The following is a 115343-nucleotide window of genomic DNA, read 5'->3' as shown; positions in this document are numbered from 1 at the left end:
GCCCGTGGCGGTTACGTGCTCAAGGACTGCGCTGGCGAGCCTGAGCTGATCCTGATCGCCACCGGTTCGGAAGTGGGCCTGGCCGTTCAGGCCTTCGACAAACTGACCGAGCAAGGCCGCAAGGTGCGTGTGGTGTCGATGCCAAGCACCAGCGTGTTCGACGCCCAGGACGCTGCCTACAAGCAGTCCGTACTGCCCTTGGAAGTGGGTGCGCGCATCGCCATCGAAGCCGCCCACGCCGACTTCTGGTACAAGTACGTCGGCCTGGAAGGTCGTATCATTGGCATGACCACCTATGGTGAGTCGGCCCCGGCCTCTGCACTGTTCGAAGAGTTCGGCTTCACCTTGGAGAACATCCTGGGTACTGCCGAAGAGCTGCTGGAAGACTGATACAAGGAAGGCGAGGGCCTTTGGCCCTCGTTCGCGGCACAAGGCCGCTCCTACAGGGTATTGCATACGCCGTCCCCTGTAGGAGCGGCCTTGTGCCGCGAATGGGCCGCGCAGCGGCCCCGTTCAACTGCCGGAGTTCAAGAGCTACCTATGCCCCACCTGCGTCCCTACAAAGTTGCACTCAACGGTTATGGCCGCATCGGCCGCTGTGTCCTGCGCGCGCTGTTCGAGCGGGGGGCGAAGGCCGGTTTCGAGATCGTCGCGCTGAACGACCTGGCCGACCAGGCCAGCCTGGAATACCTGACACGCTTCGACTCCACCCACGGGCGTTTCCCCGGCGAGGTGAAAGTCGACGGCGATTGCCTGCATATCAATGGCGACTGCGTGAAGGTAATGCGTAGTGCCACCCCCGAAGGCATCGACTGGGCCTCGCTGGGCATCGACCTGGTACTGGAGTGCTCGGGTGCCTATAACACCCGTGCCGATGGCCAGCGTTTCCTCGACGCCGGCGCGCCACGTGTGCTGTTCTCGCAGCCCATGGCCAGCGAGGCCGACGTAGACGCCACGGTTGTCTACGGTATCAACCAGGCCTGCCTGACCGGCAGCGAACGCCTGGTGTCCAATGCCTCGTGCACCACCAACTGTGGCGTGCCGCTGCTGCGTGTGCTGGACCAGGCGTTCGGCATCGAGTACGTGCAGATCACCACCATCCACTCGGCGATGAACGACCAGCCGGTGATCGACGCCTACCACCACGAAGACCTGCGCCGCACGCGTTCGGCCTTCCAGTCTGTGATCCCGGTGTCCACTGGTCTGGCACGTGGCATCGAGCGCCTGCTCCCGGAACTTGCCGGGCGAATCCAGGCCAAAGCGGTACGTGTACCGACCGTCAACGTCTCGTGCCTGGACATCACCCTGCAGACCGCCCGCGATACCAGTGCGGCCGAGGTCAACCGGGTGCTGCGCGAGGCCGCGCTGGAAGGCCCGCTGAAAGGCTTGCTGGCCTACACCGAGCTGCCGCACGCCAGTTGTGATTTCAACCATGACCCGCATTCGGCGATTGTCGATGCCAGCCAGACCCGTGTTTCCGGCCCCCGCCTGGTAAACCTGCTGGCCTGGTTCGACAACGAATGGGGTTTTGCCAACCGTATGCTCGATGTTGCAGAACACTTTCTGCACGTCGTTCACCCAACCCGCAACAAACAGCTCTGAAGGACTGCATTCATGACCGTGTTGAAGATGACCGACCTCGACCTGCAAGGTAAGCGCGTACTGATCCGCGAAGATCTCAACGTGCCTGTGAAGGACGGTGTGGTAACCAGCGACGCGCGTATCCTGGCAGCGCTGCCGACCATCAAGCTGGCCCTGGAGAAGGGCGCGGCGGTAATGGTCTGCTCGCACCTGGGCCGCCCGACCGAAGGCGAATTCTCTGCCGAGAACAGCCTCAAGCCGGTTGCCGACTACCTGAGCAAGGCCCTGGGCCGTGACGTGCCGCTGGTTGCCGATTACCTGGACGGTGTCGCGGTACAGGCCGGTGAGCTGGTGCTGTTCGAGAACGTGCGCTTCAACAAGGGCGAGAAAAAGAACGCCGACGAGCTGGCGCAGAAGTACGCTGCCCTGTGCGATGTGTTCGTCATGGACGCTTTTGGCACCGCTCACCGCGCCGAAGGTTCGACCCACGGTGTGGCGAAGTTCGCCAAGGTTGCTGCTGCCGGCCCGCTGCTGGCGGCCGAGCTGGATGCCCTGGGCAAGGCGCTGAAAGCCCCGGCCAAGCCGATGGCGGCCATCGTTGCCGGCTCCAAGGTGTCCACCAAGCTGGATGTGCTGAACAGCCTGAGCGCCATCTGTGACCTGCTGATCGTCGGTGGTGGCATCGCCAACACTTTCCTGGCTGCTGCCGGCCACCCGGTGGGCAAGTCGCTGTACGAACCTGACCTGGTCGAGACCGCCAAGGCCATCGCCGCCAAGGTCAACGTACCGCTGCCAGTCGACGTGGTGGTTGCCAAAGAATTCGCCGAAACTGCCGAAGCCACCGTCAAGGCCATCGCCGACGTAGCTGCCGACGACATGATCCTGGACATCGGCCCGCAAACCGCGGCCAACTTCGCCGAGCTGCTGAAGTCGTCGCAGACCATCCTGTGGAACGGCCCGGTCGGCGTGTTCGAATTCGACCAGTTCGGCAACGGCACCAAGGTGCTGGCCAAGGCCATTGCCGAGAGCGCAGCGTTCTCCATCGCCGGTGGCGGTGACACCCTGGCAGCCATCGACAAATATGGCGTCAGCAAGGAAATCTCCTACATTTCTACCGGTGGTGGTGCTTTCCTCGAGTTCGTCGAGGGCAAGGTCCTGCCAGCGGTGGCAATCCTGGAAGAGCGGGCCAAGGCCTGATGACGTCGGCGCTTGGCAAAGGGAGTGGCCTGATGGTCAAGCAATTGCCTGTGATGATGCTGGCTGGCCTGCTGAGCGCCTGCTCCGGCAGCCCGGCCTCGGATGGCGACCCGGCGCATCCGCCCAAGGGTGGTTGCTACCAGTCCGAGTGGCAGGCCGAAACCGTGCCGGTCATCAGCAAGCGCGTGGGCCCGGAAGGCCTGGAAAAGTACGACGAAGACCACCAGCGCAAGGCGCCGGGTTGCCCTTGACCCCGGCGTTTCGTCGGGCCAGGCAACCAAGCGACCGCTGTGTGGTCATCTAGAGGATATGTAATGAAAGCGCTTTTGGCCGTAACGGCCCTGGCGACACTGGCAGGATGCTCACTGCTGCAGCCGGCGCAACCCGCCCCGGCAGACAACTGGACCCGTTGGGTCTGCGATACCCAGGCCGAAGTGCTGTGGCGCTTCGCCGATGCACAACGCGACCAGGTCGACGTGCGCCTGGGCGGCGGTGACCAGGTCTACCGGCTCAAGTCCGAGCCGGGTGCTTCGGGTGCGCTGTACAGCGATGGCATGCTGGCCTTCCACACCAAGGGCGAAGAAGGCCTGGTGTACTGGGTGGCAACCAACGATCTGATTGGGCGGGGCTGCAAGGCACCGTGACTGGCCGGGCCGCGTGAATGGCCCACACTACTTGAACAGCAACCGCCCCTGCGGCAGGCTTGCACGAAACAAACGACGCTTGTCGGGAGAGAGATACACAATGGCACTCATTAGCATGCGCCAGATGCTGGACCACGCCGCCGAGTTCGGTTACGGCGTACCAGCTTTCAACGTCAACAACCTCGAGCAGATGCGCGCCATCATGGAAGCGGCTGACAAGACCGACTCCCCGGTGATCGTCCAGGCCTCGGCCGGCGCCCGCAAATACGCCGGTGCCCCGTTCCTGCGTCACCTGATCCTGGCTGCCATCGAAGAATTCCCGCACATCCCGGTGTGCATGCACCAGGACCACGGCACCAGCCCTGACGTCTGCCAGCGCTCCATCCAGCTGGGCTTCAGCTCGGTGATGATGGACGGCTCGCTGGGTGAAGACGGCAAGACCCCGACCGACTACGAGTACAACGTCCGCGTTACTCAGCAGACCGTTGCCATGGCGCACGCCTGCGGCGTTTCGGTAGAAGGCGAGCTGGGCTGCCTGGGTTCGCTGGAAACCGGCATGGCCGGTGAAGAAGACGGCATCGGCGCCGAAGGCGTGCTGGACCACAGCCAGATGCTGACCGACCCGGAAGAAGCGGCCGACTTCGTCAAGAAGACCCAGGTCGACGCCCTGGCGATCGCCATCGGTACCAGCCACGGTGCCTACAAGTTCACCAAGCCGCCTACCGGTGACGTGCTGGCCATCGACCGCATCAAGGAAATCCACAAGCGCATCCCCAACACCCACCTGGTGATGCACGGTTCTTCCTCGGTCCCGCAAGAGTGGCTGGCGATCATCAACCAGTACGGCGGCGACATCAAGGAAACCTACGGTGTACCGGTCGAAGAGATCGTTGAAGGCATCAAGCACGGCGTGCGCAAGGTCAACATCGACACCGACCTGCGTCTGGCTTCCACCGGTGCAATGCGTCGCCTGATGGCGCAGAACCCGAGCGAGTTCGACCCGCGCAAGTTCTTCGGTGAAACCGTCAAAGCCATGCGTGACGTGTGCATCGCCCGTTACGAAGCCTTCGGCACTGCCGGTAATGCCTCGAAGATCAAGCCGATCTCCCTGGAAGGCATGTACCAGCGCTACCTGAAAGGTGAGCTGGCCGCCAAGGTCAACTGATCGACTGGCCGCAGTAAAAAAACCCGCAGCGATGCGGGTTTTTTTTTGGCCGGCAAAAAGCCGGAACATAATTCCGGCAGACCGACCGTTAGTCGGCTACCGTACAGTTGAACCACTGATAGCGTTCTGATTGCATTGCGTGTTACCACCTCAGGACTAGAGTACTAATGGATCCAACCGTATTTTGAAGTCGGTCACATAACAGAGAAGCAGCATGGATGGCGCTCAAGCTCAAGTTCAACCACAGCCACTGGATGGCAGCTCGGTCCTTCTGGTGGTAGATGACTACCCCGAGAACCTCATCAGCATGCGGGCGTTGCTGGCCCGGCAGGATTGGCAAGTGTTGACGGCAAGCTCGGGGACGGAAGCCTTGAGTGCACTGCTCGAATACGATGTCGACCTGGTCTTGCTGGATGTACAGATGCCGGAGATGGATGGTTTCGAAGTGGCCCGGCTGATGCGTGGCAGCCAGCGCACCCGGCTGACACCCATCATATTCCTCACCGCCAACGAACAGTCCGAAGCCGCCGTGCTCAAAGGGTACGCCAGCGGCGCTGTGGACTACATGTTCAAACCGTTCGACCCGCAAATCCTCAAGCCCAAGGTCCAGGCCTTGCTCGACCAGCAGCGCAACCGGCGCATGCTGCAGCGCCTGACCCGCGAGCTGGAGGTAGCCCGGGCGTTCAATGCGTCGATCCTGGAGAACGCCGCAGAGGGCATCCTGGTGGTGGATGCCCTGGGCGTCATCAGTTTTGCCAACCCGGCCATTTCGCGCTTACTGGCGGCCTCGGTGCAGCAGCTGCAGGGCGTGCACCTGCTCGACCTAGTGCAAACGGGCAGTGCCAGCCTATGGGGGGAATCGGACTTCTACCAGGCCTACCTTGGGTGGCGTATTTTCCGCGTGCATGATGCCCAGCTGCGTACCCTCGGTGGCGATCTGGTGCCGGTGGCGTTGTCCTGCGCACCGTTGCCGGTTGACCAGCAGGCCATGGTGGTTACCGTTCTGGACATGTCAGTGGTGCGCAACCTGCACCAGCAGCTGGAATACCAGGCCGTGACCGACCCGCTTACCGGCCTGCTCAACCGCCGTGGTTTCTACCAGGCTGCCGAAGGTGCGCTGCTGCGCAACGAGCGCTCGGACAAGGCGCAGGCATTGATGTACATGGACCTGGACGGCTTCAAGCGCATCAACGACTCGTTGGGCCACGACACTGGTGACCGTGTGCTGCGCTGGGTGGGCGAGCAACTCAAGGATTGCCTGGGCAGCGAGGCCTTGCTGGCACGCATGGGAGGGGATGAATTCACCGCGCTTTTCGACAGCCTGCCCTATCCCGAACAGGCCGGGCGCTATGCCGAGAAACTGCTTGAGCGTATTTCGATCAGCCACCAGATCGAAGGGCTGGATGTGTGCCTTGGGGTCAGCATCGGCATCGCCACCTTCCCGGATTGCGGGGCCAATGTGGAAGGCCTGCTGCGCGCAGCCGATGCAGCGATGTACGCTGCCAAGCAAGCCGGGCGCCAGCAATACCGCTTCTACGACCAGGAACTCAACGGCCGGGCGCGTTCGCGGCTGATGCTGGAAGACGGTGTGCGCACCGCCATCGAGCAGCAGGACTTCACCTTGGTGTACCAGCCGCAGGTGTCCTTCATTGATGGCCGGCTGCGGGGCTTCGAGGCCTTGTTGCGCTGGCAGCACCCCAGCGTCGGCGACGTGCCGCCGGGGCTGTTCATTCCGTTGCTGGAAGAAGCCCGCCTGATCAACCGCCTGGCCAGCTGGATCTACCGCCAGGGGGCTGCCCAGCGCCAGGCCTGGTACGACCGGTTTCCCGCCGACCTTGTGCTTGGCATCAGCCTGAGCCGCGCGCAGTTTGTCATGCCCGGCCTGGTCGAGGAGTTACAGCGGGTGATCCAGCTTTACCAGCTGGACCCGGCGCAGCTGGAGGTGGAAGTCGCGGAAACTTCGCTGATGTACAACATCGATGCGGCGGTCAAACAGATACACCGCTTGCGCGAGCTGGGGGTGCGGGTGGCCCTGGACGATTTTGGCGCCGGCGACTGCTCGTTGCGCATGCTGCGTGACTTGCCGATCGACACCTTGAAGCTCGACCGCCACCTGGTGGCGCGCTTGCCCGATTCGGCAGTGGATGCTGCCTTGGTCCGCAGCGTCGTCGGCCTGTGCGCCGACTACGGCATCACGGTGATCGCCGAGGGTGTGGAAACCCCGGCCCAGGCGGCTTGGCTGAAGGCCAATGGTTGCGAATACGTGCAGGGTTTCCTGGTGGCGTACCCGATGACCGCGGCGGATGCCAGCGGCTTCCCGGCAATTTTCTCCTGGCCTGGGCCATGATTGGCTAGAATCGGCATTCGTTACGCCGAATGCAGCGCCATGACCGTATTACGTTACTTGCAAGCCTACCCCCCGCACCTGCAACAGCAGGTGCGGCAGATGATCGACAGCGACCGCCTGGGCGAATACCTGCAGCGCCGCTACCCCGACCGCCATGACGTGCAAAGCGACAAGGCGCTGTACGGCTATGCCCAGGACCTGCGCCAGCAATACCTGCGCAGTGCGCCGAACCTGGACAAGGTGCTGTTCGACAACCGTCTCGACCTGACCCATCGGGCCCTGGGCCTGAACACGGCGGTGTCGCGGGTGCAGGGCGGCAAGCTCAAGGCGAAGAAGGAAATCCGCATTGCCTCGCTGTTCAAGGAGGCTGCGCCGCAGTTCTTGCGCATGATCGTGGTGCACGAACTGGCGCACCTGCGCGAGCGCGACCATAACAAGGCGTTCTACCAGCTCTGCCAGCACATGGAGCCGGACTACCACCAACTGGAATTCGACCTGCGCGTCTACCTGACCTATCGGGAGCTGCCAGGCAACTGCTAAGGACCCCGCAGCATGGAAGTGAGCAAGACCAAGAGCAGCTTCTACCGTCGCCTGTACGTCGCCTGGCTGATCGACAGCCAGACCGCGACCAGCGTGCCCGCCCTGATGGAGGCTACCGGCATGCCGCGGCGCACGGCCCAGGACACCATCGCCGCCCTGGCCGACCTGGATATCGTCTGCGAGTTCGAACAGCAGGAAGGCGCACGCAACCACGCCGGGCATTACCGCATTCATGACTGGGGGGCGATCGACAAGCAGTGGATCATCCGCCACTTGCGGCAGATCCGCGAAGTGCTGGGTTACCCCTGAAGAATTTGGGGCTGCTGTGCAGCCCATCGCTCAGGCCTGCGCGGAACCTGTGGGCGCTGGCTTGCCGGCGAAAGGGGTGCAAAGCACCCCCGGCAATTTCAGCCTTTGCGCATCCCGACGTGCGGGATGTCATCTTCAAGATATTCCTCGCCCACCACCTCAAACCCATGGCGGGCATAAAACCCCTGCAAATGCGCCTGCGCCGACAGGTAGACCGGTACTCCCGGCCAGCAATGCTCTGCCGCCTCCAGCCCTTTGAGCAGCAACGGGTGCCCCAGCTTCATGCCGCGGGCTTCGGGGGCGGTCACTACCCGCCCGATCACCACATCCCCGCCCTGGGACTGAGGGTCGAGCAAGCGCAGGTAAGCCACCAGCTTGTTGTCCTGCCAAGCCATCAGGTGCAGGGTATCGCCGCTCAGATCCTGGCCATCGACTTCCTGGTACGCGCAACGCTGCTCGACCACAAACACTTCGGTGCGCAATTGCAGAATGGCGTAGAGCTGGTCCTTGCCGAGGTCGGTGTGGTGCTTGCAAAGCCAGTCGATGGACATTGGCGAACTCCTTGAGTGGGCAGCCGATCATCGCACGTCATCTGTGCTTCGGCCAAAATAGAGGCTAAATGACACTATTGGCCGCTGCCCTTGGCAACGGCTTTGTGTAATCTCTTCGGCAGTGTGCGCCCACCATTGCGAAAGGACTTGAGCATGCGGCCACTGCTTTGTGTTCTGGGATTACTGGCAATGCTGGTGGCAACGGCCGCCCCGGGTCACGACAAGCTACGCCTGGTGGCCGACAGCTGGCCACCGTTCACCGATGCCAACATGCCGGGCGGCGGCCTGGCGACCAGCATCGTCACCACGGCGCTGACCCGTGCCGGCTACACCAGCAGCTATGAAGAAGCGCCTTGGGCGCGGGCGCTGCTGGGGGTAGGTGAAGGGCGCTACGACGTACTGATCAATGCCTGGTACAACGACTCGCGTGCCAACATCGGGCAGTTTTCCAACGCCTACCTGACTAACCGCATTCGCCTGCTGCAACGCACGGGCGAGGCCTTCCACTACAAAGACCAGTCGGATCTGTACCCCTACAGCATCGCCGTGGTGCGTGATTACGCCTATTCACCGAAGTTCGACGCCGATACCCGTCTGCACAAGGTGCCGGTGCGCAACTTTTCGTCGGCGGTACGCATGCTGGCGGCAGGGCGGGTGAACCTGGCGGTGGAAGACGAGTACGTGGCCCGCTACAACCTGCAGCGTGAGCCGCAGGAGGTGCGTGATGGGGTGATGCTGGTGGAGCCGCCACTGGGGGAAAACACCCTGCATATCCTGGTGAGCCTGAAGCACCCGGAGCATAAACGCATCGTCGAGCGCTTCGAGCAGGCCATTGCGGCGATGAAGGCCGATGGCAGCTATGACCGGCTGTTGCGTCAGCATGGCTTCTGATCTGTATCGCCTGTGTTGGCCTCTTCGCGGGCACGCCCGCTCCCACAGGTATTCCACACATGTCAGGTTTTGTGAGGTCTCTGTGGGAGCGGGCGAGCCCGCGAAGAGGCCAGCACAGGCAACAAGGCAATCAGGCCGGGGCACCTTCCTTGATCAGGTGTGCCGCCAAGGTCCGCAACGGCCCCAACTGCCGGCAAATCAACGCCAACTGTGTCTGCACCAACCGCTGATGTTCATCCAGCTCTTCCGGCATCTGCTCCAGCGCATTGGCCAGTGCCTCTTCGGCATCGCTGTGAATCGCCACCGGTAGCCGTGCGGCCAGGCCATTGGCAATCTCGTCCAGGCTGCTGGCCAGGCTTTGCCCGGCGCCCTCGATCAACTGCTCCTGCACCTCTGCCGGCAAGGCCGTGTCGCGGTGCGCGCCCAGCCCCGAGAGGTAGCTGAGCAAGGTGTGCGACAGCACCAGGAAGCGGAAGCCGACGTCGGCTTCCTTACGGAAGTGCCCCGGCTCCATCAGCATGTTGGCCAGGGTAGTGGACAGCGCCGCGTCGGCGTTATGGGCATTGCGCCGGGCCAGGCGGTAGGCCAGGTCGTCGCGCTTGCCATGGGCATACTGCTGCATGATCTGGCGCAGGTACACGCTGGCGCAGGCCAGGGTATTGGCCAGCGCCTTGTTCAAACGCCGGCCCTGCCAGTCGGGCAGGAACAGGAACACCGCCAGGATGGCGATCAGGCTGCCCACCAGGGTATCGAACAGGCGCGGCAGGAACAGGCCGTAGCCATCGCCGATCTGGTTGAAGCAGAACAGCACCATCAGGGTGATCGCGGCCGTGGCCAGGGTGTAGCGGGTGGTACGGTTGACGAAGAACACCACCCCGGCAACCACGGCGAACAGCGACTGGATGACCGGGTTGGGGAACAGGTCGAACAATGCCCAGCCCACTGTCAGGCCGACGGCGGTGCCGAAGATTCGCTGCACCAGCTTGCGCCGGGTTGCACCGTAGTTGGGCTGGCACACGAACAGCGTGGTGAGGATGATCCAGTAGCCCTGAGTGGGGTGGATCAGGTGCACCATGCCGTAGCCGATCGACAGCGCCAGCGGCAGGCGCAGGGCGTGACGGAACAACAGCGAGGTCGGCGTGAGCTGGGTGCGCAGGCGTCTCCACACGTCTTTAAGCGAACGTGGCGAGCGGTCCAGCAGGCTGCTGTCACTGGCGTCGGCCAGGCTGTCCGGGTTGCTGGCGGCGCTTAGCAGGCGGTCCAGTGTTGCCAGGTTGGCGGCCAGTGCCCGCAGCGAGCGCAACAGGCTGCGCCAGGCCGGGTTGTTCTGCATGCGCAGGTGCTCCAGCGAGGCGTTGAGGTCCTCGAGGGCTTCTGGATAACCGCTGGCCAGCACGAACGGCTGACGCAGGCGGATCGAGCGGGCCAGCTCCTGGCAGGACGAGCCTTGCTTGCGTAGCAGGCGCTGGCAGCGGAACATCACGTCACTGTGGAAAAACGCCTCGGTCAGGCCGTTGTAGGGGTAGTGCGACGCACTGACCCGCTCGTGAATGTCCTGGGCCAGGAAGTACAGCTTGAGGTAACGGCTGACCTTGGAGTTCGGCTGGCTGTTGCCCACCCGGTGCAGGATGATTTCCTTGGCAGCGTTGAGCGCTGCCACCACCTTGCCGTTCTGCTGGGCCAGCTCCAGGCGCCGGGCCTCGACGTCGAGGGTGCGGATGGGCTCGAACAGGCTGGCCTTGAGCTTGAGGTAGCTGCCCAGTTCGAAGAACAGCTTGGCCAGGCTTTGCTGCACCGGCTGGTTGGAAAACAGCGCCTGCCACAGTACCGAAAGCAGCCCGTACCAGGCCGCGCCCGCCACCAGAAGCAGCGGCTCGTGCCAGAAGTCCGTCACTTGGCCACCGCGCTGGTCCACACCGATCATGGTGTACACCGCCGTGATCAGTGTCGCCGAGGCAATCGCACCATAGCGCTCGCCCAAGGCGCCGAGCATGGTCAGGCCGAACGCCGCCAGGGCCAGGGCGATGGCGAAGATCCAGGGGTAGGGGAACAGTAACTCGACCGCCAGTGCAGCGATGGCGAAACACACCAAGGTAACGGCGAGGGCGCTGAGGCGGCCCTGCCAGCTGTCGTCGGTCTCGGCCAAGGCGCTGGCGATGATGCCGAGGAACAGTGGAATCAGCAGGGCCATCTCGTTCTGGTACCAGCACAGGGCCAGGCTGCCGGTGAGGGCGATGGTGACCCGGATGCTGTAGCTGAACTTGTCTTGGCCCCACAGGCGACGCAGTGACTGACGGAACGAGCTCGATGACATGATGGCCTGCTAGGCAGTGAGCGAAGAATGCATTGCAGCACGGGCCAGCAAGAAGCGTTCCGTGCTGCTGAATGGATTCTACTCTACACGAACTGCGCCGCGGCGTTGGCCGATGCCCAGGCCCACTGGAAGTTGAAACCGCCCAGGTGGCCAGTGACATCCAGCACTTCCCCGATGAAGTACAGCCCGGGGCTTTTCAGCGATTCCATGGTCTTGGACGACACTTCGCGGGTATCCACGCCGCCCAGGGTCACTTCGGCGGTGCGGTAGCCTTCGGTGCCGGCCGGCACCACTTGCCAGTTCGCCAGCTTTTCGGCGATTTGCGCCAGTTCCGCCGGGGTGTACTGCTTCATCGGCCTGGACTCGAACCATTGCTCGGCCAGCAGGTTGGCCAGCTTGCGGGTGAAAACCTCGCCCAGCACGGTCTTCAGTTCGGCGTTGGCACGTTCGGCCTGCATCTGTTGCAGCCAGCCCAGCGCATCGCGGTCCGGCAGCAGGTTGATCTCGACCGTATCGCCCGCTTCCCAGAACGACGAAATCTGCAGGATCGCCGGGCCGCTCAGGCCGCGGTGGGTGAACAGCAGGTTCTCGCGGAAGCTGGTGCCGTTGCAGCTGGCGGTGCAGTCCAGCGAGGTGCCCGACAACTCGGTGCACAGTGCCTTGAGCTGGGGCTCGGTGAGGGTGAACGGCACCAGCCCGGCGCGGGTTGGCAGCAGGGTGTGGCCAAACTGGCGCGCCACCTGGTAGCCGAAGCCGGTGGCGCCCAGGGTCGGGATCGACAGGCCGCCGGTGGCGATCACCAGCGACTGGCAGGCAAACTGGCCGCCGCTGGTCTGCAGCAGGTAGCCGCTTTCGGTCTTCTCGATGTGTTCGATGCTGGTGTGCATGCGGATCTCGGCGCCGGCCTCGTCGCATTCGGCCAGCAGCATGTCGAGGATGTCGCTGGCCTTGTTGTCGCAGAACAGCTGGCCGAGCTTCTTCTCGTGGTACGCCACGCCGTGCTTGCACACCAGCTCGATGAAGTCCCACTGGGTATAGCGGGCCAGCGCCGACTTGCAGAAGTGCGCGTTGTGCGACAAGAAGTTGGCGGGCTCGGTGTACATGTTGGTGAAGTTGCAGCGCCCGCCGCCGGACATGAGGATTTTCTTGCCGGGCTTGTTGGCGTGGTCGAGCAGCAGCACCCGGCGGCCACGGCGGGCGCTGAGCTGGGCGCACATCAGGCCGGCGGCGCCGGCGCCGAGGATGATCACGTCGGTGGAGTGCACGGTGTTACCTCAGTGGTAGTTTGGGGCCGCCGTGCGGCCCATCGCCGGCAAGCCAGCTCCCACAGGCCCTGCACAAGCCTGAGGCCTGGGGTGATCCTGTGGGAGCTGGCTTGCCGGCGATGGGCTGCACAGCAGCCCCAAAAAATGTCAGAGAATGCGGACTTTCAGGGCGCGGCCCTTGATCTTGCCGCTGTTCAGCCGCTGCATGGCCTGCTTGGCCAGCGCACGCTCCACGGCAACAAATGCCTGGAAGTCGAAGATGGCGATCTTGCCCACCTGCTTGCCCGGGATGCCGGCATCACCGGTCAGTGCCCCCAGGATGTCACCAGGGCGCAGTTTGTCCTTGCGGCCTGCGGCAATGCACAGCGTGGTCATTACCGGCAGCAGCGGTTCACCGCCCTTGTTCTTCAGGCTGTCCAGCGAGGCCCAGCGCAGCGGGCTTTTCTGCAGGTCTTCGATGGCCTGGGCGCGGTGGCCTTCTGCCGGTGCCACCAGGCTTACCGCCACACCTTTCTCGCCGGCACGGCCGGTACGGCCCACCCGGTGCACGTGGATTTCCGCATCACGCGCCAGCTCCACGTTGATGACCATGTCCAGGCCATCGATATCCAGGCCGCGCGCGGCCACGTCGGTGGCCACCAGCACCGAGCTGCTGCGGTTGGCGAACATGGCCAGCACCTGGTCACGGTCGCGCTGCTCCAGGTCACCGTGCAGGGCCTGGGCGACGATGCCCTTGGCCGTCAGGTGGGCAACCACGTCCTCGCACTGCTGCTTGGTGAAGCAGAACGCCACGCAGGACTGCGGGCGGTAGTGGCCGAGCACACGGGTGACGGCTTCAAGGCGGTGCTGTGGGTCGATCTCGATGAAACTCTGTTCGATCTGGTTGTCGGTGTGCAGGCTCTCGACCTTGACCTGTTGCGGGTTGCGCATGAAGTCGGCGGCCAGCTGCTTGATGCCGGACGGGTAGGTGGCCGAGAACAGCAAGGTCTGGCGGCGCGATGGGGTCTTGCCGATGATGCTGGCGATGGCGTCGAAGAACCCCATGTCGAGCATGCGGTCGGCTTCGTCCAGCACCAGGGTGTTCAGGCCGTCGAGCACCAGGGTGCCTTTGTCCAGGTGCTGCTGGATGCGCCCCGGGGTGCCGACGATGATGTGCGCACCGTGCTCCAGCGAAGCGATCTGTGGGCCCAGCGAAACGCCACCGCACAGGGTGAGGATCTTGATGTTGTCCTCGGCGCGGGCCAGGCGGCGCAGCTCTTTGGCCACCTGGTCGGCGAGCTCGCGGGTAGGGCACAGCACCAGCGCCTGGCAGCCGAAGTAGCGCGGGTTGATCGGGTTCAGCAGGCCGATGCCGAAGGCGGCGGTCTTGCCGCTGCCGGTCTTGGCCTGGGCGATCAGGTCCTGGCCCTTGAGGATGACGGGCAGGCTCTGGGCCTGGATCGGCGTCATCGAGGCATAGCCGAGGGCGTCCAGGTTCGCCAGCATGGCGGCGGACAACGGCAGAGTGGCAAAGGCGGTGGATTCGGTGGTCACGAGGCGGGCCTGCGTTGCGAAGCGAAAAAATGCCGCACAGTCTACCAGCCTCGTGGCCATTCGCCCTACGGTTCCATGTGTTGTTCCGGACGACGGGCACGCCTTCCGTCCGTCGGCGCCAGTTGCAGGAAGATCGCTGCCGCCAGCATGGCCATCACGCCGATGGTGACAAACGTCAACTGGAAGGCGCCCAGGGTGCTTTCCACACCCTCGGCGCTACCGGCGGCGGTAAAGCCTCCAAGCAAGGCGCCGGCACAGGCCACGCCCAGGCTCAGCGCCAGCTGCGCGACCACCGACAGCAGGCTGTTGCCGCTGCTGGCGCTGGCGTCATCGAGGTCGATCAGGGTTACCGTGTTCATGGCCGTGAACTGCATGGAGTTGACCGCGCCCAGCAGGCCCAGCTGGATCAGCAGCACGGCGTAGGGTGTCTGCTCGTCGACCAGGCCGAGGCTGGCCAGCAGCAGGCCCAGCAGCAAGGTGTTGCCGGTGAGGATGATGCGGTAGCCAAGCCGTTCGATCAGCGGCCTTGCGACAGACTTGGCCAGCATGGCCGCTGCCGCCAGCGGGATCATGCTCATACCGGCCTGGGCGGGTGAGTAGCCCAGCGCCACCTGCAGCAGCAACGGTACCAGGAACGGCAGTGCGCCGCTGCCCAGGCGGGCGAACAGGTTGCCGAGGATGCCGATGGCGAAGGTACGCACGCGGAACAGGCTGGGCGAGAACAGCGGCTCCGGGTCGCGCCCGGCGCGCAGCCAGTAGGCCGCCAGGCAGGCCATGCCGGCGAACAGCAGCAACATCACCCGCAGGTGTGGCAGGTGCAACTCGCCCAGGCCTTCCATGGCGATGGTGATCAATACCATCGCTGCGCCAAACAACAGGAACCCGGGGCCGTCGAACGTGGTGCGCTCGGCACCGCGCAGGTCCGGGATGAACTTCCAGACGGCAATGCAGCCGAGCAGGCCGACCGGCAGGTTGAGCAGGAAGATCCAGTGCCAGCTGAGGATTTCCACCAGCCAGCCGCCGACGGTTGGCCCCAGCAGTGGGCCGAGCAGGCCAGGGATGGTGATGAAACTCATGATCCGCACCAGCTCGCTGCGCGGGTAGGCGCGCAGCACCACCAGCCGCCCGACCGGCAGCATCAGCGCACCGCCCAGGCCCTGGACGACGCGGGCGAAGATCAGGAAGCCCAGGCTGTTGGCTGCTGCGCACAGCAGCGAGCCGAAGCTGAACAGCAGAATGGCGCTGAAGAAGATGCGCTTGGTGCCAAAACGGTCGGCGATCCAGCCCGAAGCCGGGATCAGCAGGGCCACGGTGAGCATGTAGGCAATGATCACACCTTGCATGCGCAGCGGGTCTTCGGCCAGCGAGCGGGCCATGGCCGGCAGCGCGGTGTTGAGGATGGTGCCGTCCAGGGACTGCATGAAGAAAGCGATGGCCACCACCCAGGGGATCCAGCGGGCGGTGACGGGGTCCAGCGGGGTGCGCTCAGGCATGACGTCCTCTTTTGTCTGTGCCGGCCTCTTCGCGGGGCAAGCCCGCTCCCACAAGATCTCCACCGCACTCTGATGTGGTGGGATCTCTGTGGGAGCGGGCTTGCCCCGCGAAAGGGCCGATAATGCCAATCACAATGTCAAGGTCAGGCCTTTGACCAATGCCCCCGGCAAATGACTCGACCCGGTACTGCGCTGCCCATAGGTACTGGTCGACAAGATCATCTCGCGCTCCCGGGTCAGGTCCTCCAGCTGGCTACCCAGCAAACTGTAAAGGCTGTCATCGAAGCGCATGGTGCTCACCGGCCCCTGGATCTGCCCGTTTTCCACCCAGAAGGTGGCGAAGCGGGTCAGCCCGGTCATGCGTGCTGCCGGCAGGTCAGAGTAGTTCAGGTACCACAGGTTGCTGATGTACAGCCCGGTGCCTAGTCGCTCAAGGATCTGTTCGCTGGCCAGGTTGCCAGGCGCCAGGCTGAGCGCGCAGGGCGACTCGTAGCTGTCGGCGCCATTCGCCAGCAGCTCGAACTCGGCCGCACTGCGTGCGCAGATCAAGCGTTGCTGCGCTTCGCCTTGCTGGATCAACGGCACATCCAGGCGCGGCGCCCCTTCATCGGAAAACGCCGGGCTCAGCGAGCCGCTGACCTGCTCGGTGAAGCTCACCAGCGGGCTTAATCGTGCATCGCCGTTGTACAGGCGCTGCAAGGCGCTGTTGCCGGTGGCGAGGGCCTGTGCGGAAAAACCGCCCCAGCACAGCATGCCGGCGATTTCGTCCATGGCCGCAGGCGCCAGGTAGGCGCGGTAGCTGCCAGGCTTGAGGGTGACTGCCGGGCGGCCGAGGAAGCCGAGTTGTTCACGTGCCTGGCGCAGGCGCTCGGTGAAGTCGTCGGCGATCCACAGCTGGCCGGCATAGTTGGCCTTCACCGCCTGGCCGTTTTCGTGGAACAGGCTCCAGTCAACGTTGAAGCTGTTGGCCTGGTGCCAGCCAAAGGCCCCGAACGAACTGGCGAAGCCCCGGCAGATCGGGCCGGCGGCGTAAATGCCGACCAGGTCCAGCTCGCCTGCTTCGCGGTCGAGCAAGGCCAGCACTTCGTCCAGTGCGGGCAGGGGATGGTCCTGCAGGCTGTGGCTTTGCCAGGCGCTTTCGTCCAGGCGCAGGTACGGGTCGAGGGCCAGCAGCGGCAAGGTCTGGCGCAGTTGCTCAAGGGCATCGCTCAGGCGCTGGCGGTCCAGTTGCACGTCGCCACTCAAGGTCACCTGCTGTTCCGCCTGGCGGCCATCGCGCACGAGCCGCAGCTGGGCGCTTGCCTGGCTCACTTCACCGGCCTGGCGCACCTTGGCGTGGTTGAAACGCACGAACTGCGACTGTTCTGCGCTATAGCCGAGGGTGAACTGCTCGCCTGCTTGCAGGGCGGCGCGCACATCCCCGACAAGCGTTTCGAAAGCGTGCTTCATCAGGCGTCTCCTCCGAATACATCGATCTGGCGGAACACACAGGCCGGCGAGGCGTGGCCGACCCGCACCACCTGGTTAGGTTCGCCCTTGCCACAGTTGGGCGTGCCCAGTACCTGGAAGGTACTGCGGTCGCCGACGGCCGACAGGTTGCGCCAGAACTGCGCGGAGATGCCGCGGTAGTTGGGGTTCTTGACGATGCCCTTGAGCTCGCCGTTTTCAATCAACTGGCCATATTCACAGCCGAACTGAAACTTGTTGCGCGCATCATCGATGGACCAAGAGCGGTTGGTACGCATCAGGATGCCGTGCTCGATGCCTTGCACCAGTTGCTCCAGGCTCTGATCACCCGGTTCGATATTGAGGTTGGCCATGCGGTCGATCGGGGCACGGTTCCAGCCACAGGCGCGGCTGTTGGCCACGCCGTCCAGGCCAGAACGGAACTGCGACAGCGCGCCGCCCAGTGGGCGCAGCAGCAGGCCGTCGCGGATCAGGAACTGCTTGCTGGCCGGGGTGCCGTCATCGTCAAAGCTGTAGCTGGCCAGTTCTTCGCCGATGGTCGGGTCGAAGGTCACGTTCAACAGGCTGGAGCCGTACTGCAGGTGGCCGAAGTCGCTGGCTTTGACGAAGCTGGTGCCCGCGTAGTTGCGCTCGTCGCCGAGAATACGGTCCATCTCCAGCGGGTGGCCGATGGACTCGTGGATCTGCAGCATCATCTGGTCGGGCATCAGCAGCAGGTCGCGCGGGCCGCTGGGGGGGTTGGGGGCCATCAGCAGTTGCAGTGCCTCGTCGGCCACCTGCCGGGCGGCGCCGACCAGCCCGCAGCGCTCGATGATCTCGAAACCGCCCTGCTGGCCGAAGTTGTCGCGGCCCAGGCTACGGCTCTGGCTGTCCTGGCCATCGCTGGCGGTTACGCCCAGCCCCGGGAACAGAAAACGCTGTGCGTGGCGCAGTTCGGCGCCCGCGGAGTTCAGGTAGGTTTGCTCGACCAGGCTTAGTCCCAGACTGGCCTGCCAGTCCACCAGGCGGCTGTCCTTGGGCACGCTGGCCGATTCGGCGGCGAGCAGGCCAAGGCAGTCGGCGAGGGAGGGCACGGGTTGATCGAAATTGGGCGAAGTGTGGTCGTGACGGGCGTTGGTCACTGGCTGGTCGCGCAGGTCGAGCAGGCTGTGCGGGGCGATCTGCCGGGCCAGAGCCTCGGCTTGTTCCAGTGCGCGTTGCAGCCCGGCCTGGGACAGATCGGCGGTGGCCGCATAGGCCTCCACGCCGTTGACCCGCACGGTGAGCATGGCGCCCTCGTCCTGGCTGAAGAAGGGCGGCTCGGCGACATTGCGGCGAACCGACAGCGCCTGGTGCGACTGTTTCACATGGCGCAGGGAAAACAACTCGGCCGTACTGCGCAGCGCGGCGAAGCGCTGGCGCAGCAGGGCGCTGGAATCGAACATGCAAAAGCCTCCGTGTACACGGTGGCTCCCCCTTAGAACCACTCGTCCTGCATGGTGAGGCAAGTGTTGTCGCGCGCCTCTAGCAATGCCAGCTCATTATGGCAGCCCGGAACTTCCCAGGTCAGGAAATAACACCGGTTGCTGACAGCCCATCTTTCTGAATGGCAGCTTTCAACATTTCGTTCAGTTGCAACGCGACATGGTGGGAGGTATCCGTCAGCAGGTAAAGATGATGCTCGGGCAGGGCGGGCAGGCCCCTCCCTACCATGAACGCGAGCGATGTATCGCCGCTGTCCAGCCCTTCGACGATGCCGACGGCCAGGCCACTGCGCATGCATGCCAGCACCGCATGCCAGTTGGCGCTTTCAAGCAGGATACGGTAGGCAATGCCGTGAGCCTTCAACGCCTGCAGGGCCGCTTCTCGGTAGGGGCAGCCCTTCAGCTGCAGTGCCAGTGGCAAGGGGCGACTGGCATCGTACTCGAACCCAGGCGCAGCGGCCCAGCGCGGCTGGGTGGTGCGAAGCCATTCACCTTGCTGCCAGTGTTCACTGCTGACCGCCACTGCCAGGTCCAGTCGTTGTCGCGCAAACAGGTCGATGAGTTCTGCACTGGAGCATGCCACCGCTTCCAGTTCCAGTTTCGGGTTGCTGGCGACAAACACCGGTAAAAAATCGCTCATGAGGTTGGCGGCATAGCCGTCCGGTACACCCAGGCGAACCTTGCCCGTGATCTGCTGCGACGACAGCGTAGCCAGCAGCCGGTCATGGGCCATCAGGAAGCGGGTTGCCTCACCCAGCAAGTGCCGGCCTGCCGGGGTCAGTTCCACCGACTGGTTGCTGCGGGCAAACAACTGTTGGCCGACCTTCTCCTCCAGCTTCTGGATCTGCGTCGTCACTGCCGATGGGCTGCGGTGTACGTAGTCGGCTGCATCCTTGAAGCGACCAAGCCGGGCGACTGCCTGGAAGGTTCTCAATACGTCTATGTCGAGGGCTTTCCCCATGTAACCACCTGATTTGGTCGGATCGAACCAGCACTTCGATTTAATCAACTGTACAGGCTTTATACCCCCTCCTACTGTGTGGCTACAGCACGGTTGCCCCTCAAAAATGCAATGGAATGATACGGATGAGCCTGAACGACTTCGTTGTAGATGCACTTGTACACACTCCCAGCTACCAGAACGCACGGCTATGGACGGTCGAGAACCATGAGAAGTACTCGACCCTGCTTCAGCCTGACTCCGGGCCTGACGGTGAGCATCATTTCAATCACGAGATATTTCTGCTCATGCGAGCCTTGAATGAGCAAGGTATTGGTGAGGAGGGGTTATGTGCCGACACGCGAGGGCACGGAGCGCTCAAAAGCGTCATCGGCAACGTTGCCGAGCGGTTGGCGGCGCTAGCTAGCGGGCGCCGCGTGCATTATGTCGAGCTGGGCCCCGAGCCGGTCAAAAGCACCTGCTTGCTCAAGCGCATGGCCGAGACCTCCAGCTCCATTCGCTACACCGCGATCGATATCAACCAGACTTCCGAAGCTGCCATGAGAGATGCCTTGCGGCCCATCGTGCAAGCGGATGGCAGCTTCAACTACATCGCCGCCGACTATCGCACAGTGACTCACGAGGCTTTGCGGCACGATCAGGAAGTCACCCTGATCACGCTGCTGGGGTTCCAGGAAGGCAACGAGCTGCCAGTGAGCACGGGCAGGCTGATACGCAGCCTGGCAGGTGACGCGACCTACATCCTTTCGGAAATGCAGGTATACGAACAAGGCCTGGAAGGTGCCATTCTCGCGTTCTACGCCAACCGCAACATGCTCCAGTTCTCCAGGATGGTCGCACTTCAACAAGGGTTCGTACCTTCAGGCGACCACGAGGCGATCCTCGTCCCGCTTCGCATTCTGGATGAGTCGATTCACGTAGCCGTGACCCTCCAGCCTGTGCAGCGCCTGCAGGAGCAGGGTTACCTGCTGACCAACATCTGCCTCAAATACACGCCCGAACAGTTTCGTCGCATTCGAGCCCGGCACTGCAACTGCCGTGTGGTGGACGAGTTTGCCAGTGGTGATGGCTCGGTGCGCTACCAGATCGCGAAGTACCTCCAGTAGCAACTTCACGGAGACACACAGATCATGAATCACTCAGACAGCTTACCCCTGTTCGAACGCGGCTTTGGCCGCGTGAAGCTGGCACTCAAGTCGACGTTTAAACGCGCACCAAGGTCTTCACCGGCCTGGTTGGGCGAGCAGCCAGCCTGGCGTGACGAACTGCTGAGTCAAGGCTACAACGTCAGCGGCACCAGGACGCTCGATCAGCTGGGCTATGCGCACAGCCCGCACAAAAAAATTGCTGTGGATACCATCACCGGGGTGGCAGTGGTCCAACGCTTGTTCACTGCCGAGGGTGTCGCGGTGTTGCAAGACATCTGTTCTCGTCTGGAGCAGGGGGCGGGGGACAGCGACTGGATCATATCCCGGCGTACGCGAGGGGTGACCGCACTGTCGCCCTTCCTCAACGACATGATGTGCAGCCGCGCATTCCTGCTGGCGGTCTCGCGTATTGCGGGCGTGCCGCTTGTACCTTACCCCATGCTCAATGCCCGCTCGCAGATCAACTACTTCTATCCAAAGCCAGCCGAGCAACAGCAGCAACTGGGTATGTGGCACACAGACGGCACCAACTATGTGTTGAACATCGTGCTGTCGGGTCGCTCCGACTACAGCGGGGGCGAGTTCCTGTTCCATAACGGTACCGTGGATACCTTTGACGCCCTGGATTACCGAACTTTTGAAACCGCACGGCTGGACCAGCCGGGTGATGCCCTGTTCATCTACGGCAGTCGATTGTTCCACGGTGTTCGCCCTGTCATCAGTGGCCGACGCATGTCGCTGGTGCTGTCCTTCCACTGCCCCTGCTTCAGTGATGATTCCAACCGCTTCTGGCACCTGGCCTCCGACGATGGCATTGCGACGACCATCCCCAACTGGCTGGGGTTGCACTGGGCCTTGCAGCGGTCGGCCGCCCGACAATATGCACGTATCGGTATCGAGCCGATCACGTTCGAGGAACTGCACAACACAGGGGCATGATCATGCCAAGCAGTGCGCCATACCTGATTCTGCTGCAAGTCATCTTTGTTCTTTCGTGGAGTTCAGGCTTCATTGGTGCCCGCCTGGGTACGGAGGAAGCTGGCGCAATAAACCTGCTGTTCTGGCGGTTTCTGCTGGTCAGCATCTGCCTGCTGCCTTTCGTGGTACATCGCTTGCGTACGCTGTCGTGGGCGCAGGTGCGCTACAACACGGTGATAGGCTTTTTAGCCCAGTTCGCTTATCTGGTCAGCGTATATATCGCCATCCGAGGCGGGCTGCCGGCAGGAATAGCCGCCATCATCTGCGCGCTCCAGCCATTGATCACGGCATCCATGAGCAACAGGGACCAGCAAGAGCGCAGCGGCCGCCAGGAGTGGGTGGGGCTTGGGGTTGGCTTTGCTGGCGTAAGCGTGGTCATTTTCGGTGAGTACAACCTCTCCACCACCCGGCTGGACCTCTGGCTGTACGCGCTGCCGCTGATCGCCGCGATCACGCTGTCCATCGCCACTCTCTATCAGCGGCGGCAATCGGTCATGGCAACAGACCACAGCAAGGATGGCTTGCTGATGCCGCTGTTTCTGCAGTCCACTGCGACGCTGGTATTGCTCACTGCCACAGGCTTGCCGCTGGGCTTGATCGAAGTGCCCGCCAGTACGCAGGTGTGGGCGGCAGTTGCCTGGCTGACGTTGTTCTCGACTTTCATCGCCTACTTGAGCCTTTGGATATTGCTGACAAAGCTGTCGGCGACCCGCGTGTCGGCGCTGGTTTATCTAGAGCCTCCGGTCACGCTGCTATGGGCTGCGCTGATGTTCGGCGACGCAATCCACTGGACGACCTATGTGGGCATCGCAGTGGTCGCGACAGGCCTCGCTATTACTCGTAACCCACGCAGGTCGGGGCGGGCAGGGGGCGTCGAACATGGGGGCACCCCTTAGAACCACTCTTCTTGCATAATCATGCAGGCGTTGTCGCGTGCCTCGAGCAGAGCCAGTTCGTGGTGGCAGCCCGGAACTTCCCAGGTCAGGAAATAACGCGCGGCCTGCAGCTTGCCCTGGTAGAAGTCGCGATCGGCAGGGTCACCTTTTTGCAGGCCAAGCTCGGCGTGAATGGCCTGTTCCAGCCAGCGCCAGCCGATCACGCAGTGGCCGAAGGCCTTTAGGTACAAGGCCGAGTTTGCCAGGGCACCAGCGACTTCGCCTTGGGCCATGTCGCCGAGCAGGGCCAGTGTCACGCCTTGCAGGCGGTTGACCAGTTGCTCCAGTGGCTGGCGCAGTGGGTCGAGTTTGGGGTGGTGGCTTGCACGCTCGCCGGTAGTGGAGATCAGGCGGATCAGTTGCTTGAGGCCGGCGCCATTGTTCTGCGCCAGCTTGCGCCCGAGCAGGTCGAGCGACTGGATACCCTCGGTGCCCTCGTGGATCGGGTTCAGGCGGTTGTCGCGGTAGTACTGTTCCACCGGGTATTCGCGGGTATAGCCGTGGCCACCGAGAATCTGGATCGCCAGTTCGTTGGCCTTGAGGCAGAACGTCGAGGGCCACGACTTGACGATCGGGGTCAGCAGGTCGAGCAGCGCCTGCGCTTGTGTGCGCGACGTTTCATCATCGGCGGTGTGGGTATCGTCGAACAGGCGCGCGGCGTACAGGCCCAGGTCGAAGGCGCCTTCCACGTACGCCTTCTGTGCCAGCAGCATACGTTTCACATCGGTGTGCGCGATGATCGGCACAGCCGGGCTGAGCGGGTCTTTGTTGTCCGGCAGCCGGCCTTGCGGCCGTTGGCGGGCATATTCCAGCGAATACAGGTAGCCGGCGTATCCGAGCATCACTGCGCCCATGCCCACGCCGATGCGTGCTTCGTTCATCATCTGGAACATGCAGGCCAGGCCCTGATGCGGCTGGCCGACCAGGTAGCCGACGCACTGGCCGTTGTCGCCGAAGTTCAGCGCGGTGGAGGTGGTGCCGCGCCAGCCCATCTTGTGGAAAAGCCCGGCCAGCAGCACGTCGTTGCGCGGGCCACGGCTGCCGTCGGGGTTGACGTTGTACTTGGGCACGATGAACAGCGAGATGCCTTTCACCCCGGGCGGTGCGTCCGGCAGCTTGGCCAGCACCATGTGCACGATGTTTTCCGACAGTTCGTGGTCGCCCCCGGAGATGAAGATCTTGTTGCCCTTGAGCCGGTAGCTGCCATCGCCCGCAGGTTCGGCGCGGGTGCGGATGTCGGCCAGAGACGAGCCGGCGTGGGGCTCGGTCAGGGCCATGGTGCCGAAGTAGCGGCCATCAATCATGGGCTGGAGGAACAGGCGTTTCTGTTCCTCTGTGCCGAAACTCTCGATCAGGTTGGCTGCGCCCATGGTCAGGAACGGGTAGGCCGTGGTGCCGGCGTTGGCAGCCTGGAAGTGAGCGAAGCAGGCCTGCGAAACCAGGCTGGGCAGCTGCATGCCGCCGACCTCGAAGTCGCGGTTGGCGTTGAGGAAGCCGGCCTTGAGGAAGGCATCGACGGCAGGCTTGACCTCGGGTATCAGTTCCGCGCGGCCGTCCACGTAGCGCGGCTCGTTTTCGTCGGCCTTGCGGTTGTGCGGGGCGAAGTACTTTTCGGCGATGGTGCGGGCGGTAGCCAGTGCCGCGTCGAAGGTTTCGCGGCTGTGCTCGGCAAAGCGCGGGCGCTGGGTGAGGGCTTGGGCGTCGAGCACTTCGTAGAGCTCGAAGGCCAGGTTGCGGGGGCTGAACAGGGTCTCGGGCATGGTGGCGGTCCTGAGGCGGGATGCTGCGAGTGTAGGGAATCGGGTGGGGTGGGGGGAGGTTAATAGGTTTGGGTGATATGGGTTTAGAACGGGTGGGGCATACAGGTGCTTGCCTTGATTTTTTCTGCGCCAGCAAGACCGAGCGCCGCCCGCGCGGCGCATCGCGAGCAAGCTCGCTCCTACATCTGTTCGGGCCAGTTAAGCCTGTGGCAGGCGCGCGCGACCGCTTTGTTTGTACGACGCGATTTCGCGCCATGCACCAAGGGGGTCGCGTGCAATTCCCCAGGAATAATTGGCCCGAAACAGATGTAGGAGCAGCCTTGTGCTGCGAAGCGCCGCGCGGGCGGCGCTCGATTTCACAGGCGCTGCAAAGGGTGAGGCGAACACCTTCCAGCTCCACCGCATTCCGGCCAGTTTCGGCAGATCATTTAGGTTTTCACCTATTCCATGTAGTCCATATGCGCAGCCACCGTGGTGCATCAGGCGTTGCTGCTTCAGCCTAAATCACCGGCTTCGATCCTGATGATGACCCCCATGCACGAGCTTGAGGCGCTGCGGACTTTGCTTGAGGCGGCATTGGTTCAGGTGCAGATGCCCGTAGAGCCTCGGCCTTTGCATTGAGGTTTGAGTGATGCGTCGCTTGGACAATTCGCGGGTAAACCCGCTCCCACAGGATCACCACAGGCTTAAAAACTGCACAGTACTTGTGGGAGCGGGTTCACCCGCGAAAGGGCCGGTCCAGGCAGTCGAGAATTTTCAGGGGGATACAATAATGACAACCGAAGACACCCAGTTCACCGTCGGCAAGACAACTTTCTACCAAGGTGTCTTCGGATCGCATGGAGGCTGACAGGTGTTCGCCACGACAATTTTTGCGCCTATGAGACCGAGCGCCGCCCGCGCGGCGCTTCGCAGCACAAGGCTGCTCCTACATCTGTTTCGGGCCAGTCTTTTCTGTGGGATTTGCGCGCGACCGCCTTGGTGTATACCTAGAAATCGCGTCGTACAAACAGGGCGGTCGCGCGCGTCTGGCACAAGCGATATTGGCCCGAAACAGATGTAGGAGCAGCCTTGTGCTGCGAAGCGCCGCGCGGGCGGCGCTCGATCTCACAGGCGCCAAACATCTCAAGATATGCGCCCATAAAAAAGGAGAGCCGAAGCTCCCCTTTTTTATCAACAGCAATCAGCCAATGGTCATCAAGCTGGCATTACCGCCGGCAGCAGCAGTGTTCACACTCACCGCCCGCTCGATCACCAGGCGCTCCAGCGCAATCTGGTGATCCCCGCTGGACAGCCCGTGCACACCGACGATCGCACCAGCACGCTTGGCCACCTGCTGGCACACGCTGCGCAGCTGGTCCGAATCGCCATGGTGAATCACGGCGTCGAACGCCACTTCATCCTTGTTCCAGTCCGCCACCAGCTTGACCTTGGCCTGCAGCTCACGCGGCAGGCGGGCACGCAGGGCTTTGCCAGGCTCGCTGTCTGCCCACACCGCCGAGCTGCCGACGGCCAGTACGGCGGCCAACTGCGCCAGCAGGTCAGCCTCGTTGTCGGCCAGGCACAGCACGTGCTCGCGTGGCAGGATGGTGTAGCTGTTGCGCTCGCCGGTCGGGCCTGGCAGCAGGCGGGCGATGCCGCTCTGCGACTGGCTGGCGAACTGGTCGCACAGCGCAGCCAGGTCGGCCAGCTGGTTGCTCTGGGCCCAGGCCTTCAGGCCGTGCAGCGGCTTGACCAGCTGTTCGTGCAGGGTACGGTCCGGCTTGCCTTCGCCATCCTGATGCTGGAAGTGGCGGCCAATCGCGTCGGCCGGGCGGGTCGACAGCAGGCGGTACAGGTACAGCGGGCCGCCGGCTTTCGGGCCGGTGCCAGACAGGCCTTCACCACCGAACGGCTGCACGCCCACCACTGCACCGACGATGTTGCGGTTGACGTACATGTTGCCTGCGTTGGCGTTTTCCACCACCTTGGCGATGGTCTCGTCGATGCGGGTGTGCACGCCGAGGGTCAGGCCGTAGCCGGAGTTGTTGATCTGCTCGATCAGCTGGTCCAGGTTGCGGCGGTTGTAGCGCACCACGTGCAGCACTGGGCCGAAGATTTCACGCTTCAGCTCATCGAAGCTTTCCAGCTCGATCAGGGTTGGCATCACGAAGGTGCCACGCTTGACCTCGGCAGCATCAGCAATGGCGACCTGATAGACCGCGCGGCCTTTCTCACGCATGCCCTGGATGTGCTTCTCGATGCCGGCCTTGGCTTCGGCGTCGATCACCGGGCCAATGTCCACGGCCAGGCGGTCCGGGCAACCCAGGCGGCTTTCGGCCATGGCGCCCTTGAGCATTTCGATCACGCGGTCGGCGGAGTCTTCCTGCAGGCACAGCACGCGCAGGGCCGAGCAACGCTGGCCGGCGCTGTCGAAGGCGGAGGACACCACGTCGATCACCACCTGCTCGGTCAATGCCGAGGAGTCGACGATCATCGCGTTCTGGCCACCGGTTTCGGCGATCAGCGGGATCGGGCGGCCCTGGTTGTCCAGGCGGCCGGCGACGTTGCGCTGCAGCAGGCGGGCAACTTCGGTGGAGCCGGTGAACATCACGCCTTTGACGCGTTCATCACCGACCAGGCCGGCACCGACGGTTTCGCCGCGGCCTGGCAGCAGTTGCAGCACGCCCTCTGGAATGCCGGCTTCCAGCAGCAGGCGCACGGCCTGGGCAGCGATCAGCGGGGTTTGCTCGGCTGGCTTGGCCAGCACCGGGTTGCCGGCAGCCAGGGCCGCCGCTACCTGGCCGGTGAAGATCGCCAGCGGGAAGTTCCACGGGCTGATGCACACCACCGGGCCCAGCGGGCGGTGGGCGTCGTTGCTGAAGTCGTTGCGTGCCTGCACGGCGTAGTAACGCAGGAAGTCCACGGCTTCACGCACTTCGGCGATGGCGTTGGCGAAGGTCTTGCCGGCTTCGCGGATGAGCAGGCCCATCAGCGGCTGGATTTCGGCCTCCATCAGGTCGGCGGTGCGTTCCAGAATGGCAGCACGCTCGGCGGGCGGGGTGGCCTGCCAGATCGGCGCGGCGTTCAGGGCGCACTGGATGGCGTTATCCACATCCGCAACGGTCGCTTCCTGTACATGGCCGACCACGTCGCGGTGATCCGCCGGGTTCAGCACCGGCGCCGCAGCGCTTTCACTGGCGGCGCAGGCCAGCAGCGGGGTGGCTTTCCAGTCGTTGTGAGCGGTGGCCAGCATGGCGCAGGACAGCGACGCCAGGCGGTGTTCGTTGGCCATGTCGATGCCGGCCGAGTTGGCCCGTTCGGTGCCATACAGGTCACGCGGCAGCGGGATGCGCGGGTGTGGCAGGCCGATGTTGCCTTCCTGGGTGCCCATGCGCTCGATGCTGACGACCGGGTCGGCGACCAGTTCCTGGATGGAAATCGAGTGGTCGGCGATGCGGTTGACGAACGAGGTGTTGGCGCCGTTTTCCAGCAGGCGACGTACCAGGTAGGCCAGCAGCGTTTCGTGGGTCCCGACCGGTGCATAGACGCGGCACGGGCGGTTCAGCTTGCCATCGGCAATCTTGCCGACCACCTGCTCGTACAGCGGCTCGCCCATGCCGTGCAGGCACTGGAACTCGTACTGGCCCGGGTAGTAGTTCTGCCCGGCAATGTGGTAGATGGCCGAGAGGGTGTGGGCGTTGTGGGTGGCGAACTGCGGGTAGATGGCTTCTGGCACGGCCAGCAGCTTGCGGGCGCAGGCCACGTAGGACACGTCGGTGTACACCTTGCGGGTGTAGACCGGGTAGCCTTCCAGGCCCTCGACCTGGGCGCGCTTGATCTCGCTGTCCCAGTAGGCGCCTTTCACCAGGCGGATCATCAGGCGGTGGCGGCTGCGCTTGGCCAGGTCGATGACGTAGTCGATCACGTACGGGCAGCGTTTCTGGTAGGCCTGGATAACAAAACCGATACCGTTCCAGCCCGCCAGCGACGGCTCGAAGCACAGGCGCTCGAGCAGGTCGAGCGACAGCTCCAGGCGGTCGGCTTCTTCTGCGTCGATGTTCAGGCCGATGTCGTACTGCTTGGCCAGCAGGGTCAGCGACAGCAGGCGCGGGTACAGCTCTTCCATCACTCGCTCGTACTGGGCGCGGCTGTAGCGCGGGTGCAGTGCCGACAGCTTGATGGAGATGCCCGGGCCTTCATAGATGCCGCGGCCATGGGAGGCCTTGCCAATCGAGTGGATGGCCTGCTCGTAGGACGCCAGGTACTTCTGCGCGTCGTGCTCGGTCAGTGCGGCTTCGCCGAGCATGTCGTAGGAATAGCGGAAGCCCTTGGCTTCGAAGCGGCTGGCATTGGCCAGGGCTTCGGCGATGGTCTCGCCGGTGACGAACTGCTCGCCCATCAGGCGCATGGCCATGTCGACGCCCTTGCGGATCATCGGCTCGCCGCTCTTGCCGATGATGCGGGTGAGCGAGGAGGTAAGGCCGGATTCGTTGTGGGTGCTGACCAGCTTGCCGGTCAGCAGCAGGCCCCAGGTGGCGGCGTTGACGAACAGCGACGGGCTGTTGCCCAGGTGCGGCTGCCAGTTGCCGGTGCTGATCTTGTCGCGGATCAGCGCGTCACGGGTGCCCTTGTCGGGGATACGCAGCAGGGCTTCGGCCAGGCACATCAGCGCCACGCCTTCCTGGGACGACAGCGAGAACTCCTGCAGCAGGCCCTGGACGATGCCGGCACGGCCGCCAGCGCTCTTCTGGTTGCGCAGTTTTTCGGCGATGCCAGCGGCCAGCTTGTTGGTGGCTTCGGCCAGCGGTGCGCTCAGGCGCGCCTGCTCCAGCAGCATTGGTACCACTTCCTGCTCGGGGCGGCGGTAGGCGGCGGTGATCGCCGAGCGCAGTACCGACTGTGGCAGGATGCTTTCGGCAAATTCGAGGAAGCACTGGTGGCTGTGGTCGGCCTGAACATCACCGGCATCATCAGCCAGGCTGGTGGCGTGGCCGTTGAGTTCGGTCAGGGTGGCACCACCCTCGAGCTTCTCCAGGTAATTGAAGATCGCTTGCTTGATCAACCAGTGCGGCGTGCGGTCAATCGACTGCGCTGCTGCCTTGAGTCGCTCACGGGTCGGGTCATCGAGTTTGACCCCAAGGGTGGTCGTCGCCATTTCTTATCCTCGTTATTGCCACGGCTGTGGCCTAAGCTGGCGCCAAGAGTAGCTGTAGGACAATTCGGGTGCAACCAGGTGCAACCCGAATTTTTTGTGTAAAAGGTGCAACTCGTCTGACAGACATTTCCACACCGTGAAAAGGAGCGTTTACGGTGCGTTTTATTCTGAAAAACCGGGTTTATGCGCCAAAAAGGAGCAAAAAAGCGGCTTTTACAAAAAATGCTCAAGCGGGTGCAACTTGCAAGTGAAAAATGGTTGCACCTGCTTTGCGTTGTTGCATAGGATTCGCCGCCTGGGTGCAACCGCCATGGCTGCGGTTGTGCATGAGATAAAAACAAACGCCAGGGCACACGCATGGGCAATCCACTAACGATCACTTTCGTGGTCTACATCGCGGCAATGGTGCTGATCGGCTTCGCGGCCTATCGCGCCACCAACAACCTGTCCGATTACATTCTGGGCGGTCGCAGCCTGGGTAGCGTGGTCACCGCGCTGTCTGCCGGCGCATCCGACATGAGTGGCTGGCTGCTGATGGGCCTGCCGGGCGCCATCTACTTCTCGGGCCTGTCCGAGGCCTGGATCGCCATCGGCCTGACCGTTGGTGCTTACCTCAACTGGCTGTTCGTGGCCGGCCGGCTGCGCGTGCAGACCGAACACAACGGTGATGCGCTGACCCTGCCGGACTACTTCGCCAGCCGTTTCGAAGACAATAGCGGCCTGCTGCGTATCATTTCGGCGATCGTCATCCTGGTGTTCTTCACCATCTACTGCGCCTCTGGCATCGTTGCCGGTGCCCGTCTGTTCGAAAGCACCTTTGGCATGCCGTACGAGACTGCCCTGTGGGCTGGCGCCGCAGCTACCATCGCCTACACCTTCGTGGGTGGCTTCCTGGCGGTGAGCTGGACCGATACGGTGCAGGCTTCGCTGATGATCTTCGCGCTGATCCTGACCCCGGTGATCGTGCTGATTTCCACTGGCGGCTTCGACACCACCTTTGCTGCCATCGAGGCGGTGAACCCGGCCAACTTCGACATGTTCAAAGGTGCCACCTTCATCGGCATCATCTCGCTGATGGGTTGGGGCCTGGGCTACTTCGGCCAGCCGCACATCCTGGCGCGTTTCATGGCCGCCGATTCGGTGAAATCCATCGCCAAGGCTCGCCGCATCTCCATGACCTGGATGATCCTGTGCCTGGCTGGTACCTGCGCCGTGGGCTTCTTCGGCATCGCCTACTTCTCGGCCAACCCTGACCTGGCAGGCCCGGTCACCGAGAACCATGAGCGTGTCTTCATCGAGCTGGCCAAGATCCTGTTCAACCCATGGATCGCCGGCGTGCTGCTGTCGGCCATTCTGGCGGCGGTGATGAGCACCTTGAGCTGCCAGCTGCTGGTGTGCTCCAGTGCATTGACCGAAGACTTCTACAAGGCCTTCCTGCGCAAGAACGCTTCGCAGGTCGAGCTGGTGTGGGTCGGTCGCCTGATGGTGCTGGCCGTGGCACTGATTGCCATCGCCATGGCTGCCAACCCGGAAAACCGTGTGCTGGGCCTGGTGGCCTATGCCTGGGCCGGCTTTGGTGCCGCCTTTGGCCCGGTGGTGCTGATTTCGGTGCTGTGGAAAGGCATGACCCGTAACGGCGCGCTGGCCGGTATCGTGGTTGGCGCACTGACCGTGATCCTGTGGAAGCAGATCGATACCTGGGGCCTGTACGAAATCATCCCGGGCTTCCTGTTGGCGAGCATCGCCATCGTTCTGGTGAGCAAGCTGGGCAGCCCGTCGCAAGCGATGGTGCAGCGCTTCGAGACAGCAGACGCGGCGTATCACGCTGACAAGTAATACCCGTTGAATCGGCGTTGCCTGCTTCGCGGGCTTGCCCGCCCCCACAGGTACTGCGCAGGGTCTGAGAACTGTGCAGGCCCTGTGGGGGCGGGTTTAGCCGCCAAGCAGGCGCCGCCGATCAGCAGCCAGGCCTGACTCCGCCTGCAAGGCAAGGTAAACTTGCCGCCTTCGCAGGAGTTGCCATGAACTATCGTCACGCCTTCCACGCCGGCAACCACGCCGACGTCCTCAAACACATCGTGCTCACCCGCCTCATCGCCTTGATGTCGCGCAAGGAGCAGCCGTTCGCCTACATCGATACCCACGCAGGGCTCGGTCTGTACGACCTGCAAGGCGACCAGGCAACCCGCACCGGCGAGTACCTTGAAGGCGTCGCCCGCCTGTGGGGCCGCGATGATGTGCCGGCCATGGCTGCCGATTACCTGCGTGTCATCAAGCGCCTGAACGCCGACGGTGAGCTGCGTTACTACCCCGGTTCGCCCGAACTGGCGCGCCGCCTGATGCGCCAGCAAGATCGCGCCCTGCTCAACGAAAAGCACCCTGAAGACGGGCCGCTGCTCAAAGAGAACATGAAAAAAGACCCGCGTGTGGTCGTGCACCTGGGCGAAGGCTGGCATGTGCCGCGGGCCTTGCTGCCGGTGCAGGAAAAGCGCGCGATCATGCTGATCGACCCGCCGTTCGAGCAGGCCGATGAGCTCAAGCGCTGCACCAATTCCATGAAAGAGGCCATCAGCCGCATGCGCCAGACCGTCGCGGCAATCTGGTACCCGATCAAGGACCAGCGCTCGCTGACGCGCTACTACCAGGACCTGACCAGCACCGGCGCGCCGAAACTGCTGCGGGTAGAGCTGTATGTGCATCATCAGGACAGCCCGCAGGGCCTCAATGGTTCGGGCCTGGCCATCGCCAACCCGCCGTGGGGCCTGGAAGAAGAGCTCAAGGAGCTGCTGCCGTGGCTGGCCAAGGAGCTGGCCCAGACGGACGGTAGCTACCGCATGGACTGGCTGATCGCCGAATAAGTCGCGCCGCGATCCCCTATAGGAGCGGCCTTGTGCCGCGATAGGGCCGCAAAGCGGCCCCGGCAATTTCTGCTGCGAAGCTGAAATCTGGGGCCGCTTTGCGGCCCTGTCGCGGCACAAGGCCGCTCCTACAACGACCGCGCAGGTCCTGATGTTTGCGTTATAATCCCGCCCTTTAGCCGCCACCCGCCCATGAGGCCGCTGGCGCATTTTTACCGAATGAAGAGGCTAATCCCTTGGCATTGACGATTCTTGGCCTGTCCGGCGCCCTTAGCCATGACCCTTCCGCGGCCCTGTACATTGACGGCAAGCTGATTGCCGCCGCCGAAGAAGAGCGCTTCGTGCGTGACAAGCATGCGAAGAACCGCATGCCCTACGAGTCGGCGAAGTTCTGCCTGGAGCAGGCAGGCATCAAGCCGTCCGACGTCGACGTGGTAGCCATCCCGTTCGCCCCGATCAGCCTGTTCGGCAAGGCGCGCTGGCACTATGCCAAGCGCTACTGGTACGCCCCGGATCGCGCCCTCGACGCCATCCTGATGGGCAACCGTCGCTACAAGCGCTACCGCAAGAAGATCGTCTGGTGCCTGGAGCAGCTGGGCTTCGACCCGAAAAAGGTCAAGATCGAGCCAGTCGAGCACCACCTGGCCCACGCCTCCAGTGCCTACCACTGCTCGGGCTTCAAGGAAAAAACCGCGATCCTCGGCATTGACGGTAAAGGCGAATACGCCACCACCTTCTTTGGCTACGGCGAAAACGGCAAGATCCACAAGATCAAGGAATTCTTCGACCCGGACTCCCTGGGTGGCTTGTATGGCGCGATCACCGAGTTCCTTGGCTTCGAAATGCTCGATGGCGAGTTCAAGGTCATGGGCATGGCGCCGTATGGCGACGCCAGCAAGTACGACTTCTCGCGCCTGGCCAGCTTCGAAAACGGCGAACTGGTGATCAACACCGAGTACGCCAACGTCATCGGCCTGCGCCGTTATAAAGAGAAGGGCAAGGGGTTCTACTTCTCGCCAAAGCTGATCGAATGGCTGGGCCCCAAGCGCGAAGGCGATATCGCCGACGAGCCTTATATTCATTACGCGGCCAGCATGCAGGCGCTGTTCGAGAAGCTGGCGCTGCAGATGATCGACCACTACCTGGGCGACACCCTGCGTGAAACCGGCAAGCTGGCCTTCGCCGGCGGCTGTGCGCTGAACGTCAAGCTCAACCAGAAGATCATCGCCCGCCCGGACGTGAAAGAGCTGTTCGTCCAGCCGGCCTCCGGCGATGCCGGTACTGCCGTTGGCGCGGCCGCCTATGTTTCCCACGCCCGTGGCGTACCGGTCGAGAAGATGGAACACGTCTACCTCGGCCCGTCGTACTCCAACGAAGACGTGATCGCCGCCTGCGCCCGTCACCCGGACCAGCCGAAGTGGCGCAAGCTCGACAACATGCCGCAGCAGATCGCCCAGATCATGGTCGATGGTAACCCGGTGGCCTGGTTCCAGGGCCGCATGGAGTTCGGCCCGCGTGCCCTGGGTGGCCGTTCGATCATCGGCTGCCCAAGCGTCGAAGGCGTGGCTGACCGTATCAACCACCAGATCAAGTTCCGCGAGCGCTGGAGACCTTTCTGCCCGTCGATGCTCGACACCGTCGCCCCGCAGATGATCAAGGTCGACCACCCGGCGCCGTTCATGACCTTCACCTTCGAAGTGGCTGAAGAGTGGAAGACCCGCGTACCGGAAGTGGTGCACGAGGACGGTACTTCGCGTGCACAGGTGCTCAAGCGCGAGTACAACCCGCGCTACTACGACATGATGAAAGCGCTGGAAGACCTGACCGGCAACGGCGTGTCGCTGAACACCTCGCTGAACCGCCGTGGTGAACCGATGATCTGCTCGCCGACCGACGCCCTGAACATGTTCTTCGGCTCGGACCTGCAGTACCTGATCATGGAAGACATCCTGGTTGTGAAGGACGGCGCGGCCGCGTATGACCAGCCGCTCTGAACCGCGCATCCTGCAGTTCTGCCATGGCTATGACGGGCCGTTCCTCGACTGCGCCCGTCAGTACGCCAGCCTGTTCCAGGGGCGTGGCTACCAGGTCACCACGGTGTTCCTCACCGGTGCAGCCGACCCGCAGGTGGCGGCCGGTTGCGCGTCGGACGAGGTGCTGTTCCTGGAGTTCAGCTCCAAGGCTGTGCGTGGCCTGAAGCTCGGTGCCATCCGTGCCTTGCGGCGCATCGCGGCCGAGCGCAACTTCGCCTTCTGCATTGCCCACCGCTTCAAGCCCATCTACGTGGCCTTGCTGGGTACCGGCCTGCCGGTCATTGGCGTGCACCATGCCTTTGGCGACTATGAGCGCAAAGGCCGTCGGCTGTTCGCCAACCTGTTCAGCAAGCGGCTGAGCCTGCTGGGCGTGTCGGACGCGGTGCGTGACGACATGCGCCGCTGCCTGCCACAGTGGCCGGCCGAGCGCATCCAGACCCTGTACAACCGCATCGACATCGATGCCCTGCAAACAGCCCTGGTGCCGCGCGCCGAGGCACGCCAGGCACTGGGCCTGGATGCCCAGGCGTGGGTCGTCGGCAACGTCGGGCGCCTGCACCCGGACAAGGATCAGGCCACGCTGTTGCGTGGTTTTGCCCAGGCGCTGCCCGCGCTGCCGGCCGGTGCGCGTCTGGCGATCCTCGGCAAGGGCCGGCTGGAGGCCGAACTCAAGGCCCTGGCCGCCGAGCTGGGCATTGCCGGACAGGTGGACTTCCTGGGCCAGGTGCCGGATGCACGCCGCTACTTCCAGGCCTTCGACGTGTTCGCCCTGAGCTCCGACCACGAGCCGTTCGGCATGGTCCTGCTCGAAGCCATGGTCGCTGGCGTGCCGGTGCTGGCTACGGCCTGCGGCGGGGCCCGTGAGGTGGTCGAGGGTGTGGGTGTGCTGTTCCCGTTGGGCGATGCTGCCCAGTTGGGTCAGGGCCTGCAGCATATGGCCACGCTGGGCGCTGAACAGCGCCAGGCCTGTGCCGAGCACATGCTGCAACGCCTGCGTGAACGCTTTTCCGATCAAGCGGTACGCGAGGCCTTCTGGCAGTTGCCACAGGTGCGCGCGCTGGTGGGGCAGGCTTGATGCTCAATCGTATCCAGGCCTTCCGCGAGCGCGGTTGGCAAACTATCGACGCCAAGGCCTATGCCGAGGCGTGGGCGCGTTTTGGTGGCAGTGTCGCCACCCATCCGCTAGTGGTCGAGCAACTGGCTGACCTGGCGCAGATCCCGGTGCGCTACCTGGGCTGGTACCAGGCCGGCGAGCTGAAAGCCGCTATCCCGACCTGGGGGCGCCACCTGGCGCTGGCCAAGGATGTGCTCAAGCGTGCCGGCAAAAAAGCCCTGTTTGACCTGGGCAATGCCGAAATCATCCTGCCCGCGGCGGCCGATGCCGCTGCACCGTTGCGCCATACCGCACGCTACCTGTCCGAACTGTGCCAGGGCCGTTTCAGCGGCCTCAAGGCGCAGAAGGAACAGCTGGCGATGGCGCGGGCGCACGAAGACCTGTCGAAGAAATTCCGCTACAACCAGCGCCGCGAACTGCGTCTGCTGGAAGAGGCGGGTGGCGTGGTGCGCCCGATCAGCGACTTCAGTGCGCAGGAAATCGCCAGCATGTACTGCGACCTGTTCCAGCGCCGCTGGGGCTTCCCGGCCACCGGTGCCGAGCGCATGGCCGAGGTGCTGGAGCGCCTGCGCGAGCTGCTGATCGGCTCGGTGCTGATGCTGGACGGCAAGCCGATTGCCATCCAGCTGGTGTATCGCGTCGAAGCACCCGAATGGGTCAGTGTCGAGTACATCAATGGCGGTGTAGACCCTGAAACCAAGGCTTTCAGCCCAGGCAGCGTGCTGAGCTTCCTCAATACCCAGGCCGCCTGGGAAGATGCCCGGGCGCGCAACAAGCCATTGCGCTTCTCGTTCGGCCGTGCCGATCGCGAATACAAGGACCGTTGGTGCAACCCTGTGCCGGTGTATCAGGCGTGAGCCGCAAGCAGCAGTTGCTCAAGCGTCACCGGCGCAACAAGCGCCTGGGCTTGCTGGCCGGCCTGGTGGCGCTGGTCGCCCTCGGTGTACTGGCCTGGTGGTGGTTGCCGCTGTTGCTGTTGCCGCTGCTCTGGGCCGCCCATGAGGCCTGGTTTGCCGACCACCTGTTCTATGCGCCCGGCGAGGACTACGTCTACGACTTCGGTGACCATGCGCGGCAGGTGCCTGCCAGCCTGCAGGGTGGCCTGCTCAATGCCGACTGCGCGTTGCAGGGCGATGAAACCCTGGTGCTTGAGCTGCGGGTAAAAGGCAGCTGGCTCGGTCGGTTCCTGGACCCGCAGGTCGCGCTGCTGGCGGGTGAGCAGGCCGATCGGCAAACCTTCGAGCGTGGTGTCGATGGCGTGCGCTTCCTCAACCTGACCGGCCTGGCTGCGCCGCTGCAAGCTGGCACGTTGCGCCTGCGTGGCCGCCATTGCCGGCTGCTGGGCGAGCCGCGTCTGTGGATAATGCCCGCGGTCGAACTGCAACGGCGCCGGGTGATGGTGATTGCGCCGCATGCCGACGACGCCGAGCTGGCTGCGTATGGCCTGTACAGCCAGGCAGATGAAACCTGGGTCGTGACGCTGACCGCCGGTGAAATCGAGGCAGAGCACTACCAGCAGATGGGCCTGGCCAAGGCCGAGGCCGCGCGCCTGAAGGGTCGCCTGCGAGCCTGGGACAGCATCGCCGTGCCACGTTGGGCCGGTGTGCCGGAGTCGCGTTGCGTGCAGTTGGGCTACTTCTGCCTGCAACTGCCTGCCATGCAGGCCGCGCCCGACCAGCCGGCCGCCTCCCGTGAAGCCGACCTCGCCGATATCCGCGTATTCCGGCAGTTCAACCCGTTCCCGCTGCCGGCCGACAGCGACGGTGCGCCAACCTGGCACAACCTGCTGGCCGACCTGCGGGCCTTGCTGGAAACGGCCAAGCCAGAAGTGCTGGTGATGCCGCACCCGCAGCTTGACCCGCACCCCGATCACATCTGCGCCCAGGCGGCGGTGCTGGAGGCCTTGCAAGGCCTGGCCTGGCAGCCACAAACCCTGCTGTGCTACGCCAACCACCTGCATGACAACGACCGCTGGCCCATGGGTGACAGCGGCGATGGCGTGGCGTTGCCTCCGCAGTTGGGCGCTGCACAGGCCTGGGCACCTTGCAGCCTGGTCTTGGGCCGGGCTACCCAGCACGACAAGGCCATGGCCCTGGGCATGATGCACGACCTGCAGCCGCCCGCGCCGTTCAAACGCCGCCTGCGCCGCTTGCTGCAACGCTGGCTGGCCGGGCGGCGGCCGTCGCCTTATGGGGAGAACGAATTCTTCCGCAAGGCCGTGCGCCGACACGAACTGTTCTGGCGGCGCGAGCTGTAAGCACGCCCCATGGTTGACCGCGATGGCGCAGAGCGCCCAAGGAAAGCAATGAAAGTCCTATTTCTGGTGCAGAAGGAACAGCGGGCGATTCTCGACCGCCTGTACGATGGCGTCGCGGCCAACTGCGAGTGCGACCTGCGTTGGCTGACCAGCGAAGACCAGCGCAACCTGCGTCGCTACTTCAAGCGTGAAGTGCAGGTCGAGCGCTATGACCGCATCGTGTTCTTCCTGCGCTTCAAGCAGGAAATCCGCCAGGTGGCCTTCATCCGTACCGTACCGAACCTGGTCATCCTTGAGCATGACGCCTACCAGAACTACATCCCGTGCAAGTACACCGGCAAGTTCAGCGCCCATTACCGCCAGCTGCCATGGGCGCGGGTGATCAGCTCTGGCTACATGGTCAGCGAGCGCCTGCGCCAGGAAGGTTTCGATGCGGTGTTCGTGCCCAAGGGCTATGACGAGCAATTGCTGGCCGACCAAGGGCGTGAGCGCGACATCGAACTGGCCTTCGTCGGCAGTGTCAACAGCGTGGCCTACAGCGGTCGCAAGACGCTGCTGGACGAGTTGGGCCAGGTCGAGAACCTGCTGGTAACCCGCACCAAGTCGGGTGATGACTATTGCAACACGCTCAACCGTATTCGTTTCTTCGTCAGTGCCGATGTCGGCATGGGCGAATACATGATCAAGAACTTCGAAGCCATGGCCTGTGGCTGTGTGTTGCTGGCGTACGACCAGGGCGAGGAAGAAAACCGCGCATTGGGCCTGCAAGACATGCACAACGTGGTGTTCTATGACAACATCCCGACCCTTCAGGGAAAGCTCCGCCGTTTGCGTGCAGACCCTGAACTGGCTCGGCAGATTGCAGAAAATGGCCGCCATCTGGCGGTTTCCCGTTTCAGTTTCGCCGCAGTTGGACGTAGCATCGTCGACCACATGCGCCCGGCACTCAGGCCCCACCCGCCGTTGTCTGCGTGGCAGCGGCTGCGCCTGAAGCTGGGTATCTAAACAAGAGCTTTCGCGCCCAGGAGCGGGTGTTGAAAGCCTATAGTCGCAATGCGGAGGGAGTCCGGTGCGCTTTTCAGAAGAAAGTGATGTCACGCTTGTCGTGACCAGTTGTGGGCGGTTCGATCTGCTCAAAGACACCCTTGAGAGTTTCGATCGCTACAACACCGCGCCCATTCGCGAAGTGTTCATCACCGAAGATTCCGGTGACGATGCCGTGCATGGCGCTGTGCCAGAGCACTGGAAACCGCACTGCAAAGTGTTCGTCAACCGGCCCAAGCTCGGCCAGTTGCCGTCTATCGACCTGGCCTACAGCCACGTCAAGACGCCGTATATCTTCCACTGCGAAGACGACTGGCATTTCTACCGCCAGGCCTTTGTCGAAGATTCGCGGGCCATTCTGGATACCAGCCCGGACGTGTTGCAGGTGTGGCTGCGCAGCCATGCCCACGACCTGGCTATCCATAGCCCGTACATCCACCTGGGCGATCGCCAGATCATCGCCGGCGTCCCGTGCTATCCGCTGTTATCCGACAAGGCTGAATGGCAGGCGTTTTCGCTCAATCCCGGCCTGCGTCGGTTGAGTGATTACCAGCGCTGTGCGCCATTTGCCGCCTATGCTGGAGAGAAGGCGCTTTCTCGTCGCTACGCTGAGTTGAATCTGACAGCTGTCACCTTGGAGGGAGATGCGGTTTTGCACACTGGATTCGGCAATCACGTGATCTTGCCCATTGAAGTGGAGCGCAAGGCCAAGCGTCGCCAACGTGATCGGATCAAACTGGCATTGACGCTGGTGACAGGTGCCTTGATCGGCATGGGTATCACCCTTTTTGTTCAATGAAGTCGCTGTCCCACCTGACATGAGCGGGAGAGGGCCCATGAACATCGTCAATATGATGTGGGCGGGCGGAACGCCGTACATGTCCATCCACAAGGTGCATCGGCAAGTGCTTTCGCACGCCGGTACCGATGCCCGGATCAGTAACTGGTTGCTGCTGGGTAGCGGGCTGTGCTGTGGGCTCGGTTCGACACGGGAATGGCACATGCCACCCCGGGCGTTGAAAGGGCGGCACCTGTGGCGCCTGCTGCGGCCGTGGTTGCGCATGCGTTTGCGCAAGGCGCTGACCGAGGCCAAGGCAGAAATCGTCTTGCTTGACGGTATTGGCGTCGCGCGGCTGGTACTGCCGCTGCTGCAAAACATTCCACAGGTGCGGGCCAAGGTGCTGTTCCATGGCAAGACCCGCCTGAACAGCAGCGATATTCGCTTGTTGCGTATGCTCCCGGCCGAGCGCCTGAGCATCGCAGCTGTGTCGCGTACGCTGGCCGAGTCGCTGGAGCATGACCTGGGCAGGCCGGTGCAGACCCTGCGCATGGCGCTCGACCCGCTGGCGTTCGTCGAACCGTTGCTGAGCCGGGACAAGGCCAGGCATGCGCTGCAGCTGCCTCAGGCCGAAGGGGTGACGCTGGGCGCGGTAGGGCGGTTGGTAGAGAGCAAAGGCTTCGAAATGCTGATCGAGGCATTCGCCAAGGCCATTGCAAGGCAACCGGGACTGCAGTTGGCGATCATTGGTGAGGGGCCGCAGCATGCCGTGCTGCAGGAGCGTATCGATGCGCTGGGCCTGGCTGGGCGGGTTCATCTGCGCGGTCACCGCGAGGACCTGCAGCAGCTCTATCGGGCATTCGACTGGCTGTTGGTGCCTTCGCGTTCCGAGGGCCTGGGGCTGGTAGTGCAAGAGGCGGTGATGGCCGATGTACCGGTGGTATGCAGTGACCTGCCGGTGTTCCGCGAGCAGTTGCGTGACACCGGTGGCTACCTGCCCGTTGCCGACGAGAGCGCATGGGCTGAAGCGATCGAGCGTTGTACAGCCCTCAGCGCCCCGGCGGTAGCTGCGCGGCAGCGTCAGGCGCTGGCGCCGGAGCAAGCCTGGCAGGCCTTCTGCACCGGCTCGCAGATCCTGTTGCGCAACTGACGCTCAGCGCGCCAGCAGGGCTGCCTCGAAGGCGGCCAGGGGGAACCGGTCGCCCAGGTTCTCCCGCTCGATATAGCGCACCATGTGCTGCACATTGCGCCGAATCATGCGGGCCGACAACGGCGGGCGCAAAAAGCGCATGTCGGCCACATCGATCAGGCCCAGGTGCTGGTCAGGGGTAACCACGACATTGCCCAGGTGCAACGAGCGGAAGTACACGCCGCTGTGGTGCAGCTGGCGCACCAGCTGGATCAGTTGCGGAAGATACGTGTCCCAGCTGAAGCCTTCATCGCGCGACATTTGCAGCAAGGTGCGCCCGGGTAGCGGCCGATACAGCACAGCAGTGCGGCCTGGCTGGTCGAGCTTGTGCTGGCTGATCACCTCCAGGGTGGGGATACCCAGTTGCGCCAGGCGCGCGGCGTTATCGACGAAGCGCTGTGAGTAGGGGCGCAGCAGTGCAGATGAAATCAGCCGCTTCCTGCGAAAAACCTTGAGGATATTACCATCCGCGAGCAGGTAGACTTTGGCGCCATGGCTGTCTGCCTCAAGCACCTGTGCGCCTTGTGTCAGCTGATCGAAGTCGACCTGGGTGAGCCGGGAGCATTGCATGAATAGAGCCTTGTCGTCTGGCGAGCAAAATGACCGGTAATAATGCCGAAAATAATGCTGTAGCACCATGGACGGTGCCTTTGATTCATCGGGGGAAATGGATGCTGTATCAAAAAAACTGGGCGCAGGCCTGGTTGGGGTTGGGCCTGGTCTGGTTCCTGGGGGCGATTGCCTTGGCGCCGAGCAACAAGATTTATCAGCAAGGCCTGGTGTTGTTCCTGTGGCTGCCGACGTTGGTGCTGGCCTGGTCGGCCCGCGCGGTACTGGTGCAAGCCTGGAAGCGTCAGCCGGCGTTGTGGATGAGTGTGCTGCTGCTGTTGGCCTGGAGTGGCCTGAGCCTGGCCTGGTCGCCCGCAGAGGACTCGGGGCGCGAGATCAAGCGCCTGCTCTACATTCTGGTGTTCCTGCTGGCGTTCCCGCTGCTGGCCCAGCTGGGCCTGGCGAAGGTTCGCCAGCTGTTGCTGCTTGGTAGCGGCCTGCTGGCCGTCGCGGCACTGGTCTCGATCGTCAACTTCTATGGTTTGCAGGGTAAGTCTTTGCTGGCCCGCCTGGCCGGCATTGGCGAGATATCACATCCCATTCTGGGTGCTTATGTCATTGGCTCGGCCGTTCTTTTCCTGCTTTATGAGCCACCGCGGCAGCGTGGCCTGCAGCTGCTGTGGCTGGTTGCACTGGCTTGCCTGGGGGCTTTTGCCATGCTCAGCCAGAGCCGTGGCGCGCTCCTGGCCCTGGTACTCACCGTCACCATGGCACCGCTGTGGTTCCGTGACCGCCACAGCCAGGTGTTTTCCATCCTGGCAGTCATTGCAACCGGCCTTGCTGTTTCTGCGATGTATGACCTGATCGCCCTGCGCGGCTCATCCTTCCGGCCGGAAATCTTCCATGCCGTGGTCGACATGATTGCCGCGCACCCCTGGACCGGCCTGGGCCTTGGTGCGGGCTACGACGTCAGTGCGGTGGGCAGGCACTTCGACCACACCCACAACATGTTTACCCACGTTGCCGTGGAGATGGGCCTGCCTGGCATGCTGCTCTGGGTCTTGGTGTGGTTGTTCACGCTGGGTGAAATCATTCGCGTGCGCGGCACCTTGTTCGGCAAGCTCCTGCTGAGCTTCTGGGTGTACTCGACCCTGGCCATGCAGTTCGATGCCGCCAGCCTCACCGGTACGCCGCGTGCCGAATGGTTCATCAGCTGGCTGCCTGTTGGCCTTGCCATGATGCTGCCATGGGGGCGTGCCGAAAATGACGCCTGTGGTAAAATTTCCGGTTCAACCTGAACAGCGAGCTTGATAATGGCCGAAACCCCGCGACCGGCGGAGCACACCTCCAGCCTGAAGATCTACTTCCGGCTGTTGGGCTATGTGAAACCCTATGTCGGCATTTTCCTGCTGAGCATTGTCGGTTTCGTGATCTTTGCCTCGACCCAGCCGATGCTGGCCGGCATCCTGAAGTACTTTGTTGACGGGCTGAGCAACCCTGAAGCGGTGTTGTTCCCCAATGTCCCCTACCTGCGCGACCTGCAATTGCTGCAGGCGGTGCCGCTGCTGATCATCCTGATCGCCGCGTGGCAGGGCCTGGGGTCGTTCCTTGGCAACTATTTCCTGGCCAAGGTTTCCCTGTGCCTGGTGCACGACCTGCGCGTGGAGTTGTTCAACAAGCTGCTGGTACTGCCCAACCGCTACTTCGACAACCACAACTCCGGGCACCTGATTTCGCGTATCACCTTCAACGTGACCATGGTCACCGGTGCTGCCACCGATGCAATCAAGGTTGTCATCCGTGAAGGCCTGACCGTGGTGTTCCTGTTTGCCTACCTGCTGTGGATGAACTGGCACCTGACCTTGGTCATGGTCGCCATCCTGCCGGTGATCGCGGTTATGGTCAGCATCGCCAGCAAGAAATTCCGCAAGCAGAGCAAGAAGATTCAGGTGGCCATGGGCGACGTCACCCACGTTGCGTCGGAAACCATCCAGGGGTACCGCGTGGTCCGTAGCTTCGGCGGCGAGGCCTACGAGCAGCGGCGTTTCAGCAAGGCCAGCCAGAGCAACACCGACAAGCAGCTGCGCATGACCAAGACCGGCTCACTGTATACGCCGATGCTGCAACTTGTGATCTACAGCGCCATGGCCGCGCTGATGTTCCTGGTGCTGTTCCTGCGTGGTGAGTCCACCGCCGGTGACCTGGTGGCCTATATCACGGCTGCCGGCCTGCTGCCCAAGCCGATTCGTCAGTTGTCGGAAGTCAGCTCGACTATTCAGAAGGGCCTGGCAGGTGCAGAAAGCATCTTCGAGCAACTGGACGAAGAGCCTGAACTGGACACCGGTACTGTCGAGAAAGACCGTGTGGACGGGCGCCTGGAAGTACGCAACCTGAGCTTCACCTACCCGGGTACCGAGCGTGAAGTGCTGAGCGACATCAGCTTTGTCGCCGAGCCTGGGCAGATGATCGCCCTGGTCGGCCGCTCTGGCAGCGGCAAGTCGACCCTGGCGGCGCTGATCCCGCGTTTCTATCACCACGACCAGGGGCAGATCCTGCTTGATGGTGTGGAGATCGAGAACTACCGCCTGCGCAACCTGCGCCGCCACGTTTCGCAGGTGACCCAGCACGTCACCCTGTTCAACGACACAGTGGCCAACAACATCGCCTATGGCGATCTGGCGGGTGCCCCACGCGCCGACATCGAAGCCGCTGCGGCCGATGCTTACGCCAAAGAGTTCGTCGACCGCTTGCCGAAGGGCTTCGACACCGACGTGGGTGAAAACGGCGTGCTGCTCTCTGGCGGCCAGCGCCAGCGCCTGGCCATTGCCCGGGCGCTGCTGAAAAACGCGCCGCTGCTGATTCTCGACGAGGCCACCTCGGCACTGGATACCGAATCCGAGCGGCACATCCAGGCTGCCCTGGACCACGTGATGCAAGGCCGCACCACGCTGGTGATCGCCCACCGCCTGTCGACCATCGAGAAGGCTGACCAGATCCTGGTCATGGACCAGGGGCGCCTGGTAGAACGCGGCACCCACGCCGAGCTGCTCGCGGCCAATGGCCATTATGCCCGCCTGCACGCCATGGGCCTGGATGAGCCGGTCAAGGCCGATATCACCTGAGTCCTCCCTGATCGGGGCCGTAACGGCCCCGATCGTCACGGGAATTTACTGGGGACGATCTGGCCGTAAAGCCGTCGACTACCCTGTGCTAATATCCTGCCCCTGTTCATTATTTTTCATATGGGTTGCCCATGAAGTTGTCCATGCCGCGTTTCGATCAAGCCCCGGTTCTGGTGGTCGGCGATGTCATGCTCGACCGCTACTGGCATGGCGGTACTTCGCGTATCTCGCCTGAAGCGCCAGTGCCGGTGGTGAAGGTCGATCAGATCGAGGATCGCCCCGGCGGCGCGGCCAACGTTGCCCTGAACATTGCCGCTTTAGGCGCACCGGCTTCGCTGATCGGCGTTACCGGCCAGGACGAGGCCGCCGACAGCCTGGCCAACAGCCTGCAGGCTGCGGGCGTGCGGTCGGTGTTCCAGCGCATCGCGCACCAGCCGACCATCGTCAAGCTGCGGGTCATGAGCCGTCACCAGCAGCTGCTGCGTATCGATTTCGAAGAGCCGTTCGCCACTGACCCGCTGTCGCTGGGTGCCGAAGTCGACAACCTGCTCGAAGGGGTCAAGGTGCTTGTCTTGTCGGACTACGGCAAGGGCGCACTGAAGAATCACCAAAGCCTGATCCAGGCGGCGCGGGCCAAGGGCATTCCGGTGCTGGCCGACCCCAAGGGCAAGGACTTTTCCATCTACCGTGGCGCCAGCCTGATTACCCCGAACCTCAGCGAGTTCGAGACTATCGTTGGCCGTTGCGCCGATGAGGCCGAACTGGTCGCCAAAGGCTTGCAGCTGCTGCAGGACCTGGACCTGGGCGCCGTGCTGGTAACCCGGGGCGAGCACGGCATGACCCTGCTGCGCATTGGCCAGCCGGCGCTGCACCTGCCGGCGCGGGCACGTGAAGTGTTCGACGTGACCGGTGCCGGCGATACCGTCATCTCCACCCTTGCCGCAGCCATTGCCGCGGGCGAGGACCTCCCCCACGCGGTGGCCCTGGCCAACCTGGCGGCAGGCATCGTGGTCGGCAAGCTGGGTACCGCTGCAATCAGTGCCCCCGAACTGCGCCGGGCGATCCAGCGCGAGGAAGGCTCCGAGCGCGGCGTGCTGGGCCTGGAGCAACTGCTGCTGGCCATCGATGACGCGCGGGCGCACAAAGAGAAGATTGTCTTCACCAACGGCTGCTTCGACATCCTGCATGCCGGGCATGTCACCTACCTGGAGCAGGCGCGGGCCCAGGGCGATCGCCTGATCGTCGCGGTCAACGACGACGCTTCGGTCAGCCGTTTGAAAGGGCCGGGCCGGCCGATCAACAGCGTCGACCGGCGCATGGCCGTACTGGCCGGGCTGGGCGCGGTGGACTGGGTAATCAGCTTCCCGGAAGGCACCCCGGAAAACCTGCTGAGCCAGGTCAAGCCGGATGTGTTGGTCAAGGGGGGCGACTATGGCATTGATCAGGTAGTGGGCGCTGATATCGTCAAGGCCTATGGCGGCACTGTGAAGGTGCTTGGCCTGGTCGAGAACAGCTCGACCACCGCGATTGTCGAGAAGATTCGCAAGAACTGATACAGCCGGGGCCGCTTTGCGGCCCGTTCGCGGCACAAGGCCGCTCCTACAGGGATCGCGTAAGCCATGGCAAATGCGGTCCCGGTAGGAGCGGCCTTGTGCCGCGAACGGGCTGCAAAGCAGCCCCAGTATCACTTGTTCAGGCTGGTACGCGCCCGCTCCAGCAATGCCCGGGCCTTGTCGCCAAAGCGCTGCAGGTGCGATGCCCGCGCCGGCTTGCTCTCCACCAGCCCCTGCTGCTTCACCCAGTCCTTCCAGCGCACCCGTTCGTCCGTCACTACCCAGCCTTCCTGCCGGGCAAAACTCTCGGCCAGGTAGAGTCCGCGCGTGCTCGCCGGAACCAGTTCATCCTTCTTCAGCGTATACAGCTCCGCCAGCGGATGGCCGTCCTTCAACGGCATCAGATAGAGGTCTGGCCGCTTACGGTTGAGCCGCGCTACCAGTTGGTCACCCTCCAGTCGCTCATCGACGTGGAACAGGCTGAGTTTCTTGGCTTCCCGGGGCACCTGCAGGCGCATGTCGTAGATCAGTTGCAGCGAGGCGGTGGGCAGATGCACATAGGCCCGTGGCCGCTCAAGCAGCATCAGGTTGCCACTGTGCACGGGCCGGGCTGCGCCGGACTCAGGGGTCAGCAAGAAGTGCGGTGTTTCACGATAGTGAAGGGCGGCGGCGTATGGGACGGGCAGCCAGGTATCGTTGAAGCGCCCGCCTAACCAGCCTTCCGGGGTTTCCAGCAGGCATTCCTCAGCCACTTCCTGAACAGCCGTGTGCAACGGCAGGTTCAGCTCCTGCGCCGGTACATACCCAGAAATCAGTTTCAGCACCACATCGCCACGGTCTTGCCGGCGCTGGCGCACCAACACCCAGTAATCACGGTTTTGCCAATGCAGGGTCAGGCGCACCGAGACACCCAGGTTGGCCAGTTCGACCACGAAGCGCTGCGTGTCGGGCAGCTGGATGGCCTTGCGCCGCTGTTGGGTCTGGGCAAAGTTCAGCGGCATGCCGATGCTCTGGTAAATCAGGCCTTCGGGTGTGGCTTCGACATGCAGTGGCAGTGTCTTGAAGTTGCTCGGGTTCTTGCGGATCAGCGTTCGCGCCACGAGGCTCCTCCTTGCGTCGGGTCATTCTCCTGGCCCTTGTTGGGCCAGGGGCATCTCAGTGCTGGCCCAGGATGCGGGCGACGGTGGCCACGTTGTGGGCCAGGTGCAGCGGATTGATGGTGCCGACGATAGCACTGCTGACGCCCGGGTGGGCGAATAGCAGCTCGAAGCTTGCCTGCACCGGGTCAACGCCCGGGGCCAGGCAGACATGCCCGCTGGCCAGGGCCTTCTTTACCAGGATGGCCTTGCCGTGTTCGGCAGCGTAGTCCAGCACCGGGCGTTCTGCCTGTTCGTTGAGGTTATAGGTGACCATTGCACAGTCGCCTTGCTCCAGCGCTTTCAGGCCGCCGGCGACGGTCTTGCCGGACAGGCCGAAACCGAGGATCTTGCCCTCCTGCTTGAGCTCGGCCAAGGTCTGATAGACCTCCTGCTGTTCGAGGATCGCCAGGTCGTTGCCGTCGGAATGCACCAGCACCAGTTCGATACGGTCGGTTTCCAGGCGGCGCAGGCTGCGCTCCACCGAACGGCGGGTGTGGGCGGCACTGAAGTCGAAGTGCGACAGGCCATTGTCGAATTCTTCGCCGACCTTGCTGACGATCACCCATTCATCGCGTTGGCCGCGCAGCAGTGGGCCCAGGCGTTCTTCGCTGCGGCCATAGGCGGGGGCAGTGTCGATCAGGTTGATGCCCAGTTCGCGGGCCTGCGCCAGCAGCATGCGGGCTTCGTCATCGTCCGGGATGGTGAAACCGGTGGGGTACTTCACACCCTGGTCGCGGCCCAGCTTGACCGTGCCCAGGCCCAGCGGCGAAACCTGGAAACCGGTGCTGCCCAGCGGGCGGTGGAAGTCGTGCAGGGTGGGCAGGCTCATGGCAGCAGTTGCTCCCAGGCTGGTACACCTAGCGGTGGGCGTGGCAGGCCGGCCAGGTCGGCTTGTGCCTGTGGGCGGATGCCGTCGCGCTCCAGATGGGCGATAACTCGGTCGCTGAAGTCGGGTGCCAAAGCCAGCTTGGTCGGCCAGCCGACCATCAAGCGTTGCTGGTCGGCGAGGAATGCGTTGTCCGGGCGAACCAGGCCCGATTGTGCGGGCTCTGCACGGTCGACCCGCAGGGTGGCCCAGCGCACCTGGCTTTGGTCGACCCATGGCAGCAGGCTGGCGATTTCCTTCTGCGCCGCAGCAATCTGTGCGGCCGGTTCGCGTGCCACGCCATCGGCTTCGGCCAGGTCGCCGCCGAGGTACCACACCCACTGGCCATCGGCTGCCGGGTGGGTAGTCACCGTAACGCGCGGCTTGGGCCCGCCACCGAGGCAGTGAGCGTACAAAGGTTTGAGGTTCGGGCCCTTGGCCATGACCATGTGCAGGGGGCGTGTCTGCATTGCGGGCTGCTGCAAGCCGAGGGTGTGCAGCAAGTCTGCGGTGCCGGCGCCTGCACTCAATACAACGCGCTGGGCACGGATTTCGCGGCCGTCGACGCGCAGGCCGACCAGTTCGTCGCCTTCGCTCAGCGGTTCGATGTGTTCGCCCGCCAGCAGGCTGTCACCCGCCAGTTCGGCCAGGTTGGCCAGCAAGCTGGGCACGTCGATGACCAGCTCGGCCAGGCGATACACCTTGCCCTTGAAGGCGCGGTCCTGCAGTGCAGGCGGCAGTTGTTCGCCCTTGACCTGTTCGACACGGGTGCGCACAGCCTTGCTGGCGAAGAAGCTTGTGAGGTTGCCGGCCAGGGTGCCCGGTGACCACAAGTAGTGGGCATCGGAGAGCAGGCGGGTACGGCCGAGGTCGAGTTCGCCGTCGCCAGCCAAGGCCTCACGCCAGCGCCGCGGCATGTCGGCGATGGCTTCCGAGGCGCCGGTCAGGGCGCCGTGCAGCGCGTACTTGGTGCCGCCGTGGATGATGCCCTGCGACTTGATCGTCTGCTCACCGCCAAGGCTGGCGCGTTCCACCAGCACTGTCGAGTAGCCCTGGCGGCGCAGGCGGGCATTGAGCCAGAGGCCTGCGACCCCGGCGCCGACGATCAGCACGTCAGTGGAAATGGCAGATGGCATGGCGGTACCTCGAAGACTGGGACAGCTGGCAAGTATACAGGCTCAGGCCAGTGTGGGCTTTGTGATCCTGGGGCTGCTGCGCAGCCCATCGCGACACAAGGCCGCTCCTACAGGTGCCCCGCAAATTCCGAGGCCTGCACGATCCCTTGTAGGAGCGGCCTTGTGTCGCGATGGGCCGCAAAGCGGCCCCAGGATCCATCAGGCAAACATCAATGCCCGGCTGTTTTGGAGAACAGCTGAATCACCACCACCCCACCCACAATCATGGCCATGCCCAGCATCGCCGGCACATCCAGCTTCTGCCCGTAGATCACCAGCGCCGCCACGCTGATCAGCACAATCCCCAGCCCCGACCAGATGGCGTAGGCGATCCCCACCGGAATGCTGCGTACCACCAGGGTCAGCATCCAGAACGCAATGCCGTAGCCGACCACCATCAGCAGCAGTGGCAGTGGCGTGCTCAGGCCTTTCACCGCTTTCATGGAGGCAGTGGCGATAACTTCGGCGCAGATGGCGATGGCGAGATAGGTATAGGCATTCATGACAGGATCCTCTGGTAACTGGTCTGGCATTCTAGGCCTTGCCCAGATGCGGTAAAGTCATTACCTATCAGATATGGGGATAGGTTGATGGCTGAGCAATGGAACCTGGAGCAGCTGCGAATCTTTCTGCGCGTCGCCGAATTGCGCTCCTTTTCTGCCGTTGCCCGTGAACAACGCAAGGCTCAATCGGCCATCAGCAATGCCATCGCCCTGCTGGAAGCAGACCTGGGTGTGACGTTGTTTGAGCGCAGCAGCGGCCGGCAACCGAAGCTGACCGAAAATGGCAGCGCGTTGTTGGAAGATGCCCGCGAACTGTTGCGTCAGTGCGAACACCTGGATGGCCGTGCCCTGGCCCTGATGCGTGGGCAGGAGGCCTTGCTGCGGGTTGCCCAGGACGAAGCCATGCCTTACCAGCCGGTGATCGACAGCCTCGACGAACTGGCCAGTCGCTACCCGTTCCTGGAGGTGCAACTGGCCAGCGGTGCCCAGGGCGATGTGGCGCGCAAATTGGTGGAGCGGCGCGCCGATCTGGGCCTGTTCTTCCACCACGAAAGCATCCCGGCCTCGCTGGAGCGGCGGGCGCTGGGCAGTGTGGAGATGGTTACGGTATGCGCGATCGGCCACCCACTGGCGGGCGAGGGCCGGGTCACCCGCCAGCAACTGGCACGCCACCGGCAATTGCTTATCGCCCCACAGCAAAGTGGTTACCCCGGCGGCGAGGCGATCAGCCCGCAGGTATGGCGTGCCGACAGCTTCTACGCCATGGCTGAACTGCTGATGCGCGGCCTGGGCTGGGCCTGGTTGCCGCGGCACGTGGTGCAGTACCCGACCTACCAGGCGCACATGGTCGAGCTCGATAGCGAGTGGCGCCCGCCGGCGCTGGTGGCGGAACTGGCCTGGCGTCGTGATGCGCCCCTGGGGCCGGCCGCGCAGTGGCTGGCCGAGCGCTTTGGGGTGCACCTGCGTGCGATTGGTTAGTAGCGGCCCTATCGGTTTTGCGATTAAAACTCTACTTGGCGTTTGGTCGACCAAAGATCTCGCACTTGGTTGTACACGGTCTTGACAATCTTCTGGTCAGGTCGTTTTAGACGCGCTCGTGCCAAAAATTTTTCATAGTCTTTAATGCCATAATCATAGCCTGCGCGAAGTGCTTTTGTTCTACCGGTAAGCAATTGATTAAACTCTCCACGGGTCAGGTGGTTCTGAGCAAAATAATTAGATAGTGCTATTTCCGTAAATTCATCTGCACCCCGATTAAAAATGGGAGTGGTTGATTCGGGCGTGGCGCGCTTCATCGAGATTCCGGCCATGTCGGCTTTTATGCCGGGAAGAACGTTGGTCAGATTACTGATTTCTTTGCTTGAGAGGTGTTGGCTGACGCTTTTAAGGATGGTTCGGTGTTTGAGTAATGCTGGCAAGCCACCCACCGCTACACGTGAATTTGGCGCCGGACGCTTTCCAGAAAACAACTTCCGGCACCCACCTGTTGGGTCCAGATAATTCACAGGGTCGTTTGAGCAGTACGCATAGGTGTTGGTGCCACCTTTCTCAAAAGGACTAAGTGGGTCAGGTGACAAAAAACGCATGAGCGCGGGTGCATAGAAACGGTGCCCGTTACCGAGCCCGTAAGCTTGTAGAGGCATTGATAGTAGCTCGCCGTTAAAGCAACTCAGCAGGGCGTAAGCATTGGCGTATAAGTAGCCGTAGGGTAAATAGCTATTCATAACTTCCGACTTTTTGGTAATTTTCGTTCTGTTCGAGTAGTGATCATATTTAGGCGCCGGTACGCCAGTTACGCAACTATCAAAAATGCCAGTTTCCCCGGTGCGACCCAAGGCGTGCGCCGCTTGATGTCATAGGCGTCGAGCTACAATTCGCTGCCGCCATCGGCTCGGATACTAGTAAACTCCCCGCCATGAACAGAACCCTCTACACCTTGCTGTTTCACCTGGGGCTGCCGCTGGTCGCGCTGCGCCTGTACCTGCGCGCGCGCAAGGCGCCGGCCTATGGCCAGCGCGTCGCCGAGCGTTTTGCCTTCAAGCTGCCGGCCATGCGCCAGGGCGGTATCTGGGTGCATGCGGTGTCGGTGGGCGAGAGCATCGCTGCGGCGCCTATGGTGCGTGCCTTGCTCAAGGCCTACCCTGAATTGCCAATCACGCTTACCTGCATGACGCCGACAGGTTCCGAGCGTATTCGCGCCATGTTCGCCGACGAACCGCGCGTACAGCATTGCTACCTGCCCTACGATTTGCCGTGGGCGGCCGGGCGATTTCTCGCCCATGTGCAGCCGAAGCTGGGCATCATCATGGAAACCGAGTTGTGGCCCAACCACATCCACCAGTGCGCCAAACGCGGGATTCCGGTGGCGCTGGCCAACGCGCGATTGTCCGAGCGTTCGGCACGCGGCTACGGGCGCTTTGCCAAACTGACACGGCCGATGCTGGCGGAAATGAGCCTGATCGCCGTGCAGACCGAAACCGAGGCGCAACGCTTCCGTGCCCTGGGCGCGCGCCCTGAGTGCGTGCAGGTCACCGGTTCGATCAAGTTCGACTTGAAGGTCGACGGGCAACTGCTGCCGCGTGCCAGGGCATTGCGTGAGCAGTGGGGGGCCGAACAGCGCCCGGTGTGGATTGCCGCCAGTACCCATGACGGTGAGGATGCGCTGATTTTGCAGGCGCATCGGCAGTTGTTGCAGGTGCATGGCGATGCCTTGCTGATCCTGGTACCGCGCCATCCCGAGCGCTTCAACGCTGTGCATGCGCTGTGCAGCGAGCAATTCACCACCGTGCGCCGTTCTTCGGCAGCCCCGGTCGATGCGCAAACCCGCGTGTTGCTGGGCGACACCATGGGTGAGTTGCTGTTCCTCTACGCGCTGGCTGATATTGCCTTTGTCGGCGGTAGCCTGGTGCCGACCGGTGGGCACAACCCGCTGGAGCCGGCGGCGCTGGCCTTGCCGGTGCTGATGGGGCCGCATGTGTTCAACTTCCTTGAAATCAGCGCGATGTTGCGTGAAGCGGGGGCGTTGCAGCAGGTGGACGATGCCGACGGGCTGGCCGGGGCGGTGCGGCGGCTGGTCGAGTTGCCGCAGGATGCGCAACGCATGGGCGAGGCGGGCAGGGCGGTGATGCAGGCCAATCAGGGCGCGTTGCAGCGCTTGCTCGATGGCCTGGATGCGCTTATCCGCTGACTTTTGCTTTGGTTGTCCTGGCCTCATCGCCGGCAAGCCAGCTTCCACAGGTACTGCACATGGCTTGAGGCCAGTGAGGAACCTGTGGGAGCTGGCTTGCCGGCAATGAGGCTATCAAAAACAACCCGGTCTGTGAGCAATACACCCCTATTTCAAGGGCGGCGCTCAAAGTTCTTGGCCGCTGCGGCAGCCAGGTCTGGCGGCAGGAAGTCCTTGTCCGGGTTGTAGTCCGGTTTCAGGTAGCGCTTGAGGTCCTGCAGGTCTTGCGGGCTGAGGGTGCCGGCCGCCTGCTTCAGGCTCAGGTTGTCGAGGATGTAGTCATAGCGGCTGTTGTTGTAGTCGCGCACCGAGGTGTACAGCTGGCGCTGGGCATCGAGCACGTCGACGATGTTGCGGGTACCCACTTGGTAGCCGATTTCGGTGGCTTCCAGCGCGCTCTGGTTGGAGATGATCGACTGCTTGCGTGCTTGTACCTGTTCCACGTCGGTGTTCACCGCGCGGTGCAGGTTGCGGGTGTTTTCCACCACCTGGCGGCGCAGGCTTTCACGCTGCTGTTCGCTCTGGCTCAGGCGCTGATAGGCCTCGCGTACCTGCGAGCTGGTCAGGCCGCCGCTGTAGATCGGGATGTTCAACTGCAGGCCAACGCTGGTCTGTTCGACATCGCCGCTGTAGCGCACGCCCAATTGCGAAGGGTTGGTAAAGCCGAGGTTGTCGTTGTCACCCTTCTGGTACTTGGCCACTGCATCCAGGGTCGGCGCATGGCCGGCCTTGCGCTGGCGCAGGGTCTCTTCGGCGGCGGAAACCGCATAGTTGGTGGCCAGCAGGTTGAGGTTCTGGCGGCCGGCGGTTTCGACCCAGGCCTTGGCGTCGTTTGGCGTGGGTACCTGCACCGGCAGGGTATGCACCACGCCTTGAATCGAGGTGTATTCACGGTTGGTCAGGGTGACCAGCGCTTCAAAGGCATCCTGCACCTGGCGCTCGGCGATGATCCGGTTGGCACGGGCCGTATCATAGCTGGCCTGGGATTGCAGCACGTCGGTCTTGTCCGACAGGCCCACATCGAAGCGTTCGTTGGACTGGTCCAGCTGGCGTTTGAACGCGGCTTCCTCGGCCTTGGTGGCGGCCAGGTTGTCCTGCGCGCGCAGCACGGCGAAGTAGTTTTGCGCGGTTTGCAGGATCAGGTTCTGTTCAGTGGCCGACAGCTCCAGCGCCGCCTGCTCGTTGACCGCTTCAGCTGCCTGCAGCTGGAACCAGCGATCAGCGCGGAAGATTGGCTGGGCCAGGGTCGCGCTCCATGAGTTGCCGCTACGGTTGGAGGTGATGGAAGGCTCGTCCAGCTTGGTGCGGGTGTTCAGCATCTCGGCATCGGCCGAGAGGTTTGGCAGCAACCCGGCGCGGGCCTGCGGCACCACTTCGCGGCGGGCGCCATAATCGGCACGTGCCGCAGCCAGGTCGGCGTTGTTGTCTACTGCTTCCTGATAAACGCTGACCAAATCGGTTTTGACTGTCGAGGGCACGTCCACTGCCCAGGCCACTCCGTTGGACGCACAAGACACGGCTATCGCCAGTGAGAGTTTGCGCAGCATAGAGGCAATCCTTGTACGAAATTTAATTACTGAACTGTTGAGTATCGAGTGACGGGCCAGTGTAGTGCCATGCGCCCCTGGCAACAATCGCCCGGTGTGCCTTTCATCAACCGCGCATTTACCCGCTTGGCTTTGCCGACCACTCCAGTCTAGACTGCGCATGTTCTTGTCGGGGTGCCTTGAAGCAAAGGCTGAGATCGCAGAGGTGCGGATCCCGTTGAACCTGATCAGGTTAGCGCCTGCGTAGGGAACAAGATTGCTCGCCTTCCCGGGGAGCCTCTTGTGCCAGGTCCGGGAATGTCGCAGCTGCATGCAGCTTCAGGCACCCCCATATCCGGCACTGCACTCGTCCATGGGTGCGTCCGCGCTTTTCAGGTTCTCCCCCGACATTCCACTGCTAGGAAGCCGTCTGGAGAGCCTGTGATGACCAAACAAGAAAAAGCGATCAACCTCAGCGAATCGGCACAAGTCGATCAGCAGTCCGTGCAACCGTTCCCGCGCTCGCGCAAGATCTACGTCGAAGGCTCGCGCCCGGACATCCGCGTGCCCATGCGTGAAATCAGCCTGGACGATACCCCGACCGATTTTGGCGGCGAAACCAACGCGCCGGTACTGGTCTACGACACGTCCGGCCCGTACACCGACCCCAACGTGATCATTGATGTGCGCAAGGGCCTGGCCGATGTGCGCTCGGCCTGGATCGACGCCCGTGGTGACACCGAGCGCCTGGGCGGGCTTAGCTCCGACTTCGGCCAGCAGCGCCTGAACGACGCCGAACTGGCCAAGCTGCGCTTCGCCCACGTGCGCAACCCGCGCCGTGCCAAGGCTGGCGCCAACGTCTCGCAGATGCACTATGCCCGCCAGGGCATCATCACCGCCGAGATGGAATACGTCGCCATCCGCGAAAACATGAAGCTGCAAGAAGCCCGCGCCGCTGGCCTGCTGAACGAGCAGCACGCCGGCCACAGCTTCGGTGCCAACATCCCGAAAGAAATCACCCCCGAATTCGTCCGCCAGGAAATCGCCCGTGGCCGCGCGATCATCCCGGCCAACATCAACCACCCGGAAGTGGAGCCGATGATCATCGGCCGCAACTTCCTGGTGAAGATCAACGGCAACATCGGCAACAGTGCCCTGGGGTCCTCGATCGAGGAAGAAGTGGCCAAGCTGACCTGGGGCATCCGCTGGGGCTCGGACACGGTCATGGACCTGTCCACCGGCAAGCACATTCACGAAACCCGCGAGTGGATCATCCGCAACTCGCCGGTGCCGATCGGTACCGTGCCGATCTACCAGGCCCTGGAAAAGGTCAACGGCGTGGCCGAAGACCTGACCTGGGAGCTGTTCCGCGACACCCTGATCGAGCAGGCCGAGCAGGGCGTGGACTACTTCACCATCCATGCCGGTGTGCTGCTGCGCTATGTGCCGCTGACTGCCAAGCGCGTCACCGGCATCGTCAGCCGCGGTGGCTCGATCATGGCCAAGTGGTGCCTGGCGCACCACAAGGAAAACTTCCTGTACACGCACTTCGACGAAATCTGCGAAATCATGAAGGCCTACGACGTCAGCTTCTCGCTGGGTGACGGCCTGCGCCCCGGCTCCATCGCCGATGCCAACGACGCCGCGCAGTTCGGTGAGCTGGAAACCCTCGGCGAGCTGACCAAGATTGCCTGGAAGCACGACGTGCAGTGCATGATCGAAGGCCCGGGCCACGTGCCGATGCAGTTGATCAAGGAGAACATGGACAAGCAGCTGGAGTGCTGCGACGAGGCGCCGTTCTACACCCTCGGCCCGCTGACCACCGACATTGCACCGGGCTACGACCACATCACCTCGGGCATTGGTGCGGCGATGATCGGCTGGTTCGGTTGCGCCATGCTCTGCTACGTCACGCCCAAGGAACACCTGGGCCTGCCGAACAAGGACGACGTCAAGACCGGCATCATCACCTACAAGATCGCCGCCCACGCCGCCGACCTTGCCAAGGGCCACCCGGGCGCGCAGATTCGCGACAACGCCCTGTCCAAGGCGCGTTTCGAGTTCCGTTGGGAAGACCAGTTCAACCTGGGCCTGGACCCGGACACTGCCCGTGCCTTCCACGACGAGACCCTGCCGAAGGAATCGGCCAAGGTTGCGCACTTCTGCTCGATGTGCGGGCCGAAGTTCTGCTCGATGAAAATCACCCAGGAAGTGCGTGAGTACGCTGCCAAGATCGAGGCCGTGGATGTGACGGTCGAGCAAGGCATGCGCGAGCAGGCCGAGCGTTTCCGCCAGGAAGGCAGCCAGCTGTACCAGAAAGTCTGACTGCATAGCTGCCCCCTGTAGGAGCGGCCTTGTGTCGCGATGGGCCGCAAAGCGGCCCCGGCATTATCAGCGGTGAAGCTGAAACCGGGGGCCGCTTTGCGGCCCATCGCGACACAAGGCCGCTCCTACAACGACCGCGTACATCCATATTCCTCTGCCGAGTGCCAGCAAGCATGACCACCCCCAGCCAATTCTCCCCCGACCACCCGGTCCCCACCCACCAGCGCATCTTCGGCGCCCGCGACCTGTTCTCGCTGTGGTTCTCCCTTGGCATCGGCCTGATGGTGCTGCAAGTCGGCGCCATGCTCGCCCCAGGCCTTGGCCTTGCCGGCGCGGTGCTGGCCATCGCTCTGGGCACCGGCGTGGGTGTGCTGTTGCTGGGCGCCGCCGGCGTCATCGGCAGCGACACCGGCCTGTCCGCCATGGGCACCCTGAAGCTCAGCCTGGGCAGCCATGGCGCGCGCTTGCCGGCTGTGCTCAACCTGCTGCAACTGGTAGGTTGGGGCGCCTTCGAGATCATCGTCATGCGCGATGCCGCCAGCCTGCTGGGCGCGCGGGCGTTCGGCGAGGGCAGTGCCTGGAACAGCCCGATGCTCTGGACGCTGTGTTTCGGTGCCCTGGCCACCTTGCTGGCCGTCAGCGGGCCGCTGGCCTTCGTGCGCAAAGTGCTGCGCGCCTGGGGTCTCTGGGTGCTGCTGGGCGCTTGCCTGTGGCTGACCTGGAACCTGTTCGCCAAGGCCGACCTGGCTGAACTGTGGGGCCGCGCCGGTGACGGGTCGATGTCGCTGGCCGTGGGCTTCGACATCGTCATCGCCATGCCGCTGTCCTGGCTGCCGCTGATCGCCGACTACTCGCGCTTCGCCCGCAACGGCAAGCACGTGTTCGGCGGCACGGTCATTGGCTATTTCATCGGCAACACTTGGCTGATGAGCCTGGGCGTGGCCTACACCCTGGCCTTCGCAGCCAGTGGCGAGGTCAATGCCTTGCTGCTGGCCCTGGCCGGCGCCGGCATGGGTATTCCGTTGCTGCTGATTCTGCTGGACGAGTCGGAAAAGGCCTTCGCCGACATCCACTCGGCAGCGGTTTCCACCGGCGTGCTGGTGCCTGTGAAGGTCGAGCACCTGGCGCTGGCCATCGGCGTGCTGTGCACCCTGATCGCCCTGCTGGCGCCACTGGCCCAGTACGAGAACTTCCTGCTGCTGATCGGTTCGGTGTTCGCGCCGCTGTTCGGCGTGGTGTTGATGGACCACTACGTGGTTCGTCGTCGCCGCTTGCCGGCACAGGTCGGCGGTTTGCACTGGCAGGCGCTGGTGGCCTGGTTTACGGGGGTGGCGGTCTACCACCTGATTGCCGCGCAGGCACCGGAGCTGGGGGCTACCCTGCCAGCATTGCTGCTGGCAGGTGTGCTGCATGGGTTGCTGAGCCTTAGCCGCGGCCGGGAAACAGTTCAGGCTTGAGTACGCCATTCAGGCGTGGGTAGGGGATTTTCAGTTCCACGTGGCCCATGGAATAGGGCGCGATGGCATAGACCTCGTACTTGACCACTACTGCGCCGTACGTCAGGGCGATGTGCGGCGACTTCTTGAACGGCCAGGTTTTGACGAACTCGGCGTCCTTGTCCATGCCCACGCTCATCAGCCAGGCGCGGTGCGACTCCTCGACGGTTTTCCAGAAGGTGTCCTCCTGGCCCGGCACCAGCATGTCCTGCAGGGTCAGCACCTTGTCCAGCTTGCGCGAATAGTTGATGAAGCCGCGCCCAGGCATGCCGTGGGCGCCACCGCTGTCCAGGTAGCTGGACAACTCGATGATCACCAGCCCGTCATGCTGCTCGCGTACCTTGGCTTGCAGATAACTGCTGTTACGTTTGTCGGCACTGGCCAGGTATTGCTGTTCGTAGGCCTGCAAGGTGCTTGGCGCGGTGCCATGCTGATTGTCTTCGGTCAGTTGCAGCAGGCGTTTTTCGACGATGCCGTCGAGCGCGGGCAGGGCCGGGAAGTGGACCATGTCGATGTTCACCAGCGGGCAGTCGCTTTCGCTGCAGCCGGGTTTGACATGCTCCCAGGCGTCGCGCTTGACCTCGAGCGGGGCCCGGTAGTTGGGCGTGAACAGGCTCTGGCAGGCGCCCAGAGCGAGTGCCAGCACGGCCACGGAAGTCAGTTTGACAAGTGTCATGATGATCCTTGCAGAACAGGGAAAAGTCGGCCTTTGACCGTCTGCGCGGCCTTCAGTTCGCCACTAAGCTAACAGAGTGAAGACGTGCTGTCCCGAGTGTGCGAACGGTTGCCGGAAAGGGGTGAAACGCGAAAGCGTGCAGAGTAGGATGGCGCGATGCGGTAATTGAGGTAACGAGGATTTCCATGTCAGACACGTTGAATTCGGTGCCCAAGGCGGTCGAGATCGTCAAGCGGGCCAACTGCTTCCAGGGCTTCTACAAGCTCGACAAGGTGCACCTGCGCCACGAGCTGTTTGCCGGTGGCATGGGCCGCGAGATAAGCCGCGAACTGTTTGTGCGCCATGATGCGGTGTGTGTGCTGCCTTACGACCCGTTGCGCGATGAAGTGGTGCTGATCGAGCAGTTTCGCGTCGGCGCACTGGACAAGGTCGCCAACCCCTGGCTGATCGAGATGGTTGCCGGGCTGATCGACAAGGATGAGCAACCCGAGGAAGTCGCCCACCGCGAAGCCGAGGAAGAAGCCGGCCTGACGTTCAGCGCCCTGTGGCCGATGACCCGCTACTTCCCGTCGCCGGGCGGCAGTGACGAGTACGTTCACCTGTTCCTTGGCCGATGCAGCAGCGAGGGCGCGGGCGGGCTGCATGGCCTGGAAGAAGAGGGCGAAGACATCCGCGTGCGCGTGTGGTCGTTCGAGGATGCCCTGCAGGCGGTGCGCGACGGGCGCATCTGCAACGCGGCGACTATCATCGGCTTGCAATGGCTGGCGCTGAACCGTGACGAAGTACGAGGTATGTGGAAGTGAACCTGCTGCGCGAGCGCTATCGAGTCGACCTGGTCGGGCTGCAGGCTGCCTGCGAGGCCAACTACGCCCGGCTGATGCGCCTGTTGCCCGACATGCGTACCACCCAGAGCTCGCGCCGCATCGGCATGACCCAGGGCGACCAGATGCTCGGCGTGCTGGTACTGGACGTGGTGCTGGCCTGCCCGTACACCACCACCCTGCATGTGCGTCAGGAGCACAGCCTGCCATGGCTGCCGGTGCCGCACCTGGAAGTGCAGGTGTACCATGATGCACGCATGGCCGAAGTGGTCAGTGCCGAACACACCCGGCGCCTGCGCAGTATCTACCCGTATCCGAATGAGGCCATGCACCAGCCGGACGAAAAGGCCCAGCTCAACCTGTTCCTCGGTGAATGGCTGAGCCACTGCCTGGCTTGTGGCCACGAATTGGCAAGCGTTCGCTGACATGTACCCAGACAACACGCGCCCTGTTCATGTGGTGCAACTGACCGACGCCCATCTTTTCGCCGACCCGGCCGGCAGCATGCTGGGCCTCAATACCCGTGACAGCCTGCGCCATGTGGTGGCCCAGGTGCGGCGCGAGCAACCGCTTGTCGACTTGCTGTTGTGCACGGGTGACCTGTCCCAGGACGCCAGCGTTGCCTCTTATGAAGCGTTCCGGGATCTGACTGCGCCGTTTGCCGTGCCCACCCGCTGGTTGCCGGGCAACCATGACGAGGCCCGGGTCATGGCCGAAGTGGCCCCGGAGCTTGTGCAAGCGGTAACCGATATTGGTGCCTGGCGTATTGTCATGCTCAACACGGCGGTACATGGCGCGACACACGGTCTGCTGGAGCGTGACCAGTTGGCAGTGCTGGAAACCGCCTTGAAAGGGGCGGGTGAACGGCATTGCCTTGTGTGTTTCCACCATCAGCCGGTGGACATCGGCTGCGCCTGGATCGCGCCGATAGGCTTGCGCAATGCCCAGGCCCTGTTCGACATCGTCGGGGCTTATCCACAGGTGCGGGCGCTGCTGTGGGGGCATGTGCATCAGGAATGGGATGAGCTGCGCGAGGGCCGGCGCCTGCTGGCCACGCCTTCGACCTGTATTCAGTTCGCGGCACGCAGCGAAGACTTCAAAGTGAGCGAGGAGCAGCCCGGGTACCGCTGGTTGCGCCTGCACGCCGACGGGCGGTTGGAAACCGGAGTGGAGCGGGCGCTGGATTTCGATGTGAAGCTCGACTTCGATAGCCCAGGTTATTGAGGATCTTGGGGCTGCTGCGCAGCCCTTTCGCGACACAAGGCCGCTCCCACAGGAGATCGCGAATCCCTGTGGGAGCGGCCTTGTGCCGCGAAAGGGGCGCAGAGCGCTCCCGGTACTTTCAAGTCTGTTGAAGAATGTGTTGCTAAAACCACGGTGCGGCGCCAAAACCCGGCGAACGCGCTACACTGCGCGTCCCTGCGCCCGCATCATCAGGCGCGAAGCCACAGATTCCGGGGGCAGCATGTCGGGTTCCATCCTCTATATCCATGGCTTCAACAGCTCGCCGCTTTCAACCAAGGCGCGCCAGCTCGAAGCCGTGATGCAGCAACTGGGCCTGTCGGCCCAGCTACGTGTGCCCGCCTTGCATCACCACCCGCGGCAGGCCATCGCCCAGCTTGAAGCTGCCATCGCCGACCTGGGCGCGCCACTGCTGGTGGGCAGTTCGCTCGGCGGCTACTATGCCACCCATCTGGCCGAGCGCCATGGCCTCAAGGCCCTGTTGGTGAACCCGGCGGTAACGCCGCACAAGCATTTTGACGGCTACCTGGGCACTCAGCGCAATCACTACAGCGGTGAAACCTGGGAGCTGACCCACGACCACGTACAGGCCTTGGCCGAGCTGGAAGTGCCGGCCCCGGTAGATGCCAGCCGCTATCAAGTGTGGCTGCAGACGGCCGATGAAACCCTGGACTATCGCCATGCCGAGCGCTATTACCGTGCATGTGCGCTGCGTATACAGGCTGGCGGCGACCACAGCTTCCAGGGCTTCGCCGAGCGCCTGCCGGCTTTGCTGGCGTTTGCCGGTATTGCTCGCGGGCAGTATGCGGCGCTCGATTTTTCTGTATTTTGACTTTTTTGCACTCACCAGACTGACGACGAGACCCTATGGCCAATCCCAGCGCTAGCGCCTATAACGCAGACGCCATCGAAGTCCTCTCGGGCCTTGACCCGGTCCGCAAGCGGCCGGGCATGTACACCGATACCAGCCGCCCCAACCACCTGGCCCAGGAAGTCATCGACAACAGTGTCGACGAAGCCCTGGCTGGCCACGCCCGTTCGGTGCAGGTCATCCTGCATGCCGACCATTCGCTGGAGGTCAGCGACGATGGCCGTGGCATGCCGGTGGACATCCACCCGGAAGAGGGCGTGTCCGGGGTCGAGCTGATCCTTACCAAGCTGCATGCCGGCGGCAAGTTTTCCAACAAGAACTACCAGTTCTCCGGTGGTTTGCACGGTGTGGGTATCTCGGTGGTCAACGCCCTGTCCACCCAGGTGCGCGTGCGCGTCAAACGTGACGGCAACGAATACCAGATGACCTTCGCCGATGGCTTCAAGGCCAGCGAGCTGGAAGTGGTCGGCTCGGTCGGCAAGCGCAACACCGGCACCAGCGTGTACTTCAGCCCCGACCCCAAGTACTTCGACTCGCCCAAGTTCTCCATCAGCCGCCTCAAGCATGTGCTCAAGGCCAAGGCCGTACTGTGCCCGGGCCTGCTGGTCAGCTTCGAAGACAAGGCCAGCGGCGAGAAGGTCGAGTGGCACTATGAAGACGGCCTGCGTTCGTACCTGGTCGATGCGGTCAGCGAGTTCCAGCGCCTGCCTGACGAGCCGTTCTGCGGCAGCCTGGCGGGCAACAAGGAAGCCGCAGACTGGGCCTTGCTGTGGTTGCCAGAAGGTGGCGACAGCGTGCAGGAAAGCTACGTCAACCTGATCCCCACCGCGCAGGGCGGTACCCATGTCAACGGCCTGCGTCAGGGCCTGCTGGATGCCATGCGCGAGTTCTGCGAGTTCCGCAATCTGCTGCCGCGTGGCGTGAAGCTGGCGCCAGAGGACATCTGGGAGCGCATCTCTTTCGTGCTCTCGATGAAAATGCAGGAGCCGCAGTTCTCCGGGCAGACCAAAGAGCGCCTGTCGTCGCGCGAGGCGGCTGCCTTTGTTTCCGGCGTGGTCAAGGACGCCTTCAGCCTGTGGCTGAACGCCCACCCCGAGCTGGGCATGCAACTGGCCGAGCTGGCCATCAGCAACGCCGGGCGCCGCCTCAAGGCCAGCAAGAAGGTTGAGCGCAAGCGCATTACCCAGGGCCCGGCGCTGCCGGGCAAGCTGGCCGATTGCGCTGGCCAGGACCCGATGCGGGCCGAGCTGTTCCTGGTCGAGGGTGACTCGGCGGGTGGCTCGGCCAAGCAGGCACGGGACAAGGAGTACCAGGCGATCCTGCCGCTGCGCGGCAAGATCCTCAACACCTGGGAAGTGGACGGTGGCGAAGTCCTGGCCAGTCAGGAGGTGCACAACATCGCCGTGGCCATCGGTGTCGACCCGGGTGCCACAGACCTGGCGCAACTGCGCTACGGCAAAGTCTGCATCCTCGCCGACGCCGACTCCGACGGCCTGCACATCGCCACATTGCTGTGCGCGCTGTTCGTCCAGCACTTCCGGGCGCTGGTCGAAGCCGGGCATGTGTACGTGGCCATGCCGCCGCTGTACCGCATCGACCTGGGCAAGGAAATCTACTACGCCCTCGACGAAGCCGAGCGTGACGGCATCCTCGACCGCCTGGTGGCCGAGAAGAAGCGCGGCAAGCCACAGGTGACCCGCTTCAAGGGTTTGGGCGAGATGAACCCGCCACAGCTGCGTGAAACCACCATGGACCCGAACACCCGGCGCCTGGTGCAGCTGACCCTGGACGACGTTGAGGCCACCTGCGAACTGATGGACAAGCTGCTGGCCAAGAAGCGCGCCGGTGACCGCAAGAGCTGGCTGGAGACCAAAGGCAACCTGGCCGAGGTCATGGTTTGATTCGGCAAGTACTTGCCGTTTGCCTTGCGCTGGTTACCTTGCCTGCCCTGGCGGGTAACTGGCCGGAGCTGAAGCTCAGTGCCGAGCACCCGATAGACGGCATGCGTGGTGGCAACCTGTCTGGCCTGGTGGAATGCCGGGGCGGGCTGTGGGGCGTGTCCGACCGCGACGACGACCGCATCTACCGCTTCGACCAGCAAAAACCGGCCTGGCGCGCGCAACCGCTGACCTTTACCCCGCCACCGCCGCCGGAAAGCGGCCTGCCGTGGGGCCTCAAGTCACGCAATTGGGCGGCGTCGTACATTCGCGGGGGCGAGCTGGATTTCGAAGGCATCACCTGTGACCAGGCGGGTAACCTGTACCTGGCCAGCGAAGCCCATGCCGCCGTGTTGCAGTTACCGCTGGAAGGCGAGCCGGACTGGCTGAAGATCGACCCGGCCATGGTGCGCCAGGCCCGTGCCAGCGGCATGCTGCTGAACTTCAATGCTTTGTTCGAAGGCTTGGCGATCAACCCGGCGGGCGATCGCCTGTGGCTGGCCGCAGAGCGCGAGCGCCGTGGCCTGGTGGCCATCGAACGCCAGCAGTCGGTGTGGACTTGCGGGCGCAGCTGTGTGCTGCTGAGCGAGGCCGGGGTCGAGATGCAGCCGGCGCAAATGCCCGATGCCCGGGCACTGTCGCGTGATTTTGCCGACCTGGCCTGGTTCGAGGGCAAGCTGTTCACCCTCGAACGCAATGCCTACCGGGTCTGCCGGCGTGATACCGACAGCGGCAAGGTAGAGCGCTGCTGGTCGTTTGCTGCCGACGCCTTGGTCGAGGCCCGCCGTTACCCGCAACCGTTCGGCCTGGCCGAAGCCCTTGTGATCGATGCCAAGGGCGCCTGGATCGGCCTGGACAACAACAACGGCGCCCGCGCCGATGGCGAAACGCGCCCGATCGTCTGGCGCTTTGATGCACCGGAAGGTGGCTGGAGCGCCAAGTCATGAGCCAGGCGCCGGGCAAACGGGCGGGCAGGGTGCTGATGGTCCTCGCCTGGGCGGCCGCGATGTTCCTTGCCACGCGCTTTTTCGGCCAGTGGGAAGACAGCCAGCGCAACCCCAATGCCCAGGTGCAATCCGAACACGGCGAGGGCTTTGTCGAAGTGCGCCTGCTGGGCAACGGCCAGGGCCACTTCATGGTGGATGGCGCCATCAACGGCCAGGCGGTGCATTTCATGCTCGACACCGGCGCCACCGATGTGGCGATCCCCGAGGCGTTGGCCCGTGACCTGAACCTTGAGCGCGGCAGCCCGGTGCTGCTCAGCACCGCCAATGGCCGCGCCGAAGGCTACCGCACGCGCCTGGCCAGCCTGCAACTGGGCGATATCCGCCTGCAGGACGTGCGCGCCACCGTGGTGCCGGGGCTGGACGGGCAAACCGTATTGCTGGGCATGAGTGCCCTGAAACAACTTGAATTTACCCAGCGTGGCGGCACCATGCTGCTACGCCAGAACCTGAAATGACGAGGCCCGCATGAGCGACTCACTGGAACTCAGCCTGGACGGCGTCGAACGCCGCTCGCTGGCTGACTTCACCGAACAGGCCTACCTCAACTATTCCATGTACGTGATCATGGACCGCGCCTTGCCGCACATCGGCGATGGCCTGAAGCCGGTGCAGCGACGCATCGTCTATGCCATGAGCGAGTTGGGGCTCGATGCCGATGCCAAGCACAAGAAGTCGGCGCGTACCGTCGGTGACGTGCTCGGCAAGTTCCACCCCCACGGCGACTCGGCCTGCTACGAGGCCATGGTGCTGATGGCGCAACCGTTCAGCTACCGCTATACCCTGGTCGACGGCCAGGGTAACTGGGGTGCGCCGGACGATCCGAAGTCGTTCGCCGCCATGCGTTATACCGAGGCGCGTTTGTCGCGCTACGCCGAAGTGCTGCTCAGCGAAGTTGGCCAAGGCACCGTGGACTGGGTACCGAACTTTGACGGTACCCTGCAGGAGCCGGCCGTGCTGCCGGCGCGCCTGCCCAACATCCTGCTCAACGGGACCACCGGTATCGCCGTGGGCATGGCCACCGACGTGCCGCCGCACAACCTGCGTGAAGTGGCCAGCGCCTGCGTGCGCCTGCTCGACGAGCCCAAGGCCACCATCGAGCAATTGTGCGAACACATCCAGGGGCCGGATTACCCCACCGAGGCGGAAATCATCACGCCACGGGCAGAAATCCTCAAGATGTACGAAAGCGGCCGCGGCTCGATCCGCATGCGTGCCGTTTACCGCGTCGAGGATGGCGACATCGTTGTGACTGCGCTGCCGCACCAGGTCTCCGGGGCCAAGGTGCTGGAGCAGATCGCTGCACAGATGCAGGCCAAGAAACTGCCGATGGTGGCGGACCTGCGTGACGAATCCGACCACGAGAACCCGTGCCGCATCGTCATCATCCCGCGCTCCAACCGTGTGGATGCCGACGAACTGATGCAGCACCTGTTCGCCACCACCGACCTGGAGAGCAGCTACCGGGTCAACGTCAATATCATTGGCCTGGACGGCCGCCCGCAGTTGAAGAACCTGCGTGCGATATTGGTGGAGTGGCTGGAGTTTCGCACCAACACTGTCCGCCGCCGGCTGCAGCATCGCCTGGACAAAGTGGAGCGGCGCTTGCACCTGCTGGATGGTTTGCTCACCGCATTCCTCAATCTGGATGAAGTGATCCACATCATCCGTACCGAGGAGCACCCCAAGCAGGCCCTGATTGCCCGCTTCGAGCTGAGCGAAATCCAGGCCGAGTACATCCTCGAGACCCGGCTGCGTCAGCTGGCGCGCCTGGAAGAGATGAAAATCCGCGGCGAGCAGGACGAACTGCTCAAGGAACAAGCCAAGCTGCAGGCGCTGCTGGGCAGCGAGGCCAAGCTGCGCAAGCTGGTGCGCAGCGAACTGATCAAGGATGCCGAAACCTACGGCGACGCGCGCCGTTCGCCAATCGTCGAGCGCGTCGAAGCCAAGGCCCTGTCGGAAAACGAGCTGATGCCGACCGAGCCGGTCACCGTGGTGCTGTCGGAGAAGGGCTGGGTGCGTTGCGCCAAAGGCCACGACATCGACGCTACCGGCTTGTCGTACAAGGCCGGCGATGGCTTCAAGGCTGCCGCAGCCGGGCGTTCCAACCAGTTTGCCGTACTCATCGACTCTACGGGCCGCAGCTACTCGGTGGCGGCTCACAGCTTGCCCTCGGCACGTGGTCAGGGCGAGCCGCTGACCGGCCGCCTGACGCCGCCGCCTGGCGCCACCTTCGAGTGCGTGCTGTTGCCGGAGGACGACGCGCTGTACGTGGTTGCCTCGGATGCGGGCTACGGCTTCGTGGTCAAGGGTGAAGACTTGCAGGCCAAGAACAAGGCAGGCAAGGGTTTGCTCAGCCTGCCCAACGGGGCCAAGGTCATGACCCCGCGCCCGGTGGCCAATCGCGAGCAGGACTGGCTGGCAGCGGTGACCACCGAAGGCCGCCTGCTGGTGTTCAAGGTCAGCGACTTGCCGCAGCTGGGCAAGGGCAAGGGTAACAAGATCATTGGCGTGCCGGGCGACCGGGTAGCCAGCCGTGAAGAATTTGTCACCGATTTGGCAGTGATTGCTGACGGCGCGACCCTTGTATTGCAAGCCGGCAAGCGTACCCTGTCTCTGAAAGCGGACGATCTTGAGCACTACAAGGGCGAGCGCGGACGGCGAGGCAGCAAGCTGCCGCGCGGCTTCCAGCGCGTCGATGGGTTGCAGGTGGAAGTGCCGGCGTAACGGCAGAAATGTCTGGAACGGCAATTTCAGCGCCGTTCCGGGCAGAAATGCTGGAGTCGGACGGTTATTTCGCGGATGATATGGCCCTTGCGGTGCCGGCGTGGCCGTGTGCCCGATTGAATCTACATGTATCACTGCGGTGTGCCTTATGGCGGCCGCCTGGATGGGATGATGAAATTTCTGCGCCTTCCATTTGCGCTGTTGATGACTGGCCTGCTGGGCCTTGGCGGGTGCACCATGCATCAGCCGGTTGCCCTGTATCAGCTCGACAGTGGTGATCCTGGCCAGCCGTCGCAGAGTGCGGGCATGGCCGTGGTACTCGGCCCGGTATCGGTGGCCGATTACCTGCAGCGTGAGACATTCCTGCAGCGTCAGACCGACGGCAGCCTGAGCGCGGCGACTGACGGCCGCTGGGCGGGTAGCCTTTCGTCGGATATCGACCAGCTGCTGGTGCGTCAACTTGCCTGGCGCCTGGACAGCCAGCGCGTGGTGCTGGCGCCGGCGACCGCTGGCTTCAGCCCGGACGTGCAGGTGCTGTTGTCGATCACGCGCCTGGACTCGGGGAAAAACCAGCCGGCCATCCTGGATGCCCAGTGGCGTCTGCTGGATCGCCGTGGCCACGTGCGTGACAACCGTATCGTTCACCTCGAGCAGCCGCACGAGGGCAGCGAGTCATCGCAGGTTCAGGCCCAGGGCCAACTGCTGCAAAAGCTGGCCGAACAGCTGAGCACAGCGGTCAAGCCGCTGGCCAACCAGCCGGCGATTGCCGAAGAAGCACCGAAAAAGCCCGCTGCACCGGTGCAGGTCAAGAAGGGGCCGGAGAAATCCAGGATCCCGATGGCCTCGCCGATTCGCACCGACATGGAAGTTTATCGGTTCTGATCGAACTGACACCCACAAAAAAGCCCGCATCTCTGCGGGCTTTTTTGTATCCAAAGGATAGATGCGGCCTTTGTGGGAGCGGGCGCGCCCGCTCCCACAGGGGGAACTGTCAGGCGCGGCGCTCGTGCATGCGGGCCAGCTGGCGCTCCAGCATCGACGGGTAAGGCTCCATCAAGCGTTCCACGCAGCAGGCACCCTCAGGGCTGGCAATCGGGCGAATGCGGGCGCGCTGGCGAATCAGCGCGTCATCGCTGATCTGCCGCTCCACCAGCAACAGGTTGCGGCTGTGCTGCGACAGCGCCAGGGCATCCTGGACCTTTTCGGCCATCAGCAGGTCCACCAGCTCCAGCCCTTGCAGGTCGTTGCCCAGGACCAGGCCCAGTTGCAGCTGAAGGGTGATGCCGCTGTCGGCCACTTCGATCTGCAGGGCATGGCCCAGGGCGCGCAGCAGCTCGCCGCAGCAGATGGCGTTGGTCAGGTAGTCCTCGCCACAGTCGCGGCTGTGGAACAGCACCAGGGTGCTGCCGTCGTTGAGCGTGTGGGTTTCACCGTCGTAGAGCGAGGCAGCATGCTCCAGGCAATCGCGGTAGCGGTCAGTCAGCTCGGTCAGGCGTGTACGCGGCAGGCGGCGCAGTTGTTCCTGTGAGCCCAGTTGCACGGCAAGTACGGCGCTGTACTGCGGCTCGTCAGATTCGACCGGGGCGGCTTTGGGTGCACTGTCGTCGTCCAGCAGGCCGGCAAAGGCTTCGTCATCATCGTCCTCGGCCAATGCGGCAACCTTGGGGCGCGGGGCAGCCTTGGGGGCCGGCGCTGCGTCGTGGAAGTCGTCGAAATGCTCGTCGTCCTCTTCCTCCAGCTCTGGCTCCGGCGGTGGCGGTGGGGCCAGGCGCGCGTGCAGCTGGCGGGCGATGTCGCCGATCTCGTCCTGGCGGTCGGTGGCCGGGGTGTGGGGCTGCGGGTCACGCAGCCACACCCGCAACTGCAGCAGCGGCAGGGTGATGTAGCGGCCCTGTCGCAGGCTCAGGCTAAGGGCCAGTGCCAGCAGGATGGCCGCCATGATACCCATGCTCTGCAGGCTGATCAGCATCGGCTGCTGGAACTGGCTCATGTCCAGGCTGATGCGCAGTTGCCCGGCCGTCACGTCCTGGAAGGTGATCTTGGTCTGGTACAGGCCCTCGGCTTCGCCCAGCAGGCTGTTGCGCGGGCGCTGGCCGGCCTCGGCGAGGATGCGGTTGTCCACGCTGTAGATGGCCGCGTGGGCCACCAGCGGGTTTTTCACCAGGTTGCCCAGCAGCACGTTGAGACTGAGGATGTCGTTGGACACCAGCAACTCGGTCGCCGAGGTGGCGGTCTGGGTGGTCAGGCTCTGGCCAAGGGCATCAGCCTGCTCGTGCATGGCCTGCTTGAACTGCAGGCCCATCACGCAGGCATAGATCACCAGCGCCAGCGCGACCAGGAAGATGTTGGTGCAAGCGATGCGCAATGCCAGCGGCACGCGACGTTGACTCAGGGCACGATAGATCATCAGGAAGAAATTGTCTGGTTTGACGGGCGTGGGCCGGTTCACTGAGCTCGGCTCTTAATGGCAGAAAGTGTGGGGCAGTATAGCGACCCGGGTTTTGTCGGCAAAGTATCGTTGGCGCCCGATGGTCACGGAAAATCGGTAGAATGCGCATTTTTCATCGAAGTCGGAGCCAGGTTGTGCGCGAAATCGTCCTGATCAACATCACCGGTGAGGACCGTCCCGGTCTCACTGCGGCTATCACCGGCGTCCTGCTGCAGGGCGGTGTGAGCATCCTCGACATCGGCCTGGCGGTCATGCACGGCACTTTGTCGTTCGGTATCCTGGTCGACATCCCGGACAACGAAGTGGCTACCGCCCTGCTGCAAAGCGTGCAGGCCAAGGCCCATGAACTGAACCTGCAGGCCCGCTACACGCCGATTTCCGAGGCGGACTACCAGCACTGGGCTGACGGCCAGGGCGAGGCGCGCCACATCGTCACCCTGCTCAGCCGCAAGATCACCCCCGAGCAACTGCAGCGGGTGAGTGCGGTGATAAGCCAGTACGGCCTGACCATCGAGCGTATCGAGCGTCTGTCGGCGCGTGTGGCGCTGGATGCCGAAACCGAAAAGGGCAAAGCGGCCATCGAAATCTCCGTGCGCGGCGCGCCGAGCGATGCCCAGGCCCTGCGTGCCGACTTCTTTGCCCTGGCCGAAGCGCTGAGCATCGACATCGCCTTCCAGAAGGACGACCTGTTCCGCCGCAACCGCCGCCTGGCGGTGTTCGACATGGACTCGACGCTGATCGAAGCCGAAGTCATCGACGAACTGGCCAAGGCGGCCGGCGTGGGTGAGCAGGTGGCGGCCATCACCGAGCGCGCCATGCGCGGTGAGCTGGACTTCCGCGCCAGCTTCAAGGAGCGCATGGCGCTGCTCAAGGGCCTGGATGTGGGTGTGCTGGACGAAATCGGTGCCTCGCTGCGCCTGACCGAGGGTGCCGAAAACCTGTTCGCCGAGCTCAAGCGCCTGGGTTACAAGACCGCGATCCTGTCCGGTGGCTTTACCTACTTTGCCCGCCAGGTGCAGGCGCGCCTGGGTATCGACTATGTGTTCGCCAACGAGCTGGAAGTGGTCGACGGCAAGGTGACCGGTGTGGCTGTCGAGCCGATCGTCGATGCTCAGCGCAAGGCCGAGCTGCTGCAACAGCTGGCCAGTGAAGAAGGCTTGCAGCTGGAGCAGACCATCGCCGTGGGTGACGGCGCCAACGACCTGCCGATGCTGTCGCTGGCCGGCCTGGGCGTAGCGTTCCGCGCCAAGCCGCTGGTACGCCAGTCGGCCAAGCAGGCGATTTCCACCCTGGGGCTGGATGGTGTGCTGTACCTGTTGGGCCTGCGCGACCGCGACGCTCGCGGCTAGTTTGCCGTTGTATTTTCAGCGCCTGTGAGACCGAGCGCCGCCCGCGCGGCGCTTCGCAGCACAAGGCTGCTCCTACATCTGTTTCTGGCCAGTCAAGCCTGTACCAGCGCACGCGACCGCCTTGTTTGTCCCACGCGACATCGAGGCGGACGCCAAGGAACCGCGCGCCTTCCCCTCAGAAATCATTGGCCCGAAACAAATGTAGGAGCAGCCTTGTGCTGCGAAGCGCCGCGCGGGCGGCGCTCGATATCACAGGCGCTGGAGAACACGCGCCGATCACCTCGAAGCAAAAAACACGGTCAAGCCGGTACAGGCGCCGCCAACAGCTGCCCCATACGCACTGCAGAACCAGCGCCCAGGTTCTCAGCCCACTTCACCTGCTCCGGCCCGAACAGCACGATGGCGGTCGAGCCCAGCTTGAAGCGGCCCAGCTCGGCACCTTTCTCCAGGTGGATCGGCGCGCGGCTGGCTTCGTCGTAACGGAAGGTCTTCAGCTCACGCTTGGGTGGCGTGACCAGCCCGGCCCACACGGTTTCGATCGAGGCGACGATCATCGCACCCACCAGTACCACGGCCATCGGCCCGCGCTCGGTGTCGAACAGGCAGACCACGCGCTCGTTGCGGGCGAACAGCTCGGGAACGTTCTCTGCAGTGGTCTGGTTGACCGAGAACAGACGGCCCGGCACATAGACCATTTCGCGCAGGGTGCCGGCCAGCGGCATGTGCACGCGGTGGTAGTCCTTGGGCGAAAGGTAGATGGTGGCAAACTCGCCGCCCATGAACGGCGCTGCCATGGCCGGGTCACCGCCCAGCAGCTCTTGCGCGCTGAAGCCGTGGCCCTTGGCCTGGAAGATGCGGCCGTGCTCGATCGGGCCGAGCTGGCTGACGGCGCCGTCGGCCGGGCACAGGATGGCCCCCGGGGTTTCGTCCAGCGGGCGGGCACCCGGCTTCAGGGCGCGGGTGAAGAACGCATTGAAGTGCTCGTAGGCGCTCAAGTCCTCGACCAGCGCTTCAGACATGTTGACCTGGTAGCGCTTGGCGAACCAGGCGGTGAAGGCATTCTTGAACCAGCGCGCGCGGCACTCGGCGATGCAGCCGGCCAGCCGCGACAGCAGGTGGTGCGGCAGCAGGTACTGGCTGATGATGAACAAACGGGATTTCATGCAGGTTCCTTAAACTTCTACAGGCGTGTCCGGGTGGTTGCCCCATTCGCTCCACGAGCCGGCGTAAGCCTTGACGCGTGGGTAGCCGAGGGCCTTGGCCACCAGATAAGTGAAGCCGGAGCGGCGGTGGGTCTGGCAGTGGGTGATCACTTCCTTGTCAGGGGTGATGCCCAATTGCTCAAGGACCTGTTTGATGTCATGGCGAATGCGCAAGTGGTCGTTGAGGTCCATGCCGGCGGTCCACTCGAAGTTGATCGCGCCGGGAATGTGCCCGCCCTTGGCAGCCAATACCTTCTCGCCGCTGAATTCCTGCGGGCCGCGGGCGTCCCAGATGACCAGGTCATCGGCGCCCAGGCGGCTTTGCAGGTACTCGCGGGTGGCAGTGGGTGCGTTGTCGATACGCAGGTGCACCGGGCTGTTGACGCTGGCGGGCACGTCGGTGGACAGCGTGTCTGCCGGCCAGGCCTGGATACCGCCATTGAGGTAGTGATAGGCCTTGTGACCAATCACGTCGAGCAGCCAGATGAAGCGCCCGGCCCAGCCCCCGCCTTCATCGTCATACACCACATAGACAGCGTCGTCGCGGTGGCCGAGTTCGCTGAACAGTTTTTCCAGTTCGCCCAGGGACGGCAGCAGGCCGGGCGCTGGAGGCTGGCCAAGCTGGGTACGCTTGCCCTCGACAAAGCGTGCGCCGGGGATATGCCCGCTGACATAGCGGTTGGCACTGCTCAGGTCGACCAGGATCAACTGTGGCGAACCCAGGCGTGGCAGCAGGTCCGCGGCTTCGATCACCAGGGGCAGGCCGGAAAAGTCAGTCATCCACGGTCTCCAGTGTGGAAAGAGGGGCGATTGTAGCGCAAGGCTCAGCCCTTGCGGTTGGCAAACACCGACAGTGCCCGCTCGGTGCATTGTGCAGTCTTGCCGAAGGCCTGCACGCTGATATCGGCCAAAGGCCGGCAGCCCTGGTCGGCCACCATCAGCATCAGCACCTGGTCGTTCACCGCCAGCGAGCGCAGCAGCACGTGCTCGCTGCGGAACAGCGCACGCAGCGGGGCAGGCAGCAGGGCCGAAAACTGGCTGTGGTTTTCCGGGGTAATGCGCAGTTGCCCGGCCTGGGCCATCAGCTTTTGCAGCAGCTTGTTTTGCGACACCTGCAGGGCCAGGGCTGCGGCCTCTTTGGGCAAGCCGGCGGTCTGCTGCACGCGCAGGTAGTCGCTGGTCTTGTCCAGGCTCAGCAGCATAAGGCGTTGCATGCCGCAGGCCAGCAGGGCTTCGCGGACCTGGGTGGCCAGATGCACGGTATTGGTGAACGGGCTTGGCTGGGCCAGCAGGTCCTGGCACAGCTTGCGCCAACGCGCCAGGTCGTCGCTGCTGGGCGGTGGCGGTGCCAGCATGTCCGGGTGCGGGCGGCGCTGGTGCCAGGGCCAGATCAGTGCTTCAGCCGGGTGGAACAGGGCATGCCTGGCGTGGCGGCGGGCGCTGGCGGCAGCTTGTTGGTGCACTTGCTGCTGCACGTCTTCCAGCGAGGTCTGCAGGTACAGCGCCGTCAGCAGTTGCCAGCGCAGCAGGTGCGGGTTGTCCCAGCCTACTTGCGCCGCCAGCGCAAGGTTGTTGGCCAGCAGCACGGTGTTGGCCGGCTGATTGAACCAGCGGCGCAGGCCGGGCTCGGCATCCAGGCGGTGTTGCTGGCTCAGCAGGTCTTCGTCGCGGGCGATGCTCAGCACCTGGGCCAGTTGTTCGCGTTCTTCCAGCAGCAGGCGGTAACCCTGGGTTACCCACTGCGGCAGGCGCCAGTACTCCGCCATGGTCTGGCACAGCGCCATGATGCGCACGCCAAACAGCTCTTCCTCTACCTGGGCGGCGTCCTCGCCTTTGTGGATAACCCGCAGCTCCCAGGTATCGAGCAGCTTGGGGTAGGCCAGTGCCAACGGCCATAGTGGTGACAGGAACAGCAGGCTGCCCCAGTGGATTTCCTGCCACAGCCGCGCCAGGCGGCTGGCGAACAGGCCGCTGGCCTGCTGCGAGGCGTGCTGGCTGATCAGCTGGAACTGGCTGAGCACGGGCGGGATTTCTTCGACCGGCAGCGAGGGCAGGCGCTTGAGCAGTTGCTCACTGCGCTCCAGGCCCAGGCGGTTGAGGGCGACCTCCAGGCTTTCGGCGGGCTCGGCCTGGCTGGCGTTGGTGGGGTGATTGGCTTCGCGCATCACCGATAGCACCAGTGCCGGGCTATCCTGCATCAGTTCGGCGATGTCGCGCAGCGAGCGGCGGCTATCGTGGATGGCGGCCATGACCCGGTCGTAGCTGTGCTTCGGCACGGGGATGCGAACACTCTCCAGCAGCTTTACCCAGGCTTCTAGCGTACGCGGGGCCTGAGCGGGCACCTTGGTTTCAATTGGCATTTTGACATCAGTCCGAACTGGCTTTTCGCATTGAGTGGCTATAGTCTGGCGCAGTTCTGCCGATAAGTAGAAGAAGAGTTTTAAAGCTCCCGTCTCTTCCCCTGACCACGACAGCAAGTGCTTTGAACCTATGGCTAAAATTATCGGCATCATCGTCGTATTCGCGAGCGTGCTCGGCGGCTACGTGCTCTCCCACGGCAAGATCGCAGCGCTCATCCAGCCGTTCGAAGTACTGATCATCGGCGGTGCGGCCTTTGGTGCATTCCTGCAGGCCAACCCTGGCCACATGACCATGCACGTCATCAAGAAGTCGATGAAAATGTTCGGCTCGCGCTTCACCCATGCCTATTACCTGGAGGTGCTGGGCCTGGTGTACGAGATCCTCAACAAGAGCCGTCGCGAAGGCATGATGGCCATCGAGGCCGACATCGAGGACGCCGCCGCCAGCCCGATCTTCGCCAAGTACCCGACGGTACTGGCCGACGAGCGCATGACCGCGTTTGTCTGCGACTACCTGCGCATCATGTCCACCGGCAACATGGCCCCGCACGAACTCGAGGGCCTGTTCGACATGGAGCTGCTGAGCATGAAGGAAGAGCTGGAGCACCCGTCCCATGCGGTGACCGGCATCGCTGACGGCATGCCTGGTTTTGGTATTGTCGCGGCGGTACTGGGTATCGTGGTGACCATGGCCTCGCTGGGCGAGGGTGACCAGGCGGCCATCGGCATGCACGTGGGTGCGGCGCTGGTGGGTACCTTCTTCGGTATTCTGGCTGCCTACGGCTTCTTCGGGCCGTTGGCCAAGTGCCTGGAGCACGATGCCAAGGAAGAGCTGAACCTCTACGAATCGATCAAGGCTTCGCTGGTTGCCTCGGCCTCGGGCATGCCACCTTCGCTGGCCGTGGAGTTCGGGCGCAAGGTGCTGTACCCCATGCATCGCCCAAGTTTCGCCGAGCTGGAACAAGCGGTTCGCGGTCGCTGAGTCATGGAAAACAATCAGCCCATCATCGTAAAGCGCGTCAAGCGCTTTGGCGGCGGCCACCACGGCGGCGCCTGGAAAATCGCGTTTGCCGACTTTGCTACGGCAATGATGGCGTTCTTCCTGGTGCTGTGGCTGATGTCCACGGCCACGCCGGAGCAGAAGATTGCCATTGCTGGCTACTTCAAGGACCCAATCGGCTTCTCGGAAAGCGGCACGCCCTATGTCATCGACCTGGGCGGCTCGCCTGAACTGGCGCCGGAGAAAACCATCAACCCGGAAGTGAAATCCGAGCCGATGCCCGAGAGCACGACCCAGCTGAGCAAGGACCAGGTCGAGACCATGGCCGAGCAGGTGGAGCGCGAGCGCCTGGAGTTGTTGCTGCAGGAACTGCAGAACAAGGTGGAAGAAAACCCGCAGCTGCAGAAGTTCAAGGACCAGATCCTGTTCGAAATTACCCAGGACGGGCTGCGCATCCAGATCATGGATGCCGAGAACCGGCCGATGTTCGACATCGGCAGTGCCCGCTTGCAGCCCTACTTTGAAGACATCCTGCTGGCCATGGCCGACACCATCAAGGCGGTGCCGAACAAGGTCAGCATCAGTGGCCACACCGATGCCAAGCCGTATGCCGGCAGTGGTGAGTTCGGCAACTGGGAACTGTCGGCCAACCGTGCCAACGCTGCGCGCCGTGCGCTGGTGGCCGGTGGTTACCCGGACGGGCAGGTGGCGCGGGTGGTGGGTTACGCCTCGTCATCGCTGTTCGACCGCAAGGACCCGTTCAACCCGGTCAACCGCCGTATCGATATCATCGTGCTGACCAAGAAGGCCCAGCGCAATATCGAGGGTGAGCAGGGTGAGCAGGGTGAGCAGGGTGCGCCCGAAGCGCCGGCCGCCGACCCTGCTGCACCGCCAGCCACTGGCGCTGCGCCAGGGGCTGGCGCACCGCAAGCCCCCGGGGCAACTGAGCAGGCACCGATGCAACCGCGTGAGCTGCGCCAGAAGCTGAACATCTTTGAAGATGGCACGCTGAAGATGGATGAGGCCAAGGAGCAGTAAGCCTTGCTCGGTACTGTAGGAGCGGCCTTGCGCCGCGAAAGGGCCGCGCAGCGGCCCCCGCAATAAATGCCACGAAGTTGAATCTGGGGCCGCGTTGCGGCCCTTTCGCGGCGCAAGGCCGCTCCTACAAGGACCGCGTAAGGCTCACAACGATCAGTAGCTGTCTTCTGTCAGGCTGGCGATGATCGAGCGGTAGCTGTTCATGCGTTGCGGCTTGATGCGCCCCTCGTCCAGTGCCTTGAGCAGCGCGCAGCCCGGTTCGCGGTCATGCTTGCAGTCGCGGAAGCGGCAGGTGCCGAACAGGTCGCGGAACTCGATGAAGCCATCTTCCACGTCGTCGCGGCTGACATGGCCGAGGCCGAACTCGCGGATGCCCGGCGAGTCGATCAGGTCACCGCCGTTAGGGAAGTGGTACAGCCGCGCCGTGGTGGTGGTGTGAGTACCTTGGCCCGACCATTCCGACAGGTCGCCGACACGGGTGCCGGCATCTGGCAGCAGGCTGTTGACCAGCGACGACTTGCCCACCCCCGACTGGCCGACGAACACACTGATGTGGCCGTCGAGTTGCTGTTGCAGGCGCTGCATGCCGTCACCCTGGTGTGCCGATACTTCCAGCAGCGGGTAGCCCAGTTCACGGTAGACTTCCAGCAGCGCATGCAGCCCGGGGCCATTCTCGTCGTTGATCAGGTCGGCCTTGTTCAGCAGCAGCAGCGGGCGCAGGCCAGCGTGCTCGGCAGCTACCAGGTAGCGGTCGATCAGGTTCGGGTGCGGCTCGGGGGCAGGGGCGAACACGATCACGATCAGGTCGACGTTGGCGGCCACCGGCTTGAGTTGGCCGTGGTTGTTAGGCCGGCACAGCTCGGTGCTGCGCGGCATCTGCGCCACGATTACGCCGATGCCCTGGTTACCCGCACGCCACACGACACGGTCGCCAGTGACCAGCGCCGGCAGGTTGGCGCGCAAATGGCAGCGGAACACCTGGCCTGCGGTTTCGCCATCCTGGGCTTCGACCTCTACCTGCACGCCAAAGTGCGCGATCACCAGGCCCAGTTGCTCTGGCCCCAGGTCGCCGCCTTCCAGTTCCTGCAGCGCATGCTGCTCGCGTTTGGCGGCGCGAGCGGCGCGCTCGCCCTGGATTTTTTCGATCCGCCAGTTCTGGCGGCGATTGAGCTGGCGTTTGGCCATGAAGGTACCGTGTGAAAGGCCCGGGCAGGGCATTGAAAACGGCTGGCAGTTTAGCACGCCAGGCGCTGGACCATTGCGCTTACCTTTGAAGCGGTGAATGGGCGTGCTTTGGCCACTAGGCTAATATGACGGCCTATATGAGGAGCCCCTGCATGCAAAACCCACAGAACCTGATCTGGATCGACCTGGAAATGACCGGCCTGGATCCGGACAGCGATGTCATCATCGAGATGGCCACCATCGTCACCGACAGCGAGCTGAACACCCTGGCGGAAGGGCCGGTGATCGCCATCCACCACAGTGACGAAGTGCTGGCGCGCATGGACGAATGGAACACCCGCACCCACGGTGCTTCGGGCCTGACCCAGCGCGTGCGCGAGAGCAAGGTCAGCATGGCTGAAGCCGAGGCGCAGACCATCGCCTTCCTCGAGCAGTGGGTGCCGAAAGGCAAGTCGCCAATCTGCGGCAACAGCATCTGCCAGGACCGTCGCTTCCTCTATCGCCACATGCGCAACCTGGAAAACTACTTTCACTACCGCAACCTGGATGTCTCCACCCTGAAGGAGCTGGCCGCGCGCTGGGCGCCGGACGTGCGTGACAGCTTCAAGAAGGGCAACACCCACTTGGCGCTGGACGATATCCGCGAATCGATCGCCGAACTGCGCCACTACCGCGAGCATTTCATCAAGGTGTGAGCCGAAAAGGCGCAGATATTGTATCTGCGCCCCCTTTTGGTGCCTTGGGCAACTGGTTAGACTGCGCGCCTTTCTCGCACGGACCCGCGCCATGTTGTTGATGCTCTACCTCATCGCTATCACCGCCGAAGCCATGACCGGCGCGTTGTCTGCCGGGCGTCGCGGCATGGACTGGTTTGGCGTGGTGCTGATCGCCTGCGTCACCGCGCTGGGTGGCGGCTCGGTGCGCGACGTGCTGCTCGGGCATTACCCGCTGACCTGGGTGAAGCACCCGGAGTACCTGGTGCTGACCAGCTTTGCGGCGTTGCTGACCATTTTCATTGCGCCGATGATGCGCCGCCTGCGCTCGCTGTTCCTGGTGCTCGATGCCCTGGGGCTGGTGGCCTTCACCCTGATTGGCTGCATGACCGCGCTGGAGATGGGGCAAGGCATGCTGGTGGCGTCGATCAGTGGGGTGATCACCGGGGTGTTTGGTGGGATCTTGCGGGATATCTTCTGCAACGACATTCCACTGGTGTTCCGCCGTGAGCTGTATGCCAGCGTGTCGTTTGCGGCGGCGTGGTTCTACCTGGGGTGCGTGTATTTCAAGGTGCCGGCAGAGCAGGCGATGCTGCTGACCTTGTTTGGCGGGTTCCTGGTGCGGTTGCTGGCGATCCGCTTCCACTGGGAAATGCCCAAGTTCCACTACAACGACCAGCAGTAGGTCATTTTTCAGCCCTGAGGCAGTCTTTGTGGGAGCGGGTTCACCCGCGAAGAATGCAACTCGGTGTATGGCACCGGCTGCGCCGGTGTTCGCGGGTGAACCCGCTCCCACAGGGGCATGTGGTTATTGGATGTTGTGCCGGGCCAATGCCCACTCCACATGCTCGCGCACCAGTTCTGATTCATCCTCGCGCCGGGCCTTCAGGGCCTCGATCACAGGAATGGTGGAAGGCGCATTGCCCAACCCCACCGCCAGGTTGCGCAAGAACCGCTCATACCCCGCCCGCCGCAACGGCCCGCCCTCGGTCTTGCGCAGGAAGGTGCGCTCATCCCACAGGAACATCTGCGCCAACTCGGCATTCTCCAGCCCGTGCCGCGGCTGGAAATCCTGTTCCTGGCTGTGCTTGGCAAAGCGGTTCCACGGGCAGACGATCTGGCAGTCATCGCAGCCGAACACCCGGTTGCCCATCATCGCGCGCAACTCGACAGGGATCGCCCCTCTCAGCTCGATCGTCAGGTACGAGATGCAGCGCCGCGCATCCAGCATATAGGGCCCGACAAATGCCTGGGTCGGGCAGATGTCCAGGCAGGCCTGACAGCGCCCGCAGTGCTCGCTGGTCGTCGCTTCGTCCACCGGCAGCGGCAAATCGACAAACAGCTCGGCAAGAAAGAAGTAACTGCCTGCCTTGCGGTTGAGCAGCAGCGTGTTCTTGCCGATCCAGCCCAGCCCGGCCTGTTCGGCCAGGGCCTTCTCCAGTACCGGCGCGCTGTCGACGAATGCGCGGTAGCCGAAAGGGCCGATGGCTTCCTGGATGCGGTCGGCGAGAAATTGCACGCGCTTGCGCACCAGCTTGTGATAGTCCCGGCCCAGTGCATAGCGCGAGATGTAGGCCTTTTCCGGCTGTGCCAGGCGCTGCGCCATCTGTGTGTCGCCGGGCAGGTAGTCCATGCGCAGCGAGACCACCCGCACCGTGCCGGGAATCAGTTGGTCGGGGTGCGAGCGCTTGCTGCCGTGCGCGCCCAGGTACTCCATTTCGCCCTGGTAGCCAGCATCGAGCCAGCGCTGCAGGTGGTGTTCGTGTTCGCCAAGGTCGACCCCGGCGATGCCAACGTGGGCAAAACCGAGTTCCTGGCCCCAAATCTTGATCGATTGGGCCAGTTGGGCGAGGTCAGGTGTGCAGCTGGACATGGATGGGCAAGGCAATACGGGCTCAGGTGCGTATAATTCTGCCAGACATTGGAGCCTTTGACCCCATGCCGCAGACCAAACACCCCAGCCATGCCCCGCAACTGCTCAGCAGCGTGACCGCCGCGCACCTGCCGACACGACATGCGCATGCCCATAAAGGCGACTTCGGCCATGTGCTGGTGGTCGGTGGCGACCTTGGCACCGGCGGCGCTGTGCTGTTGAGTGCTGAAGCTGCCCTGCGCTGTGGGGCCGGGCTGGTCAGCGTAGCGACGCGCCCCGAGCATGTCGGCGCGAGCCTGGCCCGGCTGCCCGAAACCATGTGCCTGGGCGTCAGCTCGGCCAACCAGTTGATGGGCGTGCTGGAGCGCGCCTCGGTGCTGGTGGTGGGCCCGGGGTTGGGGCAGGCGGCGTGGGGGCGTAGCCTGCTGTCGGCAGTCGCCAACGCCGAACAGCCGCAGGTGTGGGACGCCGATGCCTTGAATTTGCTGGCGCGTACCCCCCTGGCCCTGCCCAGTGGCAGCATCCTCACCCCGCACCCGGGGGAGGCGGCGCGGCTGCTGGGTATTTCCACCGAGGCGGTGCAGGCCGACCGCCAGGGCGCTGCGCGCAAGCTGGCGCGCCGTTACAGCAGCGTTTGCGTGCTCAAGGGCGCCGGCACTCTAGTGGCCGACCCGGCCGGGCAACTGATGCTGTGCAAGCGGGGCCACCCGGCAATGGCCGGGGCCGGCTTTGGCGATGTGCTGACCGGTGTGCTGGCGGCGTTGTTGGCCCAAGGGCTGGATGCCTGGCAGGCCGCTGGCCTGGGGGTGTGGTTGCATGCCTGTGCAGGTGAGCGGCTGGGTGTAAAAGGTAGAGGCCTGGCGGCCAGTGATCTGGCGCCGGTCATTCGTGAGTTACTGGAGGAGCATTCTGCGTGTCTGGCATAACCCTGTTTCTGGCCGATGAAGACGCCACGGTCAAGTTTGGCGCAGCACTGGCCGAGGTGACCGGCGGTCGCGGCGTGATCTTTCTTGAGGGCGACCTGGGTGCGGGCAAGACTACGCTTTCCCGAGGGCTGATCCGTGGCCTGGGCCATACGGGTGCAGTGAAAAGCCCGACCTTCACCGTGGTCGAACCCTACGAAATCGGTGAGGTGCGGGCCTTCCATTTCGACCTGTATCGCCTGGTCGATCCGGAGGAGTTGGAGTTCATGGGTATTCGTGACTATTTCGAGGGCGACCCGCTGTGCCTGTTCGAGTGGCCACAAAAGGGTGCGGGCGTTTTGCCAAAGCCTGACCTGACCATTACCATAAGCCCCCAAGCGGGCGGACGCTCGCTGATCCTTTCGCCGCAGGGGGCTCGCGGCGAGGCCTGGTGCATGGCACTGGCCAAACACTATAAACAGTAAGTGGGGTAGGTATGCGCATACGCGCACTGGTCGCCATCGTTGGGCTGTTGCTGACAACGGTGACCGTTGAGGCTCTGGCCGTCACTCAAGTCAAGAGCGTGCGCCTGTGGCGCGCACCAGACAACACGCGGCTGGTCTTCGACCTGTCTGGCCCCGTGCAGCACAGCGTCTTCACCTTGAGCGCGCCTGATCGCCTGGTTATCGACATCAATGGCGCGACACTGGCCGCGCCACTGAACGTGGCCACCTCCAACACGCCGATCAGCAGCGTGCGTTCGGCCCAGCGCACCCCGACCGACCTGCGGGTGGTGGTCGACCTGAAAAAGTCGGTCACCCCGAAAAGCTTCACGCTGGCACCAAATGCGCAATACGGCAATCGCCTGGTGGTCGACCTGTACGACCAGGAAGCCGACGCCATTGCGGCCAGCGCGCCACCGCCGGCCCCGGCGCCGGTACAGACGCCGGCGACCACGCCAGCGGTGCCGGTGTCCCCGGCGCAACCGGCGATCAAGTTGCCGCCGGTACCGAGCGGCAAGCGTGAAATCGTGGTGGCCATCGACGCCGGCCACGGTGGCGAAGACCCGGGTGCCTCCGGTTCGCGTGGCCAGCATGAAAAAGACATCGTGCTGCAGATTGCCAAAGAGCTGCAACGGCAGATCAACAGCGAAAGGGGCTTCCGTGCCGAGCTGACCCGTACGGGCGACTACTTCATTCCACTGCGCAAACGCACGGAAATCGCCCGCAAGAAGGGGGCTGACCTGTTCATCTCGATCCACGCCGACGCCGCACCGTCGCGGGCTGCATTCGGTGCCTCGGTGTTCGCACTGTCTGATCGCGGCGCCACCTCCGAGACCGCGCGCTGGCTGGCCGACACGGAAAACCGTTCTGACCTGATCGGCGGTGCCGGCAACGTCAGCCTCGATGACAAAGACCGTATGCTGGCCGGCGTGCTGCTGGACCTGTCGATGACCGCCACGCTCAGCTCCAGCCTCAACGTCGGGCAGAAGGTGCTGGGCAACATGGGCCGTGTCACTTCGCTGCACAAACAGCGTGTGGAACAGGCCGGCTTCATGGTGCTGAAGTCGCCGGACATCCCGTCGATCCTCGTTGAAACCGGGTTCATCTCGAACAATAACGAAGCCGCCAAGCTGGCCACCGCCAGCCATCAGCAGGCCTTGGCCCGTTCGATCCATACCGGTGTGCGCCAGTACTTCCAGCAGAACCCGCCACCGGGTACCTATATCGCCTGGCTGCGTGATACCGGCAAAATTGCCGCCGGCCCACGTGAGCACACGGTGCGCCCAGGCGAAACCCTGGCGATGCTCGCCGTGCGCTACCAGGTCAGCGTGGCCAGCTTGCGCAGCACCAACAGCCTCAAGACCGATGAGCTGAAGGTCGGCCAGCGCCTTGATGTACCCGCTACAACCTTGGCCGCGCAATAATGAGTGGTGGTTCGCGCATTGAGCTGCTCAGCCCGCGATTGGCTAACCAGATCGCCGCCGGCGAGGTCGTCGAGCGGCCGGCATCCGTGGCCAAGGAGTTGCTGGAAAACAGTCTGGACTCCGGTGCCCGGCGCATTGACGTGGAAGTGGAACAAGGCGGCATCAAGCTGCTGAAAGTGCGGGACGATGGCAGTGGTATTTCTGCTGACGACCTGCCGTTGGCCCTGGCCCGCCACGCCACCAGCAAGATTCGCGAGCTGGAAGACCTTGAAGGGGTATTGAGCCTGGGCTTCCGTGGCGAGGCGCTGGCTTCGATCAGCTCGGTGGCGCGCCTGACCCTGACTTCGCGCACTGCCAGTGCCAGCGAAGCCTGGCAGGTGGAAACCGAAGGCCGTGACATGACCCCGCGGGTGCAGCCAGCGGCGCATCCGGTGGGCACCTCGGTGGAAGTGCGCGACCTGTTCTTCAATACCCCGGCCCGGCGCAAGTTCCTCAAGGCCGAGAAAACCGAATTCGATCACCTGCAGGAAGTGATCCGCCGGCTGGCGCTGGCGCGTTTCGATGTCGGCTTTCACCTGCGTCATAACGGCAAGAGCATCCTCAGCCTGCACGAGGCCCATGATGAAACCGCTCGGGCGCGGCGGGTGGGCGCCATCTGCGGCCCGGGCTTCATGGAGCAGGCGCTGCCGATCGACGTCGAGCGCAACGGCCTGCGCCTGTGGGGCTGGGTCGGCTTGCCGACCTTTTCGCGCAGCCAGGCAGACCTGCAGTACTTCTTCGTCAATGGCCGAGCGGTGCGCGACAAGCTGGTCGCCCACGCTGTGCGCCAGGCCTACCGTGACGTGCTGTTCAATGGCCGGCACCCGACATTCGTGCTGTTCCTTGAGCTGGAGCCCAACGGCGTTGACGTCAATGTGCACCCGACCAAGCACGAAGTGCGCTTCCGCGAAGGGCGCTCGGTGCACGATTTCCTGTATAGCACGTTGCACCGCGCGCTGGCTGATGTGCGTCCGGAAGACCAGTTGGCCGCGCCTGCCGCAGTACCTGAGATGGTCCGCCCTACTGGCCAGCAGGCTGGTGAATTCGGCCCGCAGGGCGAAATGCGCCTGGCCTCGCCAGTGCTTGAACGGCCCCAGGCGCCGCAGCATGCGATTTCCAATGGCGGCAGTGGCGCCGGTTACCAGTATCAATACACCCCGCGCCCCTCGCAGCCCGTGCCGGCCGCCGAGGCGCAGGCGGTGTATCGCGAGTTCTACAAACCGCTGGAAGACGGAGCGGCACCGGTAACCACGCTGCCCGAAAGCCAGGGTGACATTCCCCCGTTGGGCTACGCACTGGCGCAGCTCAAGGGTATCTACATCCTGGCCGAGAACGCCGTTGGCCTGGTGCTGGTGGACATGCACGCTGCCCACGAGCGCATCATGTACGAGCGCCTCAAGGTGGCCATGGCCAGCGAAGGCCTTAGCGGCCAGCCGCTGCTGGTGCCCGAAACTCTGGCCCTGAGCCAGCGTGAAGCGGATTGCGCCGAAGAGCATGCGCAGTGGTTCCAGCGCCTGGGCTTCGAACTGCAGCGCCTGGGCCCCGAAACCTTGGCGATTCGCCAGATTCCGGCCTTGCTCAAGCAGGCCGAGGCCAACCGCCTGGTTCAGGACGTGCTCGCCGACCTGATGGAGTACGGCACCAGCGACCGTATCCAGGCGCACCTCAACGAACTGCTCGGCACCATGGCCTGCCACGGCGCCGTGCGCGCCAACCGGCGCCTGGCAATCCCCGAAATGAATGCCCTGCTGCGCGATATGGAAAACACCGAACGCAGTGGCCAGTGCAACCATGGCCGTCCCACCTGGACCCAGATGGGCCTGGACGATCTGGACAAACTTTTCCTGCGCGGTCGATAAAATGAGCGGCAAGCCCCCTGCAATATTCCTGATGGGCCCGACGGCGGCCGGCAAGACCGACCTGGCTATCGAACTGACCAAAGTGCTGCCGTGCGAGCTGATCAGCGTCGACTCGGCGCTGGTCTATCGCGGCATGGACATCGGTTCGGCCAAGCCGTCGAAAGAAATTCTCGCGGCCCACCCGCACCGCCTGATCGACATCCGTGACCCGGCCGAGAGCTATTCGGCCGCGCAATTTCGCGCCGATGCCCTGGAAGCCATGGCCGACATCACCGCGCGCGGCAAGATCCCGCTGCTGGTGGGCGGCACCATGCTCTATTACAAGGCGTTGATCGATGGCCTGGCCGACATGCCGGCAGCTGACGCCGCGGTGCGAGCCAACCTGGAAGCCCAGGCCGAGGCGCTGGGGCTGGCCGAACTGCACCGCCAGCTGGCTGAGATAGACCCGGAATCTGCGGCGCGCATCCACCCCAACGACCCGCAGCGGTTGATTCGCGCGCTGGAGGTGTACCGCGTGAGCGGCGAGAGCATGACGGCTCATCGGCAGCGTCAATTCGCGGAAAGTCGCGGCGCAGACGCAGGCGCTGGCGGACATTTGCCCTATACTGTCGCGAGTTTGGCGATTGCTCCTACAGATCGTCACATTTTGCATCAGCGAATTGCGTTACGATTTTCGCAGATGTTGGAACAGGGCTTCGTTGACGAGGTCCGATCGCTGCGAGCCAGAAGTGACTTGCACGCCGGGCTGCCGTCTATACGGGCTGTGGGTTATCGGCAGGTCTGGGATTACCTGGACGGCACGCTGACTGAGAATGAGATGCGAGAACGCGGTATCATTGCTACCCGGCAGCTGGCCAAGCGGCAGTTCACCTGGTTGCGTGGCTGGCCTGATGTGCACTGGCTTGACAGCATGGCCTGCGACAATCTGTCCCGCACCTTGAAATACCTTGGGGCCATCTCCATATTGAGCTGAGTCCCTGCTGATTGCCGTCTATTCTTGCGAAGGGGCGGCCTAATTTATCGATTTTCTTGAATTTCTATTATTTATCCTTACAGGAGTGCGGCATATGTCAAAAGGGCATTCGCTACAAGACCCTTACTTGAACACCTTGAGAAAAGAAAAGGTTCCGGTATCCATCTATCTGGTCAATGGCATCAAACTGCAGGGCTCGATCGAATCGTTCGACCAGTTCGTGGTACTGCTGAAGAACACCGTCAGCCAAATGGTTTACAAGCACGCCATTTCAACCGTGGTGCCTGCCCGTCCGGTTCGCCTGCCAAGCCCGTCCGATTCCGACCTCGGCGACAGCGAGCCAGGCAACGCCTGATAGGAGCCTGCATTGTTCTTTGAGCGCCACGGTGGTGGTGAACGGGCGTTGCTCGTTCACTTGGAAGGTCAGAACCCTGAGGCGCGCGAAGATCCGCAGGAGTTTCGGGAGCTGGCACTGTCGGCCGGGGCGGATATCGTCTCGCTGGTGACCGTGACACGGCATCAGCCAACGGCCAAATACCTGATTGGCAGCGGCAAGGTCGAGGAATTGCACGACCTGGTCCATGCCGAACAGGTAGATCTCGTGATTTTCAATCACACCCTCACGCCCAGTCAGGAGCGCAACCTTGAACGTGTGTTCGAGTGCCGTGTGCTCGATCGTACCGGGCTGATCCTCGACATTTTCGCCCAACGGGCGCGTACCCATGAAGGCAAGCTGCAGGTCGAACTGGCCCAGCTTGATCACATGAGCACGCGGCTGGTGCGCGGCTGGACCCACCTTGAGCGACAAAAAGGCGGTATCGGCCTGCGTGGGCCGGGTGAAACCCAGCTCGAAACCGACCGCCGTCTGTTGCGGGTGCGCATTCGCCAGATCAAGTCACGCCTGGAGAAGGTACGCAGCCAGCGTGAGCAGGCGCGTCGCGGGCGCAAGCGCGCGGATATCCCTTCCGTGTCGCTGGTGGGTTACACCAACGCCGGCAAGTCCACGCTGTTCAACGCCCTGACCGAATCCGAGGTGTACGCCGCGGACCAGCTGTTCGCCACCCTCGACCCGACCCTGCGCCGGCTCGAGCTCAACGACCTGGGGCCGATCGTGCTGGCCGACACCGTGGGCTTCATTCGCCACCTGCCGCACAAGCTGGTCGAGGCATTTCGGGCTACGCTCGAAGAGTCGAGCAACTCCGACCTGCTGCTGCACGTGATCGACGCCCATGAGCCAGAGCGCATGGAACAGATCGAGCAGGTGCTGGCCGTGTTGGGCGAGATTGGTGCTGAAGGCTTGCCCATCCTCGAGGTGTATAACAAACTCGACCTGCTCGAAGATGTCGAGCCACAGATCCAGCGCAATGCCGACGGCAAGCCGGAACGGGTCTGGGTATCGGCACGCGATGGGCGTGGTCTGGAGCTGGTTGGCCAGGCGATTGCCGAGTTGCTGGGGGATGATCTGTTTGTCGGTACCCTGTGCCTGGAGCAGCGTTTTGCCCGCTTGCGCGCGCAATTCTTTGCTCTGGGTGCCGTGCAGAGTGAAGAGCATGATGAAGAAGGGCGCAGCCTGCTGAGCGTGCGACTGCCCATGGTCGAATTGAATCGCCTGGTCAGCCGCGAAGGCATGGAGCCGCAAGTGTTTGTCGAGCAACACACTTTGCAATAAATGCTCGTCGAGGTCGCCGGGCAGCAGTGACAGGCATTCTGTAGCATTGGACGGCGCGCCGTGGGCGCGTCTTTGCTTTATCAGATGGAGAGCGCTATGGCTTGGAACGAGCCGGGTGGCAACTCGAACAATCAGGATCCCTGGGGCGGCCGCCGTGGTGGCGGTGGCGGTGGTGGTGACAAGAAAGGTCCGCCGGATCTGGACGAGGCCTTCCGCAAACTGCAGGACAGCCTGAACGGCATGTTCGGCGGTAACAAGAAACGTGGCGGCGGTGACCGCAATGTCGGCAAGGGCGGTGGCCTGGGCCTGCTGGGCATCGGCCTGGCGGTACTGGCTGCCATCTGGCTGTACAGTGCCGTGTACGTGGTCGACGAGCAGGAGCAGGCTGTGGTGCTGCGCTTCGGCAAGTACCATGAGACGGTCGGTCCCGGCCTGAACATCTACTTCCCGCCGATTGATCGCAAGTACATGGAAAACGTCACGCGTGAGCGTGCCTATACCAAACAGGGGCAGATGCTGACCGAAGACGAGAACATCGTCGAGGTGCCGCTGACCGTCCAGTACAAGATCAGCAACCTGCAGGACTTCGTGCTTAACGTCGACCAGCCTGAGGTGAGCCTGCAGCACGCCACCGACAGTGCCTTGCGCCACGTGGTGGGTTCCACCTCGATGGACCAGGTGCTGACCGAAGGCCGTGAACAGATGGCCGTGGATATCCGCGAACGTCTGCAGCGCTTCCTCGACAACTACCGTACCGGTATCACCGTTACCCAGGTCAACGTACAGAGCGCGGCAGCCCCGCGTGAAGTGCAGGAAGCCTTCGACGACGTGATCCGTGCCCGCGAAGACGAGCAGCGTGCCCGCAACCAGGCCGAGTCCTACGCCAATGGCGTGGTGCCGGAAGCCCGTGGTCAGGCCCAGCGCATCATCGAGGACGCCAACGGTTACCGCGACGAAGTCATCGCCCGGGCCAAGGGTGAGGCCGACCGCTTCACCAAGCTGGTTACCGAGTACCACAAGGCACCTGACGTGACCCGTCAGCGTCTGTACCTGGAGACCATGCAAGAGGTCTACAGCAATTCGAGCAAGGTCATGGTGGCGACCAAGGACGGGCAGAACAACCTGCTCTACCTGCCACTGGACAAGATGGTCGAAGGCAGCCGCAACCCGTCCACGCCAACCACCAGCGTGTCGCCATCGGTCAACGATGCGGCCGCCCGTGCGGCGCAGGACCTGCAACAGCAACAGCAGCCGCTGCGTACTAGGGAGAGCCGCTGATGAGCAATAGATCGCTGATCGCCCTGATCGCCGCCGTCGTTCTGGCCATCGTGGCCTGGAACAGCTTCTATATCGTGTCCCAGACCGAGCGTGCGGTACTGCTGCGCTTCGGTAAGGTGGTCCAGGCGGACGTTCAGCCAGGCCTGCACGTGAAGATTCCGTACGTGAACCAGGTGCGCAAGTTCGACGCCCGCCTCATGACCCTCGACGCCCCGACCCAGCGGTTCCTGACCCTGGAGAAGAAAGCGGTGATGGTCGACGCCTACGCCAAGTGGCGCGTCAAGGATGCCGAGCGCTTCTACACCGCCACGTCCGGCATGAAGCAGATCGCCGACGAGCGTCTGTCGCGTCGTCTGGAAAGCGGCCTGCGCGACCAGTTCGGTAAACGTACCCTGCACGAGGTGGTTTCCGGTGAACGTGACGCACTGATGGCTGACATCACTGCATCGCTGAACCGCATGGCCAACAAGGAGCTGGGCATCGAGGTGGTCGACGTGCGCGTCAAGGCCATCGACCTGCCGAAGGAAGTCAACCGCAGCGTGTTCGACCGCATGAGCACCGAGCGTGAGCGTGAAGCTCGCGAGCACCGTGCCAAGGGTAACGAGCTGGCTGAAGGTATTCGTGCCGATGCTGACCGCCAGCGCCGTGTGCTGCTGGCCGAGGCCTACCGCGAAGCAGAAGAAACCCGTGGTGACGGCGACGCCCAGGCGGCTGCCATCTATGCCAAGGCCTACAGCCAGGACGCTGATTTCTATGCGTTCCACCGTAGCCTGCAGGCATACCGCGAGAGCTTCTCGAGCAAGAGCGACGTGCTGGTCCTGGACCCGAAGAACGAGTTCTTCCGTTACCTGGACAAGAGCAGGCCGTGATGCTCAGGCCCTGATTTTCATGCAGCGGCGCCCCGCCTGGCAGCTAAAACACCAGGCGGGGTGCATCCTGAATGAAAAGGGGTGTATGATGAGGCAGCCGGGAAATTTCCCGGCTTTTTTGCGTCTGAAAGGTTGATTGGCGAAGCGCCAGTTGACGGTTTGGTCAGCTCGCAAGGCAATTCGAGGGTATCGGGTACGGTGGCTGCGCTGGGATCAGTGCTGCCCGCTGCTGTGCGCGATACCGGCTTTACTGACGGCTCGCCTGCTGGCAAGCCGCCCGGACCAGAGGGGAAAAGGCGTAATGGCAACGGTAGACCGCTGGCTGCTGCCAGATGGCATCGAGGAAGTACTGCCACCTGAGGCTGCGCGCATCGAGATCGCGCGCCGTCAGGTGTTGGACCTGTTCCAGAGTTGGGGCTACGAGCTGGTCGTCACCCCGCATATCGAGTACCTGGAGTCGCTGCTCACCGGCGCCGGCCAGGACCTGGATCAGCGCACCTTCAAGGTGGTGGACCCGCAGTCCGGCCGCCTGATGGGCTTCCGCGCCGACTTCACCCCGCAGGTGGCGCGCATCGACGCCCACACCCTGCGCCGTGAAGGCCCGAGCCGCCTGTGCTACGCCGGCAGCGTGCTGCACGCCCAGCCGCGTGCGCTGTCCACCTCGCGCAGCCCGATCCAGCTGGGCGCCGAGCTGTATGGCGATGCCAGCCCGACCAGCGACGTGGAAGTCATCAGCCTGATGCTGGCCACGCTGCAACTGGCCGATGTGCCGGACGTGCACATGGACCTGGGCCACGTCGGTATCTACCGCGGCCTGGCCCGTGCTGCCGGCCTGTCCGGTGCGGTCGAGCAACAGCTGTTCGACGCCCTGCAGCGCAAGGCCGTCGATGAAGTGCAGGCACTGACCGCCGACCTGCCGAAGGACCTGGGCAACATGCTGCGCGCCCTGGTCGAGCTGTGCGGTGGCCGTGAAGTGCTGGCCGAAGCCCGCGTGCGCCTGGGCCGTGCCCCGGCCGGCGTGCTGGCGGCGCTGGACGACCTGCTGTCGATCGCTGATCGCCTGACGTCGCGCTTCCCGGACCTGCCGCTGTACTTCGACCTCGGCGAGCTGCGCGGCTACAACTATCACACCGGCGTGGTGTTCGCCGTGTTCGTGCCAGGCGAGGGTCAGTCGATCGCCCAGGGCGGGCGCTACGACGACATCGGCGCCGACTTTGGTCGGGCACGCCCGGCCACCGGTTTCTCCACGGATTTGAAGACCCTGGTCACACTGGGGCGAGCGGAGGTCGTATTGCCAACGGGCGGCATCTGGATGCCGGACAGTGGCGACGCGGCCCTCTGGCAGCAAGTCTGCCAGTTGCGCACCGAGGGCCAGCGTGTGGTCCAGGCCTTGCCTGGCCAGCCGTTGAGTGCTGCTCTCGAGGCGGATTGTGATCGGCAATTGATTCAGCAAGACGGGCGCTGGCAGGTTCTGCCGCTGGCCCAGTGAGTTTCTGCGTCGGCAACAGGCCGGCAACCAAGTTTGCGTGAATGAGGACCAATGTAATGGGTAAGAATGTCGTCGTCCTGGGCACCCAGTGGGGTGATGAGGGCAAAGGCAAGATCGTCGATCTGCTGACCGAACATGCTGCCGCCGTAGTGCGCTATCAGGGGGGCCACAACGCGGGTCACACCCTGGTGATCAACGGTGAAAAGACCGTTCTGCACCTGATTCCGTCCGGCATCCTGCGTGAAGGCGTACAGTGCCTGATCGGCAACGGCGTGGTCGTTGCCCCGGACGCCCTGATGCGCGAAATCACCAAGCTGGAAGAAAAAGGCGTACCGGTGCGTGAGCGCCTGCGCATCTCCCCGGCTGCGCCGCTGATCCTGTCGTACCACGTGGCCCTGGACCAGGCCCGCGAAAAAGCCCGTGGTGAAGCCAAGATCGGCACCACCGGCCGTGGTATCGGCCCAGCTTACGAAGACAAGGTTGCGCGCCGCGGCCTGCGCGTGGGCGACCTGTTCCACCGCGAGCGTTTCGCTGCCAAGCTGGGTGAGCTGCTGGACTACCACAACTTCCAGCTGGTGAACTACTACAAAGAGCCGGCCATCGACTTCCAGCAAACCCTGGACGAGTGCATGGCCTACGCTGAACAGCTCAAGCCGATGATGCTCGACGTCACCGCCGAGCTGCACAACCTGCGTCGCGCCGGCAAGGACATCATGTTCGAAGGTGCCCAGGGCTCGCTGCTGGACATCGACCACGGTACCTACCCGTACGTCACCAGCTCCAACACCACCGCTGGCGGTATCTCCACCGGTTCCGGCGTTGGCCCGATGTACCTGGACTACATCCTGGGTATCACCAAGGCCTACACCACTCGCGTGGGTTCCGGTCCGTTCCCGACCGAACTGTTCGATGAGACCGGCGCTACCCTGGCCAAGCGTGGCCACGAGTTCGGTTCCACCACTGGCCGTGCCCGTCGTTGCGGCTGGTTCGATGCCGTCATCCTGCGTCGCGCCATCGACGTCAACAGCATCTCGGGCATCTGCCTGACCAAGCTGGACGTACTGGACGGCCTGGAAACCATCAACATCTGCGTTGGCTACAAGAACGAGAACGGTGCTGTCATCGACGCGCCTTCCGATGCCGACAGCTACATCGGCCTGGAGCCGGTGTACGAAGAGATGCCAGGCTGGAGCGAGTCGACCCTGGGTGCAAAAACCCTGGAAGAGCTGCCGCAAGCTGCGCGTGACTACATCAAGCGCATCGAAGAGCTGGTTGGCGCGCCGATCGACATCATTTCGACCGGCCCGGACCGCAACGAGACCATCGTGCTGCGTCACCCGTTCGCCTGATCTGCCCTCCAGGCTGATCTGACGCCGTGGCCCTGAAAAGGGCCGCGGCGTTTTCATTTGGGGGCATGCCAGTGCAGGCAACCCCCTTGCTGAACCTTGGCGTTTATCCCTGCTGCCTTCGGCACAACCCTTGCTGTAAGAAGTTTCTGTAGATGCCATCAAAATAGTGGCGCCAGTAAACACGAGGGTTACACCGTGTCTGCCATCCTCTCACTGTTACGAAGCCGCCTTTTGCGGCCTGTGTTTGTTGCCCTTGGTATCGCTCTTTTGGTGCAGGTGCTGGTTGCCGTTGCGCTCACCCGAAGCACGGTCACCGCCCTGGAAGCCGACCTTGGCGAACGCCTGGGCAACGACAGCCGCCAGCTGGCCAACGACCTGGAGCAAGCCGGGCAAGACGTGCGCTCGGGCCTGGACAGCCTGTCCAGCAGCACCCGCCAGCGCCTGAGCGCCGGGTTGTCGGAGCGCCTGCAAAGCGAACAGCAGCAACTGCGCAGCACCCTGGAAAAGAACCTGAAGGACTCTGCCAACGACATGGCCGAGCTGCTGGCTTCGGTCGCCCCACGGGCGATCTGGGACAACGACGTGCCAGTGCTCTCTGACTTTGCCCGGCGTGCCCAGCGTAACCCCAACGTGCTGTTCGTGGTGTACGACGATGCCCAGGGCCAGCACCTGACCCGCTACCTGAACCGGCAAAACCCGATCAACCAGGCGTTGATGGACAAGGGCCAGGGCGAGCGTGCGCTGGACAAGGTGATCGATGCCGCCCGGCGCGACCCGGCGGTGTACTTTGTCGAAGCCTCGATCAACCCCAATGGCGCAGAAATCGGCAAGGTGGTGATGGGGGTTTCCACGGCGGGCATCGACCAGGAGCTCAAGGCCCTGGACCAGCGCTTCGCGGCGCTGATTGCCAGCGGTGAACAACTGGTTGGCGACAGCCTGGTGGGTGCTGCCGCCGATAGCGGCAAAACCCTGCGTGAGCGCCTGGAGAAGGCGCAAGGCAGTGCTGCAGCGATGCAGGCCAATACCGCACAGACTGTGCGCGATGCCGCTGCCGAACTGCGCTGGCGCATTGGCCTGGGCCTGGTGCTGGTCGGCCTGGGTGTGCTGCTGGTGGTGGCCGTGGTGCTTGGCCGCCGAGTGCTGAGCAAGCTGCGCCTGTTGATTGCTGCCCTGGACGACCTGGCGGCGGGCGAAGGCGACCTGACCAAGCGCGTGCCGCTCGACAGCCGCGACGAAATTGGCGACATGGCTTCGGCGGTGAACCGCTTTGTCGACAAGCTGCAACCGATCGTACGTGAGGCGGGCGAGGTGGCGCAGCGTACCGGTGTCGAGATTGGCGCGATGGCCCAGCGCAATGCCGGTGCCGATGCGGCTGCGGCACTGCAACGCGATGAAGTGGCAGCCAGCCTGCGCGACCTTTCGAGCATGGCCGACGAAGCCCAGGCCGAAAGCCATGCGATGCAGGCGGCCTTGAAACAGGTGGTGGATATCCGCCAGGCCACCGACGAAAACAGCCGCACCTCGACCCAGCTCGCGGGGTTGATCGAGAACCTGGCAGGCCAGGTAGGGACCGGCTCCCAGGTGATCGAGCGCCTGGCCAAGCAGAGTGAGCAGATCGAAGTAGTGTTGACGGTGATCCACGGCATTGCCGAGCAGACCAACCTGCTGGCGCTGAACGCGGCCATCGAAGCCGCCCGGGCAGGTGAGACCGGGCGCGGGTTTGCCGTGGTGGCCGACGAGGTGCGGGCGCTGGCGAGCAAGACGCAGAGCTCCACGGGGGATATCCAGTCGCACATCGCGGCGCTACAGAAGGGCGCCAAGGAAGCCGTGGCGACCATCAGCCAGGCCGGGCTCAAGGCCAGCGAAGGGCTGCTGGTACTGCGTGATAACGAGCGCCGGCAGCAGTCTGTGCAGGCGGCGGTGGAGCAGGTGCATGCGGCCATTGGCCTGGCCACCCGTGCAGCCGAGCAGCAGGCGAGCGGGGCGCAGGCAGTGCGTGGGCGGGTGGAGACTATCCATGCCCAGGCTGAGCGATCAGCCGAGGTGGTGATGCAGACCACGGCCAGCAGCAAGGTGCTGGATGACCTGGCCGCGCAGCTACGGGCAAGCCTTGGCCAATTCCGCGCCTGACGCGGTCCCTGTAGGAGCGGCCTTGCGTCGCGATGGGCTGCGCAGCAGCCCCAGGATATCGGCATTAATGCAGATATTGCCGGGGCTGCTGCGCAGCCCATCGCGACGCAAGGCCGCTCCTACAGCGAGAGGTGTTGCTATGATGGCGGCGACACATGGCAAAGGGAGTTGTTCATGTCCGCCCAACTGGTCGCCGCTCCGGCCGAACCGGATTTTCTTTACAGCTCCCACAGGTACTGCGCAGGCCTTGCGGGCGGCGCGGTACCTGTGGGAGCTGGCTTGCCGGCGTTGACGGCGGCGCGGATCAAGCTTTGTTCAGGTACATCCGCGTCGTCAGCAGATAAACCGGCAACCCCGACACCACGATCAGCAGTGCCGCATAAGGCGCCGCCGCCGCGAACTCGACGTTGGCTGTATGCGCCCACACCTCGGTGGCCAGTGTGGTCATGCCCGTGGGGCTGAGCAGTAGCGTGGCAGTCAGCTCCTTCATGGCATCCAGGAACACCAGCGCAAAAGCCGCGGCCATGGCCGGGAAGATGATCGGCAGGGTCACCCGGCAGAACGCGGTAAAGCTGCTGGCACCCAAGGTACGGGCCGCTTCTTCCAGCGTTGGCGAAGCCTTGTTCAGCGCGGTGCGCACCGGTGATTGCGCTAACGGCAGAAACAGCAGTGCATAGGCCAGCAGCAGCAATGCGGTGGTCTGGTACAGCGCCGGCACGTAGTGCAGGGCGAAGAACACCAAGGTCAGGGCAATCACCAGGCCGGGCAGGGCGTGCAGCAGGTAAGGCAGGCGCTCGGCCCAGATCGCCAGGCGACCCTTGTAGCGCACCACCAGGAAGCTGATCGGCAGGGCCAACAGCACGCAGAAGCCAGCACCGCCAAGCGACACCGACAACGAAGTGAACAATGCCTTGGAGATGGCCGCCACCGGGAACGCTGCCGACGACCCAACGCTCAGCCAGTAGCCGAGCATGGCCAGCGGAATACCGCTGCCCAGCACCGCCAGGCCCACGCAGAACAGCTGCGCCAGCACCGCCCAGCCACGCAGCCGTACCGGTTGCGCACGCCGCGCTACGCCCTGGCCGATGCGCACATGGCGGGCTTTGCCGCGTACGCGCAGTTCCAGCCACAGCATCACCAGGCACATCGCCAGCAACACGGCAGACAGCATGGCCGCGTTGGCGTTGCTGAACTCCAGTTCGAACTGTTGGTAGATTGCGGTGGTGAAGGTTTGCAGGCCGAGGATCGACAGCGCACCGAACTCCACCAGCATGTGCAGGGCAATCAGTAGCGCGCCGCCGAGCATCGACGGCCACAGCAGCGGCAGGGTGACCTTGTTGAACACGCCCCAGCGGCTGCAGCCCAGGGTGCGCGCCGACTCCTCCAGCGACGTGTCGAGGTTGCGCAGGGTTGCGGCAACGGGCAGGAACACCAGCGGGTACTTGGACAGGGCCATGACCATGATCGCCCCGCCTAGGCCTTCGAAGTCCGAACTCAGCGACACCCAGGTGAAGCTGCTGACGAACGACGGCACCGCGAACGGCAGGCACAGCACCACGCCCCACAGCCGGCGGCCGGCCAGGTTGCTGCGCTCCAGCAGCCAGGCCAGCGCCAGGCCAACCACCATGCACGTCAGCGTCACCCCGACCATCAGCAACAGGGTGTTGCGCATCAGCCCCCAGACAAAGGGGCGCCACAGCAGGTGCAAGGCTTCGCGCCAGCCGGCTTCCCAGGCTTTGATGGCGACATAGGCCAGTGGCAGCAGGCTCATCGCCACCAGGAACAGCACAGGCAGCACCACCCAGATGGAGGGGCGCTTGCGGCGCGGTACGAAGCGCACCGGCGCCGGTGCGGACAGGGCGGCAGTCATCAGAGCAGACCGACCTCGCGCTCAAGTTCGATGGCTTCCTCGGCGTTACCCAGGTCGGCCGGCGAGATCTTCGGCGGGCGCAGCTCGTCGAACGGCTTCAGGCCACGGTCAGAAACCATGCCCTTGTGCAGCGGGTACTCGGCGGTGGTCTGGGTGATCACGCGCTGGCCTTCTTCGCTGGCCATCCAGTTGAGCAGGGCCTGGGCTTCTTTCGGGTGCTTGCTGGCCTTGACCACGGCTGCGCCGGAGATGGTGACCAGGTTGCCGGCATCGCCATCGGCCAGGTAGTACAGTTTGGTGTCCAGTTTGCCGCGTTCGCGTTCAAGCGCGTACCAGTAGTAGTTGTTTACCAGTACCGCAGCCACTTCGCCTTTTTCCACGGCTTTGAGGGCAACCATGTTGTTGGTGTAGGTCTTGCCAAAGGCTTTCAGGCCAGTCAGCCATTCTTCGGTGGCTTCACGGCCGTGCATTTTCAGGATGGCCACGGCCTGCTCCTGGAATGCGCCACTGGTGGGTACATAGCCGACGCGGCCTTCCCACTCAGGGTTGGCGAAGTCCATCACCGTGGTTGGCAGGTCTTTTTCGTCGACCTTTTTCGGGTTGTACACCACGATGCGGGTCCGGGCCGTGATGCCCATCCAGGTGCCGTTGGCGCCAACGTACTCCTTGGGCACCATGTTCGAGGTGGCGTCGTCGATCTTCGCCAGCAGGCCCAGTTCGCCCAGGTTGTTCAGGGGTGGGGATTCTTCGGTGTAGATGATGTCGGCGGGCGAGCGGTCGCCTTCCTCGATGATCTGGCTGGCCAGCTGGTTGCTGCTGCCCTTGCGGATATCGATGTGAATACCGGTCTTGGCCTCGTAGGCCTTGGCGATGGCTTCGCCGATTTCCTTGTGCTGACCGTTGTACATGGTCAGGGTGACCGGTGCGTCTGCCATGGCGGCCGGAGCGCCGATGACCAGGCTCAGCACGGCGGCGGCCAAGGTGCGCATCAGCGGTTGCGGGCGGATCGTCATGCGGGTACTTCCTCGCTTACGGCTACATATTTGGAAACAATGGTAAACGAAATCGTTTCTCAAGTGGCCGTATGACGAGAAATTCATGGGCAGACCATGGTGTAGGCACTGGGAGCGCGGGGAGGGCGGGGGCAAAAAACGCAGGCAAGAAAAAACCCACTAGCAAGCTAGTGGGTTTTTGTATGGTGCCCAGGAGAAGACTCGAACTTCCACGACCTTGCGGTCACTGATACCTGAAACCAGCGCGTCTACCAATTCCGCCACCTGGGCAAAGCTTTGCATCATCTGTAGAAGGCGACTATCGTTCGCTTTCACACAGTAGTAACAGATCCTTGGTCATCTGTTACTTGAAAATATTTGGTGCCCAGGAGAAGACTCGAACTTCCACGACCTTGCGGTCACTGATACCTGAAACCAGCGCGTCTACCAATTCCGCCACCTGGGCACACATTCGAGATTACAAGATGCTTTACAGCGCCGTTCATCTCTACTACAACGTCGGGGTTGTCCGTCGTTGTGGTGCGCACTATACGGACGCTCCCCAGGGCTGTAAACCCCCCAATCAAAAAAAATTTCAAAAAATTCAACTTGTTGATTCCACAGGCCTATTACTGCTTTGGAAGCACAGCAGTGGGGGCTGTCCAAGCCAGACATTTCCGGTTTCAATAGGCCTATGCCAGAATTCCTATCTATATACCCCAAGGTGAACCCCTTCTGATGGCCGATTGGCAATCCCTCGATCCCGAGGCCGCTCGCGAAGCGGAAAAATACGACAACCCCATTCCCAGCCGTGAGCTGATCCTGCAGCGCCTTGCCGACCGTGGCGAGCCCGCCGCGCGCGAGGAGCTGGCGAAAGAGTTTGGTCTGTATGAAGAAGACCAGATCGAAGCCCTGCGCCGCCGCCTGCGTGCAATGGAGCGCGACGGCCAGCTTATCTATACCCGGCGCGGCACTTATGCCCCGGTGGACAAGCTCGACCTGATCTGCGGCCGTATCTCCGGCCACCGCGACGGGTTTGGTTTCCTCATCCCCGATGATGGCACCGATGACCTGTTCCTCAGCCCGTCGCAGATGCGCCTGGCCTTCGATGGCGACCGCGCGCTGGCGCGTGTTTCCGGTACCGACCGCCGTGGGCGCCGTGAAGGCGTGATCGTCGAGGTCATCTCCCGTGCCCACGAAAGCGTGGTCGGCCGCTACTTCGAAGAGGGCGGCATTGGCTACGTAACCCCGGACAACCCGAAGATCCAGCAGGAAGTGCTGGTGACCGCCGGGCGTAATGGTGGTGCCAAGATCGGCCAGTTCGTCGAGATCAAGATCACCCACTGGCCAACACCGCGCTTCCAGCCGCAAGGCGACGTGGTGGAAGTCATCGGCAACTACATGGCGCCGGGCATGGAAATCGACGTTGCCCTGCGCAGCTACGACATCCCGCACGTCTGGCCCGATGATGTGGTCAAGGAAGCGCGCAAGTTCCGCTCCGAAGTCGAAGACAAAGACAAAGAGAAGCGCGTCGACCTGCGTCATCTGCCGTTCGTTACCATCGACGGTGAGGACGCCCGCGACTTCGATGACGCTGTCTATTGCGAACCGCTGGGCAAGCTGCGCTTGTTCTCCGGTGGCTGGCGCCTGTATGTGGCCATCGCCGACGTATCCAGCTACGTGCGCCTTGGCTCGGCCCTGGACGTCGAGGCACAGCAGCGCGGTAACTCGGTGTACTTCCCCGAGCGCGTGGTGCCGATGCTCCCCGAAGAGCTGTCCAACGGCCTGTGCTCGCTGAACCCGCACGTCGACCGCTTGGCCATGGTCTGTGAAATGACCATGAACAAAGCCGGCCAGATGGTCGACTACCAGTTCTACGAAGGTGTCATCCACTCCCACGCCCGCCTGACCTACAACAAGGTCAGCAGCATGCTCGAGCACGCCCGCACCCGTGAGGGCAAGGCGCTGCGCGAGGAGTACAGGGCGGTCGTGCCTGACCTGAAGAACCTGTACAACCTGTACAAGGTGCTGTTGGATGCCCGCCACACCCGCGGTGCCATCGACTTCGAGACCCAGGAAACCCGCATCATCTTCGGCGATGAGCGCAAGATCGCGGAAATTCGCCCGACCGTGCGCAACGAAGCCCACAAGCTGATCGAGGAATGCATGCTGGCGGCCAACGTGGCCACCGCCGAGTTCCTGCAGAAGCACGGCGTGCCGGCACTTTACCGCGTGCACGACGGCCCGCCGCCGGAGCGTCTGGAAAAACTGCGTACCTTCCTGGGTGAGCTGGGCCTGAGCCTGCACAAAGGCAAGGACCCGTCGCCGAAGGATTACCAGGCCCTGCTGGCGAGCATTGCCGGGCGCCCGGACTTCCACCTGATCCAGACCGTAATGCTGCGCTCGCTGAGCCAGGCGGTGTACAGCACCGAGAACAACGGCCACTTCGGCTTGAATTACGAGGCGTACACCCACTTCACCTCGCCGATCCGCCGTTACCCGGACCTGCTGGTGCACCGCGCCATCCGCAGCATCATCCGTTCCAAGGTCGACACCCCGCACGTCAAGCGTGCCGGCGCCATGAGCATCCCCAAGGCGCGCATCTACCCGTACGACGAGAACACCCTCGAGCAGCTTGGCGAGCAGTGCTCGATGACCGAGCGCCGGGCTGATGAAGCCACCCGTGACGTGGTCAACTGGCTCAAGTGCGAGTACATGAAGGACCGCGTGGGCGAAACCTTCCCGGGTGTGATCACCGCGGTGACTGGCTTCGGCCTGTTCGTCGAGCTGACCGATATCTATGTGGAAGGCCTGGTGCACGTCAGTGCGCTGCCGGGCGACTACTACCACTTCGACCCGGTCCACCACCGCCTGTCCGGTGAGCGCACCGGGCGCAGCTTCCGCCTGGGCGACACGATTGAAGTCAAGGTCATGCGTGTTGACCTGGACGAGCGCAAGATCGACTTCGAAGTGGCCGACAAGACGCTGGCTGCGCCGATTGGCCGCAAGCAGCGCGGCGCCGCGCCGGCTGCCGACAAAGCCGACAAGCCCGAGCCAGCACCGGTCGAGTCCAGGGCCACGCCGAAGCCGCGCAGCCGCAAGAGCGAAACCTCCGAGGCGTATTTCCCGAAAGACGCCGTGCAGCGTAACGCCGAAGTGCGCAAGAGCCGTGAAATGAAAAAGGCGCTGATGAGCGATGCCCGCACCGGCAGCTCGTCCAGCAGCAAGTCGGACAAAGGTGGCAAGGCCGCCGGCAAGCCGACCAAGCACCGTAAAGGCCCGCCGAAGTCCGGTGCGCCACGCAAGAGCAAGAGCAAGTCATGAGTCAGCTGGAAAAGATCTACGGCGTGCATGCCGTGCAGGCATTGCTGAAGCACCATCCGAAGCGGGTCAAGCAGATCTGGCTGTCGGAAGGGCGCAGCGAGCCACGCCTGCAGACGCTCCTGGCGCTGGCTGCGGAAAACCGCGTGCAGGTTGGCCAGGCCGAGCGCCGTGAGATGGATGCGTGGGTCGAAGGCGTGCACCAAGGCGTTGTCGCCGAGGTCAGCCCAAGCCAGGTGTGGGGCGAATTGATGCTCGAAGAGTTGCTCGAGCGCACCGAAACGCCGCCGCTGATCCTGGTACTGGACGGTGTCACCGACCCGCACAACCTTGGCGCGTGCCTGCGCACGGCCGATGCGGCCGGTGCCACGGCGGTGCTGGTGCCCAAGGACAAGTCTGCGACCCTGACGCCTGTAGTGCGCAAGGTGGCGTGCGGTGCGGCAGAGGTGATTCCGCTAGTAGCCGTGACCAACCTGGCGCGCACACTGGAGAAACTGCAGCAGCGTGGCCTGTGGGTGGTGGGTACTGCCGGCGAGGCCGAGCAGGAGATTTACCAGCAGGACCTGACCGGGCCTCTGGTGATGATCATGGGCGCAGAAGGCAAAGGCATGCGCCGGCTCACCCGTGAACATTGCGACTTCCTGGTGAAGTTGCCGATGGGCGGTAGCGTCAGCAGCCTGAACGTTTCGGTGGCGACCGGGGTTTGCCTGTTCGAAGCCGTGCGTCAGCGTCAGGCCAAGCGCTGATCTTCAGCCTGTTCCGGCCCATTCGCGGGCGCGCCCGCTCCCACAGGTTTTTCACTGGCTTTCAAGCAGTGGGGTCCCTGTGGGAGCGGGTTTACCCGCGAAAGGGCCGGTAGCCTGTGAATATGTTTCAGGCTGTTCAAATATTCGCCAATTGCCTTGCTTGTGCGTCACGCCTTCTCTACAATTGCGCCCCTTGCCGAGCTGGCAGGCGCTCATGTGCCTCCCCTCCGTGCAAGACATACAGTGTCATTCACTCCTTGTCTGACCAGATACGCTGGCAGACTACTAACCCGTAAGGAGCATTCATGCGTCATTACGAAATCATCTTTCTGGTTCACCCGGACCAGAGCGAGCAAGTCGGCGGCATGGTTGAGCGTTACACCAAGCTGATCGAAGAAGACGGTGGCAAAATCCACCGCCTGGAAGACTGGGGCCGTCGTCAACTGGCCTACGCAATCAACAATGTTCACAAGGCTCACTACGTGATGCTGAACGTTGAGTGCACCGGCAAGGCCCTGGCCGAGCTGGAAGACAACTTCCGCTACAACGATGCCGTTATCCGTAACCTGGTCATCCGTCGCGACGAAGCCGTTACCGGCCAGTCCGAGATGCTGAAGGCTGAAGAAAACCGCAGCGAGCGCCGTGAGCGTCGTGAGCGTCCTGAGCATGCTGACTCCGCCGAAGGCGACGACAGCAATGACAGCGACTCCAGCGATAACGCTGACGAGTAATCCACGGACCTTTAGAGGAGCCTATTAAATGGCACGTTTCTTCCGTCGTCGTAAATTCTGCCGCTTCACTGCTGAAGACGTGAAAGAGATCGACTTCAAAGATCTCAACACCCTGAAAGCTTACGTATCCGAAACCGGCAAGATCGTTCCAAGCCGCATCACCGGTACCAAAGCTCGTTATCAGCGTCAGCTGGCTACCGCTATCAAGCGCGCCCGCTTCCTGGCCCTGCTGCCCTACACCGACAGCCACGGCCGCTGAGACCGGGTCGTCGACAAGCAGTAAGGGATTAGCATGCGAGCGTTAGCAAGTTTCATCATGCGCGGTCGTGTGCAGGCCACCCTCGTGGTGGTCATCAGCGCGGTACTGCCGCTGCTGTTCTGGTTGAGTGCCGCTGCCTGCAGCTTTGTGCTGCTGCGGCGTGGTTTCAAGGATGCTACAACGGTCATCGCCGGCGGCCTGCTGGCCGGGTTGGCCGTGTGGGTCATGGGCGATCCCATCACCTTTCTGGTGATTGCAGGAGCCCTGAGCCTGGCCGCCCTGTTGCGAGCCGAGCATCCCTGGAGCCGGGTGTTGGTGGTCAGTGCCGTGTTCGCCGTGGCTTTCAGCCTCGTGCTCGATCTGGCGCTGGCGCAAACCTTCGATGTGCTGGCCAAGGCGTTTGCCGAAGCCATGCCGAAAATCGAGGGGCAACCCGTGCTCTCCGGTGAGCTGATCCGCCCTGTGCTGGTCGCTTCCACAGCAGTGACGGTGCAATTGTTCAGTGTGCTGGCCTTGGTGCTGGCGCGCTATTGGCAGGCAGCGTTGTACAACCCTGGAGGCTTCGGTCGCGAGTTTCGCGCGCTGAAGTTGCCAAAACAGACCATGGCGGTCTTGGTGGCAGTGATGGTGGTGGCTCCGTTTATCGGGCCGCAGTTCATCATCCTGGCATCGGCTTCGAGCCTGGTACTGGTACTGGCCGGCATCGCTTTGATGCATGGGCTGGTGGCGCAGGGCCGACTGGCCGGTTTCTGGCTGGTGGGCATGTACGTGACGTTGCCGCTGATCATGCAGCTGATTTATCCGTTGCTGGTGGTTTTGGCCATTGTCGACAGCCTGATTGATTTTCGCGGTCGCAAGTCCCCCAAGGGGAATGACTCCGCGAACGGTGAAGGTTAAAAGTTAAGAGGTTTTACCAAATGGAACTGATCCTGCTGGAAAAAGTCGCTAACCTGGGCAACCTGGGCGACAAAGTTAAAGTTAAGGCTGGTTACGGCCGTAACTTCCTGCTGCCATTCGGCAAGGCCACCGTTGCCAACGCCGCCAACCTGGCTGCGTTCGAAGAGCGTCGCGCCGAGCTGGAAAAAGCAGCTGCTGACCGTAAATCGTCGGCTGAAAGCCGCGCTGCCCAACTGGCCGAGCTGGAAGTGACCATCACTGCCACCGCTGGCGACGAAGGCAAGCTGTTCGGTTCGATCGGCACCCACGACATCGCTGACGCCCTGACCGCCTCCGGCGTTGAAGTGGCCAAAGCTGAAGTTCGTCTGCCGAACGGCACCATCCGTCAGGTTGGCGAATACGACGTAGCCGTGCACCTGCACAGCGACGTTGAAGCCACCGTACGCGTGGTCGTCGTAGCTGCCTAAGCTGCGCTAACTGGCTGGCTCCTTGCGGGTCAGGCGGTTAACATCGGGCACGGTCCTGTTTTGTACAGGCCGTGCCCTTTGTCTTTTTCATCCTCCAGAATTCTTTCGTGGCCATGAACGAGATCACCACCTCCGAACAGCTTGACCTGCAAACCGCCGCCCTGAAGGTGCCGCCGCATTCCATCGAGGCCGAACAGGCCGTGCTCGGTGGCCTGATGCTGGACAACGAGGCCTGGGAGCGGGTGCTGGACCAGGTGTCGGACGGCGATTTCTACCGCCATGACCACCGGCTGATCTTCCGCGCCGTGCACAAGTTGGCCGATGCCAACCAGCCATTTGACGTGGTGACGCTGCACGAGCAGTTGGACAAGGAAGGCCTGTCCTCGCAGGTAGGCGGCCTGGCTTACCTGGCCGAACTGGCCAAGAACACCCCGTCGGTGGCCAACATCAAGGCCTACGCCGCGATCATTCGCGAACGGGCCACACTGCGCCAGCTGATCAGCATCAGCACCGATATTGCCGACAACGCGTTCAACCCGCAGGGGCGCAACGCTGCAGAGATTCTGGACGATGCCGAGCGGCAGATCTTCCAGATCGCCGAGGCACGGCCAAAGACCGGCGGCCCGGTGGGTGTCAACGAGCTGTTGACCATGGCCATCGACCGCATCGATACGCTGTTCAACTCCGACAGTGATATCACCGGTATTTCTACCGGCTACACCGACCTGGACGAGAAAACCAGCGGCCTGCAGGCAGCCGACTTGATCATCGTCGCGGGCCGTCCGTCGATGGGTAAAACCACCTTCGCCATGAACCTGGTGGAAAACGCCGTGTTGCGCAGCGAAAAGGCGGTGCTGGTGTTCTCCCTCGAGATGCCAGGTGAATCGCTGATCATGCGTATGCTCTCGTCCCTGGGCCGTATCGACCAGACCAAGGTGCGTTCCGGCCAGCTGGACGACGACGACTGGCCGCGGCTTACCTCCGCAGTCAACCTGCTCAACGACCGCAAGCTGTTCATCGACGATACCGCTGGCATCAGCCCGTCGGAAATGCGTGCGCGCACGCGTCGCCTGGCGCGTGAGCACGGTGAAATCGGCATGATCATGGTCGACTACCTGCAGCTGATGCAGATCCCGGGCTCTTCCGGTGACAACCGCACCAACGAAATTTCCGAAATCTCCCGCTCGCTCAAGGCTTTGGCCAAGGAGTTCAACTGCCCGGTCATCGCCCTGTCGCAGCTGAACCGCTCCCTGGAACAGCGCCCCAACAAACGCCCGGTGAACTCCGACTTGCGTGAATCGGGTGCAATCGAGCAGGACGCCGACGTGATCATGTTCGTGTACCGGGACGAGGTGTACCACCCCGAGACCGAGCACAAGGGCGTGGCCGAAATCATCATCGGTAAACAGCGTAACGGCCCCATTGGCTTCGTGCGCTTGGCGTTTATCGGCAAGTACACCCGCTTCGAGAACCTTGCGCCGGGCATGTACAACTTCGACGATGACGAGTAACGGGCGATTGCTGTTGGGGGTCAAGCACTGAGGGGCTGACTTCGTATTGCATGAAGGCGGCCATGTACTCGTCGCGGCAATTTCAGCGTCTATGAGATCGAGCGCCGCCCGCGCGGCGCATCGCGAGCAAGCTCGCTCCTACGTTTGTTTCGGGCCAGTTACGCCTGTGACAGGCGCGCGCGACCGCCTTGTTTGTACGACGCGATATCGCGCCATGCACCAAGGCGTTCGCGCGCAATACCCACAGGAATAATTGGCCCGAAACAAACGTAGGAGCGAGCTTCGCTCGCGATGCGCCGCGCGGGCGGCGCTCGATCTCATAGGCGCTGAAACTGCTGCGGCGAACACTTGGCAATCTCACCACAAGCCCTAAGCCAAGCACCTGGCAGCCTTCACCCAACCGTCGCCCAACCCACCAATCCCCACGAAGACAGTCGGATTTGGTCAAAATTTGTGCTATATTCCGCGCCCGCGATTTCCCTGCACACCAGAACCGGTCACTGACATGCAAGCAGCCAAACCACTCTACGACTATCCCAAGTACTGGGCCGAATGCTTCGGGCCAGCACCTTTCCTGCCAATGAGCAGGCAGGAGATGGATCTGCTCGGCTGGGATTCCTGCGACATCATCATCGTGACCGGTGATGCCTACGTCGACCATCCGTCGTTCGGCATGGCCATCATCGGCCGCCTGCTGGAAGCCCAGGGCTTTCGCGTAGGCATCATTGCCCAGCCGAACTGGCAGTCGAAAGACGATTTCATGAAGCTTGGCGAGCCGAACCTGTTCTTCGGCGTGGCCGCGGGCAACATGGACTCCATGATCAACCGCTACACCGCCGACAAAAAGATCCGTTCCGACGATGCCTATACCCCTGGTGGCCTGGCCGGCAGCCGTCCGGACCGCGCCAGCCTGGTGTACAGCCAGCGCTGCAAGGAAGCCTACAAGCATGTGCCGATCGTACTCGGCGGCATCGAGGCTTCGCTGCGCCGCATCGCCCACTACGACTACTGGCAGGACAAGGTGCGTCACTCGATCCTGATCGACGCCAGCGCCGACATCCTGCTGTTCGGCAACGCCGAGCGTGCGGTGGTGGAAGTGGCTCAGCGCCTGGCCAGTGGCGAGACGATCGAGAGCATCACTGACATCCGCGGCACCGCGTTCGTGCGCCGTGATACCCCGCAGGGCTGGTACGAGATCGACTCCACCCGCATCGACCGCCCGGGCCGCGTCGACAAGATCATCAACCCGTACGTGAACACCCAGGACACCCAGGCCTGCGCCATCGAGCAGGCCAAGGGCGACCAGGAAGACCCGAACGAAGCCAAGGTGGTGCAGATTCTCGACAGCCCGGCCGTGACCCGGGAAAAGTCGGTAATCCGCCTGCCTTCGTTCGAAAAGGTGCGTAACGACCCGGTGCTCTATGCCCACGCCAACCGCGTGCTGCACCTGGAGACCAACCCGGGCAACGCCCGCGCCCTGGTGCAGAAGCACGGCGAAGTGGATGTGTGGTTCAACCCGCCACCCATCCCCATGACCACCGAAGAGATGGACTACGTGTTCGGCATGCCTTACGCCCGTGTGCCGCACCCGGCCTATGGCAAGGAGCGCATCCCGGCCTACGAGATGATCCGTTTCTCGGTGAACATCATGCGTGGCTGCTTTGGTGGCTGCACCTTCTGCTCGATCACCGAGCATGAAGGCCGCATCATCCAGAACCGCTCGCACGAGTCGATCCTCCACGAGATCGAAGAAATGCGCGACAAGGTGCCGGGCTTCACCGGCGTGGTCTCCGACCTTGGCGGGCCAACCGCCAACATGTACCGCATCGCCTGCAAGAGCCATGAAATCGAGAAGCACTGCCGCAAGCCGTCGTGCGTGTTCCCGGGTATCTGCGAAAACCTCAACACCGACCACAGCTCGCTGATTGAGCTGTACCGCAAGGCCCGTGCCCTGCCAGGTGTGAAGAAAATCCTGATCGCCTCGGGCCTGCGCTATGACCTGGCCGTGGAGTCGCCGGAGTACGTCAAGGAACTGGTTACCCACCACGTTGGCGGCTACCTGAAGATTGCCCCGGAGCACACCGAGCGTGGCCCGCTGGACAAGATGATGAAGCCGGGTATCGGCTCGTACGACCGCTTCAAGCGTATGTTCGAGAAGTACTCGAAAGAGGCGGGCAAGGAGCAGTACCTGATTCCGTACTTCATCGCCGCGCACCCGGGCACCACCGACGAAGACATGATGAACCTGGCCCTGTGGCTGAAGGGCAACGGCTTCCGCGCCGACCAGGTACAGGCGTTCTACCCCTCGCCGATGGCCTCGGCCACGGCCATGTACCACTCGGGCAAGAACCCGCTGCGCAAGGTGACCTACAAGAGTGAAGGGGTGGAGATCGTCAAGAGCGACGAGCAACGCCGCCTGCACAAGGCGTTTTTGCGCTACCACGACCCGAAGGGCTGGCCGATGCTGCGTGAAGCGCTGGAGCGTATGGGCCGCGCCGACCTGATCGGGCCGGGCAAGCACCAGCTGATCCCTTTGCACCAGCCGCAATCCGACACGTATCAGAGCGCGCGCCGCAAGAACTCGACGCCAGCGGGCAGCCACAAGGTGGGCAAGGACCAGAAGATCCTCACCCAGCACACCGGCCTGCCGCCGCGTGCCAGCGATGGCAGCAAGCCGTGGGACAAGCGTGAGAAGGCCAAGGCCGAGGCGTTTGCGCGTAACCAGCAGGCGGCCAAGGAACGCAAGGAAGCAGCCAAGGGCGGCAAGGGCAACAAGAAGCCGCGTCAGCCCGTTATTCCGCGCTGATTGATCTATTTTGGGGCTGCTTTGCAGCCCTTTCGCGGCACAAGGCCGCTCCTACAAGAAACCGCGATTCCCTGTAGGAGCGGCCTTGTGCCGCGAAAGGACCGCAAAGCGGTCCCAAAAATCTCAGCTTCAATCAGGCTGCTTGTCGACCCACTTCGGCACCACCGGCGCCACAAAACGGTCCATCCCGTCCAGCAGTGCGTCCGGCTGCTGCCCCAGCAGCAACATCGCCCGATGTTGCGGCCGCACAAAGCCTTCTTCGACGATATGGTCGAGGAACCCACCCAGTTTCTCGTAGAAACCGTTCACATCCAGCAGCCCCAACGGCTTGGCGTGATAGCCCAGTTGCCCCCAGGTCCAGACTTCGAACAATTCTTCCAGCGTACCCAGCCCACCCGGCAGGGCGATGAAGGCATCGCTCAGCTCGGCCATGCGCGCCTTGCGTGCATGCATGCCGTCGACCACTTCCAGGCGGCTGAGGCCCTTGTGGCCGATTTCGGCGTTCATCAGGCTTTCGGGAATGATCCCGATCACTTCGCCACCGGCCGCCATGGCCGCGTCGGCAACGGTGCCCATCAGGCCGACCGCGCCGCCGCCATAGACCAAGGTCAGGCCGCGGCGCGCAATGGCCTGGCCAAGTGCGATGGCTGCTTCACGGTAGGCAGGGTTGGCGCCGATGCTGGCGCCGCAGAACACACAAACGGAACGTACGGGCATTGCTCATCTCCTGTCACTCAGGTGGACAGGGTACGGCGCATGCCCGTCGCTTCCAAGGCTGTGTTCATTCCGGGCGGGAGAATTCGCAGATGGCACCCGTGGCCCCGTGGGCATAGGCGGCGAGCAGGCTGTTGATGAAGGCAGAGATGGGCATTTGGTATTGCTCCTAAATGAGAGGTTGTCCCATCGTCTATTAAAAGGGCATGATGTGCTCTTAGATTGGTTGTATACAATCCATTGAACAATTCTACTGGCTGGCCTCTTGACGCCCCCTTGACTCATATCAGAAAGGGGCCGAACGGTTTCAGGCAGTCTCGCAATTGATAAAACCCTGCCAAGGAGATTCATGATGTTTGCGAAAGCTGTAGCGGTATCCCTGCTGACCCTCGCCAGCGCCTCTGTCTTTGCAGCCGAATGCTCGGTGACTGTCGAATCGACGGACCAGATGTCCTACACCACCAAAGAATTCACCGTCGACAAGAGCTGCAAGGAATTCACCGTCAAACTGACCCACTCCGGCAACCTGCCGAAGAACGTCATGGGCCACAACCTGGTGATCAGCAAGACTGCCGACATGCAGGCCATTGCTACTGAAGGCATGACCCAGGGCATCGAAAAGGGCTACCTGAAGGAAGATAACGCCAACATCATCGCCCACACCGCGATGATCGGTGCACCGGAAAAAGAGACCGAAGTGAAGTTCGACACTTCCAAGCTGGAAGCCGGTGGTGACTACAGCTTCTTCTGCACCTTCCCGGGCCACATCTCGATGATGAAAGGCAAGGTCGTCGTCAAGTAATCAAAGGCTGACGCTGTACCCTGTGGGAGCGGGTTTACCCGCGAATGCGATGGTGAGGCCACTGACGTATTCGCGGGTGAACCCGCTCCCACAGGTCTTTCTACAGCCTGATCACGGGGCGAACGGCAGTTCGCGCTTGTGCTGGGTCTTGCGGTAGGTGGCGACGATGATATCGAACGCCGCCTGATCAACCGGCAACCCATGCAGGAAGGCATCGATCTGCTGGTAGGTCACGCCATGTGATGCTTCGTCCGGTTTGCCCGGCTCCAGGTCTTCAAGGTCCGCCGTCGGCACCTTCTCCACCAGTGACTCCGGTGCGCCAAAGCTGCGCGCAATGGCCCGTACCTGGTTCTTCACCAGCCCGCTCAGGGGCGCGAGGTCGCAGGCACCATCACCAAACTTGGTAAAGAAGCCCATCACCGCCTCGGCGGCGTGGTCGGTACCGATCACCAGGCCCGCGCGGGCGCCGGCGATGGTGTACTGGGCGACCATGCGGGTACGGGCCTTGACGTTGCCCACCACAAAGTCCACCAGCGTGGGCGAGCCGTTCTTCAACTCCACCACTTCAGCGGCCAATGCCCGCACCGCCGGGGCGATATCCACGGTGTGCACTTCATCGGCCTTGATCACGTCCAGGCAGGCCTGGGCGTCATGCTCGTCGTGCTGCACCTGGTAGGGCAGGCGCACGGCAATGAAGGTGTATGCCTTGTCGCCGGTTTCGGCCCGCAGTTCATTCACGGCGCGCTGGGCGAGCAAGGCGGCAGTCAGCGAGTCGACACCGCCGCTGATGCCCAGCACCAGGGTCTTGAGCCGGGCGTTGGCCAGGCAATCCTTGATGAACGCCACGCGCCGGGCGACTTCGGCCTCGAGCGCGGTAGCGTCGGCGAACGGCGGCTGTACCTTCAGCGCCTGGGCAATCTCTTGCTGAACCGCTTGCATGGGTTACTCCTTGCTGGGGACTTTGAATACGTGGCGCATGTAGGCGACGAAGTTCTCGTCACGGCATTGGGTCTTGGCGGCTTCGTCCGAGATCTTGGCCACTGGCGCGCCGTTGCAGTCGGTCATTTTAAGCACGATGTTCATCGGCGCCACACCCGGTATGTCGCAGGTCAGGTTGGTGCCGATGCCAAAGCTGACGTTGATGCGACCGCGCAGGGCACGGAAGATCTCCAGTGAGCGGGTCAGGTTGAGGCCGTCGGAAAACACCAGGGTCTTGGTCATCGGGTCGATACCCAGTTTCTGGTAATGGGCAATGGCCTTCTCCGCCCAGGCCACCGGCTCGCCCGAGTCGTGGCGCAGGCCGTCGAACAGCTTGGCAAAGTACAGGTCGAAATCGCCAAGGAAGGCATCCATGGTGATGCAGTCGGTCAGGGCGATGCCGAGCAGGCCGCGGTACTCGCGCACCCAGCAGTCCAGCGCGGCGATCTGGCTGTCGATCAGGCGCGGGCCGAGTTGCTGGTGGGCCATGATCCACTCATGGGCCATGGTGCCCAGCGGCTTGATATCCAGTTTCCATGCCAGGTCGACGTTGCTGGTGCCGACGAAGCGGGCCGGGAAGTCGTCGCGCAGCACCCGCACCACGTCTTCCTGCACACGGCTGGAAAAACGCCGGCGGGTGCCGAAGTCGGCTACCTGCAGGTTGGCCAGTTCGTCATCGCTGGCATGTGCGCGTAGCCAGTCGAACTTGCGGTACAGCTGGTCGCGGGCCTCGGCCAGGCGCATGTGCGGGTGCAGATGGCGGTTGCGCACTTCGCTGATGATCGCCAGCAGTGGCACTTCGAACAGGATCACATGCAGCCACGGGCCTTTCAGGCGCAGGAACAGCTGGTCGTTTTCAATGCCGATACGCACGTAGCGCAGGTTGAAGCGGAACAGGCGCAGAAAGCGCAGGAAGTCGGGCTTGAGGAAGCTGATGCGTTCCAGGAAGGCCAGCTGGCCATCATCCAGGGTGAGGTCGCTGAGCAGTTCGAGCTGGTGGCGGATCTCGCCCAGGTAGGGGCGCAGGTCCTCGCCGTTACGGCAGCGGAATTCCCATTCGACGTCGGCGTCCGGGTAGTTGTGCAGCACACCCTGCATCATGGTGAGTTTGTAGAAGTCGGTGTCGAGCAGGTTGTGCACGATGCGCTCGGCGAATGCGCTTTCGCTCATCAAGGGGGCTCCGGAAGCGGCGAATGGCCGACATTGTGCCAGCCTTTTGGGCCTTGTTGTGTCTGGGCTGGCCTCTTCGCGGGTGAACCCGCTCCCACAGGGCTGCCACAGGGCTGCGTATCTGCCAAAACAGAGGTGTTTTTCCGTGCACCGGCTAGCCTTCAAACGGTGCCGCCTGTAGCAGTCGCGCACCAGCGGTGTGCACTTCGGTGACGTCCGCTGTTACAGGGCGGTTGCACGTAAACACTTGCCAGGGTTGCAATGATGGCACATGGCGGTTGCTCCTTGTCTGTACGTGTGGTGGCGCCTGCCGCGCGGCAGACGGTTGCACGCTCAATAAAGAAAAGGCCGTCGGTCGCCTGCAGTGCGCCTGCGCAGTGTGTTTTCCCGGAAGACAAAACCTATGGCACGGCCCTTGCTCTGAGCACAGGGTTGAGAAGTTGTAGTGCCAACCAAAAAAAACTCTAGGAGCACCACCTCATGTCGCAGACGTTTTACAAGAAAGGTTTCCTGGCACTGGCCGTCGCTACGGCCCTGGGTGTTTCTTCGTATGTTCAGGCCGACGTCAAGATCGGTGTAGCGGGCCCGATGACCGGGGCTAACGCGGCGTTTGGCGAGCAGTACATGAAAGGTGCGCAGGCAGCGGCCGACAAGATCAACGCAGCCGGTGGCGTGAATGGCGAGAAAATCGTACTGGTGCCGGGCGATGACGCCTGCGAACCTAAGCAGGCCGTGGCTGTGGCCAACCGCCTGGCCGACCAGGACAAGGTGATCGGCGTAGTGGGCCACTTCTGTTCTTCCAACACCATTCCGGCGTCCGAGGTGTATGACGAAGCGGGCATCATCGCCATTACCCCGGGCTCGACCAACCCACAGGTGACCGAGCGCGGCCTCGGCGCCATGTTCCGCATGTGCGGCCGTGACGACCAGCAGGGTATCGTTGCTGGCGACTACATCGTCGACGTGCTCAAGGGCAAGAAAGTCGCGGTGCTGCACGACAAGGACACCTACGGCCAGGGCCTGGCCGACGCGACCAAGGCGCAGCTGGAAAAACGCGGCGTGAAGCCTGTGCTGTACGAAGGCCTGACCCGCGGCGAGAAAGACTTCAGCGCCGTGGTTACCAAGATCCGCTCCACCGGTGCCGACGTGGTCTACTTCGGCGGCCTGCACCCAGAGGCCGGCCCGCTGGTACGCCAGCTGCGCGAGCAGGGCCTGAAGGACGTCAAGTTCATGTCCGATGATGGCATCGTCACCGACGAACTGGTGTCTACCGCTGGCGGCGCGCAGTACGTCGATGGCGTGTACATGACCTTCGGCGCCGACCCGCGCCTGCTGCCAGACAGCAAGGCGGTGGTGGAGGAGTTCCGCAAGGCCGGTACCGAACCTGAAGGCTACACCCTGTACGCCTATGCCTCGCTGGAAGCCTTGGCCGCTGCGTTCAACGGCGCCAAGTCGAACAAGGGCGAAGACGCGGCCAAGTGGCTGAAGGCCAACCCGGTCAAGACCGTCATGGGCGAGAAGAAGTGGGACAGCAAGGGTGACCTGACCGTGTCCGACTATGTGGTCTACCAGTGGGACAAAGACGGTAAGTACCACCAGCTGGAAAAACAAAAATAATAACGGCCCACGGCCCGGGCTGATGCTCGGGCCCAAGCCCCTGCGGTACCTGTCTTTATTCGGAGATCTGCACGGTTCTGCACTGCGGGGGCCGCTTTATCCGTGGCCTGCCGTGGTCGGCGCTCGTGCAATCTCCATCAGGTGAGATTGCGTTATGGATGGTATTTTCCTGCAGCAACTGGTCAACGGCCTGACCCTCGGGTCGGTCTATGGCCTGATCGCCATCGGCTACACAATGGTCTATGGCATCATCGGCATGATCAACTTCGCGCACGGCGAGGTGTATATGATTTCCGCGTACCTCGCGGCAATCAGCCTGGCATTGCTGGCCTATTTCGGCGTCGAGTCGTTCCCGCTACTGATGTTGGGTACGCTGTTGTTCACCGTCGTCGTCACGGGCGTCTATGGGTTCACCATCGAACGCATCGCCTACAAACCCCTGCGCAACTCCACCCGCCTGGCGCCGCTGATCAGTGCCATCGGCATCTCGCTGATCCTGCAGAACTACGCACAGATCAGCCAGGGCGCCCGCCAGCAAGGCGTGCCCACCCTGCTTGAAGGGGCCTTGCGTGTCGAAGTCGGCACCGGCTTCGTGCAACTGACCTACACCAAGATCTTCATCCTGATCGCCGCCTTCGTGGGCATGGGCCTGCTCACCTACGTGATCAAGTACACCAAGCTCGGCCGCATGTGCCGTGCCACCCAGCAAGACCGCAAGATGGCCTCGATCCTGGGCATCAACACCGACCGGGTGATTTCCTACGTGTTTGTCATCGGTGCGGTAATGGCCGCCCTGGCCGGTGTGTTGATCACCATGAACTACGGCACCTTCGACTTCTACGCCGGCTTCATCATCGGCATCAAGGCGTTCACCGCCGCAGTGCTCGGTGGCATCGGCTCGCTGCCTGGCGCCATGCTTGGCGGCATCATCCTGGGGATTTCCGAGTCGCTGTTTTCTGGCCTGATCAACTCCGACTACAAGGACGTGTTCAGCTTCTCGCTGCTGGTGATGATCCTTATCTTCCGCCCACAAGGCCTGCTGGGTCGCCCGCTCGTGGCTAAGGTGTGAACATGTCCGTTGCCAAAACTGCCTCTGTCAG

Annotated in this window: 96 protein-coding genes, 2 tRNA genes, 2 pseudogenes and 1 riboswitch (2 of these 101 cut by a window edge); of the genes and pseudogenes, 68 read left to right on the top strand and 32 right to left on the bottom strand. The window is 63.2% G+C overall.

The genetic code is table 11. The annotated features are described in order from the left end of the window. The 9 genes from tkt to ABI582_RS12255 all read left to right on the top strand — a co-directional run. Positions 1 to 390, top strand: partial view of a transketolase gene (gene tkt, locus ABI582_RS12295; protein ID WP_442119303.1) — the final stretch only. It extends 1608 nt beyond the left edge of the window; only the last 390 of its 1998 coding nucleotides appear in the window; its start codon lies beyond the left edge, outside the window; it ends in the stop codon at positions 388 to 390. 150 nt (positions 391 to 540) lie between these two features. Beyond that, the gene (gene epd, locus ABI582_RS12290; protein WP_442119302.1) at positions 541 to 1602 is read left to right on the top strand and encodes an erythrose-4-phosphate dehydrogenase; all 1062 of its coding nucleotides are present in this window, start codon (positions 541 to 543) and stop codon (positions 1600 to 1602) included. 12 nt (positions 1603 to 1614) lie between these two features. After that, positions 1615 to 2778 (top strand): phosphoglycerate kinase, encoded by a 1164-nt coding sequence (locus ABI582_RS12285; RefSeq protein WP_338745451.1) that lies wholly within the window; start codon positions 1615 to 1617, stop codon positions 2776 to 2778. After that, positions 2778 to 3029: a hypothetical protein gene (locus tag ABI582_RS12280; RefSeq protein ID WP_016489511.1), complete on the top strand. Its 252-nt coding sequence runs from the start codon at positions 2778 to 2780 to the stop codon at positions 3027 to 3029. The genes ABI582_RS12285 and ABI582_RS12280 overlap by 1 nt, the downstream gene beginning before the upstream one ends. Positions 3030 to 3092: 63 nt before the next feature. After that, positions 3093 to 3422, top strand: a complete 330-nt coding sequence (locus ABI582_RS12275) for an MliC family protein (RefSeq protein ID WP_012274521.1) — start codon at positions 3093 to 3095, stop codon at positions 3420 to 3422. 100 nt (positions 3423 to 3522) lie between these two features. Then, entirely contained in the window at positions 3523 to 4587 is a 1065-nt protein-coding gene (fba, locus tag ABI582_RS12270) for a class II fructose-bisphosphate aldolase (RefSeq protein WP_016501943.1), read from the top strand. Between the two features lie 214 nt (positions 4588 to 4801). After that, on the top strand, positions 4802 to 6934 hold the full coding sequence (locus ABI582_RS12265) for a putative bifunctional diguanylate cyclase/phosphodiesterase (RefSeq protein ID WP_442119301.1): 2133 nt from the start codon (positions 4802 to 4804) through the stop codon (positions 6932 to 6934). 39 nt (positions 6935 to 6973) lie between these two features. After that, a complete protein-coding gene (locus ABI582_RS12260; RefSeq protein ID WP_086975203.1) occupies positions 6974 to 7474 on the top strand; it encodes a M48 metallopeptidase family protein in 501 nt (166 codons plus the stop codon). A 12-nt stretch (positions 7475 to 7486) separates the two neighbouring features. Further along, the gene (locus ABI582_RS12255; RefSeq protein WP_003249396.1) at positions 7487 to 7783 is read left to right on the top strand and encodes a winged helix-turn-helix domain-containing protein; all 297 of its coding nucleotides are present in this window, start codon (positions 7487 to 7489) and stop codon (positions 7781 to 7783) included. 98 nt (positions 7784 to 7881) lie between these two features. On the opposite strand, the gene ABI582_RS12250 is transcribed toward ABI582_RS12255, so the two are convergent. After that, positions 7882 to 8334, bottom strand: coding sequence for a GNAT family N-acetyltransferase (locus tag ABI582_RS12250; protein WP_442119300.1), 453 nt, complete (start codon positions 8332 to 8334; stop codon positions 7882 to 7884). A gap of 153 nt (positions 8335 to 8487) precedes the next feature. On the opposite strand from ABI582_RS12250, the gene ABI582_RS12245 reads away from it, so the two are divergent. Continuing rightward, positions 8488 to 9225 (top strand): substrate-binding periplasmic protein, encoded by a 738-nt coding sequence (locus tag ABI582_RS12245; RefSeq protein ID WP_442119299.1) that lies wholly within the window; start codon positions 8488 to 8490, stop codon positions 9223 to 9225. Between the two features lie 130 nt (positions 9226 to 9355). On the opposite strand, the gene yccS is transcribed toward ABI582_RS12245, so the two are convergent. The 8 genes and pseudogenes from yccS to ABI582_RS12205 all read right to left on the bottom strand — a co-directional run bounded on the left by yccS (position 9356) and on the right by ABI582_RS12205 (position 19721). Next, the gene (gene yccS / locus ABI582_RS12240) at positions 9356 to 11539 is read right to left on the bottom strand and encodes a YccS family putative transporter (RefSeq protein ID WP_442119298.1); all 2184 of its coding nucleotides are present in this window, start codon (positions 11537 to 11539) and stop codon (positions 9356 to 9358) included. A gap of 83 nt (positions 11540 to 11622) precedes the next feature. Next, positions 11623 to 12804, bottom strand: coding sequence for an NAD(P)/FAD-dependent oxidoreductase (locus tag ABI582_RS12235; RefSeq protein WP_442119297.1), 1182 nt, complete (start codon positions 12802 to 12804; stop codon positions 11623 to 11625). A 147-nt stretch (positions 12805 to 12951) separates the two neighbouring features. Then, on the bottom strand, positions 12952 to 14289 hold the full coding sequence (gene dbpA / locus ABI582_RS12230) for an ATP-dependent RNA helicase DbpA (RefSeq protein ID WP_230685741.1): 1338 nt from the start codon (positions 14287 to 14289) through the stop codon (positions 12952 to 12954). Between the two features lie 113 nt (positions 14290 to 14402). Then, entirely contained in the window at positions 14403 to 15830 is a 1428-nt protein-coding gene (mdtD, locus tag ABI582_RS12225) for a multidrug transporter subunit MdtD (protein WP_442119296.1), read from the bottom strand. Between the two features lie 129 nt (positions 15831 to 15959). Continuing rightward, on the bottom strand, positions 15960 to 17279 hold the full coding sequence (locus ABI582_RS12220; protein ID WP_442119295.1) for a TldD/PmbA family protein: 1320 nt from the start codon (positions 17277 to 17279) through the stop codon (positions 15960 to 15962). Continuing rightward, positions 17279 to 18721: a TldD/PmbA family protein gene (locus tag ABI582_RS12215; protein ID WP_442119294.1), complete on the bottom strand. Its 1443-nt coding sequence runs from the start codon at positions 18719 to 18721 to the stop codon at positions 17279 to 17281. Before ABI582_RS12215 ends, ABI582_RS12220 begins: the two co-directional genes overlap by 1 nt. A 32-nt stretch (positions 18722 to 18753) precedes the next feature. Then, a pseudogene (locus ABI582_RS12210) lies at positions 18754 to 18852 on the bottom strand (hypothetical protein); the annotation flags it as partial. After that, positions 18843 to 19721 (bottom strand): LysR family transcriptional regulator, encoded by an 879-nt coding sequence (locus ABI582_RS12205; RefSeq protein WP_086975211.1) that lies wholly within the window; start codon positions 19719 to 19721, stop codon positions 18843 to 18845. The gene ABI582_RS12205 and the pseudogene ABI582_RS12210, both read right to left, overlap by 10 nt. Positions 19722 to 19846: 125 nt before the next feature. On the opposite strand from ABI582_RS12205, the gene ABI582_RS12200 reads away from it, so the two are divergent. Genes ABI582_RS12200 through ABI582_RS12190 form a run of 3 tightly spaced genes read left to right on the top strand, consistent with a single transcriptional unit; the run spans position 19847 to position 22743 of the window. Continuing rightward, complete coding sequence (locus tag ABI582_RS12200; protein ID WP_338745442.1) at positions 19847 to 20827, top strand: hypothetical protein; 981 nt, start codon at positions 19847 to 19849, stop codon at positions 20825 to 20827. Positions 20828 to 20851: 24 nt separating this feature from the next. Further along, entirely contained in the window at positions 20852 to 21808 is a 957-nt protein-coding gene (locus ABI582_RS12195) for a 2OG-Fe(II) oxygenase (RefSeq protein WP_442119293.1), read from the top strand. A gap of 2 nt (positions 21809 to 21810) precedes the next feature. Continuing rightward, positions 21811 to 22743, top strand: a complete 933-nt coding sequence (locus ABI582_RS12190) for a DMT family transporter (RefSeq protein WP_338745440.1) — start codon at positions 21811 to 21813, stop codon at positions 22741 to 22743. On the opposite strand, the gene ABI582_RS12185 is transcribed toward ABI582_RS12190, so the two are convergent. Beyond that, complete coding sequence (locus tag ABI582_RS12185) at positions 22740 to 24542, bottom strand: acyl-CoA dehydrogenase (RefSeq protein WP_442119292.1); 1803 nt, start codon at positions 24540 to 24542, stop codon at positions 22740 to 22742. The two genes, ABI582_RS12190 and ABI582_RS12185, sit on opposite strands and share 4 nt — an antisense overlap. 1183 nt (positions 24543 to 25725) lie before the next feature. Beyond that, positions 25726 to 29679, bottom strand: coding sequence for a trifunctional transcriptional regulator/proline dehydrogenase/L-glutamate gamma-semialdehyde dehydrogenase (gene putA, locus ABI582_RS12180; RefSeq protein WP_442119291.1), 3954 nt, complete (start codon positions 29677 to 29679; stop codon positions 25726 to 25728). Positions 29680 to 30036: 357 nt separating this feature from the next. Between putA and putP the strand changes: the two genes are divergently transcribed. The 9 genes from putP (at position 30037) to ABI582_RS12135 (ending at position 40913) form a co-directional block, all read left to right on the top strand. After that, positions 30037 to 31515 (top strand): sodium/proline symporter PutP, encoded by a 1479-nt coding sequence (gene putP, locus ABI582_RS12175; RefSeq protein WP_132845092.1) that lies wholly within the window; start codon positions 30037 to 30039, stop codon positions 31513 to 31515. A gap of 185 nt (positions 31516 to 31700) precedes the next feature. After that, positions 31701 to 32537: a 23S rRNA (adenine(2030)-N(6))-methyltransferase RlmJ gene (locus ABI582_RS12170; protein ID WP_016501929.1), complete on the top strand. Its 837-nt coding sequence runs from the start codon at positions 31701 to 31703 to the stop codon at positions 32535 to 32537. 236 nt (positions 32538 to 32773) lie between these two features. After that, the gene (locus tag ABI582_RS12165; RefSeq protein ID WP_016501928.1) at positions 32774 to 34531 is read left to right on the top strand and encodes a carbamoyltransferase family protein; all 1758 of its coding nucleotides are present in this window, start codon (positions 32774 to 32776) and stop codon (positions 34529 to 34531) included. Further along, the gene (locus ABI582_RS12160; protein ID WP_442119290.1) at positions 34515 to 35645 is read left to right on the top strand and encodes a glycosyltransferase; all 1131 of its coding nucleotides are present in this window, start codon (positions 34515 to 34517) and stop codon (positions 35643 to 35645) included. Before ABI582_RS12165 ends, ABI582_RS12160 begins: the two co-directional genes overlap by 17 nt. Continuing rightward, entirely contained in the window at positions 35645 to 36541 is an 897-nt protein-coding gene (locus ABI582_RS12155; RefSeq protein ID WP_019472404.1) for an antimicrobial resistance protein Mig-14, read from the top strand. The genes ABI582_RS12160 and ABI582_RS12155 overlap by 1 nt, the downstream gene beginning before the upstream one ends. Then, the gene (locus ABI582_RS12150) at positions 36538 to 37941 is read left to right on the top strand and encodes a PIG-L deacetylase family protein (protein WP_442119289.1); all 1404 of its coding nucleotides are present in this window, start codon (positions 36538 to 36540) and stop codon (positions 37939 to 37941) included. Before ABI582_RS12155 ends, ABI582_RS12150 begins: the two co-directional genes overlap by 4 nt. A 48-nt stretch (positions 37942 to 37989) precedes the next feature. Further along, positions 37990 to 38946, top strand: coding sequence for a glycosyltransferase family protein (locus tag ABI582_RS12145; RefSeq protein WP_442119288.1), 957 nt, complete (start codon positions 37990 to 37992; stop codon positions 38944 to 38946). A 64-nt stretch (positions 38947 to 39010) separates the two neighbouring features. Beyond that, positions 39011 to 39784, top strand: coding sequence for a glycosyltransferase family 2 protein (locus ABI582_RS12140; protein ID WP_338745432.1), 774 nt, complete (start codon positions 39011 to 39013; stop codon positions 39782 to 39784). 37 nt (positions 39785 to 39821) lie between these two features. Then, a complete protein-coding gene (locus ABI582_RS12135; protein WP_338745431.1) occupies positions 39822 to 40913 on the top strand; it encodes a glycosyltransferase in 1092 nt (363 codons plus the stop codon). Positions 40914 to 40916: 3 nt separating this feature from the next. On the opposite strand, the gene ABI582_RS12130 is transcribed toward ABI582_RS12135, so the two are convergent. Then, the gene (locus ABI582_RS12130) at positions 40917 to 41522 is read right to left on the bottom strand and encodes a toluene tolerance protein (protein ID WP_338745430.1); all 606 of its coding nucleotides are present in this window, start codon (positions 41520 to 41522) and stop codon (positions 40917 to 40919) included. Positions 41523 to 41623: 101 nt separating this feature from the next. On the opposite strand from ABI582_RS12130, the gene ABI582_RS12125 reads away from it, so the two are divergent. The 3 genes from ABI582_RS12125 to hldE all read left to right on the top strand — a co-directional run bounded on the left by ABI582_RS12125 (position 41624) and on the right by hldE (position 46176). Then, positions 41624 to 42799, top strand: coding sequence for an O-antigen ligase family protein (locus ABI582_RS12125; protein WP_442119287.1), 1176 nt, complete (start codon positions 41624 to 41626; stop codon positions 42797 to 42799). Positions 42800 to 42814: 15 nt separating this feature from the next. Further along, on the top strand, positions 42815 to 44623 hold the full coding sequence (gene msbA / locus ABI582_RS12120; protein WP_338745428.1) for a lipid A export permease/ATP-binding protein MsbA: 1809 nt from the start codon (positions 42815 to 42817) through the stop codon (positions 44621 to 44623). Positions 44624 to 44754: 131 nt separating this feature from the next. Beyond that, entirely contained in the window at positions 44755 to 46176 is a 1422-nt protein-coding gene (gene hldE / locus ABI582_RS12115; protein WP_338745427.1) for a bifunctional D-glycero-beta-D-manno-heptose-7-phosphate kinase/D-glycero-beta-D-manno-heptose 1-phosphate adenylyltransferase HldE, read from the top strand. A 131-nt stretch (positions 46177 to 46307) separates the two neighbouring features. Here hldE and ABI582_RS12110 read toward each other — a convergent pair whose 3' ends face one another. The 4 genes from ABI582_RS12110 to ABI582_RS12095 all read right to left on the bottom strand — a co-directional run bounded on the left by ABI582_RS12110 (position 46308) and on the right by ABI582_RS12095 (position 49858). After that, on the bottom strand, positions 46308 to 47276 hold the full coding sequence (locus tag ABI582_RS12110) for a metal ABC transporter ATPase (RefSeq protein WP_338745426.1): 969 nt from the start codon (positions 47274 to 47276) through the stop codon (positions 46308 to 46310). 55 nt (positions 47277 to 47331) lie between these two features. After that, positions 47332 to 48144 carry an aldo/keto reductase gene (locus ABI582_RS12105; protein ID WP_442119286.1) on the bottom strand — a complete coding sequence of 271 codons (813 nt, stop codon included), beginning with the start codon at positions 48142 to 48144 and terminating at the stop codon, positions 47332 to 47334. Further along, positions 48141 to 49316, bottom strand: coding sequence for an NAD(P)/FAD-dependent oxidoreductase (locus tag ABI582_RS12100; RefSeq protein WP_442119285.1), 1176 nt, complete (start codon positions 49314 to 49316; stop codon positions 48141 to 48143). Before ABI582_RS12100 ends, ABI582_RS12105 begins: the two co-directional genes overlap by 4 nt. A gap of 209 nt (positions 49317 to 49525) precedes the next feature. Beyond that, entirely contained in the window at positions 49526 to 49858 is a 333-nt protein-coding gene (locus tag ABI582_RS12095; protein WP_008095055.1) for a DMT family transporter, read from the bottom strand. 87 nt (positions 49859 to 49945) lie between these two features. Between ABI582_RS12095 and ABI582_RS12090 the strand changes: the two genes are divergently transcribed. Further along, positions 49946 to 50836 (top strand): LysR family transcriptional regulator, encoded by an 891-nt coding sequence (locus ABI582_RS12090; RefSeq protein ID WP_442119284.1) that lies wholly within the window; start codon positions 49946 to 49948, stop codon positions 50834 to 50836. A 23-nt stretch (positions 50837 to 50859) separates the two neighbouring features. Here ABI582_RS12090 and ABI582_RS12085 read toward each other — a convergent pair whose 3' ends face one another. Continuing rightward, positions 50860 to 51582: an RHS repeat-associated core domain-containing protein gene (locus ABI582_RS12085; protein WP_442119283.1), complete on the bottom strand. Its 723-nt coding sequence runs from the start codon at positions 51580 to 51582 to the stop codon at positions 50860 to 50862. Between the two features lie 191 nt (positions 51583 to 51773). On the opposite strand from ABI582_RS12085, the gene waaA reads away from it, so the two are divergent. Further along, a complete protein-coding gene (gene waaA, locus ABI582_RS12080) occupies positions 51774 to 53045 on the top strand; it encodes a lipid IV(A) 3-deoxy-D-manno-octulosonic acid transferase (RefSeq protein ID WP_442119282.1) in 1272 nt (423 codons plus the stop codon). Between the two features lie 152 nt (positions 53046 to 53197). On the opposite strand, the gene ABI582_RS12075 is transcribed toward waaA, so the two are convergent. Further along, on the bottom strand, positions 53198 to 54631 hold the full coding sequence (locus ABI582_RS12075; RefSeq protein WP_132845073.1) for a TolC family outer membrane protein: 1434 nt from the start codon (positions 54629 to 54631) through the stop codon (positions 53198 to 53200). A 160-nt stretch (positions 54632 to 54791) separates the two neighbouring features. After that, positions 54792 to 54898: riboswitch (TPP riboswitch) on the top strand. Between the two features lie 156 nt (positions 54899 to 55054). On the opposite strand from ABI582_RS12075, the gene thiC reads away from it, so the two are divergent. Both thiC and cytX read left to right on the top strand, forming a co-directional pair. After that, positions 55055 to 56935, top strand: a complete 1881-nt coding sequence (thiC, locus tag ABI582_RS12070) for a phosphomethylpyrimidine synthase ThiC (RefSeq protein ID WP_063423398.1) — start codon at positions 55055 to 55057, stop codon at positions 56933 to 56935. 173 nt (positions 56936 to 57108) lie between these two features. Beyond that, entirely contained in the window at positions 57109 to 58392 is a 1284-nt protein-coding gene (gene cytX, locus ABI582_RS12065) for a putative hydroxymethylpyrimidine transporter CytX (protein WP_442119281.1), read from the top strand. Here cytX and ABI582_RS12060 read toward each other — a convergent pair. Next, complete coding sequence (locus tag ABI582_RS12060) at positions 58361 to 59107, bottom strand: RsiV family protein (protein WP_043198160.1); 747 nt, start codon at positions 59105 to 59107, stop codon at positions 58361 to 58363. The two genes, cytX and ABI582_RS12060, sit on opposite strands and share 32 nt — an antisense overlap. Before the next feature lie 185 nt (positions 59108 to 59292). Between ABI582_RS12060 and ABI582_RS12055 the strand changes: the two genes are divergently transcribed. The 9 genes from ABI582_RS12055 to ABI582_RS12015 all read left to right on the top strand — a co-directional run bounded on the left by ABI582_RS12055 (position 59293) and on the right by ABI582_RS12015 (position 68591). Then, positions 59293 to 59910, top strand: a complete 618-nt coding sequence (locus ABI582_RS12055; RefSeq protein ID WP_016501906.1) for an NUDIX domain-containing protein — start codon at positions 59293 to 59295, stop codon at positions 59908 to 59910. Beyond that, the gene (locus tag ABI582_RS12050; protein ID WP_016501905.1) at positions 59901 to 60353 is read left to right on the top strand and encodes a DUF1249 domain-containing protein; all 453 of its coding nucleotides are present in this window, start codon (positions 59901 to 59903) and stop codon (positions 60351 to 60353) included. The genes ABI582_RS12055 and ABI582_RS12050 overlap by 10 nt, the downstream gene beginning before the upstream one ends. A 1-nt stretch (position 60354) precedes the next feature. Beyond that, positions 60355 to 61152, top strand: a complete 798-nt coding sequence (gene cpdA / locus ABI582_RS12045; RefSeq protein WP_442119280.1) for a 3',5'-cyclic-AMP phosphodiesterase — start codon at positions 60355 to 60357, stop codon at positions 61150 to 61152. Positions 61153 to 61393: 241 nt separating this feature from the next. Next, positions 61394 to 62002, top strand: a complete 609-nt coding sequence (locus tag ABI582_RS12040; protein WP_442119279.1) for a YqiA/YcfP family alpha/beta fold hydrolase — start codon at positions 61394 to 61396, stop codon at positions 62000 to 62002. A 35-nt stretch (positions 62003 to 62037) separates the two neighbouring features. Continuing rightward, positions 62038 to 63942, top strand: a complete 1905-nt coding sequence (parE, locus tag ABI582_RS12035; protein WP_016501902.1) for a DNA topoisomerase IV subunit B — start codon at positions 62038 to 62040, stop codon at positions 63940 to 63942. After that, positions 63939 to 64925, top strand: a complete 987-nt coding sequence (locus ABI582_RS12030) for an esterase-like activity of phytase family protein (protein ID WP_442119278.1) — start codon at positions 63939 to 63941, stop codon at positions 64923 to 64925. Before parE ends, ABI582_RS12030 begins: the two co-directional genes overlap by 4 nt. Next, positions 64922 to 65440: a retropepsin-like aspartic protease family protein gene (locus ABI582_RS12025; RefSeq protein WP_338745416.1), complete on the top strand. Its 519-nt coding sequence runs from the start codon at positions 64922 to 64924 to the stop codon at positions 65438 to 65440. Before ABI582_RS12030 ends, ABI582_RS12025 begins: the two co-directional genes overlap by 4 nt. A 10-nt stretch (positions 65441 to 65450) precedes the next feature. Beyond that, positions 65451 to 67709, top strand: coding sequence for a DNA topoisomerase IV subunit A (gene parC / locus ABI582_RS12020; protein WP_258654180.1), 2259 nt, complete (start codon positions 65451 to 65453; stop codon positions 67707 to 67709). Positions 67710 to 67880: 171 nt separating this feature from the next. Further along, entirely contained in the window at positions 67881 to 68591 is a 711-nt protein-coding gene (locus ABI582_RS12015) for a PqiC family protein (protein WP_258654179.1), read from the top strand. Positions 68592 to 68700: 109 nt separating this feature from the next. On the opposite strand, the gene ABI582_RS12010 is transcribed toward ABI582_RS12015, so the two are convergent. Next, the gene (locus tag ABI582_RS12010) at positions 68701 to 70158 is read right to left on the bottom strand and encodes a histidine kinase (protein WP_442119277.1); all 1458 of its coding nucleotides are present in this window, start codon (positions 70156 to 70158) and stop codon (positions 68701 to 68703) included. A 134-nt stretch (positions 70159 to 70292) separates the two neighbouring features. Here ABI582_RS12010 and serB point away from each other — a divergent pair, with 134 nt between their 5' ends. Continuing rightward, positions 70293 to 71507, top strand: a complete 1215-nt coding sequence (serB, locus tag ABI582_RS12005) for a phosphoserine phosphatase SerB (protein WP_442119276.1) — start codon at positions 70293 to 70295, stop codon at positions 71505 to 71507. 299 nt (positions 71508 to 71806) lie between these two features. Here the strand turns inward: serB and asd are convergent, their stop codons facing one another. The 3 genes from asd to ABI582_RS11990 are packed head-to-tail and all read right to left on the bottom strand — an operon-like array spanning position 71807 to position 75069. Further along, positions 71807 to 72670, bottom strand: coding sequence for an archaetidylserine decarboxylase (gene asd, locus ABI582_RS12000; RefSeq protein ID WP_442119275.1), 864 nt, complete (start codon positions 72668 to 72670; stop codon positions 71807 to 71809). A 9-nt stretch (positions 72671 to 72679) separates the two neighbouring features. Then, the gene (locus ABI582_RS11995) at positions 72680 to 73489 is read right to left on the bottom strand and encodes a rhodanese-like domain-containing protein (RefSeq protein WP_442119274.1); all 810 of its coding nucleotides are present in this window, start codon (positions 73487 to 73489) and stop codon (positions 72680 to 72682) included. A 44-nt stretch (positions 73490 to 73533) separates the two neighbouring features. Continuing rightward, positions 73534 to 75069: an HDOD domain-containing protein gene (locus ABI582_RS11990; protein WP_442119273.1), complete on the bottom strand. Its 1536-nt coding sequence runs from the start codon at positions 75067 to 75069 to the stop codon at positions 73534 to 73536. Positions 75070 to 75199: 130 nt separating this feature from the next. Between ABI582_RS11990 and motA the strand changes: the two genes are divergently transcribed. Next, positions 75200 to 76051 carry a flagellar motor stator protein MotA gene (motA, locus tag ABI582_RS11985; RefSeq protein ID WP_016489455.1) on the top strand — a complete coding sequence of 284 codons (852 nt, stop codon included), beginning with the start codon at positions 75200 to 75202 and terminating at the stop codon, positions 76049 to 76051. Between the two features lie 3 nt (positions 76052 to 76054). Next, positions 76055 to 77107, top strand: a complete 1053-nt coding sequence (gene motB, locus ABI582_RS11980; RefSeq protein ID WP_442119272.1) for a flagellar motor protein MotB — start codon at positions 76055 to 76057, stop codon at positions 77105 to 77107. Between the two features lie 153 nt (positions 77108 to 77260). On the opposite strand, the gene rsgA is transcribed toward motB, so the two are convergent. Beyond that, positions 77261 to 78292, bottom strand: a complete 1032-nt coding sequence (gene rsgA, locus ABI582_RS11975) for a small ribosomal subunit biogenesis GTPase RsgA (RefSeq protein ID WP_016501891.1) — start codon at positions 78290 to 78292, stop codon at positions 77261 to 77263. A 152-nt stretch (positions 78293 to 78444) separates the two neighbouring features. Between rsgA and orn the strand changes: the two genes are divergently transcribed. Further along, entirely contained in the window at positions 78445 to 78987 is a 543-nt protein-coding gene (gene orn, locus ABI582_RS11970; protein ID WP_043198134.1) for an oligoribonuclease, read from the top strand. A 91-nt stretch (positions 78988 to 79078) separates the two neighbouring features. Further along, positions 79079 to 79690: a trimeric intracellular cation channel family protein gene (locus ABI582_RS11965; protein ID WP_003249516.1), complete on the top strand. Its 612-nt coding sequence runs from the start codon at positions 79079 to 79081 to the stop codon at positions 79688 to 79690. Between the two features lie 123 nt (positions 79691 to 79813). On the opposite strand, the gene queG is transcribed toward ABI582_RS11965, so the two are convergent. Beyond that, positions 79814 to 80878, bottom strand: coding sequence for a tRNA epoxyqueuosine(34) reductase QueG (queG, locus tag ABI582_RS11960; protein ID WP_442119271.1), 1065 nt, complete (start codon positions 80876 to 80878; stop codon positions 79814 to 79816). 65 nt (positions 80879 to 80943) lie between these two features. Here queG and ABI582_RS11955 point away from each other — a divergent pair, with 65 nt between their 5' ends. From ABI582_RS11955 to ABI582_RS11895, 13 genes and pseudogenes are all read left to right on the top strand, one after another. Continuing rightward, positions 80944 to 81804, top strand: a complete 861-nt coding sequence (locus ABI582_RS11955; RefSeq protein WP_442119270.1) for an NAD(P)H-hydrate dehydratase — start codon at positions 80944 to 80946, stop codon at positions 81802 to 81804. Beyond that, positions 81792 to 82265 carry a tRNA (adenosine(37)-N6)-threonylcarbamoyltransferase complex ATPase subunit type 1 TsaE gene (gene tsaE, locus ABI582_RS11950; RefSeq protein ID WP_016501886.1) on the top strand — a complete coding sequence of 158 codons (474 nt, stop codon included), beginning with the start codon at positions 81792 to 81794 and terminating at the stop codon, positions 82263 to 82265. Before ABI582_RS11955 ends, tsaE begins: the two co-directional genes overlap by 13 nt. Positions 82266 to 82276: 11 nt before the next feature. Then, complete coding sequence (locus ABI582_RS11945; protein WP_086975254.1) at positions 82277 to 83707, top strand: N-acetylmuramoyl-L-alanine amidase; 1431 nt, start codon at positions 82277 to 82279, stop codon at positions 83705 to 83707. Next, positions 83707 to 85605, top strand: a complete 1899-nt coding sequence (mutL, locus tag ABI582_RS11940; RefSeq protein WP_442119269.1) for a DNA mismatch repair endonuclease MutL — start codon at positions 83707 to 83709, stop codon at positions 85603 to 85605. Before ABI582_RS11945 ends, mutL begins: the two co-directional genes overlap by 1 nt. 1 nt (position 85606) lies before the next feature. Then, positions 85607 to 86578 (top strand): tRNA (adenosine(37)-N6)-dimethylallyltransferase MiaA, encoded by a 972-nt coding sequence (miaA, locus tag ABI582_RS11935; protein WP_442119268.1) that lies wholly within the window; start codon positions 85607 to 85609, stop codon positions 86576 to 86578. A gap of 94 nt (positions 86579 to 86672) precedes the next feature. Beyond that, on the top strand, positions 86673 to 86933 hold the full coding sequence (hfq, locus tag ABI582_RS11930) for an RNA chaperone Hfq (protein WP_016489445.1): 261 nt from the start codon (positions 86673 to 86675) through the stop codon (positions 86931 to 86933). 12 nt (positions 86934 to 86945) lie between these two features. After that, positions 86946 to 88247, top strand: a complete 1302-nt coding sequence (gene hflX / locus ABI582_RS11925) for a ribosome rescue GTPase HflX (RefSeq protein ID WP_016501882.1) — start codon at positions 86946 to 86948, stop codon at positions 88245 to 88247. Between the two features lie 96 nt (positions 88248 to 88343). Continuing rightward, the gene (gene hflK / locus ABI582_RS11920; protein ID WP_016501881.1) at positions 88344 to 89525 is read left to right on the top strand and encodes an FtsH protease activity modulator HflK; all 1182 of its coding nucleotides are present in this window, start codon (positions 88344 to 88346) and stop codon (positions 89523 to 89525) included. Continuing rightward, a complete protein-coding gene (gene hflC / locus ABI582_RS11915; protein WP_197898565.1) occupies positions 89525 to 90394 on the top strand; it encodes a protease modulator HflC in 870 nt (289 codons plus the stop codon). The genes hflK and hflC overlap by 1 nt, the downstream gene beginning before the upstream one ends. A gap of 301 nt (positions 90395 to 90695) precedes the next feature. Continuing rightward, a complete protein-coding gene (locus tag ABI582_RS11910; RefSeq protein ID WP_258654169.1) occupies positions 90696 to 91883 on the top strand; it encodes an ATP phosphoribosyltransferase regulatory subunit in 1188 nt (395 codons plus the stop codon). 56 nt (positions 91884 to 91939) lie between these two features. Then, on the top strand, positions 91940 to 93232 hold the full coding sequence (locus ABI582_RS11905) for an adenylosuccinate synthase (protein WP_016489441.1): 1293 nt from the start codon (positions 91940 to 91942) through the stop codon (positions 93230 to 93232). Positions 93233 to 93763: 531 nt separating this feature from the next. Further along, a pseudogene (locus tag ABI582_RS11900) lies at positions 93764 to 94504 on the top strand (HAMP domain-containing protein); the annotation flags it as partial. Continuing rightward, positions 94478 to 95362, top strand: a complete 885-nt coding sequence (locus tag ABI582_RS11895; protein ID WP_442119340.1) for a methyl-accepting chemotaxis protein — start codon at positions 94478 to 94480, stop codon at positions 95360 to 95362. The pseudogene ABI582_RS11900 and the gene ABI582_RS11895, both read left to right, overlap by 27 nt. Positions 95363 to 95666: 304 nt before the next feature. Here the strand turns inward: ABI582_RS11895 and ABI582_RS11890 are convergent, their stop codons facing one another. From ABI582_RS11890 to ABI582_RS11875, 4 genes are all read right to left on the bottom strand, one after another. Further along, positions 95667 to 97232 carry an ABC transporter permease gene (locus tag ABI582_RS11890; RefSeq protein WP_442119267.1) on the bottom strand — a complete coding sequence of 522 codons (1566 nt, stop codon included), beginning with the start codon at positions 97230 to 97232 and terminating at the stop codon, positions 95667 to 95669. Continuing rightward, positions 97232 to 98245 (bottom strand): extracellular solute-binding protein, encoded by a 1014-nt coding sequence (locus tag ABI582_RS11885; RefSeq protein WP_016501876.1) that lies wholly within the window; start codon positions 98243 to 98245, stop codon positions 97232 to 97234. The genes ABI582_RS11890 and ABI582_RS11885 overlap by 1 nt, the downstream gene beginning before the upstream one ends. 183 nt (positions 98246 to 98428) lie before the next feature. Next, a tRNA-Leu gene (locus tag ABI582_RS11880) sits at positions 98429 to 98515 on the bottom strand. Positions 98516 to 98603: 88 nt separating this feature from the next. Then, positions 98604 to 98690: transfer RNA gene (locus ABI582_RS11875), tRNA-Leu, on the bottom strand. A gap of 272 nt (positions 98691 to 98962) precedes the next feature. Here ABI582_RS11875 and rnr point away from each other — a divergent pair. From rnr to ABI582_RS11835, 8 genes are all read left to right on the top strand, one after another. After that, positions 98963 to 101548: a ribonuclease R gene (rnr, locus tag ABI582_RS11870; protein ID WP_442119266.1), complete on the top strand. Its 2586-nt coding sequence runs from the start codon at positions 98963 to 98965 to the stop codon at positions 101546 to 101548. Continuing rightward, a complete protein-coding gene (gene rlmB / locus ABI582_RS11865) occupies positions 101545 to 102291 on the top strand; it encodes a 23S rRNA (guanosine(2251)-2'-O)-methyltransferase RlmB (RefSeq protein WP_016501874.1) in 747 nt (248 codons plus the stop codon). Before rnr ends, rlmB begins: the two co-directional genes overlap by 4 nt. A gap of 305 nt (positions 102292 to 102596) precedes the next feature. After that, positions 102597 to 103022, top strand: coding sequence for a 30S ribosomal protein S6 (gene rpsF, locus ABI582_RS11860; protein ID WP_003249557.1), 426 nt, complete (start codon positions 102597 to 102599; stop codon positions 103020 to 103022). Between the two features lie 28 nt (positions 103023 to 103050). Next, the gene (rpsR, locus tag ABI582_RS11855) at positions 103051 to 103281 is read left to right on the top strand and encodes a 30S ribosomal protein S18 (RefSeq protein ID WP_003249563.1); all 231 of its coding nucleotides are present in this window, start codon (positions 103051 to 103053) and stop codon (positions 103279 to 103281) included. Positions 103282 to 103314: 33 nt separating this feature from the next. Further along, positions 103315 to 104178, top strand: a complete 864-nt coding sequence (locus ABI582_RS11850; RefSeq protein WP_043198105.1) for a hypothetical protein — start codon at positions 103315 to 103317, stop codon at positions 104176 to 104178. Between the two features lie 20 nt (positions 104179 to 104198). After that, a complete protein-coding gene (gene rplI / locus ABI582_RS11845; RefSeq protein WP_012316464.1) occupies positions 104199 to 104645 on the top strand; it encodes a 50S ribosomal protein L9 in 447 nt (148 codons plus the stop codon). A 113-nt stretch (positions 104646 to 104758) separates the two neighbouring features. Beyond that, positions 104759 to 106156, top strand: a complete 1398-nt coding sequence (gene dnaB, locus ABI582_RS11840) for a replicative DNA helicase (protein ID WP_019471349.1) — start codon at positions 104759 to 104761, stop codon at positions 106154 to 106156. Positions 106157 to 106661: 505 nt separating this feature from the next. Further along, entirely contained in the window at positions 106662 to 108962 is a 2301-nt protein-coding gene (locus ABI582_RS11835) for a YgiQ family radical SAM protein (RefSeq protein WP_442119265.1), read from the top strand. A gap of 129 nt (positions 108963 to 109091) precedes the next feature. On the opposite strand, the gene ABI582_RS11830 is transcribed toward ABI582_RS11835, so the two are convergent. Continuing rightward, positions 109092 to 109679, bottom strand: a complete 588-nt coding sequence (locus ABI582_RS11830; protein WP_019471457.1) for a TIGR00730 family Rossman fold protein — start codon at positions 109677 to 109679, stop codon at positions 109092 to 109094. Between the two features lie 349 nt (positions 109680 to 110028). On the opposite strand from ABI582_RS11830, the gene azu reads away from it, so the two are divergent. Then, positions 110029 to 110478 (top strand): azurin, encoded by a 450-nt coding sequence (gene azu / locus ABI582_RS11825; protein WP_132844083.1) that lies wholly within the window; start codon positions 110029 to 110031, stop codon positions 110476 to 110478. A gap of 111 nt (positions 110479 to 110589) precedes the next feature. Here the strand turns inward: azu and nadE are convergent, their stop codons facing one another. Then, positions 110590 to 111417, bottom strand: a complete 828-nt coding sequence (nadE, locus tag ABI582_RS11820; protein ID WP_234226696.1) for an ammonia-dependent NAD(+) synthetase — start codon at positions 111415 to 111417, stop codon at positions 110590 to 110592. A 3-nt stretch (positions 111418 to 111420) separates the two neighbouring features. Next, positions 111421 to 112626 (bottom strand): nicotinate phosphoribosyltransferase, encoded by a 1206-nt coding sequence (gene pncB, locus ABI582_RS11815; protein ID WP_016501865.1) that lies wholly within the window; start codon positions 112624 to 112626, stop codon positions 111421 to 111423. Positions 112627 to 113106: 480 nt separating this feature from the next. Here pncB and ABI582_RS11810 point away from each other — a divergent pair, with 480 nt between their 5' ends. The 3 genes from ABI582_RS11810 to livM all read left to right on the top strand — a co-directional run. Beyond that, entirely contained in the window at positions 113107 to 114243 is a 1137-nt protein-coding gene (locus ABI582_RS11810) for a branched-chain amino acid ABC transporter substrate-binding protein (protein ID WP_442119264.1), read from the top strand. 154 nt (positions 114244 to 114397) lie between these two features. Next, complete coding sequence (locus tag ABI582_RS11805; RefSeq protein ID WP_016489422.1) at positions 114398 to 115312, top strand: ABC transporter permease subunit; 915 nt, start codon at positions 114398 to 114400, stop codon at positions 115310 to 115312. Between the two features lie 2 nt (positions 115313 to 115314). Beyond that, positions 115315 to 115343, top strand: the 5' portion of a protein-coding gene (gene livM, locus ABI582_RS11800) for a high-affinity branched-chain amino acid ABC transporter permease LivM (protein ID WP_016489421.1). 1273 nt of this gene lie beyond the right edge of the window; the window shows 29 of its 1302 coding nt (coding positions 1-29); it begins with the start codon at positions 115315 to 115317; its stop codon lies off the right edge, out of view.

The organism is Pseudomonas sp. SAS7, from assembly GCF_052112345.1.
Lineage (GTDB): Bacteria > Pseudomonadota > Gammaproteobacteria > Pseudomonadales > Pseudomonadaceae > Aquipseudomonas > Aquipseudomonas putida_Q.
The sequence above is the reverse complement of the archived record's forward strand: the minus strand, read 5'-3'. Positions and strand labels throughout refer to the sequence as shown.

What these genes read in the sequence shown, in the direction of transcription:
- ABI582_RS12255 (WP_003249396.1), top strand. Translation starts at nt 7,487, where the DNA reads ATGGAAGTGAGCAAGACCAAGAGCAGCTTCTACCGTCGCCTGTACGTC.
- queG (WP_442119271.1), bottom strand. Translation starts at nt 80,878, where the DNA reads ATGTCCAGCTGCACACCTGACCTCGCCCAACTGGCCCAATCGATCAAG.
- ABI582_RS12265 (WP_442119301.1), top strand. Translation starts at nt 4,802, where the DNA reads ATGGATGGCGCTCAAGCTCAAGTTCAACCACAGCCACTGGATGGCAGC.
- ABI582_RS12125 (WP_442119287.1), top strand. Translation starts at nt 41,624, where the DNA reads ATGCTGTATCAAAAAAACTGGGCGCAGGCCTGGTTGGGGTTGGGCCTG.
- ABI582_RS12145 (WP_442119288.1), top strand. Translation starts at nt 37,990, where the DNA reads ATGAAAGTCCTATTTCTGGTGCAGAAGGAACAGCGGGCGATTCTCGAC.
- rpsR (WP_003249563.1), top strand. Translation starts at nt 103,051, where the DNA reads ATGGCACGTTTCTTCCGTCGTCGTAAATTCTGCCGCTTCACTGCTGAA.
- ABI582_RS12190 (WP_338745440.1), top strand. Translation starts at nt 21,811, where the DNA reads ATGCCAAGCAGTGCGCCATACCTGATTCTGCTGCAAGTCATCTTTGTT.
- ABI582_RS11810 (WP_442119264.1), top strand. Translation starts at nt 113,107, where the DNA reads ATGTCGCAGACGTTTTACAAGAAAGGTTTCCTGGCACTGGCCGTCGCT.
- ABI582_RS12055 (WP_016501906.1), top strand. Translation starts at nt 59,293, where the DNA reads ATGTCAGACACGTTGAATTCGGTGCCCAAGGCGGTCGAGATCGTCAAG.
- ABI582_RS12025 (WP_338745416.1), top strand. Translation starts at nt 64,922, where the DNA reads ATGAGCCAGGCGCCGGGCAAACGGGCGGGCAGGGTGCTGATGGTCCTC.
- ABI582_RS11885 (WP_016501876.1), bottom strand. Translation starts at nt 98,245, where the DNA reads ATGACGATCCGCCCGCAACCGCTGATGCGCACCTTGGCCGCCGCCGTG.
- hfq (WP_016489445.1), top strand. Translation starts at nt 86,673, where the DNA reads ATGTCAAAAGGGCATTCGCTACAAGACCCTTACTTGAACACCTTGAGA.
- ABI582_RS11945 (WP_086975254.1), top strand. Translation starts at nt 82,277, where the DNA reads ATGCGCATACGCGCACTGGTCGCCATCGTTGGGCTGTTGCTGACAACG.
- ABI582_RS11850 (WP_043198105.1), top strand. Translation starts at nt 103,315, where the DNA reads ATGCGAGCGTTAGCAAGTTTCATCATGCGCGGTCGTGTGCAGGCCACC.
- ABI582_RS12250 (WP_442119300.1), bottom strand. Translation starts at nt 8,334, where the DNA reads ATGTCCATCGACTGGCTTTGCAAGCACCACACCGACCTCGGCAAGGAC.
- rplI (WP_012316464.1), top strand. Translation starts at nt 104,199, where the DNA reads ATGGAACTGATCCTGCTGGAAAAAGTCGCTAACCTGGGCAACCTGGGC.
- ABI582_RS12130 (WP_338745430.1), bottom strand. Translation starts at nt 41,522, where the DNA reads ATGCAATGCTCCCGGCTCACCCAGGTCGACTTCGATCAGCTGACACAA.
- dbpA (WP_230685741.1), bottom strand. Translation starts at nt 14,289, where the DNA reads ATGCTGGCGAACCTGGACGCCCTCGGCTATGCCTCGATGACGCCGATC.
- epd (WP_442119302.1), top strand. Translation starts at nt 541, where the DNA reads ATGCCCCACCTGCGTCCCTACAAAGTTGCACTCAACGGTTATGGCCGC.
- waaA (WP_442119282.1), top strand. Translation starts at nt 51,774, where the DNA reads ATGAACAGAACCCTCTACACCTTGCTGTTTCACCTGGGGCTGCCGCTG.
- ABI582_RS11805 (WP_016489422.1), top strand. Translation starts at nt 114,398, where the DNA reads ATGGATGGTATTTTCCTGCAGCAACTGGTCAACGGCCTGACCCTCGGG.
- ABI582_RS12170 (WP_016501929.1), top strand. Translation starts at nt 31,701, where the DNA reads ATGAACTATCGTCACGCCTTCCACGCCGGCAACCACGCCGACGTCCTC.
- mutL (WP_442119269.1), top strand. Translation starts at nt 83,707, where the DNA reads ATGAGTGGTGGTTCGCGCATTGAGCTGCTCAGCCCGCGATTGGCTAAC.
- azu (WP_132844083.1), top strand. Translation starts at nt 110,029, where the DNA reads ATGTTTGCGAAAGCTGTAGCGGTATCCCTGCTGACCCTCGCCAGCGCC.
- ABI582_RS12195 (WP_442119293.1), top strand. Translation starts at nt 20,852, where the DNA reads ATGAATCACTCAGACAGCTTACCCCTGTTCGAACGCGGCTTTGGCCGC.
- ABI582_RS11965 (WP_003249516.1), top strand. Translation starts at nt 79,079, where the DNA reads ATGTTGTTGATGCTCTACCTCATCGCTATCACCGCCGAAGCCATGACC.
- cpdA (WP_442119280.1), top strand. Translation starts at nt 60,355, where the DNA reads ATGTACCCAGACAACACGCGCCCTGTTCATGTGGTGCAACTGACCGAC.
- ABI582_RS12160 (WP_442119290.1), top strand. Translation starts at nt 34,515, where the DNA reads ATGACCAGCCGCTCTGAACCGCGCATCCTGCAGTTCTGCCATGGCTAT.
- ABI582_RS12155 (WP_019472404.1), top strand. Translation starts at nt 35,645, where the DNA reads ATGCTCAATCGTATCCAGGCCTTCCGCGAGCGCGGTTGGCAAACTATC.
- ABI582_RS12095 (WP_008095055.1), bottom strand. Translation starts at nt 49,858, where the DNA reads ATGAATGCCTATACCTATCTCGCCATCGCCATCTGCGCCGAAGTTATC.
- ABI582_RS12285 (WP_338745451.1), top strand. Translation starts at nt 1,615, where the DNA reads ATGACCGTGTTGAAGATGACCGACCTCGACCTGCAAGGTAAGCGCGTA.
- msbA (WP_338745428.1), top strand. Translation starts at nt 42,815, where the DNA reads ATGGCCGAAACCCCGCGACCGGCGGAGCACACCTCCAGCCTGAAGATC.
- ABI582_RS12090 (WP_442119284.1), top strand. Translation starts at nt 49,946, where the DNA reads ATGGCTGAGCAATGGAACCTGGAGCAGCTGCGAATCTTTCTGCGCGTC.
- ABI582_RS12105 (WP_442119286.1), bottom strand. Translation starts at nt 48,144, where the DNA reads ATGAGCCTGCCCACCCTGCACGACTTCCACCGCCCGCTGGGCAGCACC.
- cytX (WP_442119281.1), top strand. Translation starts at nt 57,109, where the DNA reads ATGACCACCCCCAGCCAATTCTCCCCCGACCACCCGGTCCCCACCCAC.
- ABI582_RS12075 (WP_132845073.1), bottom strand. Translation starts at nt 54,631, where the DNA reads ATGCTGCGCAAACTCTCACTGGCGATAGCCGTGTCTTGTGCGTCCAAC.
- parC (WP_258654180.1), top strand. Translation starts at nt 65,451, where the DNA reads ATGAGCGACTCACTGGAACTCAGCCTGGACGGCGTCGAACGCCGCTCG.
- hflC (WP_197898565.1), top strand. Translation starts at nt 89,525, where the DNA reads ATGAGCAATAGATCGCTGATCGCCCTGATCGCCGCCGTCGTTCTGGCC.
- ABI582_RS12220 (WP_442119295.1), bottom strand. Translation starts at nt 17,279, where the DNA reads ATGAAGCACGCTTTCGAAACGCTTGTCGGGGATGTGCGCGCCGCCCTG.
- fba (WP_016501943.1), top strand. Translation starts at nt 3,523, where the DNA reads ATGGCACTCATTAGCATGCGCCAGATGCTGGACCACGCCGCCGAGTTC.
- ABI582_RS12060 (WP_043198160.1), bottom strand. Translation starts at nt 59,107, where the DNA reads ATGACACTTGTCAAACTGACTTCCGTGGCCGTGCTGGCACTCGCTCTG.
- ABI582_RS12040 (WP_442119279.1), top strand. Translation starts at nt 61,394, where the DNA reads ATGTCGGGTTCCATCCTCTATATCCATGGCTTCAACAGCTCGCCGCTT.
- rsgA (WP_016501891.1), bottom strand. Translation starts at nt 78,292, where the DNA reads ATGGCCAAACGCCAGCTCAATCGCCGCCAGAACTGGCGGATCGAAAAA.
- ABI582_RS12135 (WP_338745431.1), top strand. Translation starts at nt 39,822, where the DNA reads ATGAACATCGTCAATATGATGTGGGCGGGCGGAACGCCGTACATGTCC.
- pncB (WP_016501865.1), bottom strand. Translation starts at nt 112,626, where the DNA reads ATGAGCGAAAGCGCATTCGCCGAGCGCATCGTGCACAACCTGCTCGAC.
- ABI582_RS11905 (WP_016489441.1), top strand. Translation starts at nt 91,940, where the DNA reads ATGGGTAAGAATGTCGTCGTCCTGGGCACCCAGTGGGGTGATGAGGGC.
- ABI582_RS12215 (WP_442119294.1), bottom strand. Translation starts at nt 18,721, where the DNA reads ATGTTCGATTCCAGCGCCCTGCTGCGCCAGCGCTTCGCCGCGCTGCGC.
- ABI582_RS11890 (WP_442119267.1), bottom strand. Translation starts at nt 97,232, where the DNA reads ATGACTGCCGCCCTGTCCGCACCGGCGCCGGTGCGCTTCGTACCGCGC.
- ABI582_RS11995 (WP_442119274.1), bottom strand. Translation starts at nt 73,489, where the DNA reads ATGACTGACTTTTCCGGCCTGCCCCTGGTGATCGAAGCCGCGGACCTG.
- ABI582_RS11910 (WP_258654169.1), top strand. Translation starts at nt 90,696, where the DNA reads ATGGCAACGGTAGACCGCTGGCTGCTGCCAGATGGCATCGAGGAAGTA.
- ABI582_RS12275 (WP_012274521.1), top strand. Translation starts at nt 3,093, where the DNA reads ATGAAAGCGCTTTTGGCCGTAACGGCCCTGGCGACACTGGCAGGATGC.
- rpsF (WP_003249557.1), top strand. Translation starts at nt 102,597, where the DNA reads ATGCGTCATTACGAAATCATCTTTCTGGTTCACCCGGACCAGAGCGAG.
- ABI582_RS12085 (WP_442119283.1), bottom strand. Translation starts at nt 51,582, where the DNA reads ATGAATAGCTATTTACCCTACGGCTACTTATACGCCAATGCTTACGCC.
- asd (WP_442119275.1), bottom strand. Translation starts at nt 72,670, where the DNA reads ATGAAATCCCGTTTGTTCATCATCAGCCAGTACCTGCTGCCGCACCAC.
- ABI582_RS12245 (WP_442119299.1), top strand. Translation starts at nt 8,488, where the DNA reads ATGCGGCCACTGCTTTGTGTTCTGGGATTACTGGCAATGCTGGTGGCA.
- miaA (WP_442119268.1), top strand. Translation starts at nt 85,607, where the DNA reads ATGAGCGGCAAGCCCCCTGCAATATTCCTGATGGGCCCGACGGCGGCC.
- ABI582_RS12100 (WP_442119285.1), bottom strand. Translation starts at nt 49,316, where the DNA reads ATGCCATCTGCCATTTCCACTGACGTGCTGATCGTCGGCGCCGGGGTC.
- motA (WP_016489455.1), top strand. Translation starts at nt 75,200, where the DNA reads ATGGCTAAAATTATCGGCATCATCGTCGTATTCGCGAGCGTGCTCGGC.
- orn (WP_043198134.1), top strand. Translation starts at nt 78,445, where the DNA reads ATGCAAAACCCACAGAACCTGATCTGGATCGACCTGGAAATGACCGGC.
- yccS (WP_442119298.1), bottom strand. Translation starts at nt 11,539, where the DNA reads ATGTCATCGAGCTCGTTCCGTCAGTCACTGCGTCGCCTGTGGGGCCAA.
- mdtD (WP_442119296.1), bottom strand. Translation starts at nt 15,830, where the DNA reads ATGCCTGAGCGCACCCCGCTGGACCCCGTCACCGCCCGCTGGATCCCC.
- ABI582_RS11830 (WP_019471457.1), bottom strand. Translation starts at nt 109,679, where the DNA reads ATGCCCGTACGTTCCGTTTGTGTGTTCTGCGGCGCCAGCATCGGCGCC.
- dnaB (WP_019471349.1), top strand. Translation starts at nt 104,759, where the DNA reads ATGAACGAGATCACCACCTCCGAACAGCTTGACCTGCAAACCGCCGCC.
- putP (WP_132845092.1), top strand. Translation starts at nt 30,037, where the DNA reads ATGGGCAATCCACTAACGATCACTTTCGTGGTCTACATCGCGGCAATG.
- ABI582_RS11835 (WP_442119265.1), top strand. Translation starts at nt 106,662, where the DNA reads ATGCAAGCAGCCAAACCACTCTACGACTATCCCAAGTACTGGGCCGAA.
- hflK (WP_016501881.1), top strand. Translation starts at nt 88,344, where the DNA reads ATGGCTTGGAACGAGCCGGGTGGCAACTCGAACAATCAGGATCCCTGG.
- ABI582_RS12200 (WP_338745442.1), top strand. Translation starts at nt 19,847, where the DNA reads ATGAGCCTGAACGACTTCGTTGTAGATGCACTTGTACACACTCCCAGC.
- hldE (WP_338745427.1), top strand. Translation starts at nt 44,755, where the DNA reads ATGAAGTTGTCCATGCCGCGTTTCGATCAAGCCCCGGTTCTGGTGGTC.
- rnr (WP_442119266.1), top strand. Translation starts at nt 98,963, where the DNA reads ATGGCCGATTGGCAATCCCTCGATCCCGAGGCCGCTCGCGAAGCGGAA.
- putA (WP_442119291.1), bottom strand. Translation starts at nt 29,679, where the DNA reads ATGGCGACGACCACCCTTGGGGTCAAACTCGATGACCCGACCCGTGAG.
- ABI582_RS12185 (WP_442119292.1), bottom strand. Translation starts at nt 24,542, where the DNA reads ATGCCCGAGACCCTGTTCAGCCCCCGCAACCTGGCCTTCGAGCTCTAC.
- ABI582_RS12280 (WP_016489511.1), top strand. Translation starts at nt 2,778, where the DNA reads ATGACGTCGGCGCTTGGCAAAGGGAGTGGCCTGATGGTCAAGCAATTG.
- motB (WP_442119272.1), top strand. Translation starts at nt 76,055, where the DNA reads ATGGAAAACAATCAGCCCATCATCGTAAAGCGCGTCAAGCGCTTTGGC.
- ABI582_RS11955 (WP_442119270.1), top strand. Translation starts at nt 80,944, where the DNA reads ATGCCGCAGACCAAACACCCCAGCCATGCCCCGCAACTGCTCAGCAGC.
- parE (WP_016501902.1), top strand. Translation starts at nt 62,038, where the DNA reads ATGGCCAATCCCAGCGCTAGCGCCTATAACGCAGACGCCATCGAAGTC.
- rlmB (WP_016501874.1), top strand. Translation starts at nt 101,545, where the DNA reads ATGAGTCAGCTGGAAAAGATCTACGGCGTGCATGCCGTGCAGGCATTG.
- nadE (WP_234226696.1), bottom strand. Translation starts at nt 111,417, where the DNA reads ATGCAAGCGGTTCAGCAAGAGATTGCCCAGGCGCTGAAGGTACAGCCG.
- ABI582_RS12015 (WP_258654179.1), top strand. Translation starts at nt 67,881, where the DNA reads ATGAAATTTCTGCGCCTTCCATTTGCGCTGTTGATGACTGGCCTGCTG.
- ABI582_RS12260 (WP_086975203.1), top strand. Translation starts at nt 6,974, where the DNA reads ATGACCGTATTACGTTACTTGCAAGCCTACCCCCCGCACCTGCAACAG.
- ABI582_RS12205 (WP_086975211.1), bottom strand. Translation starts at nt 19,721, where the DNA reads ATGGGGAAAGCCCTCGACATAGACGTATTGAGAACCTTCCAGGCAGTC.
- ABI582_RS11990 (WP_442119273.1), bottom strand. Translation starts at nt 75,069, where the DNA reads ATGCCAATTGAAACCAAGGTGCCCGCTCAGGCCCCGCGTACGCTAGAA.
- ABI582_RS11895 (WP_442119340.1), top strand. Translation starts at nt 94,478, where the DNA reads ATGGCTTCGGCGGTGAACCGCTTTGTCGACAAGCTGCAACCGATCGTA.
- thiC (WP_063423398.1), top strand. Translation starts at nt 55,055, where the DNA reads ATGACCAAACAAGAAAAAGCGATCAACCTCAGCGAATCGGCACAAGTC.